Source organism: Streptomyces sp. NPDC019531 (assembly GCF_044903305.1).
In the GTDB taxonomy this organism is placed as follows: Bacteria; Actinomycetota; Actinomycetes; order Streptomycetales; family Streptomycetaceae; genus Streptomyces.
The window spans coordinates 1-111,422 of sequence record NZ_JBJDQL010000023.1; the positions used below are offsets into that span (position 1 = coordinate 1).

General features: G+C 71.0%; 104 protein-coding genes and 7 pseudogenes (1 of these 111 running past the window's edge). 55 read left to right on the forward strand and 56 right to left on the reverse strand.

Annotated features, from left to right (window positions below; translation table 11 throughout):
* Window positions 1-91: 91 nt before the first annotated feature.
* Entirely contained in the window at window positions 92-739 is a 648-nt protein-coding gene (locus ACI2L1_RS24870) for a peptide deformylase (RefSeq protein ID WP_404741557.1), read from the reverse strand.
* 121 nt (window positions 740-860) lie between these two features.
* Here ACI2L1_RS24870 and ACI2L1_RS24875 point away from each other — a divergent pair, with 121 nt between their 5' ends.
* Window positions 861-2,255 (forward strand): PepSY-associated TM helix domain-containing protein, encoded by a 1,395-nt coding sequence (locus tag ACI2L1_RS24875; protein ID WP_404741558.1) that lies wholly within the window; start codon window positions 861-863, stop codon window positions 2,253-2,255.
* Between the two features lie 61 nt (window positions 2,256-2,316).
* On the opposite strand, the gene ACI2L1_RS24880 is transcribed toward ACI2L1_RS24875, so the two are convergent.
* Genes ACI2L1_RS24880 through ACI2L1_RS24890 form a run of 3 tightly spaced genes read right to left on the reverse strand, consistent with a single transcriptional unit; the run spans window position 2,317 to window position 3,639 of the window.
* Window positions 2,317-2,658 (reverse strand): tetratricopeptide repeat protein, encoded by a 342-nt coding sequence (locus ACI2L1_RS24880; RefSeq protein ID WP_404741559.1) that lies wholly within the window; start codon window positions 2,656-2,658, stop codon window positions 2,317-2,319.
* Window positions 2,659-2,713: 55 nt separating this feature from the next.
* Window positions 2,714-3,160, reverse strand: a complete 447-nt coding sequence (locus ACI2L1_RS24885) for a MarR family transcriptional regulator (protein ID WP_404741560.1) — start codon at window positions 3,158-3,160, stop codon at window positions 2,714-2,716.
* Window positions 3,157-3,639, reverse strand: coding sequence for a MarR family winged helix-turn-helix transcriptional regulator (locus tag ACI2L1_RS24890; RefSeq protein WP_404741561.1), 483 nt, complete (start codon window positions 3,637-3,639; stop codon window positions 3,157-3,159). Before ACI2L1_RS24890 ends, ACI2L1_RS24885 begins: the two co-directional genes overlap by 4 nt.
* Before the next feature lie 147 nt (window positions 3,640-3,786).
* Here ACI2L1_RS24890 and ACI2L1_RS24895 point away from each other — a divergent pair, with 147 nt between their 5' ends.
* The gene (locus ACI2L1_RS24895) at window positions 3,787-4,752 is read left to right on the forward strand and encodes a pirin family protein (RefSeq protein ID WP_404741562.1); all 966 of its coding nucleotides are present in this window, start codon (window positions 3,787-3,789) and stop codon (window positions 4,750-4,752) included.
* Window positions 4,753-4,982: 230 nt separating this feature from the next.
* On the opposite strand, the gene ACI2L1_RS24900 is transcribed toward ACI2L1_RS24895, so the two are convergent.
* Window positions 4,983-6,212, reverse strand: coding sequence for a PP2C family protein-serine/threonine phosphatase (locus ACI2L1_RS24900; RefSeq protein WP_404741563.1), 1,230 nt, complete (start codon window positions 6,210-6,212; stop codon window positions 4,983-4,985).
* Between the two features lie 168 nt (window positions 6,213-6,380).
* Here ACI2L1_RS24900 and ACI2L1_RS24905 point away from each other — a divergent pair, with 168 nt between their 5' ends.
* Window positions 6,381-7,079: an NADPH-dependent F420 reductase gene (locus tag ACI2L1_RS24905; RefSeq protein WP_404741564.1), complete on the forward strand. Its 699-nt coding sequence runs from the start codon at window positions 6,381-6,383 to the stop codon at window positions 7,077-7,079.
* Between the two features lie 726 nt (window positions 7,080-7,805).
* Here ACI2L1_RS24905 and ACI2L1_RS24910 read toward each other — a convergent pair.
* Together ACI2L1_RS24910 and ACI2L1_RS24915 are read right to left on the reverse strand one after the other, a co-directional pair.
* Entirely contained in the window at window positions 7,806-9,038 is a 1,233-nt protein-coding gene (locus ACI2L1_RS24910) for a serine hydrolase domain-containing protein (protein ID WP_404741565.1), read from the reverse strand.
* Window positions 9,039-9,374: 336 nt separating this feature from the next.
* Window positions 9,375-9,650 carry a hypothetical protein gene (locus ACI2L1_RS24915; protein WP_404741566.1) on the reverse strand — a complete coding sequence of 92 codons (276 nt, stop codon included), beginning with the start codon at window positions 9,648-9,650 and terminating at the stop codon, window positions 9,375-9,377.
* Window positions 9,651-9,707: 57 nt separating this feature from the next.
* On the opposite strand from ACI2L1_RS24915, the pseudogene ACI2L1_RS24920 reads away from it, so the two are divergent.
* Both ACI2L1_RS24920 and ACI2L1_RS24925 read left to right on the forward strand, forming a co-directional pair.
* A pseudogene (locus ACI2L1_RS24920) lies at window positions 9,708-9,881 on the forward strand (pirin family protein); the annotation flags it as partial.
* A 435-nt stretch (window positions 9,882-10,316) separates the two neighbouring features.
* Window positions 10,317-11,282 (forward strand): D-2-hydroxyacid dehydrogenase family protein, encoded by a 966-nt coding sequence (locus tag ACI2L1_RS24925; RefSeq protein ID WP_404741567.1) that lies wholly within the window; start codon window positions 10,317-10,319, stop codon window positions 11,280-11,282.
* A 150-nt stretch (window positions 11,283-11,432) separates the two neighbouring features.
* Here the strand turns inward: ACI2L1_RS24925 and ACI2L1_RS24930 are convergent, their stop codons facing one another.
* From ACI2L1_RS24930 to ACI2L1_RS24945, 4 genes are all read right to left on the reverse strand, one after another.
* Entirely contained in the window at window positions 11,433-12,500 is a 1,068-nt protein-coding gene (locus ACI2L1_RS24930) for a LacI family DNA-binding transcriptional regulator (RefSeq protein ID WP_404741568.1), read from the reverse strand.
* Between the two features lie 132 nt (window positions 12,501-12,632).
* Window positions 12,633-15,017 (reverse strand): beta-galactosidase, encoded by a 2,385-nt coding sequence (locus tag ACI2L1_RS24935; protein ID WP_404741569.1) that lies wholly within the window; start codon window positions 15,015-15,017, stop codon window positions 12,633-12,635.
* A complete protein-coding gene (locus ACI2L1_RS24940) occupies window positions 15,017-16,774 on the reverse strand; it encodes a glycoside hydrolase family 35 protein (RefSeq protein ID WP_404741570.1) in 1,758 nt (585 codons plus the stop codon). Before ACI2L1_RS24940 ends, ACI2L1_RS24935 begins: the two co-directional genes overlap by 1 nt.
* Window positions 16,775-16,792: 18 nt before the next feature.
* Window positions 16,793-17,971 carry an MFS transporter gene (locus ACI2L1_RS24945; RefSeq protein ID WP_404741571.1) on the reverse strand — a complete coding sequence of 393 codons (1,179 nt, stop codon included), beginning with the start codon at window positions 17,969-17,971 and terminating at the stop codon, window positions 16,793-16,795.
* A gap of 133 nt (window positions 17,972-18,104) precedes the next feature.
* Here ACI2L1_RS24945 and ACI2L1_RS24950 point away from each other — a divergent pair, with 133 nt between their 5' ends.
* From ACI2L1_RS24950 to ACI2L1_RS24960, 3 genes are all read left to right on the forward strand, one after another.
* Window positions 18,105-18,758 carry a transcriptional regulator gene (locus ACI2L1_RS24950; protein WP_404741572.1) on the forward strand — a complete coding sequence of 218 codons (654 nt, stop codon included), beginning with the start codon at window positions 18,105-18,107 and terminating at the stop codon, window positions 18,756-18,758.
* Window positions 18,755-19,732 (forward strand): threo-3-hydroxy-L-aspartate ammonia-lyase, encoded by a 978-nt coding sequence (locus ACI2L1_RS24955; RefSeq protein WP_404741573.1) that lies wholly within the window; start codon window positions 18,755-18,757, stop codon window positions 19,730-19,732. Before ACI2L1_RS24950 ends, ACI2L1_RS24955 begins: the two co-directional genes overlap by 4 nt.
* Window positions 19,733-20,122: 390 nt before the next feature.
* Window positions 20,123-20,482 carry a cupin domain-containing protein gene (locus ACI2L1_RS24960; protein ID WP_404741574.1) on the forward strand — a complete coding sequence of 120 codons (360 nt, stop codon included), beginning with the start codon at window positions 20,123-20,125 and terminating at the stop codon, window positions 20,480-20,482.
* Window positions 20,483-20,545: 63 nt separating this feature from the next.
* On the opposite strand, the gene ACI2L1_RS24965 is transcribed toward ACI2L1_RS24960, so the two are convergent.
* The gene (locus tag ACI2L1_RS24965; protein ID WP_404741575.1) at window positions 20,546-21,520 is read right to left on the reverse strand and encodes an NAD(P)-dependent alcohol dehydrogenase; all 975 of its coding nucleotides are present in this window, start codon (window positions 21,518-21,520) and stop codon (window positions 20,546-20,548) included.
* 121 nt (window positions 21,521-21,641) lie between these two features.
* Between ACI2L1_RS24965 and ACI2L1_RS24970 the strand changes: the two genes are divergently transcribed.
* Window positions 21,642-22,343, forward strand: a complete 702-nt coding sequence (locus ACI2L1_RS24970; RefSeq protein WP_404741576.1) for an SDR family oxidoreductase — start codon at window positions 21,642-21,644, stop codon at window positions 22,341-22,343.
* 350 nt (window positions 22,344-22,693) lie between these two features.
* Here the strand turns inward: ACI2L1_RS24970 and ACI2L1_RS24975 are convergent, their stop codons facing one another.
* On the reverse strand, window positions 22,694-24,040 hold the full coding sequence (locus ACI2L1_RS24975; RefSeq protein WP_404741577.1) for a VWA domain-containing protein: 1,347 nt from the start codon (window positions 24,038-24,040) through the stop codon (window positions 22,694-22,696).
* Window positions 24,037-24,894 carry an AAA family ATPase gene (locus tag ACI2L1_RS24980; RefSeq protein WP_404741686.1) on the reverse strand — a complete coding sequence of 286 codons (858 nt, stop codon included), beginning with the start codon at window positions 24,892-24,894 and terminating at the stop codon, window positions 24,037-24,039. The genes ACI2L1_RS24975 and ACI2L1_RS24980 overlap by 4 nt, the downstream gene beginning before the upstream one ends.
* 150 nt (window positions 24,895-25,044) lie before the next feature.
* Here ACI2L1_RS24980 and ACI2L1_RS24985 point away from each other — a divergent pair, with 150 nt between their 5' ends.
* From ACI2L1_RS24985 to ACI2L1_RS25000, 4 genes and pseudogenes are all read left to right on the forward strand, one after another.
* Complete coding sequence (locus tag ACI2L1_RS24985; RefSeq protein ID WP_404741578.1) at window positions 25,045-25,614, forward strand: TetR/AcrR family transcriptional regulator; 570 nt, start codon at window positions 25,045-25,047, stop codon at window positions 25,612-25,614.
* Between the two features lie 370 nt (window positions 25,615-25,984).
* A complete protein-coding gene (locus ACI2L1_RS24990; RefSeq protein ID WP_404741579.1) occupies window positions 25,985-26,629 on the forward strand; it encodes a hypothetical protein in 645 nt (214 codons plus the stop codon).
* Window positions 26,630-26,698: 69 nt separating this feature from the next.
* A pseudogene (locus tag ACI2L1_RS24995) lies at window positions 26,699-27,126 on the forward strand (glycine betaine ABC transporter substrate-binding protein); the annotation flags it as partial.
* A 40-nt stretch (window positions 27,127-27,166) separates the two neighbouring features.
* Window positions 27,167-27,766, forward strand: a complete 600-nt coding sequence (locus ACI2L1_RS25000; RefSeq protein ID WP_404741580.1) for a hypothetical protein — start codon at window positions 27,167-27,169, stop codon at window positions 27,764-27,766.
* 118 nt (window positions 27,767-27,884) lie between these two features.
* Here the strand turns inward: ACI2L1_RS25000 and ACI2L1_RS25005 are convergent.
* Window positions 27,885-28,246: pseudogene (locus ACI2L1_RS25005) on the reverse strand (ATP-binding cassette domain-containing protein); the annotation flags it as partial.
* 197 nt (window positions 28,247-28,443) lie between these two features.
* On the opposite strand from ACI2L1_RS25005, the gene ACI2L1_RS25010 reads away from it, so the two are divergent.
* Window positions 28,444-31,545: a family 78 glycoside hydrolase catalytic domain gene (locus ACI2L1_RS25010; protein WP_404741581.1), complete on the forward strand. Its 3,102-nt coding sequence runs from the start codon at window positions 28,444-28,446 to the stop codon at window positions 31,543-31,545.
* On the opposite strand, the gene ACI2L1_RS25015 is transcribed toward ACI2L1_RS25010, so the two are convergent.
* The 6 genes from ACI2L1_RS25015 to rhaI all read right to left on the reverse strand — a co-directional run bounded on the left by ACI2L1_RS25015 (window position 31,518) and on the right by rhaI (window position 39,255).
* A complete protein-coding gene (locus tag ACI2L1_RS25015) occupies window positions 31,518-32,174 on the reverse strand; it encodes a lactate utilization protein C (RefSeq protein WP_404741582.1) in 657 nt (218 codons plus the stop codon). The genes ACI2L1_RS25010 and ACI2L1_RS25015 overlap by 28 nt on opposite strands.
* The gene (locus tag ACI2L1_RS25020; protein ID WP_404741583.1) at window positions 32,171-33,649 is read right to left on the reverse strand and encodes a LutB/LldF family L-lactate oxidation iron-sulfur protein; all 1,479 of its coding nucleotides are present in this window, start codon (window positions 33,647-33,649) and stop codon (window positions 32,171-32,173) included. Before ACI2L1_RS25020 ends, ACI2L1_RS25015 begins: the two co-directional genes overlap by 4 nt.
* Window positions 33,646-34,401: a (Fe-S)-binding protein gene (locus ACI2L1_RS25025; RefSeq protein WP_404741584.1), complete on the reverse strand. Its 756-nt coding sequence runs from the start codon at window positions 34,399-34,401 to the stop codon at window positions 33,646-33,648. Before ACI2L1_RS25025 ends, ACI2L1_RS25020 begins: the two co-directional genes overlap by 4 nt.
* A 107-nt stretch (window positions 34,402-34,508) precedes the next feature.
* The gene (locus tag ACI2L1_RS25030) at window positions 34,509-35,945 is read right to left on the reverse strand and encodes a rhamnulokinase family protein (RefSeq protein ID WP_404741585.1); all 1,437 of its coding nucleotides are present in this window, start codon (window positions 35,943-35,945) and stop codon (window positions 34,509-34,511) included.
* Window positions 35,942-37,981 carry a bifunctional aldolase/short-chain dehydrogenase gene (locus ACI2L1_RS25035; RefSeq protein WP_404741586.1) on the reverse strand — a complete coding sequence of 680 codons (2,040 nt, stop codon included), beginning with the start codon at window positions 37,979-37,981 and terminating at the stop codon, window positions 35,942-35,944. The genes ACI2L1_RS25030 and ACI2L1_RS25035 overlap by 4 nt, the downstream gene beginning before the upstream one ends.
* A gap of 113 nt (window positions 37,982-38,094) precedes the next feature.
* On the reverse strand, window positions 38,095-39,255 hold the full coding sequence (gene rhaI, locus ACI2L1_RS25040) for an L-rhamnose isomerase (RefSeq protein ID WP_404741587.1): 1,161 nt from the start codon (window positions 39,253-39,255) through the stop codon (window positions 38,095-38,097).
* Between the two features lie 274 nt (window positions 39,256-39,529).
* Here rhaI and ACI2L1_RS25045 point away from each other — a divergent pair, with 274 nt between their 5' ends.
* From ACI2L1_RS25045 to ACI2L1_RS25090, 10 genes are all read left to right on the forward strand, one after another.
* On the forward strand, window positions 39,530-41,047 hold the full coding sequence (locus ACI2L1_RS25045; protein WP_404741588.1) for a sugar ABC transporter ATP-binding protein: 1,518 nt from the start codon (window positions 39,530-39,532) through the stop codon (window positions 41,045-41,047).
* On the forward strand, window positions 41,044-42,084 hold the full coding sequence (locus ACI2L1_RS25050; protein ID WP_404741589.1) for an ABC transporter permease: 1,041 nt from the start codon (window positions 41,044-41,046) through the stop codon (window positions 42,082-42,084). Before ACI2L1_RS25045 ends, ACI2L1_RS25050 begins: the two co-directional genes overlap by 4 nt.
* Window positions 42,077-43,087 (forward strand): ABC transporter permease, encoded by a 1,011-nt coding sequence (locus tag ACI2L1_RS25055; protein ID WP_404741590.1) that lies wholly within the window; start codon window positions 42,077-42,079, stop codon window positions 43,085-43,087. The genes ACI2L1_RS25050 and ACI2L1_RS25055 overlap by 8 nt, the downstream gene beginning before the upstream one ends.
* Before the next feature lie 55 nt (window positions 43,088-43,142).
* Window positions 43,143-44,222, forward strand: a complete 1,080-nt coding sequence (gene rhaS / locus ACI2L1_RS25060; RefSeq protein WP_404741591.1) for a rhamnose ABC transporter substrate-binding protein — start codon at window positions 43,143-43,145, stop codon at window positions 44,220-44,222.
* Between the two features lie 16 nt (window positions 44,223-44,238).
* On the forward strand, window positions 44,239-44,559 hold the full coding sequence (locus ACI2L1_RS25065) for an L-rhamnose mutarotase (protein WP_404741592.1): 321 nt from the start codon (window positions 44,239-44,241) through the stop codon (window positions 44,557-44,559).
* A 23-nt stretch (window positions 44,560-44,582) separates the two neighbouring features.
* The gene (locus ACI2L1_RS25070) at window positions 44,583-45,995 is read left to right on the forward strand and encodes a BNR repeat-containing protein (RefSeq protein ID WP_404741593.1); all 1,413 of its coding nucleotides are present in this window, start codon (window positions 44,583-44,585) and stop codon (window positions 45,993-45,995) included.
* 80 nt (window positions 45,996-46,075) lie between these two features.
* Entirely contained in the window at window positions 46,076-47,101 is a 1,026-nt protein-coding gene (locus ACI2L1_RS25075) for a LacI family DNA-binding transcriptional regulator (protein WP_404741594.1), read from the forward strand.
* A 102-nt stretch (window positions 47,102-47,203) separates the two neighbouring features.
* Window positions 47,204-48,505 (forward strand): alpha/beta fold hydrolase, encoded by a 1,302-nt coding sequence (locus ACI2L1_RS25080; protein ID WP_404741595.1) that lies wholly within the window; start codon window positions 47,204-47,206, stop codon window positions 48,503-48,505.
* 182 nt (window positions 48,506-48,687) lie between these two features.
* Window positions 48,688-49,509: a pentapeptide repeat-containing protein gene (locus tag ACI2L1_RS25085; RefSeq protein ID WP_404741596.1), complete on the forward strand. Its 822-nt coding sequence runs from the start codon at window positions 48,688-48,690 to the stop codon at window positions 49,507-49,509.
* A gap of 317 nt (window positions 49,510-49,826) precedes the next feature.
* Entirely contained in the window at window positions 49,827-50,558 is a 732-nt protein-coding gene (locus ACI2L1_RS25090; protein ID WP_404741597.1) for a DUF2470 domain-containing protein, read from the forward strand.
* Here ACI2L1_RS25090 and ACI2L1_RS25095 read toward each other — a convergent pair.
* The 3 genes from ACI2L1_RS25095 to ACI2L1_RS25105 form a co-directional block, all read right to left on the reverse strand.
* The gene (locus tag ACI2L1_RS25095) at window positions 50,526-51,758 is read right to left on the reverse strand and encodes a lactonase family protein (RefSeq protein ID WP_404741598.1); all 1,233 of its coding nucleotides are present in this window, start codon (window positions 51,756-51,758) and stop codon (window positions 50,526-50,528) included. The genes ACI2L1_RS25090 and ACI2L1_RS25095 overlap by 33 nt on opposite strands.
* 93 nt (window positions 51,759-51,851) lie before the next feature.
* Window positions 51,852-52,874, reverse strand: a complete 1,023-nt coding sequence (locus ACI2L1_RS25100) for a hypothetical protein (protein ID WP_404741599.1) — start codon at window positions 52,872-52,874, stop codon at window positions 51,852-51,854.
* A 53-nt stretch (window positions 52,875-52,927) separates the two neighbouring features.
* Window positions 52,928-54,205: an aromatic acid exporter family protein gene (locus ACI2L1_RS25105; protein WP_404741600.1), complete on the reverse strand. Its 1,278-nt coding sequence runs from the start codon at window positions 54,203-54,205 to the stop codon at window positions 52,928-52,930.
* 267 nt (window positions 54,206-54,472) lie between these two features.
* On the opposite strand from ACI2L1_RS25105, the gene ACI2L1_RS25110 reads away from it, so the two are divergent.
* On the forward strand, window positions 54,473-55,366 hold the full coding sequence (locus ACI2L1_RS25110; protein ID WP_404741601.1) for a DUF3626 domain-containing protein: 894 nt from the start codon (window positions 54,473-54,475) through the stop codon (window positions 55,364-55,366).
* Here ACI2L1_RS25110 and ACI2L1_RS25115 read toward each other — a convergent pair.
* From ACI2L1_RS25115 to ACI2L1_RS25130, 4 genes and pseudogenes are all read right to left on the reverse strand, one after another.
* Window positions 55,327-55,898 (reverse strand): annotated as a pseudogene (locus ACI2L1_RS25115) (helix-turn-helix transcriptional regulator); the annotation flags it as partial. The gene ACI2L1_RS25110 and the pseudogene ACI2L1_RS25115 overlap by 40 nt on opposite strands.
* Window positions 55,898-56,362 (reverse strand): hypothetical protein, encoded by a 465-nt coding sequence (locus ACI2L1_RS25120; RefSeq protein ID WP_404741602.1) that lies wholly within the window; start codon window positions 56,360-56,362, stop codon window positions 55,898-55,900. The gene ACI2L1_RS25120 and the pseudogene ACI2L1_RS25115, both read right to left, overlap by 1 nt.
* Window positions 56,363-56,527: 165 nt before the next feature.
* The gene (locus ACI2L1_RS25125; RefSeq protein WP_404741603.1) at window positions 56,528-57,061 is read right to left on the reverse strand and encodes a GrpB family protein; all 534 of its coding nucleotides are present in this window, start codon (window positions 57,059-57,061) and stop codon (window positions 56,528-56,530) included.
* A 49-nt stretch (window positions 57,062-57,110) separates the two neighbouring features.
* Complete coding sequence (locus ACI2L1_RS25130; protein WP_404741604.1) at window positions 57,111-57,380, reverse strand: hypothetical protein; 270 nt, start codon at window positions 57,378-57,380, stop codon at window positions 57,111-57,113.
* Window positions 57,381-57,418: 38 nt separating this feature from the next.
* Here ACI2L1_RS25130 and ACI2L1_RS25135 point away from each other — a divergent pair.
* The 4 genes and pseudogenes from ACI2L1_RS25135 to ACI2L1_RS25150 all read left to right on the forward strand — a co-directional run.
* A pseudogene (locus tag ACI2L1_RS25135) lies at window positions 57,419-57,732 on the forward strand (hypothetical protein); the annotation flags it as partial.
* A gap of 16 nt (window positions 57,733-57,748) precedes the next feature.
* Window positions 57,749-58,741, forward strand: a complete 993-nt coding sequence (locus tag ACI2L1_RS25140) for a phosphotransferase family protein (RefSeq protein ID WP_404741605.1) — start codon at window positions 57,749-57,751, stop codon at window positions 58,739-58,741.
* Window positions 58,738-59,950, forward strand: a pseudogene (locus ACI2L1_RS25145) (ROK family protein). The gene ACI2L1_RS25140 and the pseudogene ACI2L1_RS25145 overlap by 4 nt, the downstream one beginning before the upstream one ends.
* A 58-nt stretch (window positions 59,951-60,008) precedes the next feature.
* Window positions 60,009-60,263 carry a hypothetical protein gene (locus tag ACI2L1_RS25150; RefSeq protein WP_404741606.1) on the forward strand — a complete coding sequence of 85 codons (255 nt, stop codon included), beginning with the start codon at window positions 60,009-60,011 and terminating at the stop codon, window positions 60,261-60,263.
* Between the two features lie 14 nt (window positions 60,264-60,277).
* Here the strand turns inward: ACI2L1_RS25150 and ACI2L1_RS25155 are convergent, their stop codons facing one another.
* The gene (locus ACI2L1_RS25155; RefSeq protein ID WP_404741607.1) at window positions 60,278-61,306 is read right to left on the reverse strand and encodes an SDR family oxidoreductase; all 1,029 of its coding nucleotides are present in this window, start codon (window positions 61,304-61,306) and stop codon (window positions 60,278-60,280) included.
* A 104-nt stretch (window positions 61,307-61,410) separates the two neighbouring features.
* Here ACI2L1_RS25155 and ACI2L1_RS25160 point away from each other — a divergent pair, with 104 nt between their 5' ends.
* Window positions 61,411-62,070 carry a M15 family metallopeptidase gene (locus ACI2L1_RS25160; RefSeq protein WP_404741608.1) on the forward strand — a complete coding sequence of 220 codons (660 nt, stop codon included), beginning with the start codon at window positions 61,411-61,413 and terminating at the stop codon, window positions 62,068-62,070.
* 7 nt (window positions 62,071-62,077) lie between these two features.
* Here the strand turns inward: ACI2L1_RS25160 and ACI2L1_RS25165 are convergent, their stop codons facing one another.
* From ACI2L1_RS25165 to ACI2L1_RS25185, 5 genes are all read right to left on the reverse strand, one after another.
* A complete protein-coding gene (locus ACI2L1_RS25165) occupies window positions 62,078-63,037 on the reverse strand; it encodes an SDR family NAD(P)-dependent oxidoreductase (RefSeq protein ID WP_404741609.1) in 960 nt (319 codons plus the stop codon).
* Window positions 63,038-63,240: 203 nt separating this feature from the next.
* Window positions 63,241-64,410: an aromatic acid exporter family protein gene (locus tag ACI2L1_RS25170; protein WP_404741610.1), complete on the reverse strand. Its 1,170-nt coding sequence runs from the start codon at window positions 64,408-64,410 to the stop codon at window positions 63,241-63,243.
* Between the two features lie 17 nt (window positions 64,411-64,427).
* The gene (locus ACI2L1_RS25175) at window positions 64,428-65,084 is read right to left on the reverse strand and encodes an HAD family hydrolase (protein ID WP_404741611.1); all 657 of its coding nucleotides are present in this window, start codon (window positions 65,082-65,084) and stop codon (window positions 64,428-64,430) included.
* 39 nt (window positions 65,085-65,123) lie between these two features.
* Window positions 65,124-66,161 carry a PHP domain-containing protein gene (locus ACI2L1_RS25180; protein WP_404741612.1) on the reverse strand — a complete coding sequence of 346 codons (1,038 nt, stop codon included), beginning with the start codon at window positions 66,159-66,161 and terminating at the stop codon, window positions 65,124-65,126.
* Between the two features lie 106 nt (window positions 66,162-66,267).
* The gene (locus ACI2L1_RS25185) at window positions 66,268-66,396 is read right to left on the reverse strand and encodes a hypothetical protein (RefSeq protein WP_404741613.1); all 129 of its coding nucleotides are present in this window, start codon (window positions 66,394-66,396) and stop codon (window positions 66,268-66,270) included.
* 557 nt (window positions 66,397-66,953) lie between these two features.
* Here ACI2L1_RS25185 and ACI2L1_RS25190 point away from each other — a divergent pair.
* The gene (locus tag ACI2L1_RS25190; RefSeq protein WP_404741614.1) at window positions 66,954-67,190 is read left to right on the forward strand and encodes a hypothetical protein; all 237 of its coding nucleotides are present in this window, start codon (window positions 66,954-66,956) and stop codon (window positions 67,188-67,190) included.
* Window positions 67,191-67,223: 33 nt separating this feature from the next.
* Here ACI2L1_RS25190 and ACI2L1_RS25195 read toward each other — a convergent pair whose 3' ends face one another.
* Complete coding sequence (locus ACI2L1_RS25195; protein WP_404741615.1) at window positions 67,224-68,441, reverse strand: ricin-type beta-trefoil lectin domain protein; 1,218 nt, start codon at window positions 68,439-68,441, stop codon at window positions 67,224-67,226.
* A gap of 111 nt (window positions 68,442-68,552) precedes the next feature.
* On the reverse strand, window positions 68,553-69,116 hold the full coding sequence (locus tag ACI2L1_RS25200; RefSeq protein WP_404741616.1) for a VanZ family protein: 564 nt from the start codon (window positions 69,114-69,116) through the stop codon (window positions 68,553-68,555).
* Window positions 69,117-69,333: 217 nt separating this feature from the next.
* Here ACI2L1_RS25200 and ACI2L1_RS25205 point away from each other — a divergent pair, with 217 nt between their 5' ends.
* The 6 genes from ACI2L1_RS25205 to ACI2L1_RS25230 are packed head-to-tail and all read left to right on the forward strand — an operon-like array spanning window position 69,334 to window position 73,062.
* Window positions 69,334-69,516 carry a hypothetical protein gene (locus tag ACI2L1_RS25205; protein WP_404741617.1) on the forward strand — a complete coding sequence of 61 codons (183 nt, stop codon included), beginning with the start codon at window positions 69,334-69,336 and terminating at the stop codon, window positions 69,514-69,516.
* Window positions 69,513-69,965 (forward strand): monovalent cation/H+ antiporter complex subunit F, encoded by a 453-nt coding sequence (locus tag ACI2L1_RS25210; protein WP_404741618.1) that lies wholly within the window; start codon window positions 69,513-69,515, stop codon window positions 69,963-69,965. The genes ACI2L1_RS25205 and ACI2L1_RS25210 overlap by 4 nt, the downstream gene beginning before the upstream one ends.
* Entirely contained in the window at window positions 69,958-70,218 is a 261-nt protein-coding gene (locus tag ACI2L1_RS25215; protein WP_404741619.1) for a hydrogenase subunit MbhD domain-containing protein, read from the forward strand. The genes ACI2L1_RS25210 and ACI2L1_RS25215 overlap by 8 nt, the downstream gene beginning before the upstream one ends.
* Window positions 70,215-70,955, forward strand: coding sequence for an MnhB domain-containing protein (locus ACI2L1_RS25220; protein ID WP_404741620.1), 741 nt, complete (start codon window positions 70,215-70,217; stop codon window positions 70,953-70,955). Before ACI2L1_RS25215 ends, ACI2L1_RS25220 begins: the two co-directional genes overlap by 4 nt.
* On the forward strand, window positions 70,955-71,302 hold the full coding sequence (locus ACI2L1_RS25225; RefSeq protein ID WP_404741621.1) for a sodium:proton antiporter: 348 nt from the start codon (window positions 70,955-70,957) through the stop codon (window positions 71,300-71,302). The genes ACI2L1_RS25220 and ACI2L1_RS25225 overlap by 1 nt, the downstream gene beginning before the upstream one ends.
* Complete coding sequence (locus tag ACI2L1_RS25230) at window positions 71,302-73,062, forward strand: complex I subunit 5 family protein (RefSeq protein WP_404741622.1); 1,761 nt, start codon at window positions 71,302-71,304, stop codon at window positions 73,060-73,062. The genes ACI2L1_RS25225 and ACI2L1_RS25230 overlap by 1 nt, the downstream gene beginning before the upstream one ends.
* Here the strand turns inward: ACI2L1_RS25230 and ACI2L1_RS25235 are convergent, their stop codons facing one another.
* Window positions 73,063-73,725 (reverse strand): DUF4230 domain-containing protein, encoded by a 663-nt coding sequence (locus tag ACI2L1_RS25235; protein WP_404741623.1) that lies wholly within the window; start codon window positions 73,723-73,725, stop codon window positions 73,063-73,065. It lies immediately after the preceding gene.
* A gap of 151 nt (window positions 73,726-73,876) precedes the next feature.
* On the opposite strand from ACI2L1_RS25235, the gene ACI2L1_RS25240 reads away from it, so the two are divergent.
* A complete protein-coding gene (locus tag ACI2L1_RS25240; RefSeq protein WP_404741624.1) occupies window positions 73,877-75,070 on the forward strand; it encodes a cytochrome P450 in 1,194 nt (397 codons plus the stop codon).
* 6 nt (window positions 75,071-75,076) lie between these two features.
* On the opposite strand, the gene otr(A) is transcribed toward ACI2L1_RS25240, so the two are convergent.
* Window positions 75,077-76,918, reverse strand: a complete 1,842-nt coding sequence (gene otr(A), locus ACI2L1_RS25245; RefSeq protein WP_404741625.1) for a tetracycline resistance ribosomal protection protein Otr(A) — start codon at window positions 76,916-76,918, stop codon at window positions 75,077-75,079.
* Window positions 76,919-77,116: 198 nt separating this feature from the next.
* Here otr(A) and ACI2L1_RS25250 point away from each other — a divergent pair, with 198 nt between their 5' ends.
* Window positions 77,117-78,070: a ribose-phosphate diphosphokinase gene (locus ACI2L1_RS25250; RefSeq protein ID WP_404741626.1), complete on the forward strand. Its 954-nt coding sequence runs from the start codon at window positions 77,117-77,119 to the stop codon at window positions 78,068-78,070.
* A gap of 157 nt (window positions 78,071-78,227) precedes the next feature.
* Here the strand turns inward: ACI2L1_RS25250 and ACI2L1_RS25255 are convergent, their stop codons facing one another.
* Complete coding sequence (locus ACI2L1_RS25255) at window positions 78,228-78,608, reverse strand: anti-sigma factor antagonist (RefSeq protein WP_404741627.1); 381 nt, start codon at window positions 78,606-78,608, stop codon at window positions 78,228-78,230.
* A 233-nt stretch (window positions 78,609-78,841) separates the two neighbouring features.
* On the reverse strand, window positions 78,842-79,279 hold the full coding sequence (locus tag ACI2L1_RS25260) for a MarR family winged helix-turn-helix transcriptional regulator (protein WP_404741628.1): 438 nt from the start codon (window positions 79,277-79,279) through the stop codon (window positions 78,842-78,844).
* 103 nt (window positions 79,280-79,382) lie between these two features.
* Here ACI2L1_RS25260 and ACI2L1_RS25265 point away from each other — a divergent pair, with 103 nt between their 5' ends.
* Entirely contained in the window at window positions 79,383-80,837 is a 1,455-nt protein-coding gene (locus tag ACI2L1_RS25265; protein WP_404741629.1) for an aldehyde dehydrogenase family protein, read from the forward strand.
* Window positions 80,838-80,860: 23 nt separating this feature from the next.
* Window positions 80,861-81,967, forward strand: coding sequence for an NAD(P)-dependent alcohol dehydrogenase (locus ACI2L1_RS25270; protein WP_404741630.1), 1,107 nt, complete (start codon window positions 80,861-80,863; stop codon window positions 81,965-81,967).
* 4 nt (window positions 81,968-81,971) lie between these two features.
* On the opposite strand, the gene ACI2L1_RS25275 is transcribed toward ACI2L1_RS25270, so the two are convergent.
* A complete protein-coding gene (locus ACI2L1_RS25275) occupies window positions 81,972-82,922 on the reverse strand; it encodes an NADP-dependent oxidoreductase (protein ID WP_404741631.1) in 951 nt (316 codons plus the stop codon).
* 71 nt (window positions 82,923-82,993) lie between these two features.
* Between ACI2L1_RS25275 and ACI2L1_RS25280 the strand changes: the two genes are divergently transcribed.
* On the forward strand, window positions 82,994-83,944 hold the full coding sequence (locus ACI2L1_RS25280) for a GlxA family transcriptional regulator (protein ID WP_404741632.1): 951 nt from the start codon (window positions 82,994-82,996) through the stop codon (window positions 83,942-83,944).
* Between the two features lie 31 nt (window positions 83,945-83,975).
* The gene (locus ACI2L1_RS25285; RefSeq protein ID WP_404741633.1) at window positions 83,976-84,824 is read left to right on the forward strand and encodes a hypothetical protein; all 849 of its coding nucleotides are present in this window, start codon (window positions 83,976-83,978) and stop codon (window positions 84,822-84,824) included.
* Between the two features lie 7 nt (window positions 84,825-84,831).
* Here ACI2L1_RS25285 and ACI2L1_RS25290 read toward each other — a convergent pair whose 3' ends face one another.
* On the reverse strand, window positions 84,832-85,395 hold the full coding sequence (locus tag ACI2L1_RS25290) for a TetR/AcrR family transcriptional regulator (protein WP_404741634.1): 564 nt from the start codon (window positions 85,393-85,395) through the stop codon (window positions 84,832-84,834).
* Window positions 85,392-85,754 (reverse strand): DUF1304 domain-containing protein, encoded by a 363-nt coding sequence (locus ACI2L1_RS25295; protein WP_404741635.1) that lies wholly within the window; start codon window positions 85,752-85,754, stop codon window positions 85,392-85,394. The genes ACI2L1_RS25290 and ACI2L1_RS25295 overlap by 4 nt, the downstream gene beginning before the upstream one ends.
* A 275-nt stretch (window positions 85,755-86,029) precedes the next feature.
* Here ACI2L1_RS25295 and ACI2L1_RS25300 point away from each other — a divergent pair, with 275 nt between their 5' ends.
* Both ACI2L1_RS25300 and ACI2L1_RS25305 read left to right on the forward strand, forming a co-directional pair.
* Window positions 86,030-86,497 carry a pyridoxamine 5'-phosphate oxidase family protein gene (locus ACI2L1_RS25300; RefSeq protein WP_404741636.1) on the forward strand — a complete coding sequence of 156 codons (468 nt, stop codon included), beginning with the start codon at window positions 86,030-86,032 and terminating at the stop codon, window positions 86,495-86,497.
* Window positions 86,498-86,575: 78 nt separating this feature from the next.
* Window positions 86,576-86,968, forward strand: a complete 393-nt coding sequence (locus ACI2L1_RS25305) for a VOC family protein (protein WP_362663986.1) — start codon at window positions 86,576-86,578, stop codon at window positions 86,966-86,968.
* Window positions 86,969-86,983: 15 nt separating this feature from the next.
* Here ACI2L1_RS25305 and ACI2L1_RS25310 read toward each other — a convergent pair whose 3' ends face one another.
* Both ACI2L1_RS25310 and ACI2L1_RS25315 read right to left on the reverse strand, forming a co-directional pair.
* Window positions 86,984-87,286 carry a DUF4235 domain-containing protein gene (locus ACI2L1_RS25310; RefSeq protein ID WP_404741637.1) on the reverse strand — a complete coding sequence of 101 codons (303 nt, stop codon included), beginning with the start codon at window positions 87,284-87,286 and terminating at the stop codon, window positions 86,984-86,986.
* Window positions 87,287-87,316: 30 nt separating this feature from the next.
* Window positions 87,317-88,336: a glutathione S-transferase family protein gene (locus ACI2L1_RS25315; RefSeq protein WP_404741638.1), complete on the reverse strand. Its 1,020-nt coding sequence runs from the start codon at window positions 88,334-88,336 to the stop codon at window positions 87,317-87,319.
* Window positions 88,337-88,431: 95 nt separating this feature from the next.
* On the opposite strand from ACI2L1_RS25315, the gene ACI2L1_RS25320 reads away from it, so the two are divergent.
* Window positions 88,432-89,403 carry a cation diffusion facilitator family transporter gene (locus ACI2L1_RS25320; protein WP_404741639.1) on the forward strand — a complete coding sequence of 324 codons (972 nt, stop codon included), beginning with the start codon at window positions 88,432-88,434 and terminating at the stop codon, window positions 89,401-89,403.
* A 62-nt stretch (window positions 89,404-89,465) separates the two neighbouring features.
* On the opposite strand, the gene ACI2L1_RS25325 is transcribed toward ACI2L1_RS25320, so the two are convergent.
* Window positions 89,466-89,915, reverse strand: coding sequence for a nitroreductase family deazaflavin-dependent oxidoreductase (locus ACI2L1_RS25325; RefSeq protein WP_404741640.1), 450 nt, complete (start codon window positions 89,913-89,915; stop codon window positions 89,466-89,468).
* Between the two features lie 184 nt (window positions 89,916-90,099).
* Here ACI2L1_RS25325 and ACI2L1_RS25330 point away from each other — a divergent pair, with 184 nt between their 5' ends.
* On the forward strand, window positions 90,100-90,534 hold the full coding sequence (locus tag ACI2L1_RS25330; protein ID WP_404741641.1) for a nuclear transport factor 2 family protein: 435 nt from the start codon (window positions 90,100-90,102) through the stop codon (window positions 90,532-90,534).
* Here the strand turns inward: ACI2L1_RS25330 and ACI2L1_RS25335 are convergent.
* On the reverse strand, window positions 90,524-91,153 hold the full coding sequence (locus ACI2L1_RS25335; protein WP_404741642.1) for a LysE family transporter: 630 nt from the start codon (window positions 91,151-91,153) through the stop codon (window positions 90,524-90,526). The genes ACI2L1_RS25330 and ACI2L1_RS25335 overlap by 11 nt on opposite strands.
* Before the next feature lie 321 nt (window positions 91,154-91,474).
* Between ACI2L1_RS25335 and ACI2L1_RS25340 the strand changes: the two genes are divergently transcribed.
* The 4 genes and pseudogenes from ACI2L1_RS25340 (at window position 91,475) to ACI2L1_RS25355 (ending at window position 93,721) form a co-directional block, all read left to right on the forward strand.
* Window positions 91,475-92,674: a cytochrome P450 gene (locus ACI2L1_RS25340; RefSeq protein ID WP_404741643.1), complete on the forward strand. Its 1,200-nt coding sequence runs from the start codon at window positions 91,475-91,477 to the stop codon at window positions 92,672-92,674.
* A 12-nt stretch (window positions 92,675-92,686) separates the two neighbouring features.
* Window positions 92,687-92,887 carry a ferredoxin gene (locus ACI2L1_RS25345; protein ID WP_404741644.1) on the forward strand — a complete coding sequence of 67 codons (201 nt, stop codon included), beginning with the start codon at window positions 92,687-92,689 and terminating at the stop codon, window positions 92,885-92,887.
* 153 nt (window positions 92,888-93,040) lie between these two features.
* A pseudogene (locus tag ACI2L1_RS25350) lies at window positions 93,041-93,196 on the forward strand (DUF1348 family protein); the annotation flags it as partial.
* Between the two features lie 9 nt (window positions 93,197-93,205).
* Window positions 93,206-93,721, forward strand: a complete 516-nt coding sequence (locus ACI2L1_RS25355; protein ID WP_404741645.1) for a flavoprotein — start codon at window positions 93,206-93,208, stop codon at window positions 93,719-93,721.
* 4 nt (window positions 93,722-93,725) lie between these two features.
* On the opposite strand, the gene ACI2L1_RS25360 is transcribed toward ACI2L1_RS25355, so the two are convergent.
* The 5 genes from ACI2L1_RS25360 to ACI2L1_RS25380 are packed head-to-tail and all read right to left on the reverse strand — an operon-like array spanning window position 93,726 to window position 99,070.
* Window positions 93,726-95,027, reverse strand: coding sequence for an alpha-glucosidase/alpha-galactosidase (locus ACI2L1_RS25360; protein ID WP_404741646.1), 1,302 nt, complete (start codon window positions 95,025-95,027; stop codon window positions 93,726-93,728).
* Window positions 95,024-95,965 carry a carbohydrate kinase family protein gene (locus ACI2L1_RS25365; protein ID WP_404741647.1) on the reverse strand — a complete coding sequence of 314 codons (942 nt, stop codon included), beginning with the start codon at window positions 95,963-95,965 and terminating at the stop codon, window positions 95,024-95,026. The genes ACI2L1_RS25360 and ACI2L1_RS25365 overlap by 4 nt, the downstream gene beginning before the upstream one ends.
* Window positions 95,966-95,970: 5 nt before the next feature.
* Window positions 95,971-96,792: a carbohydrate ABC transporter permease gene (locus ACI2L1_RS25370; protein WP_404741648.1), complete on the reverse strand. Its 822-nt coding sequence runs from the start codon at window positions 96,790-96,792 to the stop codon at window positions 95,971-95,973.
* Window positions 96,789-97,751 (reverse strand): carbohydrate ABC transporter permease, encoded by a 963-nt coding sequence (locus ACI2L1_RS25375; protein WP_404741649.1) that lies wholly within the window; start codon window positions 97,749-97,751, stop codon window positions 96,789-96,791. The genes ACI2L1_RS25370 and ACI2L1_RS25375 overlap by 4 nt, the downstream gene beginning before the upstream one ends.
* 23 nt (window positions 97,752-97,774) lie before the next feature.
* Window positions 97,775-99,070 carry an ABC transporter substrate-binding protein gene (locus ACI2L1_RS25380; RefSeq protein ID WP_404741650.1) on the reverse strand — a complete coding sequence of 432 codons (1,296 nt, stop codon included), beginning with the start codon at window positions 99,068-99,070 and terminating at the stop codon, window positions 97,775-97,777.
* Window positions 99,071-99,422: 352 nt separating this feature from the next.
* On the opposite strand from ACI2L1_RS25380, the gene ACI2L1_RS25385 reads away from it, so the two are divergent.
* Together ACI2L1_RS25385 and ACI2L1_RS25390 are read left to right on the forward strand one after the other, a co-directional pair.
* The gene (locus ACI2L1_RS25385; RefSeq protein WP_404741651.1) at window positions 99,423-100,394 is read left to right on the forward strand and encodes an aldo/keto reductase; all 972 of its coding nucleotides are present in this window, start codon (window positions 99,423-99,425) and stop codon (window positions 100,392-100,394) included.
* 539 nt (window positions 100,395-100,933) lie between these two features.
* Window positions 100,934-102,850, forward strand: a complete 1,917-nt coding sequence (locus tag ACI2L1_RS25390; protein WP_404741652.1) for a ricin-type beta-trefoil lectin domain protein — start codon at window positions 100,934-100,936, stop codon at window positions 102,848-102,850.
* 6 nt (window positions 102,851-102,856) lie between these two features.
* Here ACI2L1_RS25390 and ACI2L1_RS25395 read toward each other — a convergent pair whose 3' ends face one another.
* From ACI2L1_RS25395 to ACI2L1_RS25405, 3 genes are all read right to left on the reverse strand, one after another.
* Window positions 102,857-104,152, reverse strand: a complete 1,296-nt coding sequence (locus ACI2L1_RS25395) for an SLC13 family permease (RefSeq protein ID WP_404741653.1) — start codon at window positions 104,150-104,152, stop codon at window positions 102,857-102,859.
* 48 nt (window positions 104,153-104,200) lie between these two features.
* A complete protein-coding gene (locus ACI2L1_RS25400) occupies window positions 104,201-104,881 on the reverse strand; it encodes a DUF4232 domain-containing protein (RefSeq protein ID WP_404741654.1) in 681 nt (226 codons plus the stop codon).
* A gap of 94 nt (window positions 104,882-104,975) precedes the next feature.
* Window positions 104,976-106,340: a serine/threonine-protein kinase gene (locus ACI2L1_RS25405; protein ID WP_404741655.1), complete on the reverse strand. Its 1,365-nt coding sequence runs from the start codon at window positions 106,338-106,340 to the stop codon at window positions 104,976-104,978.
* Between the two features lie 44 nt (window positions 106,341-106,384).
* Here ACI2L1_RS25405 and ACI2L1_RS25410 point away from each other — a divergent pair, with 44 nt between their 5' ends.
* Entirely contained in the window at window positions 106,385-106,936 is a 552-nt protein-coding gene (locus ACI2L1_RS25410) for an RNA polymerase sigma factor (RefSeq protein ID WP_404741656.1), read from the forward strand.
* A gap of 5 nt (window positions 106,937-106,941) precedes the next feature.
* Here the strand turns inward: ACI2L1_RS25410 and ACI2L1_RS25415 are convergent, their stop codons facing one another.
* Window positions 106,942-109,323, reverse strand: a complete 2,382-nt coding sequence (locus ACI2L1_RS25415; RefSeq protein ID WP_404741657.1) for a SpoIIE family protein phosphatase — start codon at window positions 109,321-109,323, stop codon at window positions 106,942-106,944.
* 256 nt (window positions 109,324-109,579) lie between these two features.
* On the opposite strand from ACI2L1_RS25415, the gene ACI2L1_RS25420 reads away from it, so the two are divergent.
* Window positions 109,580-111,422, forward strand: the 5' portion of a protein-coding gene (locus ACI2L1_RS25420; protein ID WP_404741658.1) for a glycoside hydrolase family 2 TIM barrel-domain containing protein. Its footprint extends 1,253 nt past the window's final position; 1,843 of the gene's 3,096 nt are visible here — the first part of the coding sequence; it begins with the start codon at window positions 109,580-109,582; its stop codon lies off the right edge, out of view.

Below are 111,422 nucleotides of genomic sequence, written 5' to 3' on the forward strand. Positions count from 1 at the left end.
ACCAACTCGGCCTTCGGCCGTCCCGTCCTCGCCACCCGGCCATCATGCCGAATCAACCCTGACTTACGCAGCGAATTCCAGACTCAGGACACTAGGAGGGCAGTGCGAACCCGAGGGACGCGGCCGCCCGCTCCGGCGTCGGCTGCGTCCACCGTTCGGCCATCGCCTCGTTCGAGGACAGCGAGCGCAGCTGCGCGCGGTCCAGATAGAGCGTGCCGTCGAGATGGTCCGTCTCGTGCTGGACGATCCGCGCCGGCCAGCCGGTGAACACCTCGTCCACCGGGCGGCCGTTCTCGTCCTCGCAGGTCAGCCGGACCTGGGCGGCCCGCGCCACCACGGCCTGCCAGCCCGGCACGCTCAGACAGCCCTCGAAGAACGCGACCCGTTCGGTGCCGACGGGCTCGTACGACGGATTGACAAGGACCCGGAAGGGCTGCGGAACCCGCGCACGCGCCAGTCGCACCTCCTCCGGCACCGGCGCGGGGTCCTCGATCACCGCGATCCGCAGGGGAACCCCGACCTGAGGGGCGGCGAGCCCCACGCCGGGCGCCGCGTGCATCGTGATGCGGAGTGCGTCGACGAAACGGGACAGGAGGGCGGCGTCCAGGTGGCCGTCGTAATGCTCGATGCCTTGCCGCAGCACCGGATCGCCGGCCGCGACGATCGGTAGCGGGCCGTCCGCGGCCAGGAGTTCCTCGACCAGTTCGGCAAGGGGCTTGCGGTGACTCGGAGTTGCCATCGCGCCAGGATGCCACGAGAACCTCCTGTGTGACGCAGGTCACGAGGGGCCCCGGGAACTCTACGCCACCTCTCTCCGACTACTGGACCGCTACCGTCCCCAGCCCTCGGAGAAGCCGCCGATGTCCATCGCCCCCTCGACCACCAAGGACGAGGCCCCCGGCCCGGCCGCCCCGGCGCCGACCCGCGGCAGTTGGGCCCCGCTGCGCCCGCTCGTGCTGCGTCTGCACTTCTACGCAGGCGTGTTCGTGGCGCCCTTCCTGCTGATCGCCGCCGTCACCGGCTTCCTGTACGCCGGCGCGTTCCAGGCCGAGGAGATCGTCTACCGCGACGAGATGACTGTCGCCGCCGTCGGCGACAGCAAGCTGCCCATCTCCGAGCAGGTGGCCGCGGCGCGCAAGGCCCACCCCGAGGGCACCGTCTCGGCGGTACGGCCCGCTCCCGAGGACGACGCGACCACCAGGGTGCTGCTGTCCGGGGTGAAGGGAGTCGACTCGACCCACACCCTCGCCGTGTTCGTCGACCCGTACACCGGCAAGGTCCGCGGCGCTCTGGAGCAGTACGGCAACACCGGCGCGCTGCCGCTGCGCACCTGGATCGACGAGTTCCACCGCGACCTCCACCTCGGCGAGAACGGCCGTCTCTACAGCGAGTTCGCGGCGAGCTGGCTGTGGGTCATCGCGGGCGGCGGCATCGTGCTGTGGTTCTCCCGCCGGCGCGCCCTGCGCAAGTTCCGCGGCACCAGCGGGCGACGCCGCACCCTCGGACTGCACGGCAGTGTCGGCGTGTGGGCGGCGGCCGGGTTCATCTTCCTGTCGGCGACCGGACTGACCTGGTCCACGTACGCCGGCGCCAACATCGACGAACTGCGCACCTCGCTGGGCCAGTCCACCCCGTCGGTCTCCTCGGCCGCGGGCGGCGACCACTCGGGCCACGGTGCCTCCACCTCGGCCGGGGACGCCGAGCACGGTGTCGGCCTCGACAAGGTGCTGGCCGCCGCCCGCGCCGAAGGGCTCGGCGACCCCGTCGAGATCGTGCCGCCCGCCGACGAGTCGTCGGCCTATGTCGTACGGCAGGTGCAGCGTAGCTGGCCCGAGAAGCAGGACTCGGTCGCCGTCGACCCGACCACCGGCGAGGTCACCGACATGCTGCGGTTCGCCGACTATCCGCTGCTCGCCAAACTGACCCGCTGGGGCATCGATCTGCACACCGGCATCCTGTTCGGCCTGCTCAACCAGATCGCCCTGATGCTGCTCGCGCTCGCGCTGATCCTGTTGATCGTGTGGGGCTACCGCATGTGGTGGCAGCGCGGCCGGGGCTCCTCCTTCGGGCGGCCGATCCCCCGGGGTGCCTGGCAGCAGGTACCGCCGCAGATCCTGGTGCCGGGCGTGGTGGTCATCGCCGTCCTCGGCTACTTCGTGCCGTTGCTCGGCATACCGCTCGCCGGGTTCCTCGTAGCCGACGTGATCCTCGGCGAGATCGCCCACCGACGGGGGAGGAAGGCCCCGGCGGCCTGAGACGTACATGGGCCCGGTTCCTGTACGGAACCGGGCCCACGTGGTGGTGCGGGGGAGGGGGTTACGCGAAGTCGCCCGCCAGCGCCGAGGCCAGGCGCAGGTGCGGCTCGGCCTCGGTGTGCCGCCCCTGCCGCTGGAGCGTGCGCCCGAGCATCAGCCGGGCGTACTGCTCGACCGGGTCGCGCTCGATGATCACCCGCAACTCGGTCTCGGCGCGGCGGAGTTGGGCCGAGTGGTAGTAGGCACGTGCCAGCAGCAGCCGGGGGCCGGTCTGCTCCGGCACCTCCTCGACCAGCCCGCCCAGGACTCGCGCCGCCGTGGCGTATTCCTTCGCGTCGAAGAACAATTGCGCGCGCTCCCAGCGCTCCGCCGGTGTCCCGTGGTCGTAGTACGTGGTCTCCACTCGTGCCTCCTTCGCCTTCGAGGCCGACAACGGATCCGGGTGATTCAATATTCCACTACTTGGTCAGGGTGGCGAGCTCACCGTTGGCCCGCTCGGTGATGAGGCTCAGTACCCGTCCGGCGACCGCGAGCTCCTCCGTGGGGATGCCGTCGTAGACCCGGGCGGTGATCGGGGCGGTCTGCGCGGACGTCGTCCCGTACAGCTCCCGGCCGGCGTCCGTGATCCGCACCCGGGAGGGCTCCAGAGGGGCCAGCAACTGCGCGGCGAGCAACTCGTCGACCACGGAGTGCGCTTCCGTCGTGTCGATCTTGAGTGAGCCGACGACGCTCTCGACGAGGTGGCTCCTGTCGACCGGTCCTTCGGCGACGGCGACGAGTCGGAGGGTGACGGACTGCTGGAAGGTGACCCCGTGGCGGGCCAGGACGTTCTCGAGGAGTGCCCGGCCGGCGTAGTGGGCCAGTGCTATGTCCCGGGGGCCGAGCGGGGGAGTGGTGGTGGTCATGGCTGCTCCTTGAGGTGCTCGTTCGTCGGGTCGAGAGGTGCGTCGAGCAGGGTCGACAGTTCGCGCTTGAACTCCCGCGTGCGCGCACTGTCCAGGCCGCCGAGCGGCGCCAGCAGTTGCTCCAGCAGCCCCTGGACGACCTCGATGGCCTGGAGCGTCCGCTCACGGCCCTCCTCGGTCAGCGCCAGTTGCACCGCGCGCGGGTCGCGTGGGTCGCGGGCCCGCTCCAGGAGCCCGGCGCTCTCCAGGGAGCGCGCCAGCTTGGAGACGTAGAGCGGTTCGAGGCCTGTCCGGTCGGCGAGGCGTCGCTGGCTGGGGCGTTCGCCGCCGCGCTGCATGCCGTACAGCGACGCCACCAGCGAGTACTGGGCGTGGGTCAGACCGAGCGGCGCCACCGCGCGGTCGACGGCGACCCGCCACTTCATCGACAGTCGCCAGACCAGGAAACCGGGCGTCGCGCCCTCGGATGCCGTACTCATGCTCGACACAGTACATAGCTACTATGTCCATGGCTATTATTTTTCGGACCGCCGGCGGACCCTTCGAGGACCGCCCGTGAAACGCCCCGCCGCGGAGCCCCGGGGACGGCCTGACGGGAAACGCTTCACAGGTCTAGGTTGGGCGCCATGAGCAATCTTGATCGCGAGGCGGTTCCCGCCCTGTGCGGCGGCCGTGGCTTCGTGGTGGCGGAACCCGTGCGTGAACTCCTCAGCCCTCGCCACGTCAAGCTCGGAGAGTCGAGCGAGGTGCGCCGGCTGCTGCCCAACCTGGGCCGCCGTATGGTCGGCGCCTGGTGCTTCATCGATCACTACGGCCCCGACGACATCGCCGACGAGCCGGGCATGCAGGTTCCGCCGCACCCCCATATGGGCCTGCAGACCGTGAGCTGGCTGCACCAGGGCGAGGTGCTGCACCGTGACTCCACCGGCAGCCTCCGGACGATCCGCCCCCGTGAACTGGGCCTGATGACCTCCGGCCGGGCGATCAGCCACTCCGAGGAGAGCCCGAAGCCCCACGCCCGCTTCCTGCACGGCGCCCAGCTCTGGGTCGCCCTCCCGGACAGCCACCGCCACACCGACCCGCGCTTCGAACACCACGCCGAGCTGCCGCAGGTCACGGCCCCGGGTGTGACGGCCACACTCATCCTGGGCGACCTCGACGGCGCACGGTCACCCGGAACGGCGTACACCCCCATCGTCGGCGCCGATCTCGCCCTCACCCACGGCGCGGACGTACGCCTCCCCCTGGAGCCCGACTTCGAGTACGCCGTGTTGTCCATGTCCGGCGAGGTCCATGTGGACGGAGTGCCGGTCCTGCCCGGTTCGATGCTCTACCTGGGCTGCGGCCGCACCGAACTCCCGCTGCGCGCCGAGTCGGACGCCGGGGTGATGCTCCTGGGCGGTGAGCCGTTCGAGGAGGAGCTGATCATGTTCTGGAACTGGATCGGGCGGTCCCAGGAGGAGATCGTGCAGGCGCGTCAGGACTGGATGACAGGGTCGCGGTTCGGCGAGGTAAAGGGGTACGACGGGGCGCCGCTGCCTGCTCCAGAACTGCCGCCGGTGGCGTTGAAGCCGCGGGGGAGGGTGCGCTGACCTGCTGAGATGAGGCAATTGCCTGCCGAGGACGGGGGCGTGTGGACTTTCCGTCTCCGGGGTCTCGGTGATCGAGGAGGTGTGAGGGGCGGGGCCTGAGGAGGCTCGGCGCGGGCGAGGTGCCCATTGCAGAGTGCGGCTGTGCCGAGGTGGCGCGCGCCCGGGCGAGCACGGAGGGGGCCGCGGCGACGGAAGGGCTGTACGGCGCTGATGTGCCGCGACCTGCTCTCTCAGAGACGGATGACGACGAGAGCGGTGTCGTCGGCGTTGCCGGTGGGCGGGAGCAGCTCCGCCAGGAGCGCGTCGCACAGGATCTCGGGGCCGGCGTGGCGGTGGCGGGTGAGCGCGTCGGCGAGACGGGCCAGGCCGGTGTCGATGTCCTCGGTGCGGCGCTCGATCAGACCGTCGGTGTAGAGGACCAGCGTCGCGCCCTCCTCGAAGGGCGTGGTGGCCTCCGGGCGGGTGGCGTGTTCGGGGCTGGCGCCGAGCGGCGGGTCTGTGGCCGCGTCCAGGAAGGCCACCGTGCCGTCGGGGTGCAGCAGGGCGGGCGGGAGATGGCCCGCGCTGCTGTAGGTGAGGGTGTGCTCGTCCCAGTCGATGAAGGCGGTCGCCGCCGTGGTCGACTCGGCGCCGTCGACCGAGCGGGCGTACAGCCCGAGGGCCTCCAGAGCCCGGGCAGGGCCGTCGGCGACCCGCGTGGCGGCGCTCAGGGCGCTGCGCAGCTGGCCCATGACGCAGGCGGCCGCCAGACCGTGGCCCACCACGTCACCGACGGCGACGGCGAGGCGGTCGCCCGGCAGGTCGACGAGGTCGTACCAGTCACCGCACACGTTCAGGGCGCCCACTGCGGGCCGGTAGCGGACGGCCGCCTGGTGCTGGTCCAGGGGTCTGGGGGCGGGCAACAGGGCCTCCTGCAGTGCGAGGGCGACCTCGCGTTCGCGGGCGTGGGCGCTGCGCAGGCGTTCGTTCACCTCCTGGAGCTCTCTGGCCCGGGTGTACAGCTCGGCCTCCAGCACACGCGCCCGGCTGTCGCCGCCCGGTCCGCCGCGGGCGCGGATGAGTTCGGTGACCTCCTCCACCCGGTGCACGAGCAGCGTCACCTTGCCGTCGGTGCCGAGGACGGGGGCGTTGACCGGGCTCCAGAAGTGTTCCTGCCAGTGGCCGGGACGTTGGTGGTCCTCGATGTCGTAGCGGAGTACCGCCATGGTGTCCCGCTCGCCGGTGGCCACCGCGCGCAGCATCGACTCGCGGGTCTCCCGCATGCCGGCCGCGGCCGGGTCATTGGGGTTCTCGGGGAACACGTCGAAGATGTAGCGGCCCAGCAGCTGCTCACGGGTGCGACCGGAGAGGCGTACGAAGTCGTCGTTGACGTCGACGTACACCAGCTCGGGCGTCAGCAGCGCCACCATGCCGGGCAGGGCCCGGAAGACCGCCGCGTGGTCGATCTGCGGTTTCCTCATGTGCAGCCTGCCTCGACACGAGCCATCATGATGTGATTTTCCACGATAGATGGGAACAGGTCGGCGTCTCGACAGCTACCGTCGTCACGCGGTTGCGAAAGACCTGGTTCGGATCTGTCGTGGGCGCGGCCTCCGGCCGATCGCCCGAGTCCCGGAAGGACCACTCGCATGCGTTACGCAGTCCTCGGCACCGGCATCGTCGGCCGGACGATAGCCGGCAAGCTCTCCTCCCTCGGCCACGACGTCGTCATCGGCACCCGCGATCCAGGGGCCACCCTGGCACGTACCGAGCCCGACGGCATGGGAAATGCGCCGTTCGCCCAGTGGCACGCGGAGCACGGCCAGGTGCGTCTGGAGACCTTCGAGGAGGCGGCGGCCTTCGGGGAGACGGTCGTCAACACCACCGCGGGCCTGCAGAGCCTCGACGCGCTCCAGGCGGCCGGGGCGGCCAACCTGAGCGGCAAGGTCCTCATCGACGTCGCCAACCCGCTGGACTTCTCCGCCGGGATGCCGCCGACGCTGGACCCGGTCAACACCGACAGCCTCGGTGAGCGCGTCCAGCGGGCCTTTCCCGACGCGAAGGTCGTCAAGTCCCTCAACACCATGAACTGCTTCGTCATGGTGGAGCCGTCCCGGCTGGCGGGGGAGCACACCGTGTTCGTCAGCGGCGACGACACCGGCGCCAAGAAGGCCGTCACCGCGCTGCTGGGCTCCTTCGGCTGGCCCGAGGCGAGCGTCGTCGACCTGGGCGACATCACCACCGCCCGCGGCGCCGAGATGCTCCTGCCGATCTGGCTGAGCCTGTACGGCACACTCGGCCACGGCGACTTCAACTTCCACGTCCAGGGAGCCCGCCCCGGCGTCTGATCGCGGAGGGACGGTTCTGCTCCGTACGCCCTCAAAGGAGTGTGCGCCGGCCCTCGGCGAGGTCGCGCATCCTCGCCCGACAGGCGGCGGCGTCGATCCGGCCGTGCAGGCGCTGCGCCACGAGCCGGCTCTCGGCCGACTCGAGGTTCCTGCGGCTGGGCGCCCCTGGTGTGCGCAGCCGCGTCCGACCATGCCTGCGTATGCGCCCGGGGCGGCACCATCTGCCGGCCAGGGCCGCCGCAGCCCTCCTGACGTGTGGGCGAGGTGCGGGAATTGTCTCTTCCCGCACCTCTCTCAGGAACGGCCGACCAGCGTCCCGGCACCGGCCTCCGGGCAAACAGCGGGCCCTTGCCGGGGAACGCGACCGCATCCTCGCGACCGCGTCGGGCGAGCACGGTCCGGTACAGGTTCGTCCGTGTCTTTGGACGGTTCCGGGGAGGCTGCCCTGAACCGGCCGGACGACATGCCCCACCGGGTCTTCCAGCCGTACGGGAGACGGCTGCTGCAGCGGTTTCGCGGCACCGCGCCGAGCGGCACCCGGCGTGGTGGCGGGCGCGGGTCAGGCCGTGAGCCGGCGGTCGTGCCGGCCGGGGGCGGGTCAGAGCCGTTCATGCTCCCGGGCGGGGTGGAAGGCCCGGTACGTGTCGAAGGCGCCGTTGGCGTTCAGGGTGCGGAGTCCGTGACGGCCTCGGCGCCGGCCGTGCGTGCGCGTAATCTCCCGGCAGCTCAGCCGCCCGCTCCCCCGCCGACCGAGGCGCCGGTGACGGCCTGCATCTCCTGCACGATCATCTCCTGCAGCGGCACGCCGTCGTGGTTGCCGAGGATGACACCGGCCCAGCCGGTGTCCGGGTAGATGTCCCAGTTGGCGCTGACACCGGGGTTGCCACCGGCGCGCTGGTAGGTCCACTGGCCGTGGACGATGGCGACCGGAATCCCGTACGCCCCGAACGAGGCCGGTCCATGGGGGATCTTGGCGGCGGTGAGCACGTCGGCCCAGGGCCGGTCCAGCAGGGTGCCGTCGACCAACGCATGCGCGAACCGGACCAGATCCGGCGCGGTGGCGAAGCCGCCGTCCCCGGGGGCGTCGATGAAGGCGCGGCCCGGGTTCTTGCCGAGTACGTTCGGGTCCGGGCTGCTCTTGTCCAGGTTGCGGACGGCGTCCACCACGCTGCCGTCGGCCAGCTTCATGTACGGGTGAGCGATGTGCGCGTCGGTGAGCCATTGCGGCCTGGTGTGGAACGCCGAGCCGGTCATGCCGCAGCGCCCGAAGATGTTCTCCTGCACGTGGTCCCAGTACGTCCTGCCGGTCACGGCTTCCACGAGCAGCGCGGAAATGGTGATCTCCGCCTCCTCGTGGGAGGTGCCGGGAACGCCCGGGACACCCACCAGTCTCGCCTGCCGGGCCCGCTGCTCGTAGTACTCGTGCACCTCGTCCTGGCTCTGGAAGACGCGTCGCACGTCTTCCTCCGGGCTGTCCAGCCCGGAGGTGCCGGACAGCAGGTGGTGGATGGTCACCTGCTCGGCGATGTCCTTGGCGAAGCCCTTCAGATGGGTGCCCACCGTGTCGGACAGCTTCACCTCGCCCTGCTGCACCAGTTGCATGACGGCCACCGCGCCGAACGGCTTTCCCGCCGAACTGAGGCTGAACGCGACGCCCTCGTCATTGGCGATCCCCTTCTCCTCGTCGGCCATGCCGTAGCTGCGGGACAGCACTGTCCGGCCCCGGTGCGACAACAGCACCACGCCGGAGAACCTGCCCTCGGCGGCCAGCTTCGCCACATACCGGTCGTAGGATCCGCCAGGCCGGGTGTCCGGCGGGATCGTGTCGGTCGGGACCTGGTCGGCGTGGCCGGGCCGGGCGACCGCCGGCGACGCGCCTGCCACCACGCCGGCGGCCGTCAACCCGCTCCACCCGAGCAGCCGCCGCCGGCCGACAGCGCGTACGGAATCCGAGTTCATGATCACAGTCCCTTTCCCGATGGACGAACTGACCGTTGATGCACGGCGGTCCATGTCTCCACTGAAGACGGGGGACTGTTGCGGTGGCGTATGCGAATTTCGATACGTCCGCGATATGGGTGAGGCATGTGCGGACCTGGCCGAGGATGTTGTGCGGTACCGAAAGGGAATACGCCTGGTACAGGCCGTCGATGACGATGGGGCGGCTGCGGCACTTCTCCATCGCGCTCATCAGTGTGCGCAGTTCGGCCGCGCCGGGCAGGCCGAGGCGGGCCGCCCGGCCGGGCGGGGTCCGTCCGACCAGGTTCTGCAGCCGGCAGATGCCGTACGGGATGGTCACTTCTTCGTCGGGCGTGCACGGCGGCACCAGCCGCAACCCGACCGGCGACCCCGTCCCGGAGGGGCCATCATCTCCCGGGTGATCTCCAGCCGAGCCAGTGCCTCTTCCCGCTCAGCAAGACGCGCGGTCAACTCCCTTAACAGGTCCCGCAGTTCCGGGATCTCCTCCCGCTCGGCGTCCTCCCGCCGATCGAGCTCCAACCCCAACACCATCGCCGCCTCCAGGACCGTGTCCCGGCACGCGACGCTCCGCCGTCCGGCCAAGAACGGCAACGGTGCACGGCATCACCCGAACGCTGCTGACCTGCACGCACGCGCGCACGGCAGGCTGTGCTCTGGAGCTGGATCGGCCGAACCCAGGCAGAGATCGAACAGGCGCGTCAGGACTGGATGGCCGGTTCCCGCATCGGCGAGGTCAAGGGGTACGACGGTGTCCCCGCTGCCCCGCTGCCCGCGCCGGAGCTGCCGCCCGTGCCGCTGAAGCCCAGGGGGAGGGTGCGTTGACTCGCGGAACGCCTGAGCGTTGAGAGCTGCGGACCGGGAGGCCTGCCGGGGTGGTCCTCGGCGAGGGCGAGGGCGAGGGCGACGACCAGGACGAAGGCGCGGGTTCGGAGAGCGGCAGGGACTTCGCCGGCTCCATATGCCTGACGTGGACGCTTCGACCCCGGGGCGGGCGCCGAGTGCCACTGGCCGAATCCGACCGATCGGCCATCGGTCCACCACACCGGAGCGTGCGGTGCCGCATCCCATGGGCCGTGGATAGGCTGATCGCCGCGCAGATCATGGCCTTCGGCGCCCTCCGGCAGAGTCGCCAACCCCGTCCGGCGGTTCGGCCCGGCTCTGCCTAGCGGTGTGCTTGCCCGCACCGCCCCTCGGATACCTGGCCGCGATCCTCGCCGTCGCCCGCTTCCCCCGCACGATGAAAGGCAGAACCCCCGCATGACCCTCCACTGCGCCGTACTGGACGACTACCAGGGCGCCGCCCTCACCTCGGCGGACTGGAGCTCCCTCGCCGACCGGGTGGAGGTGCGCGCAGTCCGCGAGCACATCGCCGACCGGGACAGGCTCGTCGCCGAACTCGCCGACTGCGAGATCGTCGTGGCCATGCGGGAGCGCACGCCCTTCGACGCCGACCTCCTGTGCCGCCTGCCCCGGCTGCGCCTGCTCGTGACCACCGGCATGCGCAACGCCTCCATCGACCTCGCCGCGGCCGCCGCCCAGGGCGTGACCGTCTGCGGGACGGGCAGCAGTGCCACCCCGCCCGGTGAACTGACCTGGGCCCTCCTCCTCGGCCTGGCCCGGCACATCACCACGGAGAACCGCGCCCTGCGCGAGGGCGGCCCCTGGCAGTCCACCGTCGGTCAGGACCTTGCCGGCCGGACCCTGGGCCTGCTCGGCCTCGGCAGGATCGGCACCCGGGTCGCCCGCGTCGCCACCGCCTTCGGCATGAACGTCCTCGCCTGGAGCGAGAACCTCACCGCCGAGCGAGCCTCCGAGGCAGGTGCCCAACTCGCTGCAAACAAGGAGGACTTGCTCCGTCGTAGCGACTTCGTGTCCATCCACCTCGTGCTGTCCGACCGCACCCGCGGCCTGCTCGGCGAGCCGGAATTGCGCGCCATGCGCCCGCACGCCTACCTCGTCAACACGTCCCGTGCCGCCATCGTCGACCGGACGGCACTCCTGCGCGCCCTGCGCGAGGGCTGGATCGCCGGGGCGGGACTCGACGTCTTCGACACCGAGCCGCTTCCCGCCGACGACCCCCTGCGCTCCCTGCCCAACGTCCTGGCCACCCCGCACCTCGGCTACGTCACCGAGGGCAACTACGGCACCTTCTACACGGAGGCGGTGGAGGACATCGCCGCCTTCCTCGACGGGGCCCCGGTCCGGATTCTCACGGGCGGCTGAGCGACAGCGGGCACACGGGCGGCTGAGCGACAGCGGGCATACGGTGTGCGCCGCAGCGGGTGGGGTCAGGAGGGCTGCCGCCGCTCATCAGCAGGGCCCTGGCAGGGTGCGCCGGTGCCACCCGAGAACTCCCCGTGTGACCGGGTGGTCTCAGCGCCCCGGCGCCGCCCCGCTGCTCGCACGGATCACGAGGTCGACCGGGACCAGCGACTCGGGCCGGGGTGGCTCGGCCGAGTCGTCGATCCGGCTCAGCAGGAGCCGCAGCGACCGGGTGCCGATCTCCGTGAAGTCGGTGCGTACGGTCGTCAGCGGCGGCAGCAGATGCGCGGCCTCGGGGATGTCGTCGTAGCCCACCACACTGACCTCGCCCGGCACCGAACGGCCCGCCTCATGGAAGGCGTGCAGGACACCGAGGGCCATCTGGTCGTTGGAGACGAACACCGCGGTGACATCCGTGCGGCGGGCCAGCCGGCGGCCCAGGTGGTAGCCGGAGTCGGAGCTCCAGTCCCCGAACAGCGGCTCGGGGATGCGCGCACCGGCCGCCTCCAGCGTGGAGCGCCAGCTCGCCAGACGATGGTCGGCGGAGGTCCAGCCGCTCGGGCCCGCGATGTGCCAGACGGTCGAGTGGCCGAGCCCCAGCAGATGCTCGGTGGCCTTGCGGGCGCCCTCCCGCGAGTCGCCGGTGGCCCGCTCGGTCTCGGGGTCGAAGCCGTTCTCCAGCACCACCAGCGGGGTGTCGAACCGGGTGTCCGCCAGGGCGCGGCCCACCCACAGCTGCGGGGCGATGGCGATCACCCCGTCCGCGCCCTCGGCCGAGAGCCGGTCGACGGCCTCGACGACGGTGTCGTGTTCGGCGGTGTCCAGGGCGATGGAGCTGAGCAGGTAACCGGCTTCCTGGGCCGCCGTGTTGATCGAGGTGAGGATCGAGGCGGGTCCGTAGCGGGCCGCGTCGAAGGTGATGACCCCGAGCATCCGGGTCCGGCCGCTGGCCAGCGAGCGGGCGCTGCGGCTGGGACGGTAGCCGAGGGTCCGCATGGCCGTCAGGACCACTTCGCGGGTCTGGGGCCGCACCGAGGGATGCTCGTTGAGCACCCGGGACACGGTCTGTTTGGACACACCGGCCAGCCGGGCCACGTCGTCCATCACCGGGCGCGAGCCGGCGAAGTTGCGTCGGCTGCGCCCCTTCGGCACGGCTCCTTCGGCGGCGCTTGGGCTCATGGCGGCGGTTTCCTCGACGTCGTGGTGGCGGTGGTACGGCGGTCCCGGCCCGCCCGGGGAGCACACAGCATAGGCGGGCCGGTCCTGGGGAGACGGCGGCACCGGGGCCCCGGAACTCGACACATGGGCAGGTCAGCCCGCTCGGACCGCCCGGACGCGGCTGGTGACCAACTCGCCGTGCGTGACGACGGCTGTCTCCGCGGCACCTCCCACCCGCCCCGGCAGATGAACCGGCGCCTCGGGATGCAAGGGCAGCACTCGCAGTCGCAGTCCCTCGGCCCGCAGGGTTTCCGCGGGCAACCGGTCCAGGCCGATGTCCCAGACCCGCCCCGCACCGAACTGGTCGGCCACCAGCGTGTCTCCCACATACGCCCGCCCGACGTCCCCGCTCCAGTGCAGACGCAGCAGCGTCCCGGGCGGCAGCGGGTCCGGCACCGTGACGTGGTACTCGGCGGCCACGGTGTCGAAGTACTTGTCGGCAGGCGCGCTCGCCCGGCCCTGGACACCGGTGACGGTCTCCGGGGCGGGCCCGGCGGCCCGGACGAGGGTGACTGCTGCAGCGGAATCCCCGGCGGTCAGCGCCGCCGGCACCGCGTACCGGGTGAACACCCCGTCCGGGACCGCCTCCGCCGTCACCCCGTCCACCACAGGTGCCCGCTCCGGCGCGGGCAGCACGGCGAACGACGTCGCCGTCCCCGCACCGTGCAGCCGTACCTCGTCCCGGTCGAAGACCACACCGTCACCGCTCAGCACCAGCCGCTCGGCGCCCCACGCCTCGCCCCGGTAGGCGGTACGGGCCGTCGCCGCGTCCAGCACCAGCAGTCCGACCCGACCGCCGTCGGCGGTGTCCACCTCCACGAGCGCGTCGGTGCCGGGGCGCAGCCCGGTCACCAGCAGTCGGTCCCCGACCGGCGCGACCTCACCGGTCGGGGTGTGCACGGCCGCGACCGTGGCCGCGTCCAGAGCGAGTTCGGGCGCGATGCCGTCCGTCGCGGCCAGCACCAGGACCGTACGGCCCTCGGCGTCGACCGTGCACACCGGCTGCGCGGTGGCCCACTCCAGCCGCAGACCGGCCACGTCGAGACGCAGCGGCCAGCAGAAGTACGCCCCGGTGGGGACCGTGACCGGGGTGCTGGGCAGGTTCAAGGCTCCGCCGCCGTGCGGGAGTTCGACCGTGAAGGAGGTCCCGGGGTGCTCCGGCAGCGGCTCGTGCGGCTGGTGGTTGTTGACGAAGAGGAAGCCCGAGTCGCCGTCACTGCGCACCGCCCAGCGCAGGGTGTCCCGGTCGGACTGCCCGTCCGGTCGCTGCTCGGGAAGCGCGCACTCCATGGGGGCGACGAGATGCCCGAAGTCCGCCAACAGCAGGTGCTGGAGCCGGAGTTCATGGTAGGTGCGCCGGTACTGGCCGTACTCGCCGAGCGGCGCCTGGAAGTCGTACGTCAGGACGGGCATGTCGTTGGGATAGCCGGTGGCGTGCGACTCCTGGAGGGTGCTGAGCTCACCCGCGGGGTTCGTGCCGCCGTGGAACATGTAGAAGCCCTGCCACACTGAGCCGCAGCCGATCTTGGTGAGGCCGAGCGCGCCGATGTCGTCGGGGTCGACATAGGGCCTGCGGTGGTACGACACCGCCATACCGCCGCCCAACTCGCAGGTGGCCCACGGGAATCGGTCCGCGAAGGCGTCCGGTTCGCTGCCGCGTACGGTCACGGGCCGCAGGTCGGAGCCGATGCCCTCGTCGTCCCGCTGGTGAGTGAAGAAGAAGTGCTTGCGGCAGGTGTCGGGCCAGCCGCCGTCGGCTTCGGTCCAGAAGGTCTCGGTGTAGCCGCCGTAGAGAGGAAGCAGTTCGTTCGGCGGGAGCTGGACGCCGCCCCACGCGGTCGAGGTCCATAGGGGTGCGCTGAGTCCGGCTTCCTGGGCCATTCGCTTCAACGTCAGCAGATGGCCTGGCTGGTCGTAGAGCTCGTTCTCGATCTGGACCGCCACGATCGGGCCCCCGTGGGCCCGGTCGAGACCGCCCAATTGCTCGGCGATCGCCGTGAACCAGGGGCGGACGGCCGCCAGGTACGCCGGATCGTCGGTGCGGGGTGTGCAGTCGAGGGCCAGGACCCAGTCGGGCAGCCCGCCGCCCCGGACCTCCGCGTGGGACCAGGGGCCGATGCGCGGGATGAAGTCCAGGCCGTGGCGGGCGCACAACTCGGCGAAGCGGCGCAGGTCGCGGTCGCCGTCGAAGCGGACGCGGCCCTCGATCTCCTCGTGGTGGATCCAGATGATGTAGCTGGCGATCGCAGTGACCCCGCCCGCCTTCATCTTCAGCAACTCCTCCTCCCACTCTCCGACGGGGTAGCGGGAGTAGTGGAACTCACCCGAGACCGGGAACCAGGGACGGCCGCCACGGGTGAGCCAGCGGCTGGTGACCTCGATCGGGTCGGGCACCCCAGGGGCGTCCGCGAAGGGCAGATGTCCGGTCAGCGGAGGCCCCGCGGGGGAGGGGACGCGCAGGTGGTGCGGATGGGGCATCAGTCGGTCTCCGGTCCGAGATCGGGCGTGTCGGTGAGCTGGGCGCGGGTGCAGGTGGTGGCGTGCAGCTCCAGCAGCACCAGTTCGTTGGCGCCGGGGCGCAGGACGGGCGCGGGGACGTACAGCGTGTGCTGCGGGCCCCGGTTCCAGTAGCGGCCGAGATGGAAGCCGTTGACCCAGGCCTGGCCCTTGGTCCAGCCGGGCAGGGCGAGGAACGTGTCGGCCGGGGTGTCCACCTCGAAGGTGCCCCGGTGGAAGGCGGGCACGGCGTCCGTGTGCGCCTCGGACGGCCCGAACGGCACGGTGGCGAGGTCGTCCAGGGGCACTGCCCGGCACTCCCAGCCGCGCAGTTCGGTGCCCTGGAAGGACACCGGTCCGTGCAGCCCCTTGGGCGCACCGATACGCGGCCCGTAGTTGACCCCGCCCATGTTCTCCACGAGGACTTCGAGGACGGTACCTGTGTGCGGCACTCGCACGGGCAGTGTCTCGTCGTGCCGCTCCCGCTCCAGTACGCCGACGCAGGCGCCGTCGACGAAGACCTGGGCGCGGTCGCCGACCCCGCCGGGGAAGTGCAGGAGACCGTCCCCCGAGCCGGGAAGCGTGGTGCGGTAGAGCGCGTAACCCGTGTGCCTGCCCAGCGTGTTCATCGTCAGCGGGTTCTCGGTGCTCACCGAGGAAAGCCCGCGTACGTACGGCAGCAGGGGCGCCCGATGGTCCAAGTCGACGTCCGTCACCGGGAGTTTGGGCGCGGGCGCCGGTGCCGGCTCCTCGGGGGCGGCCGTGTGACGGGCGATGACCTCACGGAACGCGTGGTACTTGGGGCCGGGGTCGCCGCTCTCGGTGAGCGGGGCGTCGTAGTCGTAGGACGTGACGGTGGGCTCGTAGGCGTGCTTGTGGTTGGCACCGTTGGTGAAGCCGAAGTTGGTGCCGCCGTGGAACAAGTAGATGTTGACCGAGGCGCCCGCGGACAGCAGCCGGTCCAGGTCGGCCGCGGCGTCGGCGGCCGGGCGCACATGGTGCGGGCCGCCCCAGTGGTCGAACCAGCCGACCCAGAACTCCGAGCACATCAGCGGCCCTTCGGGCTGGTGGGCGCGGAGCGCGGCCAGGTTCTCCTCGACCCGGCTGCCGAAGGTGACCGTGGCGAGCGTGCCGGGGAGGCTGCCGGCCGCCAGATGCTCGGCGTTGGCTTGGTCGCAGGTGTACAGCAGCTCCTCGACGCCCCGGTCCCGCAGCGACTGGTGGACGTGCTTGAGGTACGCGGTGTCGTCGCCGTACGCCCCGTACTCGTTCTCGACCTGTACGGCGATCACCGGACCGCCGTGCGCGGCCATGAACGGCCTGAGCGCGGGCAGGAGTTGATCGAGGTAGCCGTCGAAGGCCTCGGTGAAGCGCGGGTCGCTGCTGCGCAGCCGGATGCCGGGATCCGAGAGCAGCCAGGCGGGCAGACCGCCGTCGTCCCACTCGGCGCAGATGAACGGCCCGGGACGCAACAGGACGTTGAGACCCTCGTCCTGAGCCAGCCGCAGCCAGCGCGGCAGGTCGAGGATGCCGTCCAGGACGAGCGTGCCCGGCTCCGGCTCGTGGAGGTTCCACGGCAGGTAGGTCTCGATGGTGTTGAGGCCCATCAGCCGGGCCTTGTGCAGCCGGTCGGTCCACTGGTCGGGATGGATACGGAAGTAGTGCATGGCCCCGGAGATGATCCGGAACGGCTCGCCGTGCAGGAGGAAACCGTCGGAGGACGTCGTCAGAGCGGGCATGCGGGGCATCCCTTCGAGTCAGCGGGAGTTCAGAGGCTTTCGGGTGCTGCGGACGAGCCAGAGCGTGCAGGCCAGACACAGTGCCGAGACACCACTCAGCAGAAGCGGAACGGCCCGGATCCCGGACCACTCGATGGCCTTGCCCAGTGCCGGTCCCGCCGCCACACCGCCGACCATCGAGGCGGCGATGACCAGGGCACCGGCCCGGCGGGCGCCGGGGGCGGACCGGTGCAGCCAGGGCAGGCCGGTGGGGAAGATCGGCGCGATGAACAGACCGACACCGGCGTACGCGTAGGGCGCCAACTCCCGTACGGACGCCAGCAGAAGACAGGCCGTCATACCCGCGCAGGACACGGTGACGATGGTCTGGGCAGAGAACCGCAGCGCGAGCGGGGCGACCAGGAAGCGGCCCACGGTCATCATCAGCCAGTAGACGGAGGTGGCGGTCGCGGCCACCCCGGCGCCGTATCCCACGGTCTCCAGATGGGTGGGCTCCCAGCCGCCGACGCCCGCCTCGATGCCCACGTGCAGGACGTAGAGCGCGACGAACACGGAGAGCACCGTGGCCAGACTGCGACCGAGGGCTCCCGGGGAATCGGACGCGGTGTCCGACGGCTGCGGCGCCCGGTCCTGCACGCCCTTCAGGCACAGCAGCAACGGCAGGCTGGCCAGGGCGAATCCGAGGAAGACCGCCGGATAGCGCCCGGAACCCACCGCGCCGATCAGCGCCGGGCCGAGGATCGCGCCGACGCCGAAGTGCGCGTTGAGGATGTTCAGCATCGCCGTGGAACGGTGACCGAAGCCGACCGCGAACAGCTGGTTCAGGCCGTAGTCGATGCCGCCGAAGCCGAGACCGGCGAGCAGCGATGCGGTGAGGGCCGTCGGCCAGTTCGGCGCGAGCGCGAAACCCACCGCGCCGACCGCCATCAGCAGGTACGAGGTGCCCAGGAGCCGTCGGTTGCCGATCCGGCCGTAGAGCCGGTCGAACAACAGCACACCGGCCACCCCGCCGACGAAGTGCGCGCTCAGTCCGAGCCCGGCCCCGGAGGGGGACAGGCCGAACTCCTTGCGGAACGCGGGGATCGCCGGACCGTACAGGGCTTGGAGCGCGCCGATGAGGACGAAGCCTACGCACGAGGCGACCACTGCGGCCGGGCTGAAGACCGGAGTGTCAGAGGGCGCCATCGTGGAGGACATGGACATTGATGTTACCGGTAACATTCTACGCGTCAAGATCCCTGGACGAACAGGGAAAGTCGAGAGTGATTGGACTGGTGGTCCAGAGATTGGATTGCTAGTCTGGATGGACTGGTGGAGGAAGGGAGGGGCGATGGATGCCGAGCGGGACGCGATCCTTGCCGCGCTCACCCCGGTCGTCGACGGGATCGCGGCGACCTTCGGTCCGGTGTGCGAGGTGGTGCTCCACGACTACCGCAATCCGGAGAAGTCGGTGACGGCCATCGCCGGCTCGGTCACCGGACGCTCCGTGGGCGGGGCCATGAGCCAGATCGGCATGCGCATGGTCGCCCGGGGAGACGAGGCGGCCGACGAGCTGAACTACGTCACCCGCACCGACGCCGGGAAACTGGTCAAGTCCTCCACGATGCTGCTCCGCGATTCCTCGGGAGCGGTCTTCGGAGCCCTGTGTGTCAACGTCGACGTCAGCGCGGCGAGCGAGGCCCACGCTCTGCTGGGAGCGCTGGCCGGGATCGGCGCGGCCGGCGCCGAACCTCCCGTCACCACCTTCGGTGACGACATCGACTCCGTCGTCGACGTCATGCTCGACACCCACCGGCACCAGTCGTGGGCGCTGCTCGACCGCACCGGGCGCCTGGACCTGTTCCGGAGCCTGGACGAACGGGGCGTGTTCGCTGTGCGCCGGGCCATCGAACAGGTGGCAGGACGCCTCGGCATCTCGCGGGCCTCCGCGTACAGCTATCTGTCCCAGTCCCGAAAGCAGGCGAACAACGGAGGGCACCCGTGACGACCACCACCCCACCGGTCACTCTCGACGACGTCCTGGACGCCGCCGCCCGCCTCAAGGGCGTCGCGCACCGCACCCCGGTCGTGCGCTCGCGGACCCTCGACGCGCTGGTCGGCGCCGAGGTCTTCCTCAAGTGCGAGAACTTCCAGCGCGTCGGCGCGTTCAAGTTCCGCGGCGCCTACAACGCGGCCTCCCGGCTGACCCCGGACCAGCTCGCCCGGGGCATCGCCGCCTTCTCCTCCGGGAACCACGCCCAGGCCGTGGCCCTGGCAGCCCGTGAACTCGGCACCACCGCGGTGATCGTCATGCCCGAGGACGCCCCGCGCTCCAAGAGGCTGGCCACCGAGGGCTACGGCGCCGAGATCGTCACATACGACCGCTACACCGGCGACCGCGAAGCCATCGCCGAGGCGTTGGCCGCCGAGCGGGGCCTGGCGCTCATCCCGCCGTACGAACACCCGCACGTGATGGCGGGGCAGGGCACAGCGGCCCTCGAACTGCTGGAGGAGACAGGCGAGTTGGGCGCTCTGCTCGCACCTGTCGGCGGCGGCGGACTGATGGCGGGGAGCGCGACCGCCGCCAAGGGGCGGTACCGGGACATCCGCATGATCGGCGTGGAGCCTGAGGCCGGCGACGACACCAAGCGGTCGCTTGAGGCGGGGCGGCGGGTCAATATCCCGGTGCCGAAGACCATCGCCGACGGTCAGGCCCTGCATGTGCCCGGAGAGCTGACCTTCTCCGTGAACCGGCGGCTCGTCGACGAGATCGTGCTGGTCTCCGACGCCGAGATCCGTGACGCCATGCGGTTCGCGTTCGAGCGCCTGAAGATAGTCGTCGAGCCGAGCGGTGCGACTCCGCTGGCCGCTCTGCTGAGTCGGCGGGTGCATGGCCTCCCGGACCGGGTGGGGGTGATTGTCTCCGGCGGCAATGTCGATGCGGAGCGATTCGCGCGGCTCTGCGCGGCCGAGGACTGACACTGGCTGCGCTCCGGGGCGAGGACCGACACCGACGGCTTCGAGGGGGGGGCTGGGGCTGATCACGCGGGGCTTTGTGGGCGACGGGTCTGAGCGTGCCTGGCATTGCGGGGGTGTGGTCTGGACGCCCCTGACTCTGTGCGGGTCGGGTCTGAGCGCGCCCTGGCATTGCGAGGGTCGGTTCTGGACGCGTCCGGCATTGCGGGGGCCGGTTCTGGACGCGCCCGACTTTGCGCGGGCCGGGTCCGACACCGTCACTCGAATGGCAGGCCCGACTGGACGGGCGGACGATGGAGTGGTGGGGCGCGGCCCCCGCCGGTGCCGCCCAGGAAGGGCGCAAGACGGAGACCGGCCCCGGCCGTATCGACACGGCCGGAAGGGAGAACCGTCATGTTTGAGGTGAAGACGCTCGACAAGCCGGACGAGCGCCGGGACTTCCCCAAGGGGCATCTCGAAGCGGTCCACATGACCGGACTGGACTTCGCCGTGGGCACCTTCGAGCCCGGCTGGCGCTGGTCGGAGTCCGTGGCCCCCATCGCGGGGACCACGAGCTGCCAGGTCCACCACAACGGCTATGTGGTCCAGGGCCGCATGCACATCGTCATGGATGGCGGCGGCGAGGGCGAAGTAGGCCCCGGTGACATCTTCGTGGTGGCACCCGGGCACGACGCCTGGGTCGTCGGCGACGAACAGTGTGTGGTCTACGACTTCGAGGGAGGCATGGCGAGGGATTACGCGAAGGGCAAGTGAGCCGCGGTCGCGCCCGTCCTGGACCGTCAGCTCTCACACCATCAGGTCACACACCACCACGTCTCACACCGTGACGACGATTTTCGCGCGCGCGTGTTCCACCTCCAGATGCCGCAGGGCCTCGGCCGCCTCGCTGAGGAGATACGTCCGCTCGACGGCGGGGGCGATCTTTCCTGCTTCTGTGAGTTCGCGCAGCGCCGCCAGGTTCTCCTTGCTCGCCTTCGCCGGAAGCTGGAGCAGGCGTTGCCGGACGAAGGGGGAGACCAGCTGGCTGCGGACCATGAGCCGTATCGGGCCCAGGACGCTGCCGCCGTCGAACACGCCCCCGCCGGACAGGACCACCGTGCCGGCGGGGGCCGTCGCGCGCCGCAGATCGCGCAGTGAACGGTTTCCGACCAGATCCAGTACGACGTCGTAGCGGCGTCCGGCGCGGGCGAAGTCCTCCCGGGTGTAGTCGACGATCTGGTCCGCGCCGAGCGACCCGACGAGCTCGACATTGCGTGCGCTGCACACAGCGGTCACCTCGGCGCCGTACGCCTTCGCGATCTGTACGGCGAAGGTGCCGACGCCGCCCGATGCCCCGTTGACCAGGAGGGACTGCCCGGCCTTGAGCCCGGCCAGGTCCCGCAGCCCGATGAGTGCGGTGTTCGCGGCCAGTGGTATCGCGGCCGCCTGTTCGAAGGTGAGGCCCGCGGGCTTGAGGTCCGTCTCGCTGTCCTTGGCGCACACGAACTCCGCGAACGTGCCGTCGGCCTCGCCGTACACCTCGTCGCCGGGACGCAGCCCCTTGACCTCGGGGCCGACCGCCTCGACGCGGCCCGCGAAGTCCCGGCCCCGGATCCGCACCTTCGGCGCGCGCAGCCCGAAGGCCAGCCGGGCCATCTTCGGATCGCCGCGCAGGTAGTGCCAGTCATAGGCGTTCACCGAAGCCGCGTGCACCCGCACCAGCACCTCTCCGGCGGCCGGCACCGGCTGGTCGACCTCCCTCAACTCCAGTGTGTCCACCGAGCCGTAGCCGTCCTGGACGACTGCCTTCATGGGACCCCCTCCGTCTTTTCGGAGCGTAGGGAAGAGGCACCGCCTTGCCATCGGAAACCGATCGGTTTACTCTCTGGTCGTAGGTAAACCGATCGGTTTCTCGACGTTCTCGGAGACTCGCATGACCACCATCGAAGGTTCCGTCGCCCTGGTCACCGGCGGCAGCCGCGGCATCGGCCGGGCACTGGTGACCGCCCTGTACGAGCGCGGCGCGAAGAAGGTGTACGCCACCGCCCGCGACCCGCGGACCGTCACGCACCCCGACGCCGTCCCGCTGGCCCTTGAGGTGAGCGACCCGGCCTCCGTCTCGTCCGCCGCCGAGCTGGCCCAGGACGTGACCCTGCTGATCAACAACGCGGGCGCGTCGGTGAACGCGAGCTTCCTGGACGCCCCTGTCGACGACGTCCGCCGGGAGTTCGAGACCAACTTCTACGGCCCGCTCCTCGTCACCCGCGCCTTCGTCCCGGTGATCGAGCGCAACGGCGGCGGCCACATCCTGAACGTCCACTCGGTACTCTCCTGGCTCGGCGTCGCCGGCTCCTACAGCGCCTCCAAGGCCGCCCTGTGGTCCCAGACCAACTCCCTGCGCCTGGACCTGCGGCCGCGCGGCATCGAGGTCACCGGCCTGCACGTCGGATACGTCGACACGGACCTGACCGCGGGGATCGACGCCCCGAAGGTCACGCCGGAGAGCGTGGCGGCACAGGCCCTCGACGGCATCGAGTCCGGCGCCTTCGAGGTGCTCGCCGACGACCTGACCCGTCAGGTGAAGGCCGGACTCGCCGCCGATCTCGGGGCGCTGTACCCGCAGTTGGCGGCCTGAGTCACCGGACGGCGCGCGGGGCGGTCCGCCGATGGATGCTTCCGCCCGGCGTGTACCAGCCGGCCTTCTTCCGGACGGCGGGGCTCGGGTCCCCGGCACGACAGGCCTCCAGGGCGGCAACGGCAACGCGGCGATCCGGACCCGGGCGTCGGGATCGTCGGCCATGGCGGTGAGCTCGCTCATGGACTCGGTGTCGGCCAATCGGAGCAGCTCGTGGTAGGCCGCGACGGCTCGCTGCGGGTCGCCCAGGCAGGAGACGAGAGCTTCGTTGTCGGTCCTGACGAATCCGAGCATGACCTCGGTGTCGAACCGCGACGAACGGCCCCGCAAAGGGATGTCGGTGGCCTCGGTCAGATCGGCAGCAACCGTCCCACCAGCGCGCTGAGTTGCCGGACGTTGCGGCATTCGTGCATCTCCACCAGCTCCGCGTACTCGTACGCCGCCGAGTCGCCGGTGCCCCACTGGGGCCGCGCCTCCGGGTTCAACCAGTAGACGCGGCGCGCCCGTTCGGCGATCTCCCGTACGGCGGACAGGTTCGGGTCGCTCATGTTGGTGCGGGCGTCACCGAGGACGAGCACCGTCGTACGCGGGCTCAGTGCGTCACCGTACAGCGACGCGAACTCGCCCAGGGCGACGCCGTAGTCGCTGCTGCCGTGCCAGCCCGTGAGCGTGGCCTCGGTCCGGATGCGGGCGCCGAGCCCCTCCGGGTCGGCGGCGCCGTGTTCGAGGAGCCAGGTGACCTCGTCGAGCCGGTTGACGAAGGCGAACACCCGCACCTTGCCGAACTGGTCGTGCAACGCCTGCACCAGCAGCATCGTGAAGTCCGAGAACCCCGACACCGAGCCCGACACATCGCACAGCAGCACCAGTTCGGGACGGGCCGGCCGGCGACGCCGCAGCACCGGCTTCATGGGCACCCCGCCCGTCGACAGGGAACCGCGCAGAGTCCGCCGTAGATCGATACTGCCCCGTGCGGCACGACGGCGACGGGCCGCGAGCCGGGTGGCGAGTTTGCGGGCCAACGGCTGGACCATGCGCCGCAGTTCGGCCAGCCGGTCCTTGCCCGCGAACAGGAAGTCGACCCGGTCGGTCGTCGGGGCCACCGCCCGCCGCGCGATCTCGTCCGTGCCCCGCCGCTCGGCGACCCGCCGCCGCGCCTCCGCCGCCACCAGCGCGCGGAACGCCTCGATGCGCCGCCGGATCTCGTCCTCCAGCAGCCGGTCGGTGAACCCGGACATGCCCTGCTGCCCTCGCACATCGTCCCGGACGCGCGCGAGGAGGGTCTGCGGGCGCAGCCGGTCGAGCGTCTGGTACGACGACCAGCCGTCCGAGGAGGGGGAGTTGCCGTATCCGCCGAACCCGTCGACGGCCTCCGCCGCGAGGCGGGCCATCAGGGTCTCGTCGTTCGCGGCGAGGGCCTTGGCGAGCCGCTCGCGCAGGTCCTCCCGGTCCGCGGGCCCGGAGCCGGGCGCGCCGACGCCCCGTGGGAAGTACAGGTCGAAGACCGGGTCGAACACCTTGCGTTGGGCCGGGCCGTGCAGCAGCGTCGCCGCCAGGCCCTCCCGCAGCCGCTCGCGGTCCGCGAACCCCAACGCCTCGACCGCCTGCGCCGCGTCCACCGTCTCGCCGGTCCCGATGCGCACCCCGTGTGCGCGCAGGGCGCCGACCAGGGAGGTCAGTCGCTCGGCGGTGCTCACACCGCGTCCAGGTCGAGCTTGGCCCCGGCCTTGAGGATGTCGTCCTGGTGCTTGAGCAGTACGCCCAGGCTGTCCCGTACGACCGTCTCGTCGAGGTGGTCCGCGCCGAGCGCTAGGAGCGTGCGTGCCCAGTCGATGGTCTCCGCGACCGACGGCACCTTGCGCAGGTCCATCGCCCGCAGTGCTCCGACGACCCGGACCACGGACTTGGCCAGCGCCTCGTCCAGACCCGGCACCTTCAGCCGTACGATCCGCCGCTCCAGCTCCTCCTCCGGGAACCCGATGTGCAGGAAGAGACAACGGCGGCGCAGGGCCTCCGACAGCTCGCGGCTCGCGTTGGAGGTCAGCACCACGAAGGGGCGGCGGGACGCGGTGATCGTGCCCAGTTCGGGAACCGTGACCTGGAAGTCGCTGAGCACCTCCAGGAGCAGGCCCTCGACCTCGACGTCCGCCTTGTCGGTCTCGTCGATCAGCAGGACCTTCGCCTCGTCGCCGCGGATCGCCGTCAGCAGGGGCCGGGAGAGCAGGAACTCCTCGCTGAAGATGTCCGTGCGTGCCTCGTCCCAGGACTCGTCCCGGCCGGCGCTGATCCGCAGCAGCTGCTTGGCGTGGTTCCACTCGTACAGCGCCCGGGACTCGTCCACGCCCTCGTAGCACTGCAGCCGCACCAGCCGTGCCCCGGCGACCTCGGCCACCGCCTTGGCCAGCTCGGTCTTGCCGACCCCGGCGGGGCCCTCCACCAGGAGCGGCTTGCCGAGCCGGTCGGCGAGGAAGACGGTCGTGGCGACGGCGGGCGAGGCGAGGTAGCCGGTCTCGGCGAGGCGGGCGGAGACGTCGTCGACGGATGTGAACAGCAACGGAGCCTCCAGCACGGGTGCGAACTAGCGTCCAGGCAACTATCTAAGCGCTTGTTCATCCTTCCTGTCACGTGATTCCAGGACCGCAACGACTCGGGTATACCGATCGGTTTCCCCACCCGGACCTGCGGAGGTAACCTCGCTCGTATGGCCACGACAGACAAGGCGTCCCCCCGGGACAGGCTGCTCGACGCGGCGGCCGAGCTCTTCTACCACGACGGCGTCTCCATCGGCGTCGAGGCGCTGTGCAGGACGGCCGGCGTCTCGAAGCGCTCGATGTACCAGCTCTTCGCGAGCAAGGACGAGCTCCTCGCGGCCAGCCTGGAACGCCGAGCTCCCGGCTACTCGGCCCAGCTCACCCCCGGCCCGGACGAGGCCGGAACACCGCGCGAACGCATCCTGTACGTCTTCGACCGGGCGGAGAAGCTCTCGGCCGCGCCCGAGTACGAGGGCTGTCCCTTTCTGGCCGCGCTGGTCGAGCTGAAGAACCCCGACCACCCTGCGAGCCGGGTCGCCCGCGAGGCCAAGGGACGACTTCAGGAGGCGTTCCGCGTCCAGGCGGAGATCGGCGGGGCCAGCGAACCCGCCATCCTCGCACGCCAGTTGATGCTCGTCTTTGACGGGGCCAGCGCCCGCGCCGGCGCTCGGATCGAGACGCTGGACGGGCTGACCACGGCGACCGTGGCGGCACTGCTGGACGCGGCGGGAATGGAATGACGAGAGGGCAGCCACTCATGCGAGGGGCAGCCACTCCTGAGTGACTGCCCCGGGCCGGCTCCTCCTAGGCGGCCAGCCTCACCGCCTCCACCGCCGGAGCGCGCAGCACCCGGCGGGCCGTGGCCAGACTCGTCCCGACCGTCGCCGCCGCCGCGATCGACCTTGACCAGCCGCAGCGCCTCGGCGGCGTGTCCCGTGTCGCGCGTACGTCGTGAGCCTGTGGGAAACATCGTCGTCCCCCTTCGTCCGGCACTCCGTGTGCCTCGCTGAAAAAGCTACGGAGACGGCGGCCGCGGCACATTGGGCGCAGAACCCGTCTTGAGGGGTGTGCTCAGTGACACCCATCGGCGGATACGACAGGGTGATCGCCATGACCGACGGAATAGCCTGGCTCGCCGAGCCCCAGTCCATCGCATACGGCGGCTACAGCGTTGTGATCGCCCCCGACGTCGAATCGGAGTCACTGGCGAGACGGATCGTCGAGACCGCCCGCAGACCGTACCGGCCCCGCCCCATCGGGGAGTTGACCGGCCGTCAGGTGCAGGACCTGCTGGAAGGCCTCTACGGAGAGGTTCGCGACGGCATCGCGCTGCGCCACGGCGAACTCGACGAATGGTCATACGTCATCAAGTACGGCGGCTGGCAGGGCGAGTTCGGAACCGGAGGACGGCCGGTCGACCGTGGCGGGCTGCACGTCCACCACCTGGAGTACGACGAGGAGAACGGCAGGCCGGTGCCTCCGCGCTTCGACTACCGCCACGACGAGAACCTGGTGTGCGAGTTCAACCTGTATCTGGACGGCAGTTGGGCGCACGGCAGCCCCGAGGGCGACCCGGCGGTGGCCTCCGCAGTCCAGGAGCGGCTCACCGCCGCCGGACTGCCCGACGACGACCTGGACCGGCGTACCGTGCACCGGGCCTGCCTTGACGTCCTCCAGGAGCACTTCGGCCTCACCCTACCCAGGCGGCCGATTCTGGAGGAGACGCTCCCCACGCTCCTGCTGACGGACCCGTGATCCTCGGATGGGTCACCACAACGCGCTGACGCCGAGACTCGCCGGGTGCAATGGACCCGTGCCCGTGCCCCCGGACGACGTGCGGCTCGCGGCGGCGACGAGTGCGTGCAACGGCCGTACTGCGAAACGGGGTTGAAGAAGACCTACGGCATCGACATCATCGCCGTCTATCCCAAGGGCGTCGGCACGACCCAGGCCAGGCGGGCCGTGCAGCGGCCAGGACCGGATGGTCATCACCACCACGACGGACGCCACCTTGGACGACTTCGGCCTGGTGCTGCTGGCCGACGACAGCATCTCCAGAACGCCGACTGCGTGGTCCCGGTCGTGAATCGCTCCCGCGCGGGGGCCGCGGGGGTCACCAAGGCGCTGGGTGGGCTCAACGACGTCCTGACCACGGCCGACCTGGTGTCGATGAACCAACAGGTGGACAGTTGGCGGCGGTTGGCTTCGGATGTGGCCCGCACCTATCTGGGGGGAAGGGCCTGCTGAAGTGACGTGGGGGCGTTGTCAGTGGGGCGCTGTACGTTTCGGGGCATGGGGATCTATCTGGTGAGCGTGGGTGCCGGGGAGTGGTTCGACGAGGACGAGGACGAAGGCGGCAAGGGCGCCCTCGCCTCGGCGCTCGGCGAGGAGCTGAGCCGGCGTGGTCTGCCGCCGTACGAGTCCGTGCCGGAGGCACAGGAGCGCGTGGTGCGCGGGGCGGGGCTGTCGTTCGAGGAGAAGCTGGTGCCTCCCATGGACGGGTTCGAGGCGCTGTGCCGGGCGCACCTGTCGCGGGAGGAGTACGAGGTGCTCTGCGGCTGGTCGGTCCTGGTGCCGATCTCCCTCGACGAGGAGATCTGGCTGCCGGTCGCCACCTCCTACACCGACACGACGATGGTGGCCGGCGCGCCTCAGGTGCTCGCCCTCGCCGAAGGCCTCGCGAGGGCCGTCGCGCTGCCGGTGGACGAGATACCGCAGACCTGCGACAACCTCGATCTGACCATGTGGTTCCTGGAGGGCCCGGCGAAGGACATAGCCGCCGCCCGGCCCGGACCGTGGAGCGAGAACCTGGACGCGGCCTTCTACGTGGCGCTGTACCTCCGTGCGGCCCAGCACTCCCTGCGCCGCGGCTGCCCGATCGTGTACTGCTGACGCGACGCCGCCGTGCCGTCGGTGACCGTTTGCGACCAGCCACCACGGTGCCGCCGCCGAATCACGGTCCGCTCACGCGTCCGCGACCGAGTCGAACGCCACCTCACCGCGCCCCACTCCCAGCCAGATCCAGCAGCTCGGCGGCCCGCGCCCGGGCCTTCGCCCGCTTCCAGCCCACCAGCGAGGGCACGGTCGCGGTGGTTTCGAGAATCGTGCGGTGCGGGAAGAGCCCCACCTGCTGGATGACGTACCCGATCCGCAGCCGCAGCCGCAGCCGCAGCCGTACCGGGTCGACCGTGGCGATGTCCTCTGCATTCACGAGGATCCAGCCGGTTCACCAACATCATGGTCGTCGTCCTGCCCGCAGCCCGACGGGCCCCCGAGCGGGACGAGCTCGCCCTCGGACACCTCGAAGCCCAGGTCGTCCACGGCCGTCGTACCGTCCGGATACCGCTTGGTGACCTGCTCGATCCGGATCATGCCCTCACGCTAACGGCGTGCCCCGTGCTGCGCTCCCCGGCAAGGTCCCGTCGGCTGGTGAAGGAGGAGTTCCGATTTTGAACGGTTTCAATCCATGGTGTCCGCCCAGACAGTGGACACCCGCTCCATTCGCCACTAGCTTCAACGGCCGACCGAGCTGAATCGATACAACTCCGAGCAGCCGAAGGGACAACGGCATGACCGACGGAGTCGACAGCACGAACGGCAGGGCGGTGCGCCGCAGGACGGTTCTGGGGACCGCTCTGGGCGTCGTGCCGGCGGCCATGGCGGGCGGGGTCGGGGGCGCGGGGTCGGCTTCGGCAGAGCCGGCCGCCGACCGTACGGCCGTCGAGGGCCTCACCGTGGAACACCGCACCAACCCGCTGGGCGTGGACGCGGCCCGCCCGAGATTCGGCTGGCGCACCGCGTCCCGGGTCCGCGGCCGGCACCAGACGGCCTACCGCATCCTCGTGGCGTCCATCCCCGACCGCCTCATCGACGGCCACGCGGACGTCTGGGACAGCGGCCGGGTCGACTCGGCGGACTCGGTGGCCGTCCGCTACGCGGGCCCCGAACTGCGCGCCTCGACGCGCTACCACTGGACGGTCCGGGTCTGGGACGAGAACGGCCGCGAGGTCCCCGGGGCCCCGACAGCCCGCTTCGAGACCGGCCTGCTCAGCACCGACGGCATCACCGGCTGGGACGGCGCCAAGTGGATCACCATGGCGGGCAAGGCCCCGAACAGCGCCGGTGCGCCCCTGCTCCGGAGGCGGACGGAGCTCACGCACGGACAGGTACGTGAGGCCCGGCTTTATGTCTCCGCGCTCGGTGTGTACGACGCCTACGTCAACGGCCGCCGCGTCAGCGTGCCTCAGGACGGCCGCACCACCCACGAGCTCCTCACCCCGGGCTGGACCAACTACGACACCACCGTCAGCTACTTCACCTACGACGTGACCGGTCTGCTGGCGGGGGAGCGGCAGGTCACGCTCGCGGCCGTGCTGGGCAACGGCTGGTTCAACAGCCGTGTCTCCGAGAACAGCGTCTACTACGCGGAGGACGGCAACCGCCTCGCCCTCAAGGCCAAGCTACTGATCCGCTACGAGGACGGTTCGACCCAGACCGTCGTGACCGCGCCCGGCGAGGACTGGAGGGCCACGGACACAGGCCCCCACCGAGCCGACGACATCTACGACGGCCAGACGTACGACGCCCGCAGGGAACTGCCCGGATGGACGGAGAACGGCTTCGCCGACTGCGAAGCCGCCGCCTGGACCGGCGTGGAGGAGCACGACTTCACCACCCGCTTCCCCGAGTCCCGACTGGTCGCCTACCCGGGCGAGTCGGCCCGCCTGATGCCCCACTGGGACCGCAGGCCCCAGTCGATCACCGTCTACACCGGCGGCACCGATTTCGTCCTCGACCCCTCCCGTACGGTCACCGATCCCACCTCGGCCGCGTCCGCCTCCGTCACCCTCCACCCCGGCGACACCGCCGTGATCGACCTCGGCCAGAACATGGTCGGCGTCCCCCGCTACACCCTTCGCGGTCCGGCCGGCGCCGAAGTCACCCTCAAGCCGGGGGAGACGCTCAACGACCAGAGCGCGGGCGCCGACGGCCCCGAGGGCTCCGTCTACCGGGCCAACCTCCGCACCGCCAAGGCCACCAGCACCTACATCCTCAAGGGCGACCCGAAGGGCGAGACCCACCAGGACTCCCTGACCTTCTACGGCTTCCGCTACCTCTCGGTCGCCACGACCGCCACCGTCACCCTCACCGACCTGACCGGCAAGGTGGCCACTTCCGCCGTCCACGACATCGGCACCGTCACCACGGACGACCCAGACGTCAACCAGCTGATCAGCAACGTCCGTTGGGGCCAGCGCGGCAACTACCTCTGGGTGCCCACCGACTGCCCCCAGCGCGACGAGCGCTGCGGATGGACCGGCGACACCCAGCTCTTCTCGAACACCGGCCTCTACAACGCCGACTCGGTGGCCTTCCTCAGCCACTTCCAGGACATCCTGATCGACTCGCAGCGCACTTACGGCGCCGACGGCGCCCAGTTCACCTGGATCGCGCCCGGAGCCCGCTACAACCAGCCCGTTCCGGCGAGCGGTTGGGCGGACTGCGGGGTCGTCGTCCCCTGGACCGTGTGGCAGATGAGCGGTGACACCACCATCGTCGACCGCAGCTGGGACGCGATGACGGCCTACATGGACTGGATCCACGCCCGCACCGGCGACACCTACGCGGGCCCGGGCGCGATCTTCGGCGACTGGCTGGCCTTCCAGGTCACCAGCACCCAGCTCGTCAGCGACGCCTACTACGCCTACAGCGCCCGCCTCATGGCCGACATGGCCCGCGCCACCGGCCGCACCGCCGACACCCGTGCCTACGACGAGCTCTTCTCCCACATCAAGCGGGCGTTCGTCACCAAGTACCTGAGTACCGAGAACGGCCGCCTGACGGTGCGTTCCAGCCTCGGCGACCCACCGCCGTACACCCCGGGCGGCAGCCCCACCCAGACCGAGGACGACAGTCAGACGGCTTTGCTGTGGGTCCTCAAACTCGGCCTGTACGACGGCGAGATCCAGCGGCGGGAGCTGGTCGAGCTCCTCGCCCAGAACATCGGCAACGACGCCGCCTACAAGGCCGCCCACCCCGACAGCACCCGCGTCGGATACGCCGAGAACACCCTCTCCGTCGGCTTCCTCGGCGTGAACGTCCTCGCCCCCGTCCTCACCGACGAGGGCCAGGTCGAGCTGGCGTACAAGGTGTTGCACCAGGACGCGATGCCGTCGTGGCTGTACTCGGTGAAGAACGGCGCGACGACGGTCTGGGAGCGCTGGAACTCGTACTCGAAGGAGGACGGCTTCGGCCCTGTCGAGATGAACTCGTTCAACCACTACTCCTATGGCGCGATCATGGAGTGGATGTACGAGAGCATGGCCGGCATCGCCAAGGACCCGGCCCACCCGGGCTTCAAGCACTTCTTCCTGCGACCCCACCTCGACCCGACCGGCAGGATCACCCGGGTCTCCGGCTCGCACCGGTCGCCGTACGGCGAGATCGTCAGCGAATGGGCGGTGCGGGAGAGCGAGTTCACGTACCGGGTCGCGGTCCCCGCCAACAGCACAGCGACTCTGCGTATCCCCACGACCGACCCCGGCTCCGTGCGTGAGAGCCGCACGCCCTTGTCGCGCGTCAAGGGGGTGAGGTACCTGGGCTTCGAGGAAGGTACCGCGTCCTTCGAACTTCCCTCGGGGCGTTACGAGTTGACCGCCACGCTCGCCTGAGTGTCCACCAGCACCACCTCCAGGGTGCGCGGCCCGTGCACCCCCTCGACCCGGTCCAGCTCGATGTCACTGGTCGCCGAAGGGCCGGAGATCCATGTCAACGGGCGTACCGGGTCAAGACGTTCGAGGGCCTGCGGCACCGAGGAGACGACCTGGTCCGGGACCCGTACGACACAGATGTGGTGGTCCGGGACCAGGGTGATCCGCCGACGGCCCTGGTCCGGGCCGCCGTCCAGCACGAGGGTGCCGGTCTCGGCGACGGCCACCGCGCACGCCGTGACCACACTGTCGATGCGGTCCAGCTCGTACGGGGTGCTCTCGGCCCGGTCCGGGACCTGCTCGGCGTCGACGTCCGCGAGCCACGACTGCTCCAGACCCGGCGGCACGAGGACCGTCTTCGAACCGCGGGCCGCCAGCATCCCGGCGAGCGTCGCGGGCAGATCGGCCGCCGTGCAGCGATGCACGATCGCCCGGTAGTCCGCGAGGTTCTCGGCCAGCAGCTCCACCGTCTCCTCGATGCTCCGGTCCCCGTGCTCCCGCAGATACGCGCGCTCGATCGGCGTGTCCTCGGCCGACGCGTCGGCCAACGCGCGCCGCACCCGGCCCAGGATCCGCTCCCTGCTGCTCACTTGCCGCCCTCCTTGCCACCGTTGGTGCGCTGCCACCAGTCGCGGAACGGTTCCGCGGGCACGGCCGGCAGATCCCGGGTACCGCTCCACGCCTTCCCGGGGCCCGGCAGGCTCCGCGGATGCAGACGCCGGGTCCGCGAGGCCAGCCGCTGCCCGGTGCGCAGGGCACCGGGGTGGGCGAACGCCCAGCGCGCCGCCCGCATGGCCGCCCGTTCGGCCGCGTGCCCCTTGGCCGGCTTGAGCACCACCTTGTTGCCCTCGCGGACCACCGGCCCGCCCTCCACGACCCGCTCCCGCAGATGGACCAGCACCTCGGGGATGTCGATGGCGACCGGGCAGACCTCGTAGCAGGCCCCGCACAGTGAGGAGGCGTACGGCAGGGAGGCGTCGATCTCGCTTGCCGTGCCACGGAGTTGGGGGCTGAGGATGGCGCCGATCGGCCCCGGGTAGACCGAGCCGTAGGCGTGGCCGCCGGCCCGCTCGTACACCGGGCAGACGTTCAGGCAGGCCGAGCAGCGGATGCAGCGCAGGGCCTGGCGGCCGACCTCGTCGGCGAGGGTGTCGGAGCGGCCGTTGTCGAGCAGGACCAGGTGGAAGGTCTGCGGACCGTCCTCGTCCGTCGTGCCGGTCCAGGTGGACGTGTACGGGTTCATGCGCTCGGCGGTCGACGAGCGGGGGAGCGTCTGGAGGAAGACCTCCAGGTCCTGCCAGGTCGGCACGATCTTCTCGATGCCGACGACCGAGATCAGCGTCTCGGGCAGGGTCAGACACATGCGTCCGTTGCCCTCGGACTCCACGACCACCAGGGTGCCGGTCTCGGCGACCATGAAGTTGGCGCCGGAGACGCCGACCTTGGCGCGCAGGAACTTCTCCCGCAGATGCAGCCGTGCGGCTTCCGCCAGTTCGGCGGGCGTGTCGGTGAGGCCCTCGGGTGCCGGGCGGCCCCACTCGCTCATCTCGCGCTCGAAGATGTCCCGGATCTCGCCCCGGTTGCGGTGGATCGCCGGGACGAGGATGTGCGAGGGCCTGTCCTTGCCCAACTGCACGATCAGCTCGGCGAGATCGGTCTCGTAGGCGCGGATCCCCTCGGCCTCCAGAGCCTCGTTGAGCCCGATCTCCTGCGTGGCCATCGACTTGACCTTGACGACCTCCGACTCGCCGGTCATCTTGACGAGTCGGGCCACGATCTCGTTGGCCTCGTCGGCGTCGGCCGCCCAGTGGACGGTGCCGCCCGCCGCCACGACCGACTCCTCCAACTGCACGAGATAGCCGTCGAGATGACGCAGCGTGTGGTCCTTGATCCGCTTGCCCGCCTCGCGCAGCTCCGCCCAGTCGGAGACCTCGGCGACGGCCTTCGCCCGCTTGGCGCGGATCGTGTGCGTGGCGTGCCGCAGATTCGCGCGCAGCGTCGGGTTGTTGACCGCCTCGTGCGCGGCCTTCGGGAAGGCCGGCATCCCTACGAACGTTCCGCTCATACGGCCGGTTCCTCCTCCGTGCTCGCCAGGATCTCCGCGATGTGCACCGGCCGCATGCGCGACTCCAGTCGGCCCATCGTGCCCCCGATGTGCATCAGACAGGAGTTGTCGGCCGCGCACAGCACCTCCGCACCCGTCGACTCGGCGTTGCGCACCTTGTCCGCGCCCATCGCCGCCGAGACATCGGCGTTCTTCAGGGCGAAGGTGCCACCGAAACCACAGCACTCGTCGGCACCCGGAAGCTCCTTCAGCTCAAGCCCCTTGACCGCCTGGAGCAGCCGCCGGGGCCGGTCGCCGAGCCCGAGCCCGCGCAGCCCGTGACAGGTCGGGTGGTACGTGACCGTGTGCGGGTAGTACGCCCCGACGTCCGTCACCCCCACCACGTCCACCAGGAACTCCGTCAGCTCGTACGTCTTCGGCACCACGGGCGCCAGGGTGGCCGCGAGGCTCTCCCCGCGCCCCTCGGCCCGGGCCCGCTCACCCATCCGCGGATACAGTTCCCGCACCATCGCCCCGCACGAACCGGACGGCGTCACGATCGCCTCGTAGTCCCGGAAGACATCGGAGAAATGCCGGGCCAGTGGCTCCGCCTCATGCCGATAGCCGGTGTTGTAGTGCGCCTGCCCGCAGCACGTCTGGGCCATCGGGAAGTCGACGTCGACGCCCAGCCTGGTCAGCAGTTTCACCACAGCGCGCCCGGTGTCCGGATAGAGCGTGTCGTTGACGCAGGTCAGGAACAGGGCGACACGCATCGCGGCTCCTTGTGGTCGATCATCGGATGAGTGATGGGGGCACCACCCACACGCGTTCAGCGTAGTGGGGGAGTAGTCCCGGTGGAGGAGCCCCGGGGAGACCCTGGTCAGGCCCCGGGGAGCCGGGCCTGCGCCTCCCGCCAGCGCGCGGTGTCGCCCTGGGGCTCGTACCGGGTCAGCGACTGGGTCCGGGTGAGCAGCTCGCGCCCGCCCGCGAGGTCGCCCACGAGCCCGTGGGCCCGCGCCTGGACCAGGACGTTCCCCAGGGCCGCCGCCTCGGTCGGCCCCGCCACCACCGGCAGCCCACAGGCGTCGGCGGTCAGCTGGCACAGCAGGGCGTTGCGCGTACCGCCCCCGACGACGTGCACGACATCGACAGGGCGGTCGGCCAGCCGCTGAGCCTCCTCGACGGCCTTGCGGTGGGCCAGGGCCAGCGAGTCGAGAATGCACCGGGTGACCTCGGCGGGCGTCTCGGGCACCGGCTGCCCCGAGGCTCGGCACGCCTCGGCGATCCGCTCCGGCATCCGCCCCGGCGGGAGAAAGACCGGATCGGAAGCGTCCACCACCGACCGCAGCGCCGGCGCCTTGGCCGCGGCCGGCAGCAGCTCGCGCAGATCCGGGTCGCCCCAGGCCCGTACGCACTCCTGGAGCAGCCACAGCCCCATGATGTTCCGCAGATAGCGGACCGTGCCGTCAAGCCCCAGCTCGTTGGTGAAGTTGGCGGCCCGGCTCTCCTCCGTCAGCACCGGTGCGTTCAGCTCAAGGCCCGCGAGGGACCAGGTGCCGGTGCAGATGTAGGCGAACCGCTCGCCGGACGCGGGCACGGCGGCCACCGCGGAGGCGGTGTCGTGCGACCCGACGGCCGTCACCGGAACCGGCCCGGTGAGCCCCGTCTCCTCCAGCACCTCGGCCCGGAGCAGACCGGCCCGGTCGCCGGGCTGCCGCAGCGGCGCGAACAACTCCAGGTCGATGCCCAGCCGTTCGGCGATGTCGTACGACCACGCGCGCGTCCGGGGATCGATCAGCTGGGTGGTCGAGGCGTTGGTCAGCTCGGTGCCCTGCTCACCGGTGAGCCAGTAGGCGAGCAGGTCGGGGATGAGCAACAGCCTTCGCGCGCCGGTGAGTTGGTCGGCGACGATCTGGTACAGCGTGTTGAAGGGCGCGTACTGCAGCCCGGTCGCCGCGTACAGCTCCGGCGCGGGTACGGTCGCCCACACCTTCTGCGCGACCCCCTCGGTGCGGGAGTCCCGGTAGTGCACCGGGTTGCCGAGCAGCGCCCCGTCGGCGTCCAGCAGCCCGTAGTCCACGGCCCAGCTGTCGATGCCGACGGAGTCCACCTGCCCGGCGGCCCTGAGCCCGTCCAGGACACCGCCGTACAGCGAGAGGATGTCCCAGCGCAGGCCCTCAGGAACCCGCACCGGCCGGTTCGGGAACCGGTGGGCCTCGGTCAGCTCCAGACTGTACGGGCCGACGCGGCCGACCATGACACGTCCGCTGGACGCGCCGAGGTCGACCGCGGCGTACGACTTCACGGACGCGCTCATCGCAGGAAGGCGGCCGCGACGCCGGCGTCGACGGGGACGTGCAGACCGGTGGTGTGGGTCAACTCCCCACCGGTCAGCGCGAAGACGGCATTGGCGACATGCTCGGGCAGCACCTCGCGCTTGAGGATGGTCCGCTGTGCGTAGAACTCACCGAGCTTCTCCTCCTCCACGCCGTACACGGCGGCCCGCTTGGCGCCCCAGCCACCGGCGAAGATGCCGGACCCGCGCACCACACCATCCGGATTGACACCGTTGACGCGGATGCCGTGCTCGCCCAACTCGGCGGCCAACAGGCGTACTTGGTGGGCCTGGTCCGCCTTCGTGGCGGAGTAGGCGATGTTGTTGGGCCCGGCGAACACGGCGTTCTTGGAGGCGATGTAGACGACGTCGCCGCCCAGCTTCTGCGCGATCATCACCCGGGCCGCCTCCCGCGACACCAGGAAGGAACCGCGCGCCATGATGTCGTGCTGGAGGTCCCAGTCCTTGGCGGAGGTCTCCAGGAGCGGCTTGGAGATGGAGATGCCGGCGTTGTTGACGACGAGGTCCACACCGCCGAAGGCGAGCAGGGCGGCCTTGAACGCTTCGGCGATCTGCTCCTCGTCCGTCACGTCCACGGTCACGGCGACGGCCTTGTCGGTACCGCCGAGCTCCTCGGCGACCGCGGAGGCGTTCTCGGCGTTGAGATCGGCGACGACGACACACGCGCCCTCGGCGACCAGTCGCTGCGCGATGGCCTTTCCGATGCCACTGCCCGCGCCGGTCACCAGCGCCACGCGGGTCGCGAGCGGCTTGGCCTTCGGCATCCGCTGGAGCTTGGCCTCCTCAAGGGCCCAGTACTCGATGCGGAACTTCTCGGACTCCTCGATCGGCGCGTACGACGAGACCGCCTCGGCGCCCCGCATCACGTTGATCGCGTTGACGTAGAACTCGCCCGCGACCCGGGCGGTCTGCTTGTCCTTGCCGAAGGAGAACATGCCGACACCCGGAATCAGCACGATCGCCGGGTCGGCCCCGCGCATGGCGGGGGAGTCGGGCAGCGCGTGCCGCCGGTAGTAGGCGGCGTACTCCTCGCGGTACTCGGCGTGCAGCGCGTCGAGCCGTGCGACGACCTCCTCCAGCGCGGCGGTGGGCGGCAGGTCGAGGACGAGCGGCCGCACCTTGGTGCGCAGGAAGTGGTCGGGGCAGGAGGTGCCGAGGGCGGCGAGGCGCGGGTGCTCGGCGGAGGCGAGGAAGTCGAGGACGACCTCGGAGTCGTTGAAGTGCCCGACCTGCGGCTTGTCCTGGGAGGCGATGGCCCGTACGTACGGCGCCAGCGCGGCCGCCCGCTCCCGCCGCTCACCGGCGCCGAGGGCGGCGTACCCCTCGATGACGGGCCCGAAGGGCTCGGCCTTCCCGCGCTCCTCCAGGAACCTCTCGGCGGTCCTGATGATGTGCAGCGAGTTCCGCTCGCACTCCTCGGCGGTGTCACCCCAGGCCGTGATCCCGTGCCCACCGAGCACGACACCGATCGCCTGCGGGTTGGCCGCCTTGATGGCGGCGATGTCCAGCCCCAGCTGGAACCCGGGCCGCCGCCACGGCACCCACGCGACGGTGTCCCCGAAACACTCGGCGGTCAGCTTCTCCCCGTCGGCCGCGCAGGCGAGCGCGATACCGGAGTCAGGGTGCAGATGATCGACGTGAGCGGCCTCGACGAGCCCGTGCATGGCGGTGTCGATGGAAGGAGCGGCGCCCCCCTTCCCGTGCAGGCAGTAGTCGAACGCGGCGACCATCTCGTCCTCGCGCTCCACCCCCGGATACACATCGACCAGCGCCCGCATCCGGTCGAGCCGCAACACGGCCAGCCCGCCCTCGGTCAGCGTCCCGAGGTCACCCCCGGACCCCTTGACCCACATCAGCTCGACATCACCCCCGGTGACCGGATCGACGGAGGTGCCCTTGGCGGACGCGTTGCCACCGGCGTAGTTGGTGTTACGGGGATCGGAGCCGAGCCGATGGGAGCGAGCGAGGAGGGCGGCGGCTTCGGGATGGGTAGCCATGAACGTTCAGTCCTTCTTGCGAGAGGGCGAGTTTTCCTACCTAGGGGCGCGGGGAACTGCGCGACCAGCCACATCCGGCCCGCACCCCGCATACGACAGAACCGGGCAGACGCTCACGCCCCCCAACCAGCCTGCTCCCCACCAACCCGCTCGGCCACGATCTTCTCGGCCCACCCGGACCGCTTGTACGCGGCGATGGGGTTCGCGTCGAGCCCCATCTCCTCCCGCACCTCGGCAAGCAGCGGCCGCACATCCGTGTTGTACGCGTCCATCAGCACCGCGTTCGCCTCAAGAACGTCACCCTCACGCTGAGCCGCACCCAGGGCATCCCGGTCGACCAGCAACGCCTTCGCGGTCGCTTCCTGGACGTTCATGACCGAACGAATGATCGCCGGAATCTTCGCCTCGATGTTGTGGCACTGGTCCAGCATGAACGCCACCTCGGACGAGAACCCACCCCCACGCACCACCTCGTACATGATCCGGAACAGCTGGAAGGGATCAGCCGCCCCCACCATGAGGTCGTCGTCGGCGTAGAACCGCGAGTTGAAGTCGAACCCGCCGAGCTTCCCCTCCCGCAGCAGCGTGGTCACGATGAACTCGATGTTGGTCCCGGGCGCGTGGTGCCCGGTGTCCACGACGACCTGCGCCTTCTCCCCGAGCTTGAGACAGTGCGCGTACGCCGTCCCCCAGTCCGGCACATCCGTGGAGTAGAACGCCGGCTCGAAGAACTTGTACTCAAGCAGCATCCGCTGCCCGTCACCCAGCCGGTCGTACACCTCGGAAAGACCCTCGGCCAGCCGGTCCTGCCGGGCCCGCAGATCATCCTGACCGGGATAGTTCGTGCCGTCGGCGAACCACAGCTTCAGATCCCGGGACCCGGTCGCGTCCATGATGTCGACGCACTCCAGCAGGTGATCGAGGGCCTTCCGCCGCACAGAGGCGTCCGGATGGCAGATGCTGCCCAGCTTGTAGTCGTCGTCCTGGAACGTGTTCGAGTTGATCGCCCCGAGCTTCACCCCTCGCTCGGAGGCGAACTTCGCCAGTGCGGCGTAGTCCTCGACCTTGTCCCACGGGATGTGCAGCGCGACGGTCGGGGCCACACCGGTGAACGCGTGCACCTGCGCCGCGTCCTCCAGCTTCTCCTGCGGTGTCCGCGGTACGCCCTGCTGGGCGAACACCTTGAAGCGGGTTCCCGAGTTCCCGTACGCCCACGACGGCGTCTCGACTGCCTGGGTCTTGAGAGCGGCCTTCACCGCGGCGAGCTCGGTCACTTGAGGGCTCCTGTGACGTCGGGTCTTGAGGGCTTCCGAACAGCTTCACCGTGAAACGATTCAAGACGGGAAAGTATGGGGACCTCGTAAGGGTGTCAACCCCTGCGACCAAGGCTGTTGCCCGTGACCCCCCTGTGACCTGAGTTCATCGAAACTTTTTCGACACGAACCCATTGACGTGACATGCGCTACATGCCTAACGTCCCGGCAACCAAGTTGAAACCTTTCACGGCGCCGTGAGGGCCGTCCCGCCGGCGTCGTCGAGGAGCCCCCAATGACCCACCCGTCCACCACGGGTACGGCCCCGGTTCTCGCGCTCAGGGACATCTCGAAGTCCTTCGGCGCGGTTCGCGCCCTGCGGGACGTCTCCCTGGAGCTGTTTCCCGGGGAGGTACACGCCCTCGCCGGCGAGAACGGCGCGGGCAAGTCGACCCTCATCAAGGCGCTCGCAGGAGTGCACCGACCGGACGCCGGCCAGGTGCTGCTCGACGGCGAACCGGTCGTCTTCCACGGTCCCGGCGACGCCCGCGACGCCGGTATCGCCGTGATCTACCAGGAGCCCACGCTCTTCCCCGACCTGTCGATCGCCGAGAACATCTTCATGGGCCGCCAGCCCCGGCGCGCTCTGGGCCGGATCGACCACAAGGCCACGCACGCCGCGACCCTGGCCCTGATGCAGCGTCTCGGTGTCGAACTCGACCCCGACCGCCCGGCGCGCGGTCTGTCCATCGCCGACCAGCAGATCGTCGAGATCGCCAAGGCGCTGTCCTTCGAGGCCCGCGTCCTGATCATGGACGAGCCGACCGCGGCCCTCACCGGCAGCGAGGTGGCCCGTCTCTTCGGTGTCGTCAGGGCGCTGCGCGAGCAGGGCGCCGCGGTGCTGTTCATCTCGCACCGCCTGGAGGAGATCTTCCAGATCTGCCAGACGGTCACCACCCTGCGCGACGGCGCCTTGATCTCCAGCGAGCCGATCGAGGACATGACCGAGGACGACCTGGTCCGCCGTATGGTCGGCCGCGATCTCGAAGAGCTCTACCCCAAGCAGGACGTACGCCCCGGCGAGGTCGCGCTGACGGTGAGCCGGCTGACCCGGGAGGGCGTCTTCACCGACGTCTCCTTCGAGGTCAGGCGCGGTGAGATCGTCGGCCTCGCGGGCCTTGTCGGAGCGGGCCGAACTGAAGTCGCGCGGGCGGTGTTCGGCATCGACCGCTGGGACGCGGGCGAGGTCGCCGTGGACGGCAAGGCACTGGTCAACGGCGCCCCCTCCACGGCGATGGCCGCGGGCCTCGCCCTGGTCCCCGAGGACCGGCGCGCCCAGGGCCTCGTGATGGACATGTCCATCGAGCGGAACATCGGCCTCACCGGACTGCGTACGACCGTCAAGGCCGGCCTCATGGACCGCGGCGCCGAACGCAGCCGCTCCCTCGACTGGGCCGTCAAGCTCCAGGTGAAGTACGCCCGGATCGCCGACACCGTCAACACCCTGTCGGGCGGCAACCAGCAGAAGGTCGTCCTCGCCAAGTGGCTGGCCACCGGCCCCAAGGTGCTCATCGTCGACGAGCCCACCCGTGGCATCGACGTCGGCACCAAGGCCGAGGTGCACCGGCTGCTCAGCGAACTGGCCGCCGACGGGGTGGCCATCCTGATGATCTCCTCCGACCTGCCCGAGATCCTCGGCATGGCCGACCGCGTGCTCGTGATGCACGAGGGTCGCCTGACCGCCGAGATCCCGCGCTCCGACGCCACCGAGGAAACCGTGATGGCCGCAGCCACCGGGAGGGCCGCCGCATGACGGTCACCACCCCTCAGCAGGCCCCTCCCGCCGAGGTGCCCAAGTCCAGCGGCACCCGACTGGTCGACCGCGTCTTCAAGATGCGCGAGCTCGCCATCCTGCTCGTCTTCCTGGTGATGATCGTCGTCACCCAGATCGGGAACAGTGACTTCCTCACCGAGCAGGGCATCAAGGACCTGCTGCTGAACGCGACGATCCTGGTCCTGGTCGCCACCGGCCAGTCCCTTGTCGTCATCACGAGGAACGTCGACCTCTCCGTCGGCTCCACCCTCGGCATCACCGCCTTCGCCGCCGGCACCTACCTCCAGGGCGGCGGGAACCCCGTGGTGGCGATCGTGCTCGCGGTCCTGCTCGGCATCGGCTTCGGCCTGCTGAACGGCCTCCTTGTCAGCCTCGGCCAGGTGCCCGCGCTCGTGGTCACCCTCGGCACGCTCTACATCATCCGGGGCATCGACTCCATCTGGGTCGGCTCCCGCCAGATCACGGCGGCCGACCTCCCGGACGGGTTCGTCGACTTCGGCTCCGGAGGCATCTCCGCGGTGCCCTGGCTGGCCCTGATCGCGCTGGCCGTGCTCATCGCCACCGCCTACTACCTCAAGCACTTCGGCAGCGGACGCGAGCTGTACGCGCTCGGCTCCAACCCCGAGGCCGCACGGCTCGCCGGTATCCCGGTGCGCAAGCGGATCCTGGCCGCGTACACCTTCTGCGGCGGCCTCGCCGGTCTCGCCGGCGCGTTGTACCTGGCCCGGTTCGGCAACGTCGACTCCGGCACCGGCACCGGCTACGAGCTGACCGTCGTCAGCGCGGTCGTGGTCGGCGGTGTCGTCTTCACCGGCGGCTCCGGCAGCGTCTACGGCGCGGCCCTCGGAGCCCTGCTGCTGACCTCCATCAACAGTGTGCTGCCCGCCCTCGGCGTCAGCTCGGTCTGGGTGCTCGCGATCAACGGCATCCTGCTCATCCTCGCCATCGCGGTCGACCGGGTCGTCGCGCTGCGCGTGGCCTCCGCCCTGAAGAAGAGGAACGCCCGCCATGCCTGACTCCCTGACGCGTGCGATCCGCTGGGACACGGTCGTCGGCACCCTTCTGGTCGTGGTCCTGCTGCTGTCCTTCGGAACTGTCGACGGCTTCGGCAACGCCCTGAACCTGTCGTTCCTGATCGGCAACACCCTGCCGATCGCGCTGATCGCCCTGCCCATGACCCTGCTCGTGGTCTCCGGCGAGATCGACCTCTCCGTCGCCTCCACCGCGGGTCTTTCCGGCGCGGTCATGGGCGCGCTGTGGAACCAGGGCCTGACGATCGAGGTGATCATCCCGATCTGCCTGGTGCTCGGAGTGGTGTGCGGACTGATCAACGGTCTGCTCGTCACCCGCCTTGGCCTGCCCTCCCTCGCCGTCACCATCGGCACCCTCGCCGCCTACCGGGGCATCGCGCAGATCGTGCTCGGCTCCGACGCCGTGACCGACTTCCCGACGCAGTACCTGGACTTCGCGGCCGGGCGGATCGGGGACACCTTCATCCCGCAGGCCTTCCTGCCCTTCCTCGTCCTGCTCGCGATCGCCGTGGTCGTCCTGCACGCCACGCCGTTCGGGCGCTCGGTGTTCGCGACCGGCGCGAGCGAGGAGGCGGCGCGGTTCGCCGGCATCCGGGTCAAGCGGCAGAAGCTGATCCTGTTCACGGTGACGGGCCTGATGGCTTCACTCACCGGCATCTTCTGGGCGCTGCACTACGCCAGCGCCCGCTACGACAACGCGACCGGCCTCGAACTCTCCGTCGTCGCCGCGGTGTTGCTCGGCGGCATCGACTTCGACGGCGGCAAGGGAACACTCGGCGGTGCGATCGCGGGAGTCTTCCTCCTCGGCGCACTCCAGAACGTGATGAGCCTCCAGGACGTCTCCGCCCAGTCGCAGATCGTCGTCACCGGCGTTCTGCTCGTCCTCTCCGTGCTCGGCCCGCGGGTCGCACGGCAGATCTCGGTTGCGAGGGCCGGCCGCCGAGCCGCCTCGACACCGGCGTCCAAGGCGCCCACACCGGCCTCCTAGGGCCGGGCGCCCGAGGAAACCTCGTATCCGCTCACCCTCGTAAGGAAGAACCGTCATGCGTAAGTCATCGATTCGCCGTTCCTGCGCGGCCCTCGCCGCCGGTACCTCCCTCGCCCTCGCCCTGACCGCCTGTGGCGGCACCACCAAGAAGGACGTGCAGGACGAGGGCGCCTCGGCGGCCTCCACCGCCAAGGCGGACCCGAACGCGGCCACCAAGAAGGGCCTGACCGTCGGCTTCCTGCCCAAGCAGGTCAACAACCCCTACTTCACCTCCGCCGACAAGGGCGGCGAGGCGGCCCTGAAGGAACTGGGCTCCAGCTACAAGGAGGTCGGTCCGTCCAGCGCCACCGACACCGCCGGTCAGGTCTCCTACGTCAACACGCTCACCCAGCAGCAGGTGAACGCGATGGCCGTGTCCGCGCAGGACCCGGGCGCCCTGTGCACCGCCCTCAAGCAGGCCATGTCGAACGACATCAAGGTCGTCACCTACGACTCCGACACCAAGCCGGAGTGCCGCGACGCCTTCGTCTCGCAGGCCTCTGCCGAGGACCTGGGCCGCACCGAGGTGCAGTTGCTCGCCGAGCAGATCGGCTACAAGGGCGAGATCGCGATCCTGTCCGCCGCGCAGACGGCGACGAACCAGAACACCTGGATCGACTTCATGAAGGACGAGCTGAAGCAGGACAAGTACAAGAACATCAAGCTCGTCAAGATCGCGTACGGCAACGACGACGCCCAGCAGTCCTTCCAGCAGACCCAGGGCCTGCTCCAGCAGTACCCGAACCTGAAGGGGATCATCTCCCCGACCACCGTCGGCATCAAGGCCGCCGCCCAGTACCTCTCCGGCTCCAAGTACAAGGGCAAGGTCAAGCTGACCGGCCTCGGCACCCCGAACGACATGCGCAAGTACGTCAAGAACGGCACCGTCGACGCCTTCGAGCTGTGGGACCCGGCGAAGCTCGGCGCGCTGGCCGCGCAGACGGCCGTGGCCATGGTCTCCGGCCAGATCACCGGCAAGGAGGGCGAGACCTTCAAGGCCGGCGGCACCACGTACACCATCGGCAAGGACGGCGTGATCAACCTCGGCAAGCCGACCGTGTTCAATGCCAAGAACATCGACCAGTTCAACTTCTAGGCTCTGGAGGCCGTCGATGCAGCGCGTGTGCTTTCTGCTGAAGGTCCGGCAGGACCGTCTGGAGGAGTACCGCGAGCGGCACGCCACCGTGTGGCCGGAGATGCTCGAAGCACTCTCGGCCACCGGCTGGCACAACTACTCGCTCTTCCTCAGGGAGGACGGCCTGCTGGTCGGCTACCTGGAGACCGAGGACTTCGCCGCCGCCCAGGCCGGTATGGAAGCCACCGAGGTCAACGCCCGCTGGCAGGCCGAGATGGGCGAGTTCTTCGAGTCCCTCGACGGAGCCCGCCCCGACGAGGCCATGAAACCGCTCACCGAAGTGTTCCACCTCGTCTGACGCCCCCCTCAGGAGCCGCATCCATGAAGAGACGTGCCGTCCTCGTGTCTGCCGTACTCGCCGCCGTGGCAACGCCCGGCACCGCACGCGCCGCCGACCCCGGTCCCTCCGTCACCCGCACCGGCACCACCACGCTCGACAGCACGGCCGTCTTCTTCGTGTCCTACGACGGCCTGGTCAACAACAACTCGTTCCAGAAGAACGGCCTGCTGACCTACAAGGGCTACCAGTACGCCGTCTGGTACACCTCCACCGGGAACGCGGTCGTCGGCCGCCGGGTCCTCGGCGGCACCACCTGGTCCAAGCTCACGCTCTCCCACGTGCTCAAGGCCAGCGACTCCCACAACGTCATCTCCATGGGCGTCTCGAAGGTCGACGGCCGTCTGCACCTCAACATGGACTCCCACAGCGACGGCTACTTCTACGTGAAGTCGATCGCCGGGCTCATGGACAACCCCGCGTCCACCGCCTGGACCTCGTCCGTCTTCGGCGCCGTACAGACGAGCATGGACGGCGTGGCGCTCACCACCCAGTTCACCTACCCGCAGTTCATATCGACCCCCGAGGGCAAGCTCCAGCTCAGCTACCGGGTCGCGGTCTCCGGCAACGGCCGCAACGCCCTCGCCGAGTACGACGGTTCGACCTGGACCAACCTCGGGGAGTGGTCCAGCTCCACCGGCACCTACACCAGCGAGCACGGCTCCTCGACGGCCCGCAACATGTACCTGCACGGCATCGACTACGACAAGAACGGCCGACTGCACTCCTTCTTCACCTGGCGCGAGCAGAACGGCGCCGTGATGTGTTCCAGCGGCGGCATCACCAACCACGACACCGGTTACGTCTACTCCGACGACCGGGGCCGCACCTGGCGCAACAACGCGGGCACCGTCGTCGGTACCACCGGCGGCTCCGACAAGGTCGCCGTCACCGACACCGGCCTGGTCATCGACGCGCTGAACCCGGACCACTCCCTGATGAACCAGGAGAGCCAGTCCACCGACTCGTCAGGCCTGCCGCACGCGATCATCTCGTACGTCCCCGGCCGCTTCGGCCAGTGCACGACGAACTACGTCTCCGACCGCACCGCCAACGGTCGCGCCTTCCACGTCCGCAAGAACTCCGCGGGCACCTGGCAGAAGACCGAGATACCTGTCGTGCTCGGCTCCAGCCAGCGCACCAAGCTGATCCTGGACACGTACGACAACGCCTACGCGATCTTCCCCTTCGGCCGGATCGCCGGTGCCTCCAAGGCGTCCGGGTACACCGACTGGACCGTTCTGTTCGACGGCAGCGGGCTGAACGCCTTCGGCGAGGTCGTGATCGACGAGATGCGGGTCGCCCAGGACAACGTGCTGTCGTTCATGTACCAGGAGAAGTCGAGCGGTACGTCTCCCTCGCCCCTCCACGTCGTCGACTTCGCGCTGCCGGCCTGACCGTGACCGGTGTGGGGGCGGCTCGACGATAATGTGAAGGTCGTCCTGTCGCCCCTCGTCTCCCTGGAGGTCCCTGCCCCATGGCCCAGTCGGTGGGTATCAAGGACGTCGCCCGCGCCGCCGGAGTATCCGTCGGCACGGTCTCGAACGTCATCAACCGCCCGGACTCGGTCGCCACCGAGACCCGGGCGCGCGTCCTGTCCGCGATAGACCGGCTCGGCTATGTCCGAAGCGAGTCGGCGCGGCAGCTGCGCGCGGGCCGCAGCCGGATCATGGCCCTCCTCGTCCTCGACATGGGCAACCCCTTCTTCGTCGACGTCGCGCGCGGCGCCGAGCGCGCCGCCCGCGAGGACGGCCTCGGCGTGATGGTCTGCAACAGCGCCCAGAGCGCGAGCGAGGAGGCCGAGTACCTCTCGCTCTTCGCCGAGCAGCGGGTCCGTGGTGTGCTGCTCACCCCGAGCGACGCCTCGGGCCGCAACATCGAGTCCTTCCGCCGCCACGGCATTCCCTTCGTCCTCGTCGACCGGGTCGCCGAGGGCACCACCGAGTGCTCGGTCTCCGTGGACGACGTGGCGGGCGGCGCCCTGGCCGTACGCCACCTCGTGGACGCCGGGCACCGCTCCATCGCCTACGTCAGCGGCCCGCCCGGCCTCAACCAGGTCCGCGACCGCCGCACGGGCGCCATGAACGCCCTCACCGAGGCGGGCCTGGGCCCCGGGAACCTGCGCGAACTGCCCACCGAACGGCTCGACGTGGCCGCGGGCCGGGACGCCGGCGCCCGCCTCCTCGGCCTCGCCGTCCGCCCGACCGCCGTGTTCTGCGCGAACGACCTCCTGGCGCTCGGCGTTCTGCAGGCCATGTACGCGGCGGGGGTCACGGTCCCCGACGATCTCGCCATCGTCGGCTACGACGACATCGAGTTCGCCGCCGCCGCGGCCGTCCCGCTCACCTCGGTCCGCCAGCCCGCCGTCACCATGGGCGCCCTCGCCGCCGAGCTGCTCCTGGAAGAGACGGAGGTGGAGACCACCGGCAAGCGGCACGAGCACCGCCGGGTGGTGCTCCAGCCCGAACTGGTGGTGCGCCGCTCCAGCCTCGCGGCCCGCTGATCGGTGATTCAGTACGGTTTCATGATCGAAGGGGTCCGACGGCGGACGGACATGTGCTGAACTGGGACGCGCCCTGAAAATCCGTCCGTCCCGGGAGCCCTGTTGACCGCCACCTACCGCCAGCCCGGCCTCCTCCTCACCGACCACCGCTTCACCGTCCCCCTCGACCACGCCGACCCGGCGGGGGAGACGATCGAGCTCTACGCACGAGCGGCCGTCGCGAGTGACAAGGCGGGCCAGAACCTTCCGTGGCTGGTCTATCTCCAGGGCGGCCCGGGTTTTGGGGCGAACCGTTTCGTCGGCAAGGGAGCCTGGTTCGGCCGGGCCCTCAAGGAGTTCCGCGTCCTCCTCCTCGACCAGCGCGGCACCGGCCACTCCAGCCCCGCCAACCGCCAGACGCTCCCGCTGAGTGGCGGCCCCGCCGCACAGGCCGACTACCTGACCCACTTCCGCGCCGACTCGATCGTCCGGGACTGCGAGGCGATCCGCGCCCAGGTCACCGGCGGAGCCCCCTGGACCGTCCTCGGCCAGAGCTTCGGCGGCTTCTGCGTGACGACCTACCTGTCCATCGCCCCCGAGGGCCTTGCCGCCGCCCTCGTCACCGGCGGCCTGCCGTCCCTCGACGCGCACGCCGACGACGTCTACCGGGCCGCCTACCCCCGCGTGGAGCGCAAGGTCACCGCGCACTACGCCCGTTATCCGCAGGACGTCGAGCGGGCCCGCCGTATCGCCGACCACCTGCTCACCCACGACGTGAGGCTGCCGAACGGCTACCGGCTGACCGTCGAGGCCTTCCAGTCCCTCGGCATCCTCCTCGGCGGCGGCGAGGGCAGCCACCGCCTGCACTACCTCCTGGAGCACGCCTTCGTCCGCGCGGCTCAGGGCCCGGAGCTCTCCGACGCCTTCCAGGAAGAGGTCCAGGGCCTCCTCTCGTACGCGCCCCACCCGCTCTACGCCCTCGTCCACGAGGCGATCTACGGCCAGGACCCACGGCCCACCGCCTGGTCGGCCGAACGTGTGCGCGCCCAGTTCCCGCAGTTCGACGCGGCCAAGACGCTCGCCGGCGACGAGCCGCTGCTGTTCACCGGCGAGTCCGTCCACCCCTGGATGTTCGACTGCGATCCGGCTCTGCGTCCGCTGCGCGAGACCGCCGAGCACCTCGCCGCCCGCACCGACTGGCGGCCCCTGTACGACCCGGCCCGGCTGGCCGCCAACGAGGTTCCGGTCGCCGCCGCCGTCTACCACGACGACATGTACGTCGACACCGCCCACTCGCTGCAGACGGCCCGCGCGATCCGCGGTCTGCGCACCTGGGTGACGGACGAGTTCGAGCACGACGGCGTCCGCGCCGGCGGCCCCCGCGTCCTGGACCGGCTGCTCGCCCTCGCCCGCGACGAGGTCTGACGACGACGGCCCGGACAGCCGGTGATCGACGACATGCCTCACCTCTGAATCCGGCAGAGACATGTCCATCTCGCGCACAGACAGGTCAGCGGCACATCCCGGTCTGGAGATCGACATAACCTCCTCGATGCGTGCGCTCGCGTCAGGCCACTAGGTTCGGCAGGCCGTTAGGCTGGACGCTGATGCAAGAACAAATGATCGACCTGCGCGGCGACTGCGAGCGGTGCTTCGGACTGTGCTGTGTCGCCCTGCCCTTCGCCGCCTCCGCGGACTTCGCCCTCGACAAGCCGGCCGGCACCCCCTGCCCGAACCTCCGGGACGACCACCGGTGCGGAATCCACGCGAAACTGCGGGCCGAGGGCTTCACCGGATGCACGGTCTACGACTGCTTCGGCGCCGGCCAGAAGGTCTCGCAGATCACCTTCGGCGGCCGCGACTGGCGTACCGGCCCGCGCGCGGACGCCCACCGGATGTTCGACGTCTTCCCGGTCGTCCGTCAGCTCCACGAACTGCTCTGGTACCTCACCGAGGCACTCACCCTGCCTGCTGCTCGCCCGGTCCACGCCGACCTGCGCCGCATGCTGGAGCGGACCGAGGCGCTCACCCAGGGGACCGCCGACGAGCTCACCGCGCTGGACGTGTCCGTGCACCGGCAGGAGGTCAACGTGCTCCTGCTGCGGACCAGCGACCTGGTGCGGGCCGGCAGCAGGGGCAGGAAGAAGGGCCGCAGGAACGCCGACCTGATGGGCGCCCGCCTCAAGGGTGCCGACCTGCGCGGAGTCAGTCTCCGCGGCGCCTACCTCATCGCGGCCGACCTCACCGGCGCCGACCTGCGCGGCGCGGATCTGATCGGCGCCGACCTGCGTGACGCTGACCTCACGGACGCGGACCTGACCGGCGCGTTCTTCCTCACCCAGCCCCAGCTGAACGCGGCCCGGGGCAGTTCCGGCACCAGGCTGCCGGACTCAGTCAGCCGCCCGGTGCACTGGACAGCGGGGCTCTGAGGAGGTCGGGGCCTCGTCGGGCTCCGACGAGGGGATGGCCGTAGCGCCCCCACCTTGGTAGGCGATGTCGGCCGCGTTGCGTTCCGCGGCCTGCCGTAGAAGAGCGGGAAACGGAACGGAGTTGAGCCGCTGCGCGTAGGTCAGCGTGCCCACCATCGCGGTCACGAAGGGATGCGGCCGCGCCCGCTCGAAGGAACCGCGCACTGCTGGGTGTCCTCAGGCCCTGACCGGAATTCGCACGTCCGTCACCCGTCCCGAGGTTGGTTTCATCGCGGATCTTCGATAGGTTAGGCAAGGCTTACCTAAGGAGGCAATGGATGGGTGACAGCCAAACCTGGACGGCCGCGCCTTCCGCGGCGGAACACGCCCGGTCGGTGCTCGCCGCCTCGTGGTCCTGTGCGGTGACCGCGGAGGGCGGCCGCGAGGAGTTCGTCGGCGCGCACAGCGTGGCCGAGGACGGGCGGGTGACGCTGGACGTGCCCGAGGACAGCACCCTGCTCACGGCCGCGATCTGCGCGCCCCGCGGTGAGCCGTCCGCCGTCCTGGAGTTCGCCGACGTGGCACCCGTCCCGGTGCGCAACCGGATCCGCGCCCGGCTGTGGATCGCCGGCTGGTTCGTCCCCGGGGACGGGGAGCGACGGCTGGGGTTCAAGGCCACGCGCGTGGTGCTGCGTCGCCCGTCCGGTGCCGTGGTTGTCGACCTCGACGAGTTCGCGGCCGCCGTACCCGACCCGTTGGTCACGGCCGAGGCCCGGCTGCTGACCCACCTCGCCGACTGCCACCCCGACGCGGTCGAGCGGCTCACCCGGCTCGTCGACCCCGACAGCCTGCACGGCGCGGTCCGCGTGCAGCCTCTCGCGGTCGACCGGCACGGGCTGACACTGCGCATCGAGCGCGCCAGCGCCCACGGCGACGTACGCCTTCCCTTCCACGCGCCCGCCGACGACGTCGCTCGGCTCACCGAGCGCATGCACGTCCTGCTGACCCAGGCGAGCGCCGCGTCCTGCCCGCGCGCCCTACAGCGGCAGCGCACAGACGGCGACGGGTGACGCGAACGGCTCGCCGGCGAGCCGCAGTTCACCGCTCGCCGTGTCCACGTGGAAGACGCTGACGGTGCCGGACTTCTGGTTCGCCGCGAAGAGCAGTGTCCCGTCCGGCGAGAAGGCGATCTGGCGCGGGAAGTCACCGGCCACCGGCACCGTGTCGAGCAGCCGGAGCCGGGCGCCGTCCGCCTCCACCGCGTAACGCGTGAGGCTGTTGTGGCCGCGGTTGGCGAGGTACGCGTAGTTGCCGTTCGCGGTGACCAGGAACTGCGCCGGGTAGTTGGTGCCCGACCCCGTTCCCGTGGACTGCGCCGCCCCGACGGAGAGACGGCCGGTCTTCCGGTCGTAGGTGCAGACCGCCGCCGTGTTGTCGACCTCGTTGGCCAGGTAGGCGTACCGGCCGCCGGGGTGGAAGGTGAGGTGGCGCGGTCCGGCACCCGCCCGGGTGGACGCCCGCGAGACCTCCGTGAGTGCTCCGGTCCGCTCGTTGAGGCGGTAGCTGTAGACGGTGTCCGTGCCCAGGTCGACGGCGAGCACATGGCCGCCGTCGGGGCTGGTGAGGAACTGGTGGGCGTGCGGACCCTCCTGGCCGGGACCGGGCGCCGGACTGGAGTGCGTGACCGACTCTTTGCGCTCACCGAGCGCGCCCGAGGCGGCGATCGGATGCACGGCCACGCTGCCGGAGCCGTAGTTCGCGCTGAGCAGCCAGCGCCCGCTCGGATGCACCGACAGATGACACGGCCCCGCCCCGCCGGTGCTCCGGCTCCCCAGGATCTTGCGGTCGGACAGGCGTACGGCGGTCACCGCCCCGGCGTCCTGCTCGGCGACCGCGTACAGCGTCCGGCCGTCCGGGTGCACGGCGAGATACGACGGGTTGGGGACGCCGGTGAGCGTTCCGGTGCCTTTGATACGGCCACTTTCGGCGTCGTAGGTGGCCAGGCCGATGCCGGTGCCGCCGCCCTCGACGGAGGTGTAGGTGCCGAGACAGAGGGGTCGGCGGCCGCTCGGGGCCGTAGCGGACGGCGTTGTCGAGGGGCGGCTCGGTGAGGGACTCCCTGAGACGCTGCCGGCGGAGTCGCCGGAAGCCTCCCGGGCCGCCGGCTCCGACGAGGACCCCGGTGACGACGAGCAGCCCGCGGCCGAGGCCGCACCCAGGAGAACGCCGACGAATCGGCGCCTGCTCCAGCCGCCGTTCGCACTGCCCATCCCTGCGCACCCCGGGTGATCGTTCGTCTCGGTCCTGAACAGCCACCTTCACCCGGATCACTCACCGGGTGCAACCCGGGCACCGCCCGGCCGCTACCAGTCGCCGTCCTGCACCGGCTTGCCCGGCGTGTCTCCCAACGGTTTGACCTGGTGCGACGTGGGCTCCTGCCAGGGCTCGTGGTCGTCCCCGAGCCAGTCCCCGACCGGCTTCACGCCCTCCAGCGCGTCCGTCGGGGCGAGATCCTCGGCGTCCTGGTCGTAGTAGTCGTACCAGGGCAGCCCCGCCCGGGTGTACGAGTCGCGGTCCACGGGCGACGGCGGGGGAGTCTCGCCGGTGATGCGGCGCCACTCGGGAGGCGTCACCAGGTGCACGAAGACCCGCCCGGCCGGGGTGTCGGCCCAGTCGGACAGGGGCCGATCGTCCCGGTAGACCTCCTGGCGCATCGAGCCGCCCACACCGAGTCCCATCGCGGGAGCGCTGCGAGGTGCCGCCGCCGGGGCGGCAGGTGCCGCCATCGCCATGGGCATGGAGGCACCGTAGGTCATGGCAGGCCCGCTCACCGACCGCAGCCGTCGCTGTGCCTCCCGCCACTCGGCCAGCCGCTCCTCTACCAGCGGGAACGACTGCAGTTGTACGCCGCCCCAGACCTCCTCGCCCGTGACCTGCCCCTCGACGGTCGCGCCCAGCCCCAGCGGCACCGCCACGAACTGGCGGACCGTGCCCTTCCCGGAGTTGATGCCATCCAGCCACGGCTGCCGGGGCAGGACCACGTAGTTCTGCGGGTCACGGGCGAGCCGGTCGCTCCAGGGCTTCCCGGAGACCGCGCACACCTTGCCCACTGCGACCTGGAGGGCGGCCGGCTCGGTGGTGCCTCCGAAGCTCAGCCACATCGCCTCCCGCAGATACACCGGCAGCATCACCCCGCCCCGGGCCCGCCACTGCTCCGGCACGGTGTCCGGGTAGTCGGAGATCCGGCGCACCGGGAACTCGCCGAGCCCCGGCGGCAGCGGATGCGTGCCCGACTCGGGCAGCCGCAGGGTGCGGACGAAGCGCACCGCCGCACCGCCCGGCAGTCGCAGTGTGTTCCCGTCGATCCGCACGCTCGTGTCGGTCATCGGCCGCCCCCTTGATCGCTGTGCGCCTGCCTCACCTTGGCCGTGCGCCTGCCTCACCCAGAACGACGGGCGAGCGCCGACCGGTTCCTGCGCCACTGTTCCTGGAGCCGGGTCAGATGCGGCATCCGCTCGCGCTGCTCGCGGGCGGCCCGGTCCAGTTCCTCCAGGAGACGGCGCGAGCGGTGCTCGGTGTCCAGCTCGTCGAGTATGCGGTTGACCTCGGTGAGGACCGCGCCGTGCAGCTGCCAGTGCCGGGAGTCGCGCTGGATCTCCTCCAGCAGCAGCTGGGCCAGTTTGTCCCGGGTCGCCGTGGCCTGGCGCAGCTCGGCGGTGAGCCGGGCCTCCGCCGACTCGGCGCTCTCACTGACATGGGTGGTGACCAGGACGGCGAAGCTGACCACGGCGTCGCCGATCTCGGACAGCAGCCGCTCCACCGCGCGCCCGGTCTCGGGCCCGAACAGGGGCTCGGGAGCCTGTCCCTCGTCGATCAGATCAGGTTCCTCCGCGAAGGGGTCGCGCTCCTTCGCGAGGTCGGTGAGGGTACGGGCGAGGACCCGCAGCACGACCGTGCAGATCTCCAGGGTGTCCAGGCCGGTGCGCAGCACCACCCGGTGCAGCAGGCCCTCCTTCACCCTCGGGTTGAGCTTGAGGCTGTCCTCGGCCTGCTTGAGGGCCGCGTCCACCTCGACGATGTCGTGGTCGAGCTCGCGCGCCTCGTACAGCCGGGCCGTCGCGAGCTCCACGGGCGTACGGCCCACCGCTTCCTCGCCCATCCGCAGCATCAGCTTCCGCACCCGGCGGGCCAGCCCCTCGATCGACTCGCCCGCCTCGTCCACCCACACCGGAGGGGCGAGCAGCAGATTGCAGGCGAGGCCCACGACCGCGCCGATCAGCGTCTCCACGACCCGCGCCCAGGCCGTGTCCCCGACGGTCGTCACCCCGAGCACCAGCATCGCGCTGATCGCCACCTCGGGCACGAACTCCTCGACCCGCACCAGTCGCCCGACCACCAGCGACGCAACGATCAGCAGGGCCAGGCTCCACCAGGTCAGACCGACCAGCAGGCTGAAGGCGATGGCGACGAGAACGCCGGTCACGACCGAGTTCACCCGGCGGATGCCGGTGGTGAGCGTGGAGTAGAGAGTCACCTGCACGACCAGCAGCGCGGTCAGGGGTGCGGTGAGCGGCGCCGCCTCGGGGCTGAGCCGCAGCGCGATGACGTACGCGACGGTCGCCGCGGTCGCCGACCGCAGCGTCTGCACGACCACGGGGTCCCGGCGCAGCCTCACAGACCGGACCAGGGGCGCCGTCCATCCACGTACATCTCGCATGCTCAGGTCTGTTCCCGTTCCACAGAAGCGTCCACACATCCCTACATCCCTACATCCCTACATCCCTTGCGGACGATACCGGTCCGCAAGGCTGCCCAGATTGTTGGCCCAGGCCGGTCGGCGGCAAGGGGCGGCAGCAGTGACAGCGGACACCACGCCCCTTCGCGCGGGGATCGTGCCGGCGGTAGGCCAGGAACTCGCCAAATCGGGTGCGGGCGGCGTCGTCGGCGGGTGATCATCCAGTGAGTCGTGGATGAGGAGGCGCCGGTGAGTCCGGTCGGGTCGGCGCGAGCGCGGGCGGCGTTGAGTCATGTGGCGGCCGTGTCGGCGGGGCCGGCCGTCGCCCCGGACGTGCGCATCACGCTGAACTTCCACCCGGACCGCCTGGCACGCGGCCTGCCCCTGCTGGAGGCGCTCGCCCAGGACGGCGTCTACCACTCGCAGTTCGTCACCGGCACGAGCAACGGCGGGCTGACCGCCCACCCCGGCGGCGACCGCCTGCGCTGGGAGAGCCGGATCTTCGGCGGCGCCTACGACGACGCCGCCCCGCACGACCGGCCCGTGTACGGCGCGTTGAACTTCCGTCGTCAAGTGGTGGGCGCGGCCCCGCGGTTCGGCTCTTCGCACTTCCGGCTGACCGGCGAGCCCCTCGCCCGCGCCACCTTCTGCTATCCCGACAGCGCCGCCGAGCCGGTCCACTTCGGTGTCGCGGCCGGTATGTCCCTGATCGCCCTCGCGGAGGCCGACGACCAGGACGCCCTCGACGACTACATCGAGGCCCACGTGCACGGTGGGGTCGACCTGGCCCGCCATGTGGAGGCGCTCGTCCTGGACGCGAGCTACCGGGACACCCCCGTCGAAGCGGCGGCACACCTGCTGCCCGTCCCCGTCGAGTGGCACCCCGGCTACCGGATCGGCGTCGCGGAACTGCACCGCCACGCCGACTACCGCGGACAGCAGTACGCCGACCTGGGCGCGAGCATCGCCGAGGACGGACTGGTCGACCCGCGGATCATCGGCGACGCCGCCCGCACGGGCCGGTACGAACTCCAGGACCTCAAGAAGGTGTGGCACACCCTGGCCCGCTTCGGGGCCCCGGAAGGCGCGGGCACCGCTTGTCCGGGGGGCCGGACACCGGTCGTCAGTAAGCCCGTCGCGTAGGCCCGCGCGACCAGTTCCGTACGGTTCGCGGCACCCCACCCCACCGCGCCGACAGCCGCCGCAGGTGGTAGTTGACCCCGTCCACCGTCAGCCCTGTCTCCCGGGCGGCGTGGGCCATGGTGGCGCCTCCCGCGAGCAGCGCCAGGATGCGGCCCTCGACCGGCGCGACCCGGACGGGCTCGGCGGGGGAGTGCTCGCGCTCGCCTCCCACCCGGAGCATCACCAGCAGCGAGGGCGTCTCCTCGGCCGAGTCGCTCACCGGGTCCGCCGTCAGCTCCCCGAACCGCTCCGCGCCTCCCGGTGCCCGCCAGCACACCGACACCTGGTAGCGCGACCGGTTGCGCAGCCGCAGTGCCGCCGCGATCCGCTCGACCTGGGTGGTCTCCTGCGGCCGGAACAACTCCAGCACGTCCCTGCCCCGCAGCCGTCCCGGCGTCGTACCGCACTCGGTCGCCATCGCCGGATTGGCCGGCAGGACGGCGCCGTACACATCGCACACCGCGACCCGCACCGAGACCCGGTCGAAGAGCATCAGGGCACGGTTGCGCCAGACCACCGCCTCGGGGCGGGACCAGTCCACCAGGTGGGCGTGCCTGCATCGGTTCCGATCCTGGTGGTGGTCTTGGCAGTGTTCTGCTTCTCCTTGCCGGAGACGAACGCCTTGCGGCCGGCTCGGCCGGCCTGGGGGCGGCGAACCTGGGTCTCGGTGTCGTCGATGCGCAGTTCGACGCCTTCGGCCTGGGCATGGGCGAAGAGGTCGGCCAGGGTGCGCAGCCGGAGGCTGGGCGCCGGTCGGGAACGGCGAAGCCCCGAGCGGCGAGCAACGGGCGGATCTCTGGGATGGCGGGTGAAGTTGGGCCGAGTCACGCCGTACAGCTCGGCCAGTGCCGCGTGCGGTAGCTGCAGGCGCAGATGGACCAGGGTGACCAGGACCGGTCGGTGAAGACCAGCTTGTGGTTCGGCCCAGCTCCGGCGGCCCGTTGCGCTCGCCGCCACGTCGCTTGCACAGCGTCGGCTCACACCGTGCCAGCCAGCGATCGGTCAACTCCTCGATCAAAATGCTGGGACGTGCACGATCAAGGCCGCAGAAGGCAGGATGGGACAAGGGCGCACGGCTCGGTAATCGTCACAACATCACCAATCCGTGCGGTCCATCTCACGTCACGATTCGCTGGCCGCCCGCGCGGCGTAGGACTTGGCGACCAGCTCCTCCACGAGCGCGCTCTTCGCTGCCGAGTAGGCTGCCCTGCCCTCGCTGTCGGCAGGAAACCGCTGCGCCAGGGCCACCTTTAACCCGCTGTAGCGCCGGACTGCATCGGGCCGCTGACGCAGGTAATCACGGAGTAGGACGTGATCAAGGTGGGGCTTTGAGCCTGCGACCACGCCGTAGAGATGATGCGCGGGAACCGCAGGCGGGGCTTGGAAAGCTTCCCGTCCCGGAATCCCCAGATCGCCTTCGTGCCGATAGCCCTGCCCGGTGAGTCGGGAAATCAACTCGGGTATGACGGCCTCCTCGGACACCACGATGTCGAGGTCGATGATTGGTTTCGCGGCGCACCCGGGAACAGCCGTACTGCCGACATGCTCGATGGACACAGCAAGATCCGCGACGTGAGGTGCCAGCAGCTGCCGCAGGTCCTCGAACCGCTCGGGCCATCGGGAGTCGTAGTCACTGACCACGATCATGCGAGTCATGTCAGCAGTCTGCAGGACCGCCAGGGACCATCGAATCCCTCGAAGAGGATCAACGCCGCCTGGAGATAGGCCTTGAGCGTCGGATCCGTGACTCCTCCAAGAGCTTGATCGCCTGACCGGCGTCCCGCTCGATCTTCATGTCCTGCCGGAGCGACTGCGTCTGCGACTCCATATGCTTCAGCGCCAGATCCGCCCGCCGGTGAAACCTGGTGCCGATGACCGTCATCACGAGACCCGCCACGCTCGCGGTGACGGAGGCGTACCGGTCCCCGGCACTCTCGGCCTTGAAGATCGCCATGCCGACGCCGGAGATCAGCACCAGGCCGCCCAGAACCGAGCAGATCAGGCTGACGCTGAAACTCCGGCGAACTGCGCTCCGCCGAGGCGGTCTGGGTGGTGCGGAGGCGGCCCGCCTTCAGTGCCGTCCCCGAAGGCGGCTTCGTGCAGCACCGCATCGCCGCCGACGCCGACAGGTCTGGGGACTTCTGCGGGCAGGCGCCCGTGTGTATGTGTGCGGAGACGGATCACGCATGGCTCCCGGCGTGCGGGACGCGTTCCGTACCCTGTTTCGGGAGCGCACCCCGGACGCCGACGACACGGCCGCCGAGCGGTGGCTGGACGGGCTGGTGCGGGACGGGCGTTACGTCGAGGACGTGTACGCCGCGGGGTGACGGAAGGGGCGGGACCTTGGTGGACTCCTGGGAATGGGCTCGACGGGTGCTGGAAGGCGCGGGCCTCGACCCCGACCGGCTCGCCGGGGTACGACCGCTGAGCGGAGGCACCTACAACACCGTAGAGGAGCTCCGTCTCACCGACGGCACCCGTTACGTCCTCAAGGTGCCGCCCGCGTCCACCGTCCCCGGCCTGCGCTACGAACGTGAACTGCTGGTCTCCGAGGCGGAGTTCTACCGCGCGGCCGCCGTGGCCGACGTCACGGCGCCGCATGTCGTGGCCGTCGGCGACGACACCGCCGTACCGCATCTGCTGATGACGGCGTGTCCCGGCGAGCCCTGGGACGGGTCGGTCACCGAAGCCGAACGGCCGCCGTTGCGCAGGGAGTTGGGCCGCCAGGTGGCCCGACTGCACACAGTGACCGGGCCGGGCTTCGGCTATCCCTCCGGCGCCCTCGGCCCGCTCGCCCCCGACTGGCGGACCGCCTTCACGGCCATGATCGAGGCCATCCTGGACGACGCCCTGGACTACGGGGCCAGGCTGCCCCGATCCGTCGACCAGGTGGCGGGCACCCTCCAGGCCGGCTTCCCAGCACTCGACGAGATCACCGTCCCCGCACTGGTCCACTTCGACCTGTGGGACGGAAACATCCTCCTGGACCGCCCGACGGACGGAGAACTCCGCATCGGCGGACTCATTGACGGGGAGCGGATGTTCTGGGGCGACCCCCTCGCCGACTTCGTCTCCCTGGCGCTGCTCGGGGACATCAAGAACGACGAGGCGTTCCTCGCGGGTTACCAGGAGGCGGGCGGCCGGGTCGAGTTCGATGTCCCGGCCCGCCTGCGACTGGCCCTCTACCGCGCCTATCTCTACCTGATCATGCTCACCGAGACGGTCCCGCGGGCGGTCGACAGTGACAAGGAACGCTGGGTCCAGGCGGTGGTGGCCCCCGAACTCGTCGCCGCCCTGGACGAGATCGAGGCTCTCGCTCGGGTCGCCGGAGCCTGAACTCCCTTGAACGGACGCACAGTACGCGACCTGAGACGCGCGGCTCGCTCAGCAACGTCGTCGCCGACCTGGTGGCCGACGGCCTGGTGGAGGAAGCCGGGAGCGTCGACTCCGACGGCGGACGCCCCCGCACCCTGCTGCGGGTGGCGCCCGGCAGCGGCCACCTGATCGGCGTCGACGTCGGCGAGACCCGGGTGCGCATCGGGCTGTTCGACCTGACCCTCACCGACCTCGCCCGCGCCGAACGTCCGTTGACCCAGCGGTACTACGACGTCGAGGTCATCGTCGGACACCTCCGCGACGGCGTCGCCGAGGTGCTCGCCACCGCCGGGACCGACCCCGGGCTGCTGCTCGGCGTCGGTATCGCCGTGCCCGGCATCGTGGCGCACACCCCGGAGAACGGCGCTGTCGTGCACGGCCAGACCATCGGCTGGGACGCCGTCCCGCTGGAGGAACTGCTGCGCACCGGCTCCACGCTCCCCGTAACCGTCCGGTACTCCATCGACAACGGCGCCAAGGCCCTCGGTCAGGCCGAGATGTGGTGCGGTGGCGGACGCGGCGCGCGCAGCGCAGTCGTGGTCCTCTTCGGCTCCGGCGTCGGCGCCTGTCTGGTCAAGCCCGAGATGGAGCACGGCCGGGCGGTGGAATGGGGCATCTGACCGTACGGGTCGGGGGGCGCCGCTGCCGCTGCGGTGCCGTCGGCTGCCTGGAGGCCTACGTGGGCGCCGAGTCGCTGCTGGAACGCCGGCGAGAGGAGGGCGGCCGTCCGCCCGGGGGCGCCGACGAGGAGACCGCGCTGGCCGCCATGCTCGCCGCCGCCCACCCGGCCGACGGCACCCCGGCCGACCCGATGGCGTCGGCTGTCCTGGAGGAGACCGCCGAGTACCTGGGCGCGGCGCGGGCCTGTCCGACCTGATCGACCTCTTCCAGCCCGAGCGGATCATCGTCGGCGGGCAGCAACCGGGCTCCAGCTGGGCGCCCGGTTCCTGCCCGCCGTACGACCTCATGCGACGGCGTACGCACTCCGGTACCCGGCCGGGAAGGCCACCGTCGAGCTCGGCGGTCTCGGCCCCGACGCCGTCACCGTCGGGGCCGGCCGCCCTCCCGCTCGCCGACTTCTTAGCTCGCGGCGGCCGACGCCTTGAAACCACTCCCGAAGGTCCCGCTCCGGCCTGGCGGACCGCCCTGGCGGAGTGCGCCCCGTACTGACGTTTCGCCGACCTGCGCCAAGGTACTCGCGCTCCCGCCGAGAAAAAGGGAGGACGCCGTGGACCACCGACTCGAAGGACCCGGCGAGAACGGTGACCCCGTCCCGCGGGATCTGCCGGACCAGCAGGCAGGCGAGGGCGAGGACCCCTGGGAGCTCGACAACGGGCCGGGAGGCCCGGGGGAGGACACGCCCGGCTCCGACGAGCCCGAGGACGTTCCCGACACCGACGAGGCGGGGACGAGCAGGCAGGGAGCACCGCGATCGGACACCGTGCACCCCGAGCACCCCGGAGCCGAGGAGTCCTCCGGCTGACCCGCGGGCGGGCCTCAGCCGACCTTGCGGCCCTTCATCGGCTCCGTCGGCGCCCCCGCGCCCTGCCGCATCCCGTGCAGGAACTCCTCAAGCACCTCGGTCGCCGTGTGCTCCGGGTGCCAGCCGAGTTCCGTACGCGCGCGCGTGCAGTCCATCAGGGGCAGCCGCAGGACCGCGTCGAACAGGTGTGGGGACGCGGGCAGCAGATGCAGGCCCCACGCGGCCGCGATCGCCGAACGGGCCGCCGTACGCGGCAGCCGCACCGGACGGGCGTCGAGCATCCCGGCCAGCAGCTCAGCGTCGACCGCCGGCTCGCCCGCCAGGTTGAAGGCGCCCTGGACGTCCGAGCGCACCGCCAGCGCATAGGCCTGGGCGGCGTCGTCGGTGTGCAGGGCCTGGACGCGCAGTCCGGGAATGTCGGGCAGGAGAGGCAGCAGCTCGGGCCGGGCCAGCTGACCGGGCAGGAAACGGCCGCCGAAGATTCGGCGCTGCTCACTCGCCGACTCCCGCTTGAAGAGGAACGCCGGACGCATCCGTACGACCCGGACGGTCGGGTGGTCGCGCTCGAAGGTGTCCAGGGCGCGCTCCAGATACGCCTTCTCCCGGCAGTACGCGGCGTCCGGCCAGCCGTGTGTCGGCCACGACTCGTCCACCGCGTGTTCCTTCGGACCCGGAGAGTAGGCGCCCACCGACGACGCGTGCACCAGCGCCGGTACCTTGGCCGCCGCGACCGCCTCGAACACCTTGATCGACCCGAGGACGTTGGTGCGCCAGGTCGCCGCCGGGTCGTGCGTCGGCTGGAACGCCCACGCCAGATGCACCACCGCGTCGGCGCCCGCGAACTCCTCGACGAGATCGGTCTGTTCCGATGCCAGGTCGACCGCGGACCACTCCGTCTTGGCGGGCGACCAGTCCGGGATCCGCCGGGCCAGGCCCCGTACGGAGCCGACCTCCGGATCCTCCGAGAGAAGGCGCACCACGCTGGTTCCCACGTTGCCGGTGGCGCCCGTGACCACGATTTTGCTGCCGGTTGAAGTGCTCACCTTCGGCTCCTTCGGGCCGCTGGGGCGGGGAACCGCCCGAGTACCCGTCCCTCCGCGATACACGCGGTGCACGGCCCGCTCTCCGGCCACGAGATGATCACCCCATGAGCGAGATCATCCTGATGTCCGACGCCCGTGTCGCCGCCGTGCCGGTGGCGGAGAACGGGGAACCCCTCGTGGACGTCCGCGGACACCTCCACGTCGACGACCGCAAGCACGAGGACTCCCTCGGGGCCGAGGTCCATCTGCGCCGGGGCGTCCTCGACCGGCTGCTCGCGGCCGAGGCACTGCTGCCCGACGGCCTGCGCCTGCTCTTCGTCGAGGGATACCGTCCGCCGGCCCTCCAGCGGCACTACTTCGAGAAGTACGCCGACGAGCTGCGCGCCGCCCACCCGGACTGGTCCGCCGACCGGATCCGCACGGCCGCCAGCCGCTACGTCTCCCCGCCCGAGATAGCCCCGCACAGCGCCGGCGCGGCCGTCGACCTCACCCTCGTGGACGCCGACGCCCGCGAACTCGACCTGGGCACGGCCATGAACGCCAGCCCGGAGGAGAGCGACGGCGCCTGCTACACGGGCGCCGGCAACATCACCGAGGAGGCCAAGGCCAACCGGGCCGTGCTGGGTGAGGCGCTGAGCGCGGCGGGCCTGGTCAACTACCCGACCGAGTGGTGGCACTGGTCGTACGGTGACCGCTACTGGGCGCTGGAGACCGGCGCGCCCGCCGCACTGTACGGACCCAGGGAACTCGTCAGGGCCCGGTGACGCCGGTTCAGGCGAACGCGTTCACGCCCGTGAGCTCCGCCGACAGTGTCCACAGCCGGGCCGCCTGCTCCGGGTCGGTCGCCCAGGCCCTGACGCCGCTGCTCTCGTCGCCGTCGACGGCGGGCTCGGCGATGTCGCAGTCCTCCAGATAGACCCCGCCCATCCCGGCCAGCTGGGGCGAGGTCGCCGCCCACACCTGGGTGGCCGCACCCTGCTCCGGGCTCTTGAAACCCGATGGGTTGAGCACGTTGCCCTGCTCGTCGATCCAGCCGCGCTCCACCATCTCCGCCTTGGGAAGGTGGCGCTGCAGCGGGGTGAGGATGCCGCCCGGGTGCAGCGAGAAGGCCCGCACACCGCGGTCGGCGCCGAGCTTGTCGAGGTGTACGGCGAACAGGACGTTCGCCGTCTTCGCCTGGCCGTACGCCTGCCACTTGTCGTAGCCGGTCCGCCAGTGGACGTCGTCCCAGCGCATGCCGGAGAAGTGGTGGGCGCGCGAGGACACCGACACCACCCGGGTGCCGCCGGGCTCGATGGCCGGCCACAGCCGGTTGACCAGGGCGAAGTGACCGAGGTGGTTGGTCGCGAACTGCGCCTCCCAGCCGGGCCCGACCCGGGTCTCGGGGCAGGCCATGATCCCGGCGTTGTCGATGACGAGGTCGACCGTGCGGCCGGAGGCGAGGAAGCGCTCGGCGAAGGCGCGCACGCTGTCCAGGTCGCCGAGGTCGAGCGTGTCCAGTTCGACACCGGCGAGACCGGCCAGGGCCTCCTTCGCGGTGTCGGGACGCCGGGCGGGGACGACGACCCGGGCGCCGGCCCTGGTGAGTGCCTTGGTGGTCTCCAGGCCGAGCCCGGAGTAGCCGCCGGTGACGATCGCGAGCTTGCCGGACAGGTCGACCCCCGTGAGGACGTCGTCGGCGGTGCTGTGGGCGCCGAACCCCGAACCGATCTTGTGCTGTGCAGTGCTCATGACGGGAACGCTACGAATTGGAGTGCTCTCGAAGTCAAGCCGCGCCTGAAGACCGGAACCCCCGGAGCATGAGGAAGCCCCGACCGGACGGGGGAATCACGGTCGGGGCGGTCGAGTGGTGGGTATCCACACACCCACAGTTCGTTCAACGGCCAACCACCCTGTGGTGTTCCACCGTTTGGGCCGGTTTCGGGTGAGCTGGGTCACCCCGACCGACCGGTCGGAACGGTCTCGCTCCACAGGTTCTCGGCCTGGAGCAACAGGGTTCCCAGGACCGTCGTGCCGTCGGCTCCCTGCCCCGCGTGCTCCCGCAGCCCGTCCTGGAGCTGCTCGCGCAGCTCCCGCATCGCCGTCTCGGTCCGGTGGTCCGGGTGCCGGTCTCCGCCGGACGCCCGCAGCCGGTCGCTCTCCGCGTGGCAGGCGTCGCCGATCAGCTCCAGGAGCCGGGCGTACGAGTCCAGCACCGGTCCGGTGGGCGCGGCCGGGGCGCGGTCCTCGTCGGCCGCGACTGCCAGGGCCCGGGTGAGTGCGCGGATGTGCCCGGTGACGCGGCTCCAGCGCTCGTCGTCCCGTTCCGGCGGCGTCGGTGCGGGAGGCCGCCGTACGGCATGCAGAGGGGCGGCGGTCAGCCGCAGGCTCTCCCGGCTCCACCCGCGGGCCGAGCGCAGCGCCTCCAGCCGGTCCTCCAGCCGGGACGAGGCATGTGACCAGCCCTGCGTGTCCCACTCGCCGTCCCGCAGGTCACCGGCCACGGAGTGCAGGACGTCACCCGTCTCCCGGGCCAGCGCCGCGAGGTTCTCCCGGACGTCCCGCAGATGGATCGGCGGCAGCACGAAGGCGTTCACGGCGAGACCGATGACGGCGCCGAGCGCGGCCTGTCCCACCCGGTGACCGACGGAGGACGGGCCAGCGGCGCCCGTCGCCAGCGTGAACAGCGCTGTGGTGGCGCCGTAGATGCCCTGGTCGCCGAAGCGCGGCCAGTTCGCAAGCAACATGAGCAGCGGTACCGACAGCGCCACCGCGCCCAGGGTGTTCCCGGTGACGGCCAGCGCCATCGACGCGAGCAGTGCCCCGGCGCAGATCGCCGTGAACTGCCGGGCGGCCTGCATCAGGGAGCTGTACACGGTGGCCTGCACCAGCACCACCGCGACCCAGGGCGCCATCAGGGCCATCGGATCGCCCATCCACACGCCCGCCACGAGCCAGGCGAGGATCGCGGCCGCCGAGGCCTTGAGCGACTGCACGAGCAGATCACGTTCCCGCCCGGGCCCACGCCAGGCGGCCCGGGCGGCCCGGCCGACGGCCCGGGCTTCGTGCCGCAGGGCATGCGTCGGCCGAGACCGTGGCCGTACGCCTTCCGTCACACGAGTCATCCCGCGGTCCCGGTACGTCACGCCAGGGGACTGTCCGCCAGGGATGCCAACAGCTGGGCCGGATCGGCGTAGATCGCGTGCGCGCCCGCCTCCTCCAGGTCGGTGCGGGGGATGCCGCCGCACAGGACACCGACGCAGCGGACGCCGGCGCGGGTGCCGGCCCGCATGTCCCAGACGGTGTCGCCGACGAAGACCGCGCGCTCGGCGGGCACCCCGGCCAGCTCCAGGGCGTGCTCGACGGGCTCGGGGGCGGGCTTGCCCTCCTCGACGTCGTCGGCGCTCGCGGTGGCCACGATCGCGTCGTCCGCGGCGATCGCCCGGCGCAGCGCGGACAGTTCCGCGCCGCCCGCCGAGGTGGCGAGGACCACCCGCCAGCCGTCGTGGTCGAGCCGCCGCAGCAGCCGCCCGGCGTCCTGGAACGCGGGCAGCCGGTCGAAGTACTGCCCGTACAGGGCCTTGTGGGCGGCGCTCAGCTCGGCGTCCCGGTCCTTGTCGCGGTCCTCGCCGAGGAGATGGGCGACGAGGTCGTCGGAGCCGAGCCCGACGGCCCGGTGGACGGCGTGCATCGGCACCCGGTGCCCGGCCTGCCGCAGCGCCTCCCACCAGGTCGTCACATGCAGATGGTTGGTGTCCACCAGAGTGCCGTCGACGTCGAACACCGCCGCCCGTTCCATGAACCGCCCCTTTCCTGTCGTGCCGTCCCGGGTACCACGTCAGACGCCCGCCACTCGGGACGGCACCCGGCCCTCCCGGGACCACGCCAGCAGCTCATCCAGACCCCACGTGGTCACGATCCGCTCGGCCGGCACCCCGCACTCCTGCGCCCGGGCGCACCCGAGGACCTGCCAGTCGAGCTGACCGGGCGCGTGCGCGTCGGTGTCGACGGAGAACAGCACGCCCGCCGCCACGGCCTTGCGCAGCAGTCGGCGCGGCGGGTCCAGCCGCTCGGGACGGCTGTTGATCTCCACGGCCGTGTCCGACTCGGCACACGCGGCGAACACCTCGTCCGCGTCGAACTCCGACTCGGGCCGCCCCCGCCCGGTCACCAGGCGTCCCGTGCAGTGCCCGAGGACGTTGGCGTGCGGATCGCGTACGGCGGCCACCATGCGCCGGGTCATCGAGCGGGCGTCCATGCGGAGCTTGGAGTGCACGGACACCACCACGACGTCCAAGCGCTCCAGGAGTTCCGGCTCCTGGTCGAGGGAGCCGTCGTCGAGGATGTCGCACTCGATGCCGGTGAGCAGGCGGAAGGGCGCCCAGGTCTCGTTGAGCTCCGCCACCACGTCCAGCTGCCGCCGCAGCCGTTCCGGGGACAGGCCCCGGGCGACCGTCAGACGGGGCGAGTGGTCGGTCAGCGCCGCCCACTCGTGGCCGAGCGCCGCCGCGGTCCGGCCCATCTCCTCGATCGGGCTGCCGCCGTCCGACCAGTCGGAGTGCAGATGACAGTCGCCCCGCAGCAGCGCCCGCAGCTTCTCGCCGCCCCGGGCCCGCGGCGCGGCAGGCTCGCCCTCCAGCTTCTCCAGATAGCCGGGCACCCCTCCGGCCAGCGCCTCGCGTACCACTTGGGCCGTCTTCGGGCCGATGCCCTTCAGCGACTCCAACGAGCCCGACTCCGCCCGCTCGCGCACCTCGTCCGCGGGGAGCCCGGTCAGCACCCGGGCCGCCGTACGGAAGGCACGGACGCGGTACGTCGGTGCCAGGGACCGCTCCAGCAGGAAGGCGATCCGCTCCAGGGCTTCGACGGGATCCATCGCCACCTCCTCCTCCAGAGTTCCCCAGGCTCCCGGGGGCCGCACGACGGGGGAGCGGTATGTCCGGGTACACGGTCGGGTACGGCGTTCACCCGCCGGACGTCCCTCAGAGCCGGATGTCCCACAGATGTCCGTCGGGCACGTCGCCGGGGGAGGCCGAGATGCCCGCCCCCACCGCACCCCGCAGCAAGGCGGCCGTGATCACCGGCGCGTCCTGGAGCGACGCCGACGGCAAGCTCCGGATGGGCCCGCGGACGGGCTCGCGTCCCCGGGCGACGAGTGGCGGGGCCTTGAGCAGCCAAGCACGAGCACGAGCGGGAGGCCGCCCGTGCACTGCCCGCGCGCCGCGAGCGGGTCGCCGAGGACCTCACGGACCGGGGACCGAGCCGCACCCGAGTCACGGCCTGCGCGGTGCGCCTGCTCGACCTCGGCTTCCTGCGGATCGGCAGCGACCGCCACACCCGCGAGATGCCGAGACGGTCAGCGCCCTCGTCGACGACGCCCTGGCCGTCGTACGAGCGCCCAAGCGCCGCAGGCACGGCGGGGACCGGCTGTTCGAGTGCCTGGCACGATCTGCACGGCGGCGACCTGAACGAGGCGCTGCGCAGGCTGTCCGGCACCCGACATCGTGTGCCGGGCCTCGTAGACCGATCCGCGGGTCTTCGGGTTGTTCGAGCAGGGGGAGACCGTCGCCCCGTGCTCACCCAGCTGGGCGAACACGGGGACTTCCGGTGTCCCGGCGCCGGTGGCGCACGCCTCTCGCTCCCGCGGGATGCGCTCTACGCTCTATCCATGACCGAAATCGCGAGCCCTTACATGGCCAACCCACGGATCTTGGTGCTCGGGGTCCAGCCGGGCACGCCGCCGTTCCGGATCGTGGAGATCGACGGTGAGGTGGTCGGTGAGGCGAAGACCGTCACCGACGTCCTGGAGGCGGCCGCCGCCTTCGGCATCACGGTCCACGACCTGGACGACCCGGACGTGGTCCGCTGGGTGGGCGGCGACAAGTTCACCTGGCACCGGCACTGAGCCGCCCGCACCCGGGGACTTCGACCCACCGGCTCAGCCGACCGTCCACTTCTGGTTGGCGCCGCCCGTGCAGGTCCACAGCTGGAGCCGGGTGCCGTTGGCCGAGCTGTTGCCGGTCACGTCGAGGCACTTGTCGGCCTGCGGGTTGACGATGTCCCGCGCACCCGTGACGGCCCACCGCTGGGCAGCACTGCCGTTGCAGTCGTAGAGCTGGACGGCCGTACCGTCCGCGGTACCACCGCCCGTCACGTCCAGGCACTTGCCGAGCGCGCGGATCGTGCCGTCCGCGCCGACGGTCCACTGCTGGGCCGCGGAGCCGTTGCAGTCGTAGAGCTGTACGGCCGTCCCGTTCGCGGGGTTCGCCCCGGCGACGTCCACGCACTTGCCGGCCAGGCCCCGGATCGCCGCCCCCGTCGCCGAGTCACCGGTGGTCACCGACACGCTGTCCACCACGAGTTGCTGCGGGAAGGCGGTGGAGCCGTCCGGGTCGCCGGGCCAGTAGCCGCCGACCGCGAGGTTGAGGATCAGGAAGAACGGCTTGTTGAACACCCAGGTCCTTCCGCCCAGGTCGGCCGGGGTGCGCCGCTGGTAGACGTTCCCGTCCACGGACCAGGTGATCGAGTCGGGAGCCCAGTCGACGGCGAAGGTGTGGAACGCGTCCGCGAAGGCCTGGCCGTTCGGCAGGGAGTAACCGGCACCGATACTGCCCGTGCCGGAGTAGCCGGGGCCGTGGATCGTGCCGTGCACGGTGGAGGGCTCGAAGCCGACGTTCTCCATGACGTCGATCTCGCCCGAGTCCGGCCAGTTGACCGGGGTGCCGAGCATCCAGAACGCCGGCCACATGCCCTGCCCGCGCGGGATCTTCATCCGGGCCTCGACGTGCCCGTACTGCGCGGTGAACTTTCCGGAGGTGTTCAGCCGGGCCGACGTGTACTGGCAGGTGCCGTACCAGCACTGGTAGTTCGCGGGGTTCTCGCGCCGGGCCGTGATCACGAGATGGCCCTGACCGTCGAGGGCGGCGTTCTTGTTGCCCGACGTGTAGTACTGCCGCTCGTGGTTGTTGACGTTGTCGCCGGTCTCGATCTGCCACTTGGAGGCGTCGACCGCGGCCCCGGCGGGCCCGTCGAAGGAGTCCGAGAAGGTCACCGCGGCGGCGATCGCGGGCGGATCGGCGTGTGCGGTGCCGGAGGCGAGGAGGACGGAGGACAGGGCTGCGAGGAGGCATCTGCGCAGTAGGCGTGAGGCGGCCACGGCTCTTCCTTCGAGGTGGGGGGTGAAGGTGTCGCCTCTTGATTTAAGGAGTGAGCGAAGGGGTCGTCAATACTTTGGTACAGACCTGAAGTTGAGCGAAGTCCCGAGTCCTTACGACTTCTTGGCCGGCTTGGCGGCCGGCTTCTTGTGCACCGCCCGGCTCAGCCGCCTTCCCAGCAGCAGATAGCCGATCAGGGCGCCGGTCGTGTTGAGGATGACGTCGTCGATGTCGAAGGCCCGCCCCTCCACCAGCGCTCCCTGTGCGAACTCGACCAGCAGCATCACCACTGCCGTCAGCAGCAGGATTCGCAGCAGCCCACGGGTCCTGGGGGCCAGGATCGGCACCAGGATGCCGAACGGCACCCCCAGCAGGATGTTCCCGCCGATCTGCTTGAAGGCGTCCCGCATCTCGGGCTGGTCCAGATAGGCCTTGAGGGAGCTGCCGGGTTGCAGGTTGGTATGGGTCAGTTCCACCGACGCGGGCGAGGGCTCCAGGGTCAGCCGGGCCAGGACGACGGCGAACGCCACCATGAACGCGAACGCGAACACCATCGCCACGAAACGGACGACGAGGGAGAGCGGACTGCGCCGGGGGCGGGCGGGTTTCGCCGCGCGCTCGGCCTTGGCGGTGCCGGTGTCTGACCCCGCTCGCGAACGTGAGGGCGCCCAGGCCATTAGGTTCTCCACTCTTCAACTTCCCAGTGTCGTAAGGCGATTACCCCTCAACGGCCCGGCAATGCCGCCGCGTCCCAACCAGCCCCCGGTTTCCCTTCGTACGGTCGGGGCACTCCGGGCTGAGAACCGCGCGCGTCGCCACCGCACGCCCCCGGAACGGTGTTTGGATGGCGCGCGACGGACACGACCGACGGCCGAAACCGCGAGGAGGTGGCGCATGAACCCGCGTCCGACCCTCCTCACCGCGGCCGAACTCCTCGCCTGGTGGGCCGCGCTCGCCCTGCTCTGGCTCGTGCTCATCAGCACCGTGGACACCCTGGAGCTCGCGGTCGGCGCGGCCGTCGCCGGCCTCGGCGCCCTAGCCGCCCGTGCCGCCCGGCGGGCGGTGACCGGCCGGTGAACGGCTGGATCCTCGCGGCGACGGTCACCCTCGGTGGGGGAGTGGGAGCCACCGTCCAGGGCGTCGCCACCGGCCCGCTGCGCCGCCGGGTCGTGGCCCAGAACCTGTGCACCGCGTTCGCCTGCCCCGCCCTCCTGCTCCTCTCGCAGGGCTACGACCGTCCCTCCTACGTCGATCTCGCCCTGGTCCTGGCCCTGCTGGGCCCGGTCGGCACGCTCGTCTTCGCCCGGCTGCTCGCCGATGAACTGGCCGACGACCCGCCCAGCGCCTGGGGCCTCACCTACGCGGCCGCCGCGGTCGGCGCGGTGGTCGTCGCGGCGCTGTGCGTGGCGACCGGACCGAGCCGGGCGATGGCCAAACTCCTGGTCGTCGGAGCCCTGTTGATCGGCGGGAACATCGTCGCCTCGCGCGCCCTGTCCGGCGGATTCCCGGAGGCCGGCCGTGGCTGACGCGGTGATCGTCGTCGCGCTGCTCCTGGTCGCCGTCTCCGCGACGGCGGCGGTGGCCGTCCGCGACCCCGTGCGCCAGGCCCTCGTCCTGTCCGTGCTCGGCGTGGTCCTCGCGGTCCTGTTCACCGTGCTCCAGGCCCCGGACGTGGCCCTGTCCCAGCTGGCGGTGGGCTCCGCCCTCACGCCGCTGTTGCTGCTGCTCGCGGTCCACAAGGTCAGGCGGCGCGGGCGGAAGGAAGGACCCCGCCGGTGAGCCGACGCGTCCGGCTGTGGCTCGTGGCGGTGGGCGGCGCGGGCCTGGCCGCCCTGTTCGCCGCCGCCGCGCTCGACCTGCCCGCCTTCGGCGGCGACCGCCACCCGTACGGTGACCGGGCCGTCCACGCGTCCCTGGCCCGGCACACCGCCAACGCCATCGCCTCCGTCAACTTCGACCAGCGCGCCTTCGACACCCTCGGCGAGCTGACCATCCTCTTCGCGGCCGTCATCGGCTGCGGAATCCTGCTGCGGCAGACCCACGACGAGCACCGCGCCCGCCCCGCACCCGAGCAAGTCGCCCGCCCGGTCCGCCGCTACGCCCTCCTCGTACTCCCGGTCGCCCTGCTCACCGGCCTCTACGTGATCGCCCACGGCCAGCTCAGCCCCGGCGGCGGTTTCCAGGGCGGGGTCGTGGCCGCGACCTCCCTGCACCTGCTCTACCTCGGGGCCGACTACCGCGCCCTGGAGCGCGTCCGGCCGGTCGACCTCTACGAGGTGGGCGACGCGATCGCCGTCTCCGCCTATGTCGTCACCGGCCTCGCCTGTCTGATCGGCGGCTCGGCCTTCCTCGCCAACACGATCCTGCCGTACGGCACCTTCAACACGCTGTCCTCCGGTGGCACCGTCCCCCTGCTGAACGCGGCCGTCGGCATGGAGGTCGCCTGCGCGGTCGTCGTCCTGCTCGCCCGCTTCCTGGACCAGGCCGTCGAGATCGAAGAGGAGAACGGGAAGTGATGGACGTCCTTCCGTACCTGGTCGCCGGCTGGGTCTTCCTGGCCGGCTGCTACGGCCTCGCCACCAGCCGCGACCTGATCCACGCCGTGGGCTGTCTGTCCGTCTGCCAGGCCGGCACCTACGTCCTGCTGCTGGCCGTCGGCTATCGCGACGACGCCACCGCACCCGTCTTCTCCGACCTGAAACCCGGCTCGCGCCCGGTCGTCGACCCCGTCGTGCAGGCACTGACCCTGACCGACGTCGTCGTCGGCGCCACGGTCACCGCCCTGCTGCTCGCCCTCGTCGTGCAGATCTCCAAACGGCACGGCACCGTCGACCCCGACGAACTCTCCGAGCTGCGCGGCTGATGGACGAACTGCTGCCCCTGCTGGTCGCCGTACCCCTGCTCGGCGCCGCCCTGCTGGTCGCCGGCGGCCGTCTGGTGCCCCGGCCCGTGGCCGAAACCGTGGGCTGCGCGGTCTCCGCGGGTACCGCCGCCCTCGCGCTCGTCCTCCTGCTGAACTCCTCCCCGCCCTTCCTGGAGTGGGCCGGCGGCTGGACGCCCGTGAACGGACACGGCGTCGGCATCGTCCTCATCGGGGACGGCCCGGGCCTCGGCATGGCCACGCTGGCCTCCCTGATGACCCTGGCGGCGCTGGCGTACTCCTGGCACTACTTCGACGAACCGCCGCGCGGTCACGCCGGATCCTTCCCCGCGCTCCTGCTGCTCTTCCAGGGCGGCATGTGCGGGTTCGCGATCGCGGGCGACCTGTTCAACGCGTTCGTGTGGTTCGAGCTGATGAGCGTCGTGGCGTACGCCCTCACCGGCCATCGGGTCGAGGAGGCCAGGGCGGTGCAGGGCGCGCTGACCTTCGGGGTCGTCACCTCGCTCGGCGCCTACGCCATGCTCATGGGCATCGGGCTGCTGTACGCGCGCACCGGAGAGCTGGGCATGCACCCGATCGGCCGGGGACTGGACGCGCATGGACGGCCCGACGCCCTGGTCCTGGCCGCGTTCGTCCTGGTCATGACCGGGCTGCTGGTCAAGGCGGCCGCCGTCCCCTTCCACTTCTGGCTGCCGGACGCGCACGCCGTCGCCCCCACTCCGGTGTGCATGCTGCTGTCGGGCGTCATGGTCGAGCTCGGCACCTACGGCGTCTGGCGCGTGTACGGCACCGTCTTCGCCGGACCCGGCGGGGTCCCGGCCCCGGAGTTCGAACGGGCCCTGGTGACGCTGGGCGCCGTGACCGCCGTGATCGGCGCGGTGATGTGCTGGTACCAGCGGCACATCAAACGGCTGCTGGCCTACTCGACGGTCGCCCACACCGGGCTCTTCCTCATCGGCATCGGCGTCCTGAAACCCGAGGCCGACGACGGGATCGCCCTGTACATCCTCGGCCACGCCGGAGTGAAGGCGGCTCTGTTCGCCTGCACCGGCATCCTCCTCGACCGCTACGGCAGCGTCGACGAACCCGCGCTGCACGGCAGGGCCCGCGAACTGAAGGGCGTCGCCGTGCTGTTCACCCTGGGAGCCCTGGGCCTCGCGGGACTCCCGCCCTTCGGCACGGCACTCGGCAAGTCCGTCGCCGAGGAGGCTGTAGGAGGCCCGCTCACCGTCCTGTACGTGGCCGCGTCCGCCGTGACCGCCGCAGCGGTCCTGCGGGTCGCCGCCCGGGTGTTCCTGGGACTTGGCCCGAGGCCCGAGGCCGGCGCCGGGTACGAGACGACCGGCTCCGGCGAGCGGCCCGAGACCCGGCACCGGCTCAGCCGGATCCCGGACACCATGACGGCGGTGCCCGCCGTGCTGCTCGCCGGGGCCCTCGCCGTCGGCGTGGCCCCCGGCTTCGCCGAGGTGGTGGCCCGTTCCGTGAACGAGACCGGATCAGCGGGCGTGTCCGCCTCCGCCCACTGGACCTCGACCGGCGTCCTGCTGGGTCTGCTCTCGACGCTGCTGGCCGCGGCACTCGCCTTCCTCGCCGTCACCCGCCCGAAGCCGTTCGCCGCACCGGACTGGGCGCTGCCGCTACGGCGCCTGCAGTCCGGGCACGTCGGCGACTATGTGGCGTGGGTACTGGTCGGCACCACCGTGCTCGGTGCCCTCACCCTGCCGGGCATGACCGGCGGCTGATCAGGTGCCGTAGGTGACCTCGACCTTCTTGAAGCCGAGCGAACTCAGCAGACCTTTGAGCATGTTGGTGGTGTTGGTCTCCGCCCGCTTGGTCAGCTCGCTGTCCTTCGCCGCCTCGGTGATGTGCTTGACCGCGAGTTTCTGCACGGCCTGTTCACTGTTGGGGTTGTCCGAGAAGAGATCGCCGAGCCGGTCGAGCAGACCGCGCTGCTTGGAGACCGCGTAGGAGCGGTCGGCGTCCAGCGTGGCCCTGCCCAGCTGGGCGTGCGGGAGGTGGAGAGTGGCGGCCGTGCGGTCCTCGTTGACCGTCACGTCGTTCTTGGCGACCTTGCCGAGATCGACATAGGCGTCGACGGCGCCCGCCCCGACGTACAGGGTCCGGGAGCCGCGGATCGCGTCGGGCAGGTACTTGGTGTCCTTCTCCAGGTCCACGACGACCTGGAAATTGCCGGAGGCGGCGTCGTAACGGCTGATGTCCTGGATGGACTCCAGAAGTGCGGGACCCGAACGGTCATGGGTCTCCGTGCCGAACAGGTCCTTGAGGCCAGGGATCACACTGAGCCGGATACCGGCGAAGAACACCACGAGCACCACCACGACGGCGGTCAGTATCTTCGCCCAGCCGGGCATGCGCCTGGACACGCGCCTGATGGGAGTCGTCATGCGACGGCCCTCCTTCCTACTGCACGGATGCCCAGGGATGACCCCCAAAAGCCCTGCCGGACCGTCTTGTTGGCCGATTGGGACACTGCCGGGACACTCGGGGGCGCACTAGCCTGGGGAACTCCGCCTGCCGGCGTGTCTGGAGACCCGGATGAGCACAGACAGCACGTCCCGGACCCTTCGTCCCATGCACCGCATCCCCCTGCCCGAGTCCGGCCCGCCCCGGCTCACCGCCCTGGCAACCGGCACCCCGGTGTGGCTCGTGACCCGCTACGCCGACGTGCGCCAGGTGCTCATGGACCCCCGCTTCAACCGGAAGTCCCTCAAGGACGCGGACGCCCCGCCGCTGCTCGTCGTACCCAACCTGCTGGACTCCCCGGACGGCCTCCTCAACCAGGACGGCCCGCCCCACCAGCTGCTGCGTGGCACGGTCCAGCGGGCCTTCACCCCGCGCGCCATCGCCCGCTGGCGGCCCTGGACCGCCTCCGTGGTGGAGTCCCTTCTCGACGACCTCGCCGCGCAGCCGCAGCCCGCCGACATCGTCGAGGGATTCACCCGCCGCCTTCCGGTGTCGGTGATCTCCCGGCTCATGGGCCTGGAGCACGCCGACTGGGAGCGCATCCGCAACTGGGCCGACCACGCCCTGTCCGGCGGCGCGCACACCGCGGAGGAAGTCGGCGCGGCCATGCGGGAGTTCGGCCTCTTCTGCGCGGAACTGGTCGTCCGGCGGCGCAAGGAGCCCGGCGACGACCTGGTCAGCGCGCTGGTCGCGGCGGGCGACGGTCTCGGTGTCGAGGAGCCGCGGCTGGTCATCCTGGTCCTCGGCCTGGTGGTCGCCGGGCACGAGACCACCATGACGGCCCTCGGCAACATCGTCGTCCACCTCCTCACCGACGGACGGCAGGCCTGGCCGGGCCTCGCCGAGAGCCAGAAGGCGGCGGAGACCGCGGTCGAACAGCTCCTGCGCACGATCCCCTTGAGCGAGGGGAGGGTGCTGCCCGGGCTGATCCGCCGGGCGGTCGAGGAGGTCGAGGTCGGCGGGGTGACGATTCCGGCGGGGGCCGTGGTCGCGGTGCAGACCAACGCGGCGAACCGGGACCCGGCTGTCTTCCCGCAGCCCGGCGAGACCGACCTGTTCGCCCCTCTCACCACACCGAGCGTGGTCTTCGGCGCCGGTCCCCACCACTGCCTCGGCGCGTGGCTGGCACGCCTGGAGCTGGGCTTGGCCCTGCACCGGCTGGCGGTCCGGTTCCCGGGGCTGCGGGCCGAGTTCACCCCCGAGACGATCGAGTGGCGGGAGGGGCAGATGACACGGGGGCCGCGGCGGCTGCCGGTGTCGTGGTGAGTCCTCCTAGTGAGCCTTGAGTTCCCGGTCACCCGAGGGGCTGGACCACCACACCCCTTCCCCGTGCGTGAGACCGGGCAGCCGGAGTTCGATCTCGCGCACCCTCCGGGCCGGGAGCCCGCCGCTGATCAGCCAGGCGGTGGTGCCGCCGGTCGTGCCCGTGAACTCGGCCCCCGCTGAGGCGAGTTGCGCGGTCACCGGGGCCAGCGCATCGAGGGGGACCTCCGCCTCGAACGCGTGGTACGGCTCGAACAGCCGCGTCCCGGCCTGCTCCAGGGCCCGGCGCAGCACGATCGGCGTGAGCCCCCGGAAGTCGGCGGCGGTACTGAGCGGCGCCACGAATCCGGAGCGGACGAGGACGACCCGGTAGTCCGTCACGGTCGCACCCGTCAGCCCGGTCCGCATGCTCGCGTGGACCGTCTCCTCGATGGCCTGGTGGAACGCCCGGGGAAGTGCCCCGAGTTCCGTCTCGTACCCGAACACTCCGCCGGAGCCTCGCTCGCCCGGCGAGACCCGCAACCCGATCGTCGCCCAGTAGCGCACGCGATCGTGCCACGGCAGCTCCTCGCAGGCCTCGCCGGTGCCGCACGGACGCTCCAGATACCGGACCCGGGCCGGCTCGAAGTCCGCCTCGACGTCGAAGTCCTGGGCCAATGTCGCCGCGAGCACCTCCATCTGGACCTCGCCGTAGAGGAGCAGTGTGGTGGCGCCACCGGCCGTGGGACGGGCGTGGATCAGCGGGTCCTGGTCGGAGAGGGTCAGCAGCGCCGAGCGCAGGCGAGCGGCCTGCGCGGGGTGGCGGGCGGTGACCAGGGTCTCCAGGGTCGGGGGTGCGAACTGCGGGGCACGGTCGGTGAGTTCGCCGATCCGGTCGCCCACGCGCAGGCCGGTGGAGAACGTCAGCGCCGCGATGTTCCCCGCGGTGAGGAGCCCGGTCAGGTGGGTGACCCGTCCGGACACCCGGCTGGTCACGCCGTCGGCCTCACGGCGGAGGAACGTGAGGCGCTGACGCTCCGTCACTGCACCGCCGTAGAGCCGCAGATGCACGATGCGCTCGCCGCCGGGTCCGGGTCGCACGGCGAACACCGTCCCGCGCGGTTCGCCCGAGGGTGTCACGGGAGCGGGCGGGATCAGCCGGATCATGCCCTCGACCAGGTCGGGGACGCCCTGGCCACCGAGGGCGGAGCCGAAGTACACCGGGTGGAAGGAGCCGTCGGCGGTGCGGGCGGTCAGGGCCTTGCGGAGGTCGTCCGGGGTGGGCTCGGGGCCGTCCACGACCGCCGCCAGGATCTCCGGGTCGACCTCGGCGAGGGCCTCGGCCGCCTCGCCGATGCGCAGCGGCCTCACCCGTGCGTCGGATCCGCCGATGCCCGTCACCTGCGTCAGCGGGGCGACGTACGGCGTCAGCCTGCGCCGGATGTCCGCGAGCAGGCCCTCGGCGCGGGCGCCCGACCGGTCGATCTTGTTGACGAAGATCAGGGTGGGCAGCCGTAGCCTGCGCAGGGTCCGCATCAGTACCCGTGTCTGCGCCTGCACACCCTCCACGGCGGACAGCAGCAGCACCGCGCCGTCGAGGACCTCCAGAGCGCGCTCGACCTCGGCGATGAAGTCCGAGTGGCCGGGGGTGTCGATGAGGTTGATCTGGGTGTCACCGACGGTGAACGAGGCGACCGCGGAGCGGATGGTGATGCCGCGCTGCCGCTCGATCACGCCGTCGTCCGCGCGGGTGTCACCGGTGTCGACGCTGCCGAGCCGGTCGATCGCGCCGTGGTCGAACAGCAGGCGCTCGGTGAGGCTGGTCTTACCGGCGTCGACGTGGGCCAGGATGCCGATGTTCAGGGTGTGCATACGGGGTCGAGTCCTCGGAAGCCGTGGGCCGAAGGGGGCACTGGGTGACTTCGAGGAGTCGGCGCATGCGAGGGTCCTGACGTGAGAGGGCTCGGACCCCGCCATGATGTCGCCCCTCCTCGGGGGGACCGCAAGCGAATTTCGGCGGCCAGTAGCATGAGCCCGGCAGCCCGAGATGATCATCTGAGGAGCGGTTCCGTGCGAGACATCGCCGTGTTCAGCGGTAGTGCCCACCCCGAGCTGGCGGCGGAGGTCTGCGCGCATCTCGGTGTGCCGCTCAGCCCCACCCGGGTCAGCCGGTTCGCCAATGACTGCCTTGAGGTGCAGCTCCAGGCCAACTGCCGGGAGCGGGACGTCTTCCTCATCCAGCCGCTGGTCAGGCCGGTCCAGGAACACCTGGTGGAGCTGCTGCTGATGTGCGACGCGGCACGCGGTGCCTCCGCGCGCCGGATCACCGTCGTCATGCCGCACTACTCCTACGCCCGCTCCGACAAGAAGGACGAGCCCCGCATCTCCCTCGGCGGCCGCCTTGTCGCCGACCTGATGGTCTCGGCCGGTGCGAGCCGGGTCCTCGCCATGACCCTGCACTCGCCGCAGGTGCACGGCTTCTTCTCGGTGCCGGTCGACCATCTGCACGCGCTGCGTGAACTGGCCGCGCACTTCCAGCAGCACGACCTCTCGCGCACCACCGTCGTCTCACCGGACCTCGGCAACGCCAAGGAGGCGGCCGCCTTCGCCCGGCTGATCGGCGCCCAGGTGGCCGCCGGTGCCAAACAGCGGTTCGCCGACGACCGGGTGAGCATCAGCGACGTCATCGGCGAGGTCACCGACCGGGACGTCATCGTGCTGGACGACGAGATCGCCAAGGGCAGCACGGTCCTGGAACTGCTGGACCGACTTCGGGAGTTGGGGCCGAGGTCGATCAGGGTCGCGTGTACGCACGGTCTGTTCGCGGACGGCGCTCTCAAGCGGATCGGCGAGCAGTCCGACGTCCTGGAGATCGTCTGCACCAACACGGTGCCGGTCCCCGTCGAGGAGCGCACCGAGAAGCTGCGGATCCTGTCCATCGCCCCCGCGCTCGCCGAGGCCGTACGGCGCATTCACAACGGCGAGTCCGTCAGCGCCCTGTTCGACGCGCCGCGGAGCGCATAGACAGGAAGCAGTGCAAGGCGACCCCGGCATCATCGGAGTTCGAGGCCCGCGCGTACATCAGGTCCAAGGACGACCGACGTGACGGGAGTGGTCACTCCGTGAGGCGGGCGGACGGTCGGAGCGGGTCAGGTCACCAAGATCGTGAAGTGACCCGCCGTCATAACGAGCCCGACGTGGCCTCGGGCTGCCCCAGGGCCGCGTCCAGCGACGGCAGCGGAGGAAGCAGCCGGGTCAGACCGGTCACCCGCATGATCCGCAGGGTGAGCGGGTGGGTGCAGACCAGGAGCAGTCGGCCGTCACGGTCGAGGACCCGGGACCGGGCGCGGTACAGCAGCCGCAGCCCGGAGCAGTCCAGGAACTCGACCGGGCTCAGGTCGATGACCACCCGTCCGTCGGAGTGGGCCGTGGCCCGGTCCAGGTAGGGCAGGATCTCCGTGGCCGCGGCGATGTCGATCTCCCCGCGGAACTCCAGCACGGTGTGACCGCGCTCCTGGTGGATGCGCAGATGCCGGGTCGGCGGCGCGGGTTCCTGCTGCACGACGACATCGCCTCCATCCGGCTCCTCAAGCGGCAAGGGGTGCAGGTCACCGGGGGCCGGGGTGACGACGTCCTGCGAGCGTGGACGCGTGACCGGGCCCCGAGGGTGTTCAAATCCGTTCCCCGCCCTGCAAGTTACCCTCGATCGAGTGAATTTGAGCATGTTCGATTGACATATGTCTTCGAATTGCGACCCTCGGTTCGCGACCGGTTCACGCGGGGCTCACGCCCGGCTCATGACAGGGCGTGCCAGGCCCTGGTCAGCGACTGCCGGAACTGCTCGGTCTGGTGCGCGGTGAGGTCCCGCACCATCCGCTCCTCCAGCTCCCGCACCGGACCCTCGTGCTGGGCGAGCAGTGCGCGCCCCTCCTCGGTCAGCAGGATCAGCAGCTCGCGGCGGTTCTTCGGATTGCGCTCCCGGCGCACCAGTCCGCGCGTCTGAAGGGAGCGCACCAGGTCGGCGATCGACTGGGCGGTGACGAAGGAGTCCCGGGCCAGCTGTGCCGCCGACAGCCCGTCGTGCCGCTCCAGGACCGTGAGGGCCGTGTACTGCAGGGCGGTGATCCCGGACGGCCTGACCAGCTCGTCCAGGTGGGAGCGGACAACCAGCTCCACCTGCTTCACCATGTAGAGGAGCGACGGGGGCGCCTTGGTCACCTGTGTGTCGAGCATGGGTTCAGGCTAGGGCATTGACAGGAAACCTGTCTGTAAAGAGACTGCGAACCAACAGGAATCCTGTTGGTTGAAATCTTAGCGACGATGCTGAGGAGCGGTGATGTCCCCCACCGAGATGGAACCCGGACGGCTGTTCATGGGCGGCCAGTGGCGCGAGGCCGCCGACGGCGCGCGCACCGAGGTGGTCGACCCGTCCCGGGGCGCCGTCGTCACCACCGTCGCGGAGGCGGGTGCCGCCGACGTGGACGCGGCCGTGCGCTGCGCCCGGAAGGCCTTCGACGACGGCGCCTGGGCCGGCCTGAGCGGCCGTGAGCGGGGCCGGATCCTGCACCGGGTCGCCGAGCTGATCCGTGCGAACGCCGACGAACTCGCCCAGCTGGAGAGCCTCGACGTCGGCAAGCCCATCTCCCTGTGCCACGCCGTGGACGTGACCAACGCGGCCAACGACTACGAGCACTTCGCCGCCCTCGCGCACCAGATCGACGGCGCGGTCCGCGACACCCCGATGAACGCCCTCGCCTACACCAAGCGCGGACCGCTCGGCGTGGTCGCCGCGATCACCCCCTTCAACTTCCCGCTGATCCTGGCCGGTTCGAAGATCGGCCCCGCGCTCGCCGCGGGCAACACGGTCGTGCACAAGCCGGCCGACGAGACCCCGCTCAGCGCCCTCTACATGGCCGGACTGTTCCAGAAGGCGGGCGTGCCGGACGGCGTGGTCAATGTCGTCACCGGCGCAGGCCCGGTGGCGGGCGAGGCCCTGCTGCGCCACCGCGGGGTCGACAAGGTCGCCTTCACCGGCTCCACCGCGATCGGCCGGCACGTGGCCGCCACCGCCGGCGAGGCCCTCAAGCCCGTCACCATGGAGCTCGGCGGCAACGCGGCCAACATCGTCTTCGAGGACGCCGACCTGGAGAAGGCCGTCGGCGCGATCATCAAGGCGTTCGTCTTCAACACCGGCCAGTTCTGCATGGGAGGCCCGCGCCTGCTCGTGGCGCGCCCGGTCCTCAGCACCCTGCTCGGCATCCTCGCCGACGCCGTGCCCGGCGTACCGGTGGGCGACCCGCGCAACCCGGAGACCGTCGTCGGGCCGATGGCGGGGGAGAAGCACCTGAAGAAGGTCGAGGAGTACGTCGACCTCGCCCGCAAGGAGGGCGGCCGTATCGTCTGCGGCGGCGAACGCCTCGACCTCGACGGCGGCTTCTACTACAAGCCCACGGTGATCGCCGACCTCTCCAACGACTCCAGGGTCGTGCAGGAGGAGATCTTCGGCCCGGTCCTGACCGTGCAGCCCTTCGACACCGAGGAAGAGGCGGTCGCCCTCGCCAACTCCACGCCCTACGGCCTCGCCTCGGGCGTCCAGACCTCCAACCTGGCCCGTGCCCACCGGGTCGCCGACCGCCTCCAGGCGGGCATCGTCTGGGTCAACGACTGGGCGATGCTCGACCCCGCGGTGCCCTTCGGCGGGGTCAAGGACTCCGGCTACGGCCGTGAGTACGGCCCCGAGGCGCTCGACGCCTACACCAAGGTCAAGTCCGTCGTCGTCTCGCTCGACTGAGCGCCCTCCAAGGAGTTCGTACGATGTCCATCACCACCCGTGCCGCGGTCGTCGAGTCCGGTGGCGCACCCTTCACCCTCTCCGACGTGACCCTGGACGAGCCCGGACCCCGTGAGGCGCTGGTCCGCATGGTCGCGACGGGCCTGTGCCACACCGACCTGGGCGTGGCGAGCGGCGGCCTTCCCTTCCCGCTGCCCGGAGTCCTGGGCCATGAGGGCGCCGGAGTCGTCGAATCCGTCGGTTCGGCCGTCACCGGTATCGCGCCCGGCGACCACGTCGTGCTGTCCTTCACGTCCTGCGGCGACTGCCGCAACTGCGACGGCGGTCACCCCGCCTACTGCGCCACCTGGCTGCCGCTGAACCTCCTCGGCGGCCGCCGCGCCGACGGCACCAGCACCATCAGCCGGAACGGCGAGCCGCTCGGCGGGCACTTCTTCGGCCAGTCCTCGTTCGCGGAGCGCGCCCTGGTCGACGAGCGCAGCCTCGTCAAGGTCGACCAGGACGTGCCGCTGGAGTCCATCGCCCCGCTCGGCTGCGGTGTGCAGACCGGCGTGGGCGCCGTATGGAACGTACTGAAGCCCGTCACGGGCTCCACGATCGTCGTCCTCGGTGCCGGAGCGGTCGGCCTGTCCGCGGTCATGGCCGCCGCTCTCACCCCGGCCACGACGATCGTCGCCGTCGACCGTGTCGGCGAACGCCTCGCCCTGGCAAGGGAGTTGGGCGCCACCCACACCGTCAACGCCGGCGAGGAGGACCTTGGTGAGGCGCTCACCGCGATCACCGGTGGACAGGGCGCGGACGGCATCGTGGAGACCACGGGCAACGTGGGCGTCCTGCGCCAGGGCGTCGACGCGCTCGGCGCCCGCGGCACCCTGGTCGTCGTCGGCGCCCCGCCGTTCGGCACCGAGGTCTCCCTCGACGTCAACGGGCTGCTCGGCGGCAAGCGGGTCGTGGGCCTCACTCTCGGCGACGCCGAGACCCAGAGCTTCATCCCCGCCCTGGTCCGCCTGGTGAAGGAGGGACGGCTTCCGCTGCACCGCCTGATCAGCACCTATCCGTTCGCGGACATCGACCAGGCGGTGCGGGACATGGGTGCGGGCAAGGCGATCAAGCCCGTGCTGACGTTCTGAGCGGTCAGTCGACCACGAGGACCAGCTTCCCCGTCGTACGGCCGGTGTCGCCCAGCGCATGCGCCTCGGCGGCACCGGCCAACGGGAAGGTCCCCGCGATGGTGGCACGCAGCTTGCCCTGCTCCACCAGGTCCGCGATCGCGTTCATCCCCGCCCGGTCGGCGTCCACGAGCATCCGCACGGCACGCACCCCCAGCCGCTCGGCCTCCTCGTGGAACTCGTCCGAGCCGACCGGCAGGATCGACACCACGATTCCGCCCGGCCGCAGCACCCGCAGTGAGCGCATGGACGTCTCCCCACCGAGCGTGTCCAGCACCACGTCGACGTCCTTCACGGCCTCGGCGAAGTCCGTGTCCCGGTAGTCGATCACCTCGTCCGCGCCCAGCTCGCGCAGGAAGCCGTGCTTGCCCGAGCTCGCCGTACCGATCACGTACGCGCCCCGGGCCTTGGCGATCTGCACGGCCACATGACCCACCCCGCCGGCGGCCGCGTGGATCAGCACCCGCTGCCCCGGCCGGAGCTCGGCGTGCTCGACCAGGGCCTGCCACGCGGTCAGGGACACCAACGGCAGCGCACCGGCCTGGGTGTGGTCGATCGACGCCGGCTTGCGGGCGAGGGCGCGGACCGGTGCGATGACGTACTCGGCGTGCGAACCGTGGCCGAAGGGGTAGGGCAGCATGCCGAACACCTCGTCGCCGGGCTTGAAGGCGGCGACCCCGATGCCGACCGCCTCGACCACACCGGAGACGTCCCAGCCCAGGACGAACGGCGGTTCCCCCAGGAAGCCACCGGTCGCCCGGTGCTTCCAGTCGGTCGGGTTCAGTCCGGCGGCCCGCACCCGGACCAGTACCTGGTTGGGCCGGGGCGCGGGGCGCTCGACCTCGATCTCCTTGAGGGCCTCGGGACCGCCGAGGGTGTCCTGACTGACGGCTCGCATCGTCTTCACAGTGCTCATGGTCATCCAGCCTGCCCGGGTCCGCCCGCCCGGTAAATGGCACGATTGCCAAGGTTCGATAGGATCGTGCCATGAGTCGTGCGGAACGTGTGGTCGTGCTGGCCCTGGACGGCGTGTACCCCTTCGAGCTGGGCATCCCGAGCCGGATCCTCGGTGCCGCCGACGGCCGGTACGAGGTGCTGACCTGCACGGTCGACGGCCGTCCGGTACGCACCAACGCCGACTTCACGATCGGCGTCGAACACGGTCCCGAGGTGCTCGCCACCGCAGACACCGTGGTGATCGCGCCCGTCTCCCACGAGCGGGTCACCGCCGATCTCCCGGACGAGGTCCGCGCCGCGCTCGCGCTCATCCGCCCCGACGCGCGCATCGTGTCGATCTGCACCGGGGCATTCGTCCTGGCCGCGGCCGGACTGCTGGACGGCCGCAAGGCCACCACCCACTGGCGCCTCGCCGAACGGTTCCGGCGGATGTTCCCTCAGGTCGCCCTCGACCCGGACGTACTCTTCGTCGACGACGGTCGCATCCTGACCTCGGCGGGAGCCGCGTCCGGCGTGGACGTCTGCCTGCACATCGTGCGCCGCGACCACGGCAGTCGGCTGGCCAACTTCGTCGCCCGCTGCTGTGTCGTCCCGCCGTTCCGGGACGGTGGCCAGGCCCAGTACATCGAGCAGCCGGTCCCGGAACCGGGCGCCACGAGCACGGCCGGAACCCGCGCCTGGGCCCTGGAACGCCTCGGCGAGCCCCTGACCCTGGCCGACCTCGCCGCCCACGCCCGGATGAGCCTGCGCACCTTCGCCCGCCGTTTCCACGACGAGGTCGGCCTCAGCCCCGGCCGCTGGCTGATCCAGCAGCGCGTGGGCCGGGCCCGGCACCTCCTTGAGTCCAGCGACCTGTCGGTCGACCAGATCGCCGGCCATGTCGGCTTCGCGACCGGCGCGTCCCTGCGCCAGCACCTGCACGCGGCGATCGGGGTGTCACCGCAGGTGTACCGGCGGACGTTCCGGGCGGCGGCACGCTGAACGTTCCGCACCCCCGCGGCGTCGAAGGAACATGAACGAGCGGGTGGGGAAACGCGGAGTGCTCTTGGCGGTCCTGGTGGCGGCGGCCGCTGTGGCGTGCGGTCCGGGGGAGGACGTGGTCGTCGAGGGCATACCGGCCGCGACGCCCTACGACGGCCCGCTGAACATCCCCACGAAGGAGCTCGACGAGTACACCCCGCGGGCCGTGCGTCTTGCCTCCGGGGCGGCGGGCCGGGCGTTGGAGTGTGCGGGGGAGATCTCTGTGGGCAACGGGCCCGAGGCCTGGGGGGACGGCGACGGAGGTGACAGTCCGGAGGACGGGCTGCGGCTGTACTTCGATCTGCTCGACCCGGGCGTTCCCCGTTCCGGCTACCGCGTGGAGCGCCGGGAGACGGACCGCGTGCTCTACTCCTACGACGTCGGCGGCCGTACCAAGGTGGCGGTCGTGGTCGCCAAGGACCAGAAGGGCAGGCCCGGCTGGGGCCCGGAGACCAGCGCCTCGTGCGACCCGTCGGAATTCCCCGCCTCGTACACCGATTCCCACGGAGTCGAGATCTGGACGGATCGTGACGGCGACCGGGTGCCGACCACGGAGGTGAGCAGCGGCCCGGGGGACGATCACTGCGGCTGGCGGAAGGTGCACTTCCTCGACCTGGGAGACCGGATGTACGCCCGTGACCCCGAGGACCTGCTGGAACCCGGCATGCTCACGGCCGCCTACGACGGCGCGACCGAGATGCCGGCCACCGCGCACGACACCGGATACCGTTACCAGGACTGGCGGTTGTGGCTGACGGACGACAAACGGACGGCGTACGTCCGCACCCCCGACGGAGTGGAGGCCTGGCCGTTGCTGAAGGAGCGTGCGGCCTGCATGTGAGGGGAGTTCAGCGGCTCGCGTGCAGCGCGACCAGCAACTGCCATACCTGGTCGGCGATTTCACCGGGTCCGGCGTCCAGCAGGCCGTGCAGCCAGTCGGCCAGCACCCCCGCGAAGGTCGCGGCGACCGCGGAGGCGACCAGCGGGGCGTCCGCTGCGCCTGCGAGCGCGCGTTCCCGCAGGCTGTACGCCCTGAGGTCGCGGTGCAGAACCCTGCCCAACGGGCCGCCGCCGCCCGGTGCGAGCAGGGACCGGTACAGGGCGGTGTGCGGGGTGAGCGAGGCGAAGAACTCCGCGAGCGCGGGCGGCGCGTGCACCGGGTCGGGCCGCCCGCGCCAGGCGTGCAGCGCCTCCACGGCGTCCCGTACGACGTCCGCGCAGGCGTCGACGGCGAGCGCCTCCAGGCCGTCGTAGTGCACATAGAAGGTGGCTCGTCCGACCCCGGCCCGCCGCACCAGCGCGGCCACGCCGACCTCTTCCAACGGCCGCTCGGCACATTCCGCGAGCAGGGCCTGCCGCAGCCGCGCCCGGGTGCGGGCCGCCCGCGGGTCCTCGGGCGCCGGGCGGGTCACTGGGCGACGAGCACGCCGGCCAGGGCGAGCGCGCCGGGCAACGCCTGCGCGACGAGGATCCGGACGTTGGCGGTCACGGCCCCGTACACACCCGCGACGATCACGCACAGCAGGAAGAACACCTGCACCCGGAACCCGGTCGGATCACCGGCGACGAGCCCCCACACCAGCCCGGCCGCGAGGAAGCCGTTGTACAGCCCCTGGTTCGCCGCCATGGCCGCCGTCGCCCGAGCCATCTCCGGATCGAACCCGTGAAAGGACATCCCCGGCTTCTTCTGCCACAGGAACATCTCCATCACCAGGATGTACAGGTGCAGGGCCGCCACCAGGCCGACCAGCACATTCGCCAGGATCTCCATCAGCTGCTTTCCTCACTTCTTGGACGTGTGTCCACTATAGCTGGACATCCGTCCAGGAAATCAACTGACAGTTCACTGTCAACGCCGACCGGCCGCGCGAGCACGGGACCCCGCCCACCGGCGCGAGCGGTCCGGCGCACGTCCATGAGCGTGAGGGGTTCGCGGCCCAGGCCCTCACTCTGAGGCCCACCCTCGGCGCAAAGGAGGAGGTGGAAACCGGTCCGAACGGCCAGACTCGAACCGTCAGTTGATCTCTCTCAGGAGGACGACCACCCATGGCAGCGCAGCCCGCACGCACCGCCAAGCAGCGCAAGCTGGACACCCTGCACCGACTGGAGCACGACGAGGACGTCTGGGTCGCAACCGCCCCGGCCGACGACTCCGGTGTGCCCTTCCTCGTCCCGCTCTCGTTCTGCTGGGACGGCTCAACCATCCTGCTGGCCACCCCGGCCACCAGCCCCACCGGGCGGAACCTCAAGGCGACCGGCAGGACACGCCTCGGCATCGGCCCCACCCGGGACGTGGTGATGATCGAGGGCACCGTCGACACCATCACCCAGGACGAGTTGAGTCAGGCCGAGGGCGACCGGTTTGCCGCCCGCACAGGCTTCGACCCCCGCCAACTCACCACGCCCTACCTGTACTTCAGGGTCCGGCCGCAGCGGGTGCAGGCCTGGCGGGAGGCCAACGAGCTCGTCGGGCGTGAGCTGATGCGGAACGGTCAGTGGCTGGTCGCCGACTGAATCGGCCGTGCCGGGATATCCGCAAGGGACAGGGCCGCGGGGCGCAGGCGCTCCGCGGCCGGACCCTTCGGAGGAGACATGGCACTGGTGAAAGCGGGGGTCGTCGTGCTCGACTGTGCCGAGCCCGAGAAACTCGCCGTGTTCTACAAGGAACTGCTGGACGCCGAGGAGACGGACGCGACCGCCAACCGAGTGGAGATCAGGGGCGCCGACGGGATCCGGCTGGGGTTCCGCCGTGACGTGAAGGCGACCCCGCCGAGCTGGCCGCGCCCCGAGAACTCCCTTCAGGCCCACCTGGACTTCGTGGTGGACGACCTGGACGCGGTCGAGCGCAAGGTGGTGGAGCTCGGCGGACGTCCACTGGAGACGAAGGACGCCTCGGGGCCGTACGAGGAACGCGGCTACGCCGACCCCGCCGGTCACTCCTTCACCTTGCGCATGGTCACACCGACCGCGCCCAAGCAGGGCTGAACCCGGCCCTGCGGTTCAGTCCCGGCCGCCCTTCTCGGAGGCCGGCCAGACACCGGTGGACCGCTCGATGGCCTTCGCGCCGGTGCGGTCCACGGCACTGCGCACCACGGCGAAGATGGCGCCCTGGACCGCGGCCGCCAGGAGGATCTCCCCCCAGCCGCGGTCCCGGTCCAGGGCGTCGGGCGCGTCCTCCTCGTGCCGTATCGCCATCCAGGTCTTACGGAACGCCAGCCCCGCCAGCCAGCCGCTCGACCAGCCGAGCGCGAACCCGAGGGGCTGGTAGGCGAGGGGGAGCTTCATCTTCTTCTTCTTGGCCATGTGGGTCTCCTTGGTTGTGTGAGCCGCCGGTCAGGGGCGTCCGGTTTCCGGAACCTGCTCCTCCGGGGGCGGTGGCCCCGGCGGGGTTCCGTCGCCGAACGGACGGCCGCCCAGCTCCTCACGGTGGTGCGGCGTCAGCCAGCCCGAGAGATCCGGTCCGAGCGGGACGATGCCGGTCGGATTGATGCCGCTGTGCACCTGGTAGTAGTGCCGTTTGATGTGGTCGAAGTCGACGGTGTCACCGAAGCCGGGCGTCTGGTAGAGGTCGCGGACGTACGCCCACAGGACCTTGTTCTCCGTCAGCTTCCAGTGGTTGCACTTGAAGTGGCCGTGGTAGACGGCGTCGAAACGGACCAGTGTGGTGAACAGCCGGATGTCCGCCTCGGTGATCGTGTCCCCGACGAGATACCGCTGCCGGGCAAGGCGCGGGGTCAGCAGGTCGAGGCGGCGGAACACACCCGCGCACGCTTCCTCGTACTCCTCCTGGCCGGTGGCGAAGCCCGCCCGGTAGACACCGTTGTTGACGTCCTCGTAGACGTCCGCCATCACGGTGTCGATCTCGTCGCGCAGCGCCCGCGGGTACAGATCGGGCGCTCCCTCCCGGTGCAGGGCCGTCCACTCGGTGGCGAGGTCGAGGGTGAGCTGCTGGTAGTCGTTGGTGACGAGCTTCCCGCTGGGCACGTCCACCAGCGCGGGCACGCTCACCCCGCCCGGATAGCCGGTCTCCCGGCGGTCGTACGCCTCGCTGAGGTAGCGGATGCCGAGAACCGGGTCGCGGTCGTCCGGGTCCAGAGTGAAGCGCCAGCTGCGGTCGTCCTGGATCGGGTCGGTGATCCCCATCGAGAGGGCGCCCTCCAGGCCGAGCAGACGCCGCGAGATCACCGCGCGGCTCGCCCAGGGACACGCACGGCTGACCACCAGGCGGTAGCGGCCAGCCTCCACCGGCCAGCCGTCCCGTCCGTCGGCGGTCACCCGGTCCGTGAAGTGGCTCTTGGACCGCTTGAACGCCTTCTGGCCGTACGCGCTGTTGCCGTCGTCGGCGGTGCCCATGCTTCCTCCCTGAGTACGCCTGTCCTGGTGGACGCGTTCCCCGTTTTCAGGAGTCGGCACGGTGTGAGTGCCGGGGAGAAGGGCAGTCGGCGGAGGTGAGTGGGACATCTACGAACAACTCAGCGGACCGGAAAACACGCGTAACCGTCCTCGTGGCGCTCGCAGCGAACCTCGTGATCGCGGTCGCCAAGGCCGTCGGCGGCCTCCTCGCGGGTTCGCCCGCGCTGCTGTCGGAGGCCGCGCACTCCGTGGCGGACAGCCTCAATGAGGTCTTCCTGCTGGCAGCCCTGCGCCGCAGTCGCCGCCCCGCCGACCGGCGCCATCCGTTCGGCTACGGCAAGGAGCGGTTTTTCTGGTCGCTGATCGCAGCGGTCGGAATCTTCGTGATGGGCGGCTGTTTCTCCGTCTTCCAGGGCGTCGAGGCGCTCCGCAACGGCGCCGAGGAGAAGCTCAGCGGCTATGTGGCCGGCCTGATCGTGCTCGGCGTGGCCTTCATCGCCGAGGGGATCTCCCTGATGCGGGCCCTGCGTCAGGTCCACAAGCAGGGCGGAGCCGCCAAGGGCATGCGGGACCCGACACTGCGCACCGTCGTCGCCGAGGACGGCACGGCGGTGCTCGGGGTGACCCTGGCCATGGTGGGCATGGCGCTGCACATGGTCACCGGGCAGGTCGTGTGGGAGGCGTCCGCCTCGCTGGCCATCGGTGTGCTGCTCGTCTACGTGGCCTACCGGCTGGGACGCGAGGCCAAGGGCCAGCTGATCGGCGAGGCCGCCGACCCGGAGGCCAGCGCACGGATCCGGGCACTGCTGGACGCGCAGCCCGAGATCGACAGCGTCGAGGCGCTGTTCACCATGAAGATGGGGCTGGACTCGGTCCTGGTGGCCGCCCGCGTCGACCTGGTTCCAGGGCTGGACAGCGAGCGGGTCGAGGAGGTCGCCGTACGGATCAAGCGGTCCGTCTCCCGGACCGTGTCCGAGGCGGACCAGATCTTCCTCGACGTCACCGACCGGCCGGCCGAGGAGGCACGAGAAAGCCCCGCCGCGACGGGGGAACGCGGCGGGGCCTGAGGCTCGGGTGCCCGGCCGCGGCCGGGGCATGCGCACCTGTTCAAGTTTTTTTCCGAGACCGGTCAGTTCCCCTCGGCCGGCTCCAGGACGAAGACCGGTATCACCCGATCCGTCTTCTTCTGGTAGTCGGCGTAGGGCGGATACGCGGCGACGGCCCGCTCCCACCACTCGTCCTTCTCGGTGCCGGTGATCTCGCGGGCCGTGAAGTCCCGCTTCACCGGCCCGTCCTGCAGCTCCACATGCGGATCGGCCTTGACGTTGTGGTACCAGACCGGGTGCTTGGGCGACCCGCCCAGCGAGGCGACCACCGCGTAACGCCCGTCGTGCTCGACACGCATCAGCGGCGTCTTGCGGAGGACACCGCTCTTCGCGCCCCGGGTGGTCAGCACGATGACCGGCATCCCGGTGTCCATGAGCGTGGTGCCCTTGGTGCCGCCGGAGCTTTCGTACAACTCCACCTGCTCACGCACCCATTGCGTCGGGCTGGGTTGGTACTCGCCCTCAAGAGGCATGGTTTTCGTCTCCTCGTCGTCTGCTACGGCGTTCGCGCAAGGGAGTCCAACACCGTCCCGGGCGCGATTCATCCCCGCCGGGTTCCCACAGCCCCGACCCGCATTACCTGACGGGTAATCGACCCAGCCGGGAGGCTCCGGCACAGTCGTCGGCATCCGACCCCGCCGATGAAAGGCCCTGCCCATGACCACGTCCGCCGACACCACGACCCGCGCGGTGGTCGAGGACCTGCTGCTCCGCATCGGCCGCGGCGACCCGGAGGAGATCGCCGCACGGTACGCCGAGGCCTGCGACTGGACACTCAACTGGCCCGAGGACGAGCACGTGAGTTCGGCCACTCCGTGGATCCGGCACCGCGCCACCCGCGCCGACGCCGCCGCCCACTTCCGGGACCTGGCCGCTCACCACGTGCCCGGCGGGGCGGGCACGCGGGTCGAGCGGATCCTGGTCGACGGCGCGGACGCGGTGGTGCTGGGTGAGATCCGGCAGACCGCCGCGGCCACCGGACGCCCCTATAGGGCCAGGTTCGCCCTGCATCTGAGCGTCGAGAACGGACTCGTGGTCCGCCACCACGTGTACGAGGACAGCCTCGCCGTGGCCCGGGCCTTCACGGCGTGACCACCATCAGCACGGCCAGGGCAGTGATCACGGCACTCGACACGAGCGCGGTGACCAGTCGCCCCCGATGGCCCGTGAGCGCTCGCCCCAGCAACGCGCCGCCGCCGGCCAGCAGGAGCTGCCAGCTCGCCGATGCCGCGAACGCCGCGAGGACGAACACGCCCTGTTCCAGGGGGCGTACGGCGTTCTCGGCGCGGGTGCCGAGGACCAGGGCCGCGAAATAGATCACCGTCGTGGGGTTGAGGAGCGTGATGCCGAGCAGGGCCGGATACGCCCGGCCGGGGCTCGGGGAAGGTGGTGCCGAGCGCGTGGCGAGGCGGTGGTCGCGGTACTGGCGTACGGCGGTCACCGCGCCCCGGGCCGCGAGCGCCACCAGGACCAGGGTGGCCGTCCAGCGCAGCGGTTCTAGGACCGGCCGCAGCAGTGCGGCGACGGCGGAACCTCCGACCGTGGCCACCAGTGCGTACAGTCCGTCGGCGGTCGCCACGCCGAGCGCGGCGCACACGCCGGTGCGCAGGGACGTCCGGGCGGTGAGGGAGACGAGGTAGGTCGCGACCGCGCCGACGGGAACGGCGATGCCGTACCCCGCGAGCAGCCCCGCGACGAGCGCGGCGGTCACGAGCGCGGAAGGTCGGGCCTCCACGGTCGGCCGGGCTGCTGCTGGACACGCACCGGAAGAACGGCGGTGGCGGTCGGCGGCAGGAAGGCTTCGGTCATCGGCATGGCCAGATAGTGCGGGCGGTTGAGGGGCCGCCGCAACCGAGATTCCGAGGTACGGCCGCCCGCCGTGAATCCCACCCTTCGTTTCCCCGCCCCACGGCGGCCATCCCCGGCCAGATTGCCCCCGCCACCGATCTGGCCGAACTTGTCGTCGCCTCATAGATGCCCTGGGCATCTAATGAAGATCTGCACGACGCACCCTTCGCCTGCGAGGTCTTCCATGACGGAAACGGAACCTGTCGCCTTCCCCCAGGACCGGACCTGCCCCTACCACCCGCCCACCGCCTACGCACCGCTGCGCGACACCCGCCCGCTGTCCAGGGTCACCCTCTTCGACGGGCGTCCGGCCTGGCTGGTCACCGGACACGACACCGCCCGCACGCTTCTCGCCGACCCCCGGCTGTCCACCGACCGCACCCGCGACGGCTTCCCGGCGCCCACGGCACGTTTCGCCGCCATCAAGAAGCGGACGGCGGCCCTGGTCGGCGTCGACGACCCGGAACACCGCGTCCAGCGCCGCATGATGGTCCCCAGTTTCACGCTCCGCCGGGCCACCGAACTGCGCCCGCGGATCCAGCGGATCGTCGACGAGCGCATCGACGCGATGATCGCCCAGGGGCCGCCGGCCGATCTGGTGAGCGCCTTCGCGCTGCCCGTCCCCTCGACCGTGATCTGCGCCCTGCTCGGCGTGCCCTACGCCGACCACGACTTCTTCGAAGGGCAGTCCCGGCGGCTGCTGCGCGGCCCCGCGGCGGCGGACGTCATGGACGCCCGGGACCAACTGGAGGAGTACTTCGACGAACTGATCGACAGCAAACAGAAGCAGTCGGAGCCGGGTGACGGCGTGCTCGACGAACTGGTCCACCGGCAGCTTCGCGACGGGGAGCTGACCCGCGAGGGACTGATCGCCCTGGCGGTCATCCTGCTGGTCGCCGGCCACGAGACGACCGCCAACATGATCTCGCTCGGCACCTTCACGCTCCTCCAACACCCCGACCGGCTGGCCGAGTTGCGTACCGACCCCGCGTTGATCCCGGGCGCGGTCGAGGAGCTCATGCGGATGCTGTCGATCGCCGACGGACTGCTGCGGTTGGCCCTGGAGGACATCGAGGTGGCCGGGACGACGATCAGGGCGGGCGAGGGAGTCGTCTTCTCCACGTCGGTCGTCAACCGTGACGAGGACGTCTACGCCGACCCGGACACCCTCGACTGGCACCGCCCCGCCCGGCACCACATCGCGTTCGGTTTCGGCATCCACCAGTGCCTCGGCCAGAACCTCGCCCGCGCCGAACTGGAAATCGCCCTGCGTACGCTCTTCGACCGGTTGCCCACCCTCCGCCTCGCCGCGCCCGCCGACGAGATCCCCTTCAAACCCGGCGACACGATCCAGGGGATGCTGGAACTCCCCGTGACCTGGTAAGAGGCCCCGCTCATGCACATCGACATCGACAAGGACGTCTGCATCGGGGCGGGCCAGTGCGCCATGGCCGCCCCCGGTGTCTTCACCCAGGACGACGACGGCTTCAGCACGCTTGTGCCCGGCCGCGAGGACAGCCACGGCGATTCCATGGTCAGGGAGGCCGCCCGGGCCTGTCCCGTCAGTGCCATCACCGTGTCGGAGACGGTGGGCTGAACCGGCGAGGCGGGTCGAGCACCCCCAGTTCGACCCGCCGCAGTCGCGTCGGCTCGGCGACGAGGCCCACGTCCCCGGCAGCGAGGAACGCCTCCACCAGCCGTCGATGCCGGTCGAGCTCAGCCTCTGTGGTGCCGTTGTCAGGCACCGGACCGGCTTCTCGGTCGTGAACCGTGGGAGTGCGACGAACATGGGCTGGTGACCCGGCGCGAGGCGAGCATCAACGATGTACCGATCGAGGAGAGGGAACGTCGGATTCGTGGGCCCCGGCCCCAGGCGGAGCGGGGGCGGTCCCTCCTGGTTCAGTAGGGTTCCGGCGTGACCGAACAGGACGAGATACCGCCCTTCTTGTACGTCGTCGTCTGCGCCGCGGGCATCGCCGGAGAGGTCGGCAAGCTGATCACCGCCGCGCAGGTACGGGAGTGGCAGGTCGGGGTCATCGCGACGCCGACCGCCATGAACGGCTTCTTCGACACCACGGCCGTCGAGGCACAGACCGGCCATCCGATCCGCTCGGCCTGGCGCCGGCCGGGCGAGCCGCGGCCCTTCCCGGAGCCCGACGCGGTCGTGGTGGCCCCGGCCACCTTCAACACGATCAACAAGTGGGCCGCCGGTATCGCCGACACCCTCGCCGTGGGCACGCTGTGCGAGGTGGTCGGCCAGGGCGTCCCCGTCGGCGTCCTGACCTGTGTCTCCGACGACCTCGCCGGTCACCCCGCCTACCAGGACAGTCTGATCCGGCTGCGCGGGATGGGGGTGCGGTTCGGATACCCCTACCAGGGCGCCGAGGGCGAGGACTTCGGGTGGGAGCGGGTGCTGGACCTGGTCGAATAGGGGCTCAGTTCCCCAGCACCGCCCGCAACTCCGGCTGCAGCAGCTCCCCGTGCGCCCGTACGAGGTCGTCGCACAGGTCCCAGATCCGTTCCACCGGCAACGCGGCCGCCGTCGCCGGGTCGGTCATCGCCGCGTGGCGGATGTGGCGCGGGTCGCCGTCGGTGGCCGCACGGACCACGAGGTCGGTGACGGAGACGTAGGCGCGGTTGAGGGCCGCGCACTGCGGGGGCAGCGCACCGACGCGGACGGGGTGGACGCCCGACCCGTCGGCCAGGCAGGGGACTTCGACGACCGAGTCGGCCGGGAGGTTGTCGATCAGGCCCCGGTTCGGGACGTTGCCGTAGACCGCGCGAGGTGTGCCCGTCACGGCACTGTGGATGATCTGCGGCGCGTACTCGCGTGTGCCCTCCACCGGGAGAGGCGTGCCCTCGGCGAGCGCCGACCGGGTGCGTTCGTAGTTCGCGGTGTTCTCCTCGACGATGTCCAGGTACGCCCCGACCGGCAGCCGCAGCCGCTCGATCTCGGAGTCGTGGTGGAGATACCACGGGACGTACTCGGAGGAGTGCTCGCTGGTCTCGGTCGGGTAGTGCCCGAGCCTGCGGTACATGTCCACACGCACCCGGCGCAGCAGCCCCGGATCGCGGGTGATCGCCTTGTCCAGCGACGGGTAGAGGCTCTGTCCGGCACGCTCGAAGCGGAGCAGCCACGCCTGGTGGTTGACGCCCGCGGCGAGATATGTGACCTCCTCGAAGGGCACGTCCAGCAGCAGGGACAGGTCGTGCACCGTCCAATACACCGAGTGGCACAGGCCGGTCACCCTCAACTCCGGGGCGATACGGCTGAGATAGAGGACGTTCATCGCCATCGGGTTGGTGTAGTTCAACAGGTGGGCGTCTGGGCACAGTTCGGTCATGTCCTCGGCAATGCCGTTGAGTACGGGGAAGGTTCGCAGTGCCCGGAAGATGCCTCCGACCCCGAGCGTGTCGCCGATCGTCTGGCGCAGCCCGTAACGGGCGGGTACGGCGAAGTCGGTACGGGTGGCTTCGTTCATGCCGACTTGGACGATGTTGACGACGAAGTCGGCGTCCGCCAGCGCCGCCCGTCGGTCCAGGTGTGCGCTGATCACCGGCTTTGCCCCGCGGACCCCGGCGATGTGCCGGGCGGCCCCCTCCGCGGTAGCCAGCCGCTCCGGGTCGATGTCGTGCAACGCGATCCGGGCATGGGCGAGTTCGGGAAAGGCGAACAGGTCGGCAAGCAGGCCCTGTGTGAACACCACACTGCCCGCTCCCACGAAGGCGATCTTCATGCGGTCCCTCTCGGTTCGATGGCGGCCCAGGCCTCGTCCCACGTCGGCTGGGCCGCCGTTCCGCCGTGGGCACGCGTCGACAGCGAGCCGCAGGCCGCGGCCACCGCCAAGGAGGTCCGCAGGTCCAGTCCGTGCAGCCGGGCCGCGAGGAAACCGGCGTCGAAACTGTCGCCCGCGCCCACCGCGTCCACGGGCACGACCGGTACCGCGGCCGTGTGCAGCAGCCGCGTTCCCGCGAGGGCGAGCGCGCCCCGCCTGCCGTCCTTGACCACGACCGTGAGTCCGTGCCGGGCCAACAGGGCCGCGGCGGCGGTGAGTCGGTACTCCCCGGTCAGGGCTCGGGCCTCGGCCGCGTTCGGCAGCAGGATGTCGGTGACCTTCAGGACCGGGTCCAGCGCGGTACGGTCCCAGCGGCCCGCGGGATCGTCGTTGGTGTCCAGCGAGGTCGTCGCCCCCAGCGCCTGCGCCTCGGCGAACAGCTCGGGCAGGGCCCGCGCGAGCCGGGGCATCAGGAAGAAGGAGGCCGCGTGCACATGCCGGGCCGCGGCGAGCAACTCCCGCGGGACGTCCTCAGGACCGGTCGCCGTCAGACAGCCGGACGCGGTGAGGACGGCACGGTCGCCGTCCCCGGTGGTCAGTACCGCCGTGAGGGGGGTGGGCTGGAGCGAGTCGACCACCAGGTGCTCCACATGCACTCCGCGCGCCGCGAGCTCCTGCCGTACGAACGCGCCCGCCGGATCGTCACCCAGCCGCCCCGCGAACGCGACCCGCAGCCCCAGCCGGGCCGCCCCGCACGCCGTGATCGCCGCCGACCCGCCGAGCACCAACCGCCCCTGCCGCACGAGTCGTTCGCGCTGCCCGAACTCCAGCTCGGCGGGCACCGGACCGAGCACCACGTCCGGATTGGCGTCACCGATCACCAGCAGGTCGAAGGACATCCCGCTCACCCCTTGAGCCCGCTCGACGTGAGCGACTGGACGAAGGTCTTCTGTGCCAGCAGGAACGCCACCAGCACCGGCAGCACCGTGATCACGTTCCCGGCCATCACCGCCGACCAGTGGACGTGATGCTGCCCCTGGAAGGTCGTCAGCCCCAGCTGGAGCGTGTACCGCGTGTCGTGGTTGATGGCGATCAGCGGCCACGACAGGTCGTTCCAGGTGGAGAGAAAGGTCAGTACCGCGACCGTCGCGAGCGCGGGTCGGGCCAGCGGCAGAACGATCGACCACAGGACCCTCAGCCGTGAACACCCGTCGATCCAGGCGGCCTCCTCCATCTCCCGGGGCAGCGAGAGGAAGAACTGCCGGAACAGGAACACCGCGAACGGCGTCACCAGCGACGGCACGATCAGCGCCCCCAGCGTGTCGATCAACCCGAACCACTTCATCACCAGGAACGTCGGGATCATCGTCAGCTGGAACGGCACCGCCATCGTCGCCAGCATCAGCCCGAGCAGCACCCGCGACCCGGCGAACCGCATCCGCGCGAACGCGTATCCGCCCAGCGCCCCGAGCAGCAGATTCGACACCACCGCGACGGACGCCACGATCAGCGAGTTGGCGAACCAGCGCGGGAACATCGCGTTCCCGAGCACATACCGGTAGCCGTCCAGGTCGATGCCCTGGGGCCACAGCGCGGGCGGGAACCGGTTGATCTCCGCGTCCGACATCACCGAGCTCAGCACCAGCCACACCAGCGGCAGCGCGAAGGCCAGCGCCAGCGGGGCCAGCACGAGGTGCCTGGTGACCGAGGCCGTGCGCGCGCTCACCGGGCGGCTCCTTCCGTACGGTCCCGACGGCGTCGTACGACATGCAGGGCGCCGCCCGCCAGGAACAGGGCCGCCGCCAGGACGTACGCCGCCGCTGCCCCGTACCCGGCGGTGAACATCTGGAAGGCCTGCTGCCAGACGAAGTAGACGACGACCGTCGTCGAGCCGAGAGGACCGCCCTTCGTCGTCACGTAGATCAGATCGAAGACCTGGAGGGCGGTGATGAGCTGCCAGACGAGCAGGAACACGGTGACGGGTGTGAGCGCGGGCAGGGTGACATGGCGTAACACCTGGCGGCGGCCGGCGCCGTCGATGCGGGCGGACTCCACGAGTTCGGGCGGCACGTCCTGGAGGGCGGCCAGATAGACGACCACGCAGAAGCCGACGCCGCTCCACAGGGAGATCAGCACCAGCAGGTAGAGCGCCTGACCGGGGTCGGAGAGGAAGCCCTGCCGGGAGATGCCGAGGTGGTGCAGCAGGGCGTTCGCGGCGCCGAACTCGGGATCCAGGATGAAGGAGAACAGCACGCCCTGCGCGGTCGCCGACACCACGAACGGCACGAACACCAGCGTGCGGTAGAGGCCCGCGAAGCGAAGGCGGCCGTTGAGGACGAGCGCCAGGGCGAGTCCGCCGACCAGGCTGAGCGGGACGTACAGGGCCGTGTACTGGAGGGTGTTGGCCACCGCCGTACGGAAGCCCGGGTCCTGGACGAGGGCGTCGTAGTTGTCGAGGCCCACCCAGCGGCCCGGGGTCACCAGGTCGTCTGCGCGGAAGGACAGCAGCAGGGACCAGACGACGGGCACGACGCTCAGACCGAGGATCACCACGACCGACGGGGCGACGAACGCCCAGGCGGTGGTCCGTTCCCGGCGGGCACGGCGGCGGGCCGCGCGGCGGGCCTCCGGTGCGAGCGGCGGGGCCTGCGGCGGGAGGGTGAGGGCGCGGGGCAGTGTGGACATGACGGTCTCCCGGTGCGGGGAAGTCATCTGGGGATCCGCAGCGCCGCGTCGGCCTTGTCGGCGCATCTGCGCAGGGCGTCGGCGGGAGAGCTCCGGTCGAGCAGCACGGAGACGATCGCCTCGCCCAGCGCCTGCGAGATCTGCGGATAGGCGGCATGGACGGGGCGGACGCGGGCGGTGCGCAGGGCGTCGGTGAACACGTCGAGGCCGGTGGTGCGGTCGCTGTGCCGCCGCCACTCGGGCCGTTTCGCCGCGGGAGTGCTCAGCGGCAGACTGCCGGCCGAGGCGTCCCAGTGCACGTTCTGGACCGGCCGGGTCATCCAGCGCACGAACTCCACGGCGGCGCGGGAGCGGGCGGAGCCGTTGTCGAAGACCGTCCAGGTGTCGGGCCCCGAGATGGTCACCGGCCGCCCGCCGTACGTCGGCAGCGGCACCACCCCGTAGTCGAGTCCGGCGTCCACGATGTCGGGCAGCTGCCAGGGCCCGGTCCCGACCATCGCCATCCGGCCGCCGAGGAACAGCTGGTACATCTGCTCACCGCCGGCCGTCGTGTCGACGTACACGCTCTTGTCCCGCACCAGCCGGGCGACCGTCTCAAGGGCCCGCACGCCCTGGTCCCCGAACCCGATGTGCTTTCCGTCGGGGGCGACGACCTCGCCGCCCAGATCCCACACCATCGGCCACAGCCGCCATACGGTGTCCTCGTCGCCCGCCCCCGGCCATCCCGTACCGAACACGCCCCGGCCGCGGTCGGTCAACTCCCGTGCGGCGTCGGTGAATTCGGCCCACGACCAGTCGGCCCGCGGAAAGGCCAGGCCCGCCTGGCGGAACAGCTTCCGGTTGTAGACGACGGCCAGCGAGTCCAGCACCGCCGGCCACGCCCGCACCCGCCCGTTGACGCTCACCGCGTCCCGCACCGGCTTCCAGAAGCCGTTCCAGAGCGCCGGATCCCGATGCGCCGCGTCGGTCAGGTCGACCACCCGCGGGCTGCGCGCGATGCTCGCGAGGTCCGAACCGAAGACGTAGGCGATGTCCGGGTAGGAACCGGCGGCGAGCGCCGCGGTCACCTTCTGGAGCATCGCGTCGGCGACCACCCCGCCACCGCCCGCCACCACCCGGATCGTGGGGTGCGCGCGGTTGAACCCGGCGACCAGCGACTCCAGGGCCCTGCGCGCGGTGTCGGCCTGTCCGTGCCACAGCTCCACGGTGACCCGCCCGTCCGCACCGACCCCGTCCGAGGCTCCGGTCGAACAGCCGCCCACGGCCCCGAGCGCGGCCACGCCGATCAGCAGACGACGACGGCCGATCCCGTACGGCATCCCGCTCACCGCACCTTGTGGTGGTAGCCGTCGGGCCTCAAGAACGCCGCGAGAAGAACACGCGCGTCGACGGTCGTCCCGGGACCTCCGACGCGGCAAACACCCTCGGAGGGCATGTCCGCTCCATCAATCGCGGGTACGACCCCGCCTCGGACCGATGCGGTGGCGGTCCTGGCGACTTGGGCCGGACTTGGAACTCGTCCGCTACCGGCTGGGCGTACCTCTGCGTGCCGCACCGGGGCACGCCCCAGGATGAAAGCGCCGTCCCGCACCTGACGTCAAGAGGGACACCGGGCGCACCTGAAGTCGTACGCTCCCCTTGGGACCCCTCTCGAAGGCAGGAGCAGCAACGATGCAGTACGTGAAGCTCGGTTCGACGGGCCTGGACGTCTCGCGGATCTGTCTGGGCTGCATGTCCTACGGCCTGCCGGACCGCGGCGTGCACGAGTGGACCCTCGACGAGGAGGCGTCACGGCCACTGATCCGGCAGGCCCTGGACGCTGGCGTCAACTTCTTCGACACCGCGAACGTCTACTCCGACGGAACCAGCGAGGAGATCGTCGGCAAGGCCCTCGCGGACTTCGCGAACCGTGACGAGATCGTGCTCGCGACGAAGGTGAACGGCCGGATGCGGTCGGGGCAGAACGCCGCCGGACTGTCCCGCAAGGCGATCATGACGGAGATCGACCACAGCCTCAGGCGCCTCGGCACCGACTACGTCGACCTTTACCAGATCCACCGCTTCGATGCCCACACCCCGGTCGAGGAGACGATGGAGGCGCTGCACGACCTGGTGAAGGCGGGCAAGGTCCGCTACATCGGGGCGAGTTCGATGTACGCCTGGCAGTTCTCCAAGATGCAGTACACGGCCGAACGGCACGGCTGGACCAGGTTCGTGTCCATGCAGAACCACTACAACCTCCTCTATCGCGAGGAGGAGCGCGAAATGCTGCCGCTCTGCGCCGACCAGGGCGTCAGCGCGCTGCCGTGGAGCCCACTGGCCCGCGGCCGGCTGACCCGGGACTGGGGCACGGTCACCGACCGCAGCTCCAACGACGACTTCGGCAGCCGTCTCTACCAGGAGGGCGACCGCACCATCGTCGAGGCGGTCTCCCGCATCGCCGGCGACCGGGGCGTCCCGCGCGCCCAGGTGGCCCTTGCCTGGCTGCTGGCCCAGGACACGGTGGCGGCCCCGATCGTGGGCGCGGGCAGGCCGCACCACATCGAGGACGCCGTGGCGGCCGTCGAACTGGAGCTCAGCGACAAGGAGATCGAGGAGCTGGAGGAGCCGTACACGGCTCGTCCCATCGTCGGTCACAGCTGAGTCCGGGCCGGACGGGTGGTGCGGCCCGTGCGGTGCGAACTCCGTACGGCACGGGCCCGCACCCTCGCAAACGACCGACGGAACCGGTCGGCCGCGCGGTTCCGCCGGATGCTCGCCGACGCCCGTTGGACCGGCACCCCACCCGCGACCGTCCCAATGGTTGGGGCGTGACATCACGAGGCCGCCCGGATGTGCTGTGTGGTGGATGTTCAATGGTTTCCTGGATCTTTTCGTGCAGTTGACTGAATCCCGTTTCCGATTGCGAAATCCGGAGAACGACAATCCGTGAAACCTGGATCTTGACGTTTCGTCAAAACCGAGCCGCGTGAACGCGATGCGCAAAACCGCGAGATCTCTTGTTAGGCGTCCCTGACCTGTGCAAAGGTATGCTTGTCGGTGCACAGGCAATGCACATTTCCCCCTGTGTGCTCTCGACCCCTTCGGACGCCCCATATGCTTCAAAAGAGCTGCCCAAGGCGGACATACCCATTGGTATGGACTTAAAGCAATGCAGCATGCCCTCGGGAGGAAATGCCGCCGTGAATGACGCAGGCCTGTCGAATTTCCCGCCTCCGCTTCGCCCGTACGACGTCACGGACGAGCAGCTGAGCGCAGAGCTCAAGAAGTGGAGCGGTACGACGCCCGCGCTGCAACCGGTCGGTGAACTCCTCGACCGGCACTGGGAGGCCGCCTTCGCCTATGCGCGGCTGTGCACCGACGGTGCCCGTCCCGCGGGCATGCTCACCACGGCCGCGTTCACCCGCCTGTTCGGGGAGTCGCTGCGCCAGACCGGGCCGACCGCCGCGTGGCGACCCCATCTGCTCGTCACCGTCCGCCGTATCGCGGCCGAGTGGGACTCCGACGGCCGTCGGGAGATGCTCCACCCCACGCTGAGATCCGAGGCGGGCGGCCAACGTGTCGCCGCCCGCCTGCTGCCGCCCTCGGAGCGGCGACTGCTCTCCGGCGCCTTCCAGCGGCTGCCCCAGTCGGCACGCTGCCTGCTGTGGCACACCGAGGTCGAGGCCGAACCGCTCGGCGCCCCCGCCGCCCTCCTGGGCCTGGACGAGGAGGACGCCCGCGTCGAACTCCACCGGGCCTTGGAGCGGCTCCGCGAGGAGTGCCTCCAGGTGCACCGCGAACTCGCCCCCGAACAGGAGTGCCGGCACTACCTGCGACTGCTCGACGTGACGTACCGGCGCGGCGGTGTCGACCTCGACCCCGATCTGCGCGAGCACCTGGAGCGGTGCAGGCACTGCATGCACACCGCGGACCAGCTGCACCAGTTCAACGGCGGCCTCGGCACCGCCCTCGCCGAGGCCGTGCTCGGCTGGGGAGCGGCCGCCTACGTGGCGTCCCGGATGAGCGTCGACGACACCGGAGCCCGGGACGAGGCCGCACAGTACGCCCCGGCCAGACCGTTCGTGGCCGAGGCCTTCGGCGCCCGGGTGCCGCCCGGCGCGTTCCCGGGCGCCGCTGCTTCCGGCTCCCTTCCCGCCGGTCCCGCGCCCGCCGTTGCGGGCGCCCGCTCACGGGCCCGCTCCGCCAACCGCCGCTCCGCCAACCGCCGCTCGGCCCACAAGGCCGCCCGGCGCACCTCCCGCCGCAACCTCACCGCCGCCATCCTGACGGTGAGCGGGCTCGTCGTCCTGCCGCTGGTCCTGTGGTCCTCGTTCGGCTCCGCGGACGGCAACGGTCCGGCCGACGCCGCCCCCTCCGAGGCGCCGGGCTCCGACGCGGCCTCCTCGACCAGCGACCCGTCGTTGGCCGGGGCGGGCGAGGCACGCCAGGGCGACCTGAGCGGGCGGCTGCACAACGTCGAGTCCGGGCTGTGCGTCGGTGTCGTCGGCAAGAAGATCGTCCAGGGCGCCGAGACCGAGCTCGTGGAGTGCTCGGCGGCCGAGGGCCAGCAGTGGGCGTACGAGACCGACGGACTGCTGCGCAGCGCCGTCGACCCCGACCTGTGTCTGGACTCCCACCTCGGTTTCTCGGTGCGGCTCGCGGCCTGCACGGGCGTCACCCAGGCCGACGCCAAGGACATCCGCTACGACTTCACCCTCCAGGGCACCCTCGTCCCGCGCTGGGACCAGGACCTCGCCCTGACCCCCGCCGCCACCGACGGGTCCGGCGCGCTGGTGCTGAAGAACCGCGACGACGGCCCCGCCCAGCGCTGGGTCTTCGACACCTCGAAGACCGACCCCCAGATGCAGGTGGTCAACTGGGACGCCGAGAGCAGCCCCACGCCGACCCCGAAGTCCGCCCCCGCACCCTCGAAGACGCCCACGGCGACCCCGAAGGCGTCCGCCACCCCGGAGGCCACACCGACACCGTCGAGCAGCGCCTCCACGAGCGACAACTGCTCCGCCAACCCGTACTACTGTGACTGGGGCGGCCAGTACGGCGGCGGATACGGCTACGGCGGCGGCTACGGAGGCGGCGGGTACGGCGGCAGGCGCTGAACCGGCTCAGGCCCCGACGAGCTGGAGCGAGCCCCACAACGCCACCACGGCGGCGGCGAGCGCGGCCGGCACGGTCAGCGCACCGAGCCGGCTGAACTCCCCGAGCCCGACCTCGTGGTCGTGCCGGTGCAGGATGCGCCGCCACAGCAGCGTGGCCAGGGACCCGGCGTAGGTGAGGTTCGGGCCGATGTTCACCCCGAGCAGCACCGCGAGGACCGCGCCGGGTCCTGCCGCGGCGGTGAGCGGCAGCAGGACCAGGACGGCGGGCAGGTTGTTGATCAGGTTCGCCAGTACGGCGGCCAGGGCGGCTGTCCCAAGCAGCGCGACGATGCCGGTCCCGTCGGGCAGCACATGGCGCAGGGCCTCGGCGAGCCCGTTGTCGACGACCGCGCGCACCACGATGCCGAGGGCGAGCACGAACGCCAGGAACGCCGGTGCCGCCGCCCGCACCACAGCGACCGGCGTGGCCCTGCCGCGGACGAGAGCGCGTCCCGCGAGCACCAACGCCCCCGCGCACGCCACCCAGGCGGGATCGACGCCGAACGCCGAGGCCACCACGAACCCGGCCAGCGTGCAGCCGACGGTGACGAGCGCGAACAGCGGCAGCGCGGGCTCCTCCGACGGCTCGGGGGAGTGGTCCATGACAGCCAGGTCGGCTTCGAAGAAGCGCCGGAAGACCACATACTCGACGCCGATCGCCACCAGCCAGGGCAGCGCCATCAGCAGCGCGAACCGGGTGAAGCTCAGGCCGCTCGCCTCGAAGGCCAGCAGGTTGGTGAGGTTGGACACCGGCAGCAGCAGCGAGGCCGTGTTCGAGAGGTGGGCGCACGCGTAGACGTGCGGCCTGGCGCGGGCGCCCAGCCGGGAGGCGGTGACCAGCACCACCGGGGTCAGCAGCACCACGGTGGCGTCCAGACTGAGCACCGCGGTGATCGCCGACGCCAGACCGAACACCCCGGTCAGCAGCCGCCCGGACGATCCCGCGGCCCGCCGGGCCAGCCAGGCCCCGCAGGCCTGGAAGAGCCCCTCGACGTCACAGAAGTGGGCGAGCACCAGTACGGCGGCCAGGAACCCGACCACCGGCCCGAGCCGCTCGGCCTCCGCCCACGCGTGCTCCGGCGAGATCGCCCCGGTCACGACCGCGAGTCCCGCCGCCGGGACCGCTACCACCGCTTCCGGCCGGCCGAAGGGGCGCAGGACCGCCCACACGAGTACGGCGACGAGCAGCGTGACGGACAGGGCTTCGGCGAGCGGGGTGTTCAGGGCAAATCCTTCGGACGCGAGCAGATCGTGTCCGGTCATGAAACCAGGCCGGGGTAAGAGCCCTGCTCATACCCCGGCCGCGGCCGCTCAGGCGCCGGTGCCGGGGCTGAACGGGATCAGCCGCACCGACGACTCGGTGCCGGACACCGGGATCTCCCCGCCCGGCCACGTCACCTTCAGCGGGTCCTCCTCGTCCGGCGGGGTCACCATGAGGGCGGCAGGGGTGGCCGTGCCGGCCCCGCTGACCTCGGGGTTCGCGAAGGACAGTCCCGCCCAGGCGCTCCGGCCCGGCGCCAGGGTGACGGTCTCCGGATCGGCCGAGGACCGCTTCGGGTCCGGACCCAGCTGTTTGCCGGACGCGTCGACGAAGGCGGTCCCCGGATAGCCGTACAGGGTGCAGGTTCGGCTCGACTTGTTGGTCAGCACGACCGGGAAGTTCTCCTGTCCGGCACCCGGGTTGTTGCGGCCGACGGAGGCGCTCAGCTCGGAGGTGTGACAGCGGGTACCGGCGGCCGGGGACCGCGGTGCGGACGGGGTGAGGGAGTTGCTCACCGCGTCGGTCGGAACGCCGCTCGGCGCGCCGCTCGCGTCTTCTGCGGCCGAGTCGGACGGCGTGGTGGCACCGGTCGCGGGCGCCGCCGTGCCGGGCTCCGTGCGCGGGCCCCCCGCCGTGTCGTCGCCGCTGCCGCAGCCCGCCAACAGGCCGAGCATCGCGAGCGAACTCGCGAGCAGAGCCGCCCGCCGTACACCCAGGGACCTTTTCGTCATGTCTCCACACTCCCGGAGATCTCACGCACGCGCGCGTACGGCGCCTTGTGCCCCGTCATCAAGGTCCGATGCGGCACGGGCCGGAAAAGTTCGCTCACTCCGAGACACGTACGGATTTCAGGACGCGGTCGGTCATCGAGGAGCCGTCCCGCTGCCGGATCTGCACGTACACCTGCGGCTGTCCGGCCCCGCTCGCCGGTACGAGCGCGGTCTCCGTGACCGACCCGCTGTCGTCCGGACAGTCGCTCCAGGTGCGGACCCGGCCGCGCCAGACGTCCGAGGAATAGGCGCGGGCACCGTCGTAGCGGCAGCCGGAATGGGCGAGCGCGTCGACCTCGGTCACCACGTTCCCCTGGGTGCTCAGACCGACGAACACACCATTCACCCTGGCCGAGAGGCTCTGCCACATGGCCAGGTAGTCGGAGACGACGAGCCCTGCCTCGTGCCCCGCGGGCAGCCCGAGTGCCCGCGGATCCCACCCGGAGTCACGCAGCCCGCGCGCCCAGCCCGCGGGCACCTCGACCGTGATCCGGCCGGTGGCGTCCCGGACGCGCGTCTCGTCGGACCCGGACGACCGGCTGAGCAGGGCGCCGGTGACCCCCGCGGCCACCAGTGCGACCGCGACGGCGGACAGCGCCAGCACCCTGCCGGGGCGTCGAGGCGTCCGTCCGGTGTCCGCCAGTCGCTCCAGCTCCTCCGCGAAGGCCTGCGCGGTCGGCCAGCGGCGCTCCCGGTCCGGCTCCAGCGCCCGCAACAGGGCCCGCTGGACGCCGGGATCCAGCCCGGGCCGCAGCCGGTCCGGGCGCCCCACCTTCCCCGGCGCGCCGGGTACCGTGCCGGTGACCAGGTGATAGCCCACCGCGCCCAGGCCGTACACGTCGGCGCGCTCGTCGATCCCCTCGCCGGGCTCGGCCTGCTCGGGCGGCCGATACCCCGCCGAACCCGCCGCCAGGGTGAGTCCGGAGGCCTGCGCGAGGCTCTTGGCCAGCCCCAGGTCGGCCAGCAGCACCCGAGGGGAGTCACCGGGGGAGTCCCGCAGCAGGACGTTGGTCGGTTTGATGTCACGGTGCACGATGCCCGCCTCGTGCAGTGCGGCCGCGCCCCGGGCGGCCAGCGCCGTCAGCCGCAGCGCCTCCGCGACGGGCAGCGGACCGGCGGTGACCAGGTCGGCGAGGGTGCCGCCGTCGGCGTACTCCATGACGAAGTACGGCCGTCCGTCCGGCAGTTCGCCGATGTCGTAGACCTGCACCACCCGGTTGGAGGCGGCTCGCCGCAGCATCCGCGCCTCCGACAGGAAGCGCTCGCGGACGTCGAGCCGCTGGGTCCAGTTGTCGGCGAGGACCTTCACGGCGACCGGGGCTTCGAGGACGTCGTCGTGGGCGAGCCAGACCGTGCCGAAGGCGCCCGTACCCAGAAGCCGTTCGAGACGGTAGCGGCCGATCTGCTCGACGGAGTGCATACGCCTATCATGCCCGGGTCGAGATCTCTGCGGAGGGAGCACCCGTGTACGAAGCGGCGCCCACCGAGGAACTCGCGCGCCACGCCGCCGCGGGTGACCGGGCGGCCCTGGACGAGCTGCTCGCGGCGATCCGGCCCGAGGTCGTCCGGCGCTGCGGGCGGTTCCTGCCGTGCCGTGAGGACGCGGAGGAGGCCGGGCAGGACGTGCTGCTCCAGGTCGCCCGCAAGATCGGCACCTTCGAGGGCCGCAGCCGCTTCAGCACCTGGCTGTACACGGTCGTCGCCAACTGCGCCCGCCAGAAGTACCGTGAGCTCAAGAGGCGTTCCGCCGAGCAGCCGACGCCCATCGACGCGGACCGGCACGCCGACCCGCGCACGACCAGCGTCATCGCCGGCTCCCGCCTCGACCTCCTCGAAGCGCTGGACCGGCTGGAACGCGAACACCCGCACCTGGTCGCGCCGTTGGTGTACCGGGACCTGTGCCAGCTGGAGTACGCGGAGGCCGCCGAGCGCTCCGGGATTCCGCTCGGCACGTTCAAGTCACGTCTGCACGAGGCGCGTCGACAGGTCAGGCCCTGGCTGTCCGCGGCGCGGTGACCCGCTCACTCCTCGTCGAGGAGGCCGATCTCCGCCCAGATCGTCTTGCCGTCGGCCGTGTGCCGGCTGCCCCAGCGCTGGGTGAGCTGTGCGACCAGGAGCAGTCCGCGGCCGCCCTCGTCCCAGGTCTTGGCGCGCCTGAGGTGCGGGGCGGTGTGGTTGGTGTCGGACACCTCGCAGATCAGCGTGGTCGCGTCATGGATGAGCCGCAGCCGGATCGGGCGGGCGCCGTACCGGATCGCGTTCGTCACCAGCTCGCTCGTCACCAGCTCGGCGGTGAAGGACACCGCGCCGAGGCCCCAGCGGGCCAGCTGCTGGACGACCTGCTTGCGGACGGGCGCCACCAGCGCCGGATCGGCCGGGATGTCCCAGGTCGCCACCTGAGAGGCGGGCAGGCCCAGCGTGCGGGCCAGCAACAGGGCCACGTCGTCCATGGCGCCGCCGGGCGGGAGCAGCGCGTGCAGCACCCGGTCGCAGCATTCCTCAAGGGAGTCGGCGGGAACGGCCAGGGCCTCGCACAGCAGCGCGTGACTGACGTCCACGTCCCGCTCCCGGGACTCGATCAGCCCGTCCGTGAACAGGGAGAGCACGGTGCCTTCGGGCAGATCCAGTTCGGCCGACTCGAACGGCAGTCCGCCCAGGCCCAGCGGCGGCCCCGCGGGCAGATCCACCTCGTGTGCCACCCCGCCCGGGGTCAGCATCACGGGCGCCGGATGCCCGGCCCGGGCCAGCGTGCAGCGCCGGGACACCGGATCGTAGACCGCGTAGAGACAGGTGGCCCCGACCTCACCGGGGCTTCCCTCGCCGCCCGCCTCCGCGGACAGCCGTACGACGAGGTCGTCGAGGTGGGTGAGCAGCTCGTCCGGGGCCAGGTCGATGTCGGCGAGGGTGCGGACGGCGGTGCGCAGCCGGCCCATCGTCGCCGAGGCCTGGATGCCGTGCCCGACCACGTCCCCGACGACCATCGCGACCCGCATCCCCGACAGGGGGATCACGTCGAACCAGTCGCCGCCCACCCCGGCCCGCGCCGCCGGAAGATAGCGCGAGGCGGCCTCCACGGCGGCCGTGCGGGGCAGGGAGCGGGGCAGCAGGCTGCGCTGGAGGGCGAGGGCGGTCTCGCGCTCGCGGGAGAAGCGGCGGGCGTTGTCGATGCAGACCGCGGCCCGCGCGGTGATCTCCTCGGCCAGCAGCACGTCGTCCGGGGTGAAGGGATCGGGGCGCCGGTACCGGGTGAGGACCGCGACCCCGAGGGTCTGGCCGCGAGCCTGGACCGGCACGGACATCGTGGAGTGGACACCGAACTTCCTCACCCGCTCGCCGCGGACCTTGTTCCAGCTGAGCCACTGGTCCAGTTGTCCGGAGGCCACCGTGGCGACGATGGTGCGGCCCGCCACCAGCGAGTCGGCCTGCGGCGAGGTGGCGGGATACAGCTCGGTGTGTCCCGGCTTCGTCACCGCCATCGGGTCGCCGGGCTCGACCGACTGGTGGGCGGCGCGGCGCAGCTCGACCGGTGCGGCGAGCGTCAACGGAGCCTCGCCGTGCTCCTGAGGGTCCAGCAGATCGACACTGACGAAATCGGCGAGCGCCGGAACGCAGACGTCCGCCAGCTCCTGGGCCGTCCGGGTGACGTCGAGCGTGGTGCCGATGCGCACGCTCGCCTCGTTGACCAGCTGGAGCCGCTCCCGGGCGTGGAAGTTGTCGGTGAAGTCATGGGCGGCCAGACACACGCCCCGCACCCGGCCCGTGGGGTCGGTGATCGGCGCCATCCGGGCCAGCCAGGCATGCGCGCTGTCCTCGCCGCCGGTCCGCATGTACGTCTGGACGTCCTTCGCCCGGCCGGTGCTGAGTACCTGCAGCAGGTGCTCCTCCAGCTCCTCGCTCTGCCGCTTGCCGCCGATCTCGGACAATCTGAGGCCCTGGATGCGCTTCTCGGGCAGCCCGATCACGTCGGCCATGGCGTCGTTGACCCGGCGCAGCCGCAGCTGCTCGTCGTAGACGGCGACGGCGCAGGGCGACTGGGTCAGTACGGCCGTGCCCAGCGGGTCGTCGAGGGAGGGGGGGCCGCCGGGGTCCAGCGGGGTGACCACGAGCCAGTGCCCGGGGCCCCCGTCGGCGCAGACGCGATGGTGGGCGAGCAGCCACACCGACACGGCCGTGCCGTCGCGGTGGCAGAGCGTGAGGGTGCCGTCCCAGCGGGCGCCCACGGGCCCGTCGGGCACCTCCTCATCCCCACTGACAAGGAGACCCGTCACGGGTCTGCCGACGACCTCGGCGGGCGACCAGCCCAGCAGCCGCTGCGCGCCGGCGTTCCACGCGACCAACGTGCCGTCCTCGCCGACGACGGCCCGCGCCGTCGCGGCGTCGTCGAACGGGTACACGAGGGTCATCGTCGACACTCCATTGCGCGCACTCTCAGTGAACAGCCACGTCACTCGGGTGCCAGCCTAGTGCGTCGCCCCCGCGCGCGAACGCCGAACCCCGCTCCTTGCCCGGACCGCCGTCAAGAGGGAAATCCAGCCGATGTGACGCGGGGGACAGATGCAGCTCACCGCACCCTTGACGGCCACAAGTGGCTCACCATCAGATTGTGTTTGTTCACGATCAGTTGTGAGTACTTCTGGGCCCTGATGAGGGAGAGCTGCCATGACGGTCACTCGCAGATCGGTTTTGCTCGCTTCCACGGCCGCCCCGGCTGCGGGCGTGCTCCTGGCCACCCCGGTGACCCAGGCCGCCGAGTCACCCGGGAGCGCTTCCGGCCGCCGTACGGTCGCGCTGCGCGACGGCTGGCGCTTCGCGCTGGTCAACCCGGGCGGGATCACCGATCCGACGGGGGAGTACGCCGACGCGGCGGCCCCCGGTTACGACGACTCGGCCTGGCGCGAGGTCGCGGTGCCGCACGACTGGAGCATCGAGCTCGCTCCGACCCCGGAGAACGGCACCACCAGTGGCACCGGGTTCTTCCCCGGCGGCCTGGGCTGGTACCGCCTTGCCTTCACACTGCCGCCCGCCCTCGCCGGCAAGCGGATCTCGGTGGAGTTCGACGGCGTCTACATGGACTCGTACGTCCACTGCAACGGCACCGAGGTCGGCCGCCACCCCTATGGCTACACCGGCTTCGCCTTCGAACTCACCGACCTGCTCCACACCGACGGCACCACCGAGAACGTGATCGCGGTCAAGGTGCAGAACAGGCTCCCCAGCAGCCGCTGGTACTCGGGCAGCGGTATCCACCGCGAGGCCCGCCTGGTCGTCACCGATCCGGTGCACGTGGAGCGCTGGGGCACCTATGTCACCACACCGGAGATCGCCGAGGACCAGGCCCGCGTGACGGTGCGGACCTCCGTCGTCAACGAGAGCGGCACGGCGAGCCCGGTCGAGATCCGGTCGCGGATCAAGGACCCGCGCGGCCGTACGGTGGCCCGCACGGCGACCACGGTCACAGTCGGGGCCGCCTTCACGGAGACCCACGAACTCACCGTCAGGCACCCTCAGTTGTGGGACATCTCGGAGCCCCACCGCTACACCCTGGAGACCGAACTCCGCGTCGACGGCAAGCCGGTCGACACCTACCGCACCCCCTTCGGCCTGCGCACCTTCCGTTTCGACCCGGACGAGGGCTTCCACCTCAACGGTACCCACCACAAGCTCAAGGGCGTCGACCTCCACCACGACCTGGGCGCCCTCGGAGCCGCCGTCAGCATCGACGCGATCCGTAGACAGATGACCCTCATGAAGTCGATGGGCGTCAACGCCTTCCGCACCTCCCACAACCCGCCCTCCCCGCAGATGATCCAGGTCTGCGAGGAGCTGGGCATCGTGATGCTGGTGGAGGCCTTCGACTGCTGGAGGACTCCCAAGACCCGCTACGACTACGGCCGGTTCTTCGACGAGTGGTGCGAGAAGGACGCGACCGAGATGGTCCTCGCGGCCCGCAACTCGCCCGCGGTGCTGCTGTGGTCGATCGGCAACGAGATCCCCGACTCCACGTCCACCGCCGGGCTCGCCATGGCCGACCGGATCATCGCCGCGATCAAGGCCGTCGACGACACCCGCCCGCTGATCATCGGCTCCGACAAGTACCGCCGCCTGCCCGCCAAGGGCTCTGCCGCCGACCTGATGCTGGCCAAGCTGGACGGCCTGGGCCTGAACTACAACACGGCAAAGTCGGTGGACCAGCTGCACGCCGCCTACCCGCACCTCTTCCTCTTCGAGTCCGAGTCCTCCTCCGAGACCTCGACGCGGGGGGCCTACCAGGAGCCCGAACACCTCAACACCGGCGAGAACCACACCCCGGGCAGACGGGACACCTCGTCGTACGACAACAACCTCTCCTCCTGGACCATGAGCGGCGAGTACGGTCACAAGAAGGACCGGGACCGGAAGTGGTTCGCCGGGCAGTTCCTGTGGTCCGGGATCGACTACATCGGGGAACCCACGCCGTACGACGTCTTCCCGGTGAAGGCGTCCTTCTTCGGAGCCGTCGACA

Coding starts and splice junctions, on each gene's coding strand:
- ACI2L1_RS24870 (WP_404741557.1), bottom strand. CDS start 739: ATGGCAACTCCGAGTCACCGCAAGCCCCTTGCCGAACTGGTCGAGGAA.
- ACI2L1_RS24875 (WP_404741558.1), top strand. CDS start 861: ATGTCCATCGCCCCCTCGACCACCAAGGACGAGGCCCCCGGCCCGGCC.
- ACI2L1_RS24885 (WP_404741560.1), bottom strand. CDS start 3,160: ATGACCACCACCACTCCCCCGCTCGGCCCCCGGGACATAGCACTGGCC.
- ACI2L1_RS24890 (WP_404741561.1), bottom strand. CDS start 3,639: ATGAGTACGGCATCCGAGGGCGCGACGCCCGGTTTCCTGGTCTGGCGA.
- ACI2L1_RS24895 (WP_404741562.1), top strand. CDS start 3,787: ATGAGCAATCTTGATCGCGAGGCGGTTCCCGCCCTGTGCGGCGGCCGT.
- ACI2L1_RS24900 (WP_404741563.1), bottom strand. CDS start 6,212: ATGAGGAAACCGCAGATCGACCACGCGGCGGTCTTCCGGGCCCTGCCC.
- ACI2L1_RS24905 (WP_404741564.1), top strand. CDS start 6,381: ATGCGTTACGCAGTCCTCGGCACCGGCATCGTCGGCCGGACGATAGCC.
- ACI2L1_RS24910 (WP_404741565.1), bottom strand. CDS start 9,038: ATGAACTCGGATTCCGTACGCGCTGTCGGCCGGCGGCGGCTGCTCGGG.
- ACI2L1_RS24925 (WP_404741567.1), top strand. CDS start 10,317: ATGACCCTCCACTGCGCCGTACTGGACGACTACCAGGGCGCCGCCCTC.
- ACI2L1_RS24930 (WP_404741568.1), bottom strand. CDS start 12,500: ATGAGCCCAAGCGCCGCCGAAGGAGCCGTGCCGAAGGGGCGCAGCCGA.
- ACI2L1_RS24935 (WP_404741569.1), bottom strand. CDS start 15,017: ATGCCCCATCCGCACCACCTGCGCGTCCCCTCCCCCGCGGGGCCTCCG.
- ACI2L1_RS24940 (WP_404741570.1), bottom strand. CDS start 16,774: ATGCCCGCTCTGACGACGTCCTCCGACGGTTTCCTCCTGCACGGCGAG.
- ACI2L1_RS24945 (WP_404741571.1), bottom strand. CDS start 17,971: ATGTCCTCCACGATGGCGCCCTCTGACACTCCGGTCTTCAGCCCGGCC.
- ACI2L1_RS24950 (WP_404741572.1), top strand. CDS start 18,105: ATGGATGCCGAGCGGGACGCGATCCTTGCCGCGCTCACCCCGGTCGTC.
- ACI2L1_RS24960 (WP_404741574.1), top strand. CDS start 20,123: ATGTTTGAGGTGAAGACGCTCGACAAGCCGGACGAGCGCCGGGACTTC.
- ACI2L1_RS24965 (WP_404741575.1), bottom strand. CDS start 21,520: ATGAAGGCAGTCGTCCAGGACGGCTACGGCTCGGTGGACACACTGGAG.
- ACI2L1_RS24970 (WP_404741576.1), top strand. CDS start 21,642: ATGACCACCATCGAAGGTTCCGTCGCCCTGGTCACCGGCGGCAGCCGC.
- ACI2L1_RS24985 (WP_404741578.1), top strand. CDS start 25,045: ATGGCCACGACAGACAAGGCGTCCCCCCGGGACAGGCTGCTCGACGCG.
- ACI2L1_RS24990 (WP_404741579.1), top strand. CDS start 25,985: ATGACCGACGGAATAGCCTGGCTCGCCGAGCCCCAGTCCATCGCATAC.
- ACI2L1_RS25000 (WP_404741580.1), top strand. CDS start 27,167: ATGGGGATCTATCTGGTGAGCGTGGGTGCCGGGGAGTGGTTCGACGAG.
- ACI2L1_RS25010 (WP_404741581.1), top strand. CDS start 28,444: ATGACCGACGGAGTCGACAGCACGAACGGCAGGGCGGTGCGCCGCAGG.
- ACI2L1_RS25020 (WP_404741583.1), bottom strand. CDS start 33,649: ATGAGCGGAACGTTCGTAGGGATGCCGGCCTTCCCGAAGGCCGCGCAC.
- ACI2L1_RS25025 (WP_404741584.1), bottom strand. CDS start 34,401: ATGCGTGTCGCCCTGTTCCTGACCTGCGTCAACGACACGCTCTATCCG.
- ACI2L1_RS25030 (WP_404741585.1), bottom strand. CDS start 35,945: ATGAGCGCGTCCGTGAAGTCGTACGCCGCGGTCGACCTCGGCGCGTCC.
- ACI2L1_RS25035 (WP_404741586.1), bottom strand. CDS start 37,981: ATGGCTACCCATCCCGAAGCCGCCGCCCTCCTCGCTCGCTCCCATCGG.
- ACI2L1_RS25045 (WP_404741588.1), top strand. CDS start 39,530: ATGACCCACCCGTCCACCACGGGTACGGCCCCGGTTCTCGCGCTCAGG.
- ACI2L1_RS25050 (WP_404741589.1), top strand. CDS start 41,044: ATGACGGTCACCACCCCTCAGCAGGCCCCTCCCGCCGAGGTGCCCAAG.
- ACI2L1_RS25055 (WP_404741590.1), top strand. CDS start 42,077: ATGCCTGACTCCCTGACGCGTGCGATCCGCTGGGACACGGTCGTCGGC.
- rhaS (WP_404741591.1), top strand. CDS start 43,143: ATGCGTAAGTCATCGATTCGCCGTTCCTGCGCGGCCCTCGCCGCCGGT.
- ACI2L1_RS25065 (WP_404741592.1), top strand. CDS start 44,239: ATGCAGCGCGTGTGCTTTCTGCTGAAGGTCCGGCAGGACCGTCTGGAG.
- ACI2L1_RS25070 (WP_404741593.1), top strand. CDS start 44,583: ATGAAGAGACGTGCCGTCCTCGTGTCTGCCGTACTCGCCGCCGTGGCA.
- ACI2L1_RS25075 (WP_404741594.1), top strand. CDS start 46,076: ATGGCCCAGTCGGTGGGTATCAAGGACGTCGCCCGCGCCGCCGGAGTA.
- ACI2L1_RS25085 (WP_404741596.1), top strand. CDS start 48,688: ATGCAAGAACAAATGATCGACCTGCGCGGCGACTGCGAGCGGTGCTTC.
- ACI2L1_RS25090 (WP_404741597.1), top strand. CDS start 49,827: ATGGGTGACAGCCAAACCTGGACGGCCGCGCCTTCCGCGGCGGAACAC.
- ACI2L1_RS25095 (WP_404741598.1), bottom strand. CDS start 51,758: ATGGGCAGTGCGAACGGCGGCTGGAGCAGGCGCCGATTCGTCGGCGTT.
- ACI2L1_RS25100 (WP_404741599.1), bottom strand. CDS start 52,874: ATGACCGACACGAGCGTGCGGATCGACGGGAACACACTGCGACTGCCG.
- ACI2L1_RS25105 (WP_404741600.1), bottom strand. CDS start 54,205: ATGCGAGATGTACGTGGATGGACGGCGCCCCTGGTCCGGTCTGTGAGG.
- ACI2L1_RS25125 (WP_404741603.1), bottom strand. CDS start 57,061: ATGACTCGCATGATCGTGGTCAGTGACTACGACTCCCGATGGCCCGAG.
- ACI2L1_RS25160 (WP_404741608.1), top strand. CDS start 61,411: ATGAGCGAGATCATCCTGATGTCCGACGCCCGTGTCGCCGCCGTGCCG.
- ACI2L1_RS25165 (WP_404741609.1), bottom strand. CDS start 63,037: ATGAGCACTGCACAGCACAAGATCGGTTCGGGGTTCGGCGCCCACAGC.
- ACI2L1_RS25170 (WP_404741610.1), bottom strand. CDS start 64,410: ATGACTCGTGTGACGGAAGGCGTACGGCCACGGTCTCGGCCGACGCAT.
- ACI2L1_RS25175 (WP_404741611.1), bottom strand. CDS start 65,084: ATGGAACGGGCGGCGGTGTTCGACGTCGACGGCACTCTGGTGGACACC.
- ACI2L1_RS25180 (WP_404741612.1), bottom strand. CDS start 66,161: ATGGATCCCGTCGAAGCCCTGGAGCGGATCGCCTTCCTGCTGGAGCGG.
- ACI2L1_RS25190 (WP_404741614.1), top strand. CDS start 66,954: ATGACCGAAATCGCGAGCCCTTACATGGCCAACCCACGGATCTTGGTG.
- ACI2L1_RS25200 (WP_404741616.1), bottom strand. CDS start 69,116: ATGGCCTGGGCGCCCTCACGTTCGCGAGCGGGGTCAGACACCGGCACC.
- ACI2L1_RS25205 (WP_404741617.1), top strand. CDS start 69,334: ATGAACCCGCGTCCGACCCTCCTCACCGCGGCCGAACTCCTCGCCTGG.
- ACI2L1_RS25225 (WP_404741621.1), top strand. CDS start 70,955: ATGGACGTCCTTCCGTACCTGGTCGCCGGCTGGGTCTTCCTGGCCGGC.
- ACI2L1_RS25230 (WP_404741622.1), top strand. CDS start 71,302: ATGGACGAACTGCTGCCCCTGCTGGTCGCCGTACCCCTGCTCGGCGCC.
- ACI2L1_RS25235 (WP_404741623.1), bottom strand. CDS start 73,725: ATGACGACTCCCATCAGGCGCGTGTCCAGGCGCATGCCCGGCTGGGCG.
- ACI2L1_RS25240 (WP_404741624.1), top strand. CDS start 73,877: ATGAGCACAGACAGCACGTCCCGGACCCTTCGTCCCATGCACCGCATC.
- ACI2L1_RS25260 (WP_404741628.1), bottom strand. CDS start 79,279: ATGCTCGACACACAGGTGACCAAGGCGCCCCCGTCGCTCCTCTACATG.
- ACI2L1_RS25265 (WP_404741629.1), top strand. CDS start 79,383: ATGTCCCCCACCGAGATGGAACCCGGACGGCTGTTCATGGGCGGCCAG.
- ACI2L1_RS25270 (WP_404741630.1), top strand. CDS start 80,861: ATGTCCATCACCACCCGTGCCGCGGTCGTCGAGTCCGGTGGCGCACCC.
- ACI2L1_RS25275 (WP_404741631.1), bottom strand. CDS start 82,922: ATGAGCACTGTGAAGACGATGCGAGCCGTCAGTCAGGACACCCTCGGC.
- ACI2L1_RS25280 (WP_404741632.1), top strand. CDS start 82,994: ATGAGTCGTGCGGAACGTGTGGTCGTGCTGGCCCTGGACGGCGTGTAC.
- ACI2L1_RS25285 (WP_404741633.1), top strand. CDS start 83,976: ATGAACGAGCGGGTGGGGAAACGCGGAGTGCTCTTGGCGGTCCTGGTG.
- ACI2L1_RS25295 (WP_404741635.1), bottom strand. CDS start 85,754: ATGGAGATCCTGGCGAATGTGCTGGTCGGCCTGGTGGCGGCCCTGCAC.
- ACI2L1_RS25300 (WP_404741636.1), top strand. CDS start 86,030: ATGGCAGCGCAGCCCGCACGCACCGCCAAGCAGCGCAAGCTGGACACC.
- ACI2L1_RS25305 (WP_362663986.1), top strand. CDS start 86,576: ATGGCACTGGTGAAAGCGGGGGTCGTCGTGCTCGACTGTGCCGAGCCC.
- ACI2L1_RS25310 (WP_404741637.1), bottom strand. CDS start 87,286: ATGGCCAAGAAGAAGAAGATGAAGCTCCCCCTCGCCTACCAGCCCCTC.
- ACI2L1_RS25315 (WP_404741638.1), bottom strand. CDS start 88,336: ATGGGCACCGCCGACGACGGCAACAGCGCGTACGGCCAGAAGGCGTTC.
- ACI2L1_RS25325 (WP_404741640.1), bottom strand. CDS start 89,915: ATGCCTCTTGAGGGCGAGTACCAACCCAGCCCGACGCAATGGGTGCGT.
- ACI2L1_RS25330 (WP_404741641.1), top strand. CDS start 90,100: ATGACCACGTCCGCCGACACCACGACCCGCGCGGTGGTCGAGGACCTG.
- ACI2L1_RS25340 (WP_404741643.1), top strand. CDS start 91,475: ATGACGGAAACGGAACCTGTCGCCTTCCCCCAGGACCGGACCTGCCCC.
- ACI2L1_RS25345 (WP_404741644.1), top strand. CDS start 92,687: ATGCACATCGACATCGACAAGGACGTCTGCATCGGGGCGGGCCAGTGC.
- ACI2L1_RS25360 (WP_404741646.1), bottom strand. CDS start 95,027: ATGAAGATCGCCTTCGTGGGAGCGGGCAGTGTGGTGTTCACACAGGGC.
- ACI2L1_RS25365 (WP_404741647.1), bottom strand. CDS start 95,965: ATGTCCTTCGACCTGCTGGTGATCGGTGACGCCAATCCGGACGTGGTG.
- ACI2L1_RS25375 (WP_404741649.1), bottom strand. CDS start 97,751: ATGTCCACACTGCCCCGCGCCCTCACCCTCCCGCCGCAGGCCCCGCCG.
- ACI2L1_RS25380 (WP_404741650.1), bottom strand. CDS start 99,070: ATGCCGTACGGGATCGGCCGTCGTCGTCTGCTGATCGGCGTGGCCGCG.
- ACI2L1_RS25385 (WP_404741651.1), top strand. CDS start 99,423: ATGCAGTACGTGAAGCTCGGTTCGACGGGCCTGGACGTCTCGCGGATC.
- ACI2L1_RS25395 (WP_404741653.1), bottom strand. CDS start 104,152: ATGACCGGACACGATCTGCTCGCGTCCGAAGGATTTGCCCTGAACACC.
- ACI2L1_RS25400 (WP_404741654.1), bottom strand. CDS start 104,881: ATGACGAAAAGGTCCCTGGGTGTACGGCGGGCGGCTCTGCTCGCGAGT.
- ACI2L1_RS25405 (WP_404741655.1), bottom strand. CDS start 106,340: ATGCACTCCGTCGAGCAGATCGGCCGCTACCGTCTCGAACGGCTTCTG.
- ACI2L1_RS25415 (WP_404741657.1), bottom strand. CDS start 109,323: ATGACCCTCGTGTACCCGTTCGACGACGCCGCGACGGCGCGGGCCGTC.